This is a genomic window from Corynebacterium sp. TUM25015, assembly GCF_056393505.1.
The window spans coordinates 576,715-692,057 of the sequence record NZ_CM150783.1 but is presented as its reverse complement, the minus strand read 5'-3'; the positions used below and the strand labels follow the sequence as shown (position 1 = coordinate 692,057).

General features: G+C 59.4%; 101 protein-coding genes and 3 tRNA genes (2 of these 104 only partly in view). 55 read left to right on the top strand and 49 right to left on the bottom strand.

Features of this window, described 5'->3' with window-relative positions; all coding sequences use genetic code 11:
- Both AC06DS_RS03195 and pknB read left to right on the top strand, forming a co-directional pair.
- Positions 1-673 carry the final stretch of a protein kinase domain-containing protein gene (locus tag AC06DS_RS03195; RefSeq protein WP_476728180.1) on the top strand. Its footprint begins 986 nt before the window's first position, so 673 of the gene's 1,659 nt are visible here — the last part of the coding sequence; the start codon falls outside the window, past its left edge; its stop codon occupies positions 671-673.
- Between the two features lie 258 nt (positions 674-931).
- On the top strand, positions 932-3,130 hold the full coding sequence (pknB, locus tag AC06DS_RS03190) for a Stk1 family PASTA domain-containing Ser/Thr kinase (protein ID WP_477100973.1): 2,199 nt from the start codon (positions 932-934) through the stop codon (positions 3,128-3,130).
- A gap of 2 nt (positions 3,131-3,132) precedes the next feature.
- Here the strand turns inward: pknB and AC06DS_RS03185 are convergent, their stop codons facing one another.
- Complete coding sequence (locus AC06DS_RS03185; RefSeq protein WP_477100972.1) at positions 3,133-3,867, bottom strand: anthranilate synthase component II; 735 nt, start codon at positions 3,865-3,867, stop codon at positions 3,133-3,135.
- Positions 3,868-4,006: 139 nt separating this feature from the next.
- Here AC06DS_RS03185 and crgA point away from each other — a divergent pair, with 139 nt between their 5' ends.
- Positions 4,007-4,279, top strand: coding sequence for a cell division protein CrgA (crgA, locus tag AC06DS_RS03180; protein ID WP_293791727.1), 273 nt, complete (start codon positions 4,007-4,009; stop codon positions 4,277-4,279).
- A 6-nt stretch (positions 4,280-4,285) separates the two neighbouring features.
- Here the strand turns inward: crgA and AC06DS_RS03175 are convergent, their stop codons facing one another.
- Entirely contained in the window at positions 4,286-5,011 is a 726-nt protein-coding gene (locus AC06DS_RS03175) for a rhomboid family intramembrane serine protease (protein ID WP_476728183.1), read from the bottom strand.
- Between the two features lie 7 nt (positions 5,012-5,018).
- Positions 5,019-5,543, bottom strand: a complete 525-nt coding sequence (locus AC06DS_RS03170) for a peptidylprolyl isomerase (RefSeq protein WP_448307930.1) — start codon at positions 5,541-5,543, stop codon at positions 5,019-5,021.
- A gap of 162 nt (positions 5,544-5,705) precedes the next feature.
- Here AC06DS_RS03170 and AC06DS_RS03165 point away from each other — a divergent pair, with 162 nt between their 5' ends.
- From AC06DS_RS03165 to AC06DS_RS03150, 4 genes are all read left to right on the top strand, one after another.
- The gene (locus AC06DS_RS03165) at positions 5,706-7,142 is read left to right on the top strand and encodes a hypothetical protein (protein WP_477100971.1); all 1,437 of its coding nucleotides are present in this window, start codon (positions 5,706-5,708) and stop codon (positions 7,140-7,142) included.
- A 49-nt stretch (positions 7,143-7,191) separates the two neighbouring features.
- A complete protein-coding gene (locus AC06DS_RS03160; protein WP_477100970.1) occupies positions 7,192-8,691 on the top strand; it encodes an anthranilate synthase component I family protein in 1,500 nt (499 codons plus the stop codon).
- Positions 8,692-8,737: 46 nt separating this feature from the next.
- Complete coding sequence (locus tag AC06DS_RS03155; RefSeq protein WP_476728186.1) at positions 8,738-9,157, top strand: YccF domain-containing protein; 420 nt, start codon at positions 8,738-8,740, stop codon at positions 9,155-9,157.
- Positions 9,158-9,259: 102 nt separating this feature from the next.
- Complete coding sequence (locus AC06DS_RS03150; protein WP_477100969.1) at positions 9,260-9,943, top strand: TetR/AcrR family transcriptional regulator; 684 nt, start codon at positions 9,260-9,262, stop codon at positions 9,941-9,943.
- A gap of 24 nt (positions 9,944-9,967) precedes the next feature.
- On the opposite strand, the gene AC06DS_RS03145 is transcribed toward AC06DS_RS03150, so the two are convergent.
- Genes AC06DS_RS03145 through AC06DS_RS03120 form a run of 6 tightly spaced genes read right to left on the bottom strand, consistent with a single transcriptional unit; the run spans position 9,968 to position 14,660 of the window.
- Positions 9,968-11,887 carry an alpha/beta-hydrolase family protein gene (locus AC06DS_RS03145; RefSeq protein ID WP_477100968.1) on the bottom strand — a complete coding sequence of 640 codons (1,920 nt, stop codon included), beginning with the start codon at positions 11,885-11,887 and terminating at the stop codon, positions 9,968-9,970.
- Positions 11,888-11,895: 8 nt separating this feature from the next.
- Positions 11,896-12,156 carry a hypothetical protein gene (locus tag AC06DS_RS03140; protein ID WP_293791737.1) on the bottom strand — a complete coding sequence of 87 codons (261 nt, stop codon included), beginning with the start codon at positions 12,154-12,156 and terminating at the stop codon, positions 11,896-11,898.
- A 31-nt stretch (positions 12,157-12,187) separates the two neighbouring features.
- Entirely contained in the window at positions 12,188-12,775 is a 588-nt protein-coding gene (locus AC06DS_RS03135) for an MmpS family transport accessory protein (protein ID WP_477100967.1), read from the bottom strand.
- A 12-nt stretch (positions 12,776-12,787) separates the two neighbouring features.
- Positions 12,788-13,573, bottom strand: coding sequence for an anti-sigma factor (locus AC06DS_RS03130; RefSeq protein ID WP_293791740.1), 786 nt, complete (start codon positions 13,571-13,573; stop codon positions 12,788-12,790).
- Positions 13,570-14,166 carry a sigma-70 family RNA polymerase sigma factor gene (locus tag AC06DS_RS03125; RefSeq protein WP_293791742.1) on the bottom strand — a complete coding sequence of 199 codons (597 nt, stop codon included), beginning with the start codon at positions 14,164-14,166 and terminating at the stop codon, positions 13,570-13,572. Before AC06DS_RS03125 ends, AC06DS_RS03130 begins: the two co-directional genes overlap by 4 nt.
- Before the next feature lie 29 nt (positions 14,167-14,195).
- Complete coding sequence (locus AC06DS_RS03120) at positions 14,196-14,660, bottom strand: hypothetical protein (RefSeq protein ID WP_293791743.1); 465 nt, start codon at positions 14,658-14,660, stop codon at positions 14,196-14,198.
- Between the two features lie 229 nt (positions 14,661-14,889).
- Here AC06DS_RS03120 and AC06DS_RS03115 point away from each other — a divergent pair, with 229 nt between their 5' ends.
- The 4 genes from AC06DS_RS03115 to AC06DS_RS03100 all read left to right on the top strand — a co-directional run bounded on the left by AC06DS_RS03115 (position 14,890) and on the right by AC06DS_RS03100 (position 17,631).
- A complete protein-coding gene (locus AC06DS_RS03115) occupies positions 14,890-16,623 on the top strand; it encodes a cytochrome c biogenesis protein CcdA (RefSeq protein ID WP_477100966.1) in 1,734 nt (577 codons plus the stop codon).
- 191 nt (positions 16,624-16,814) lie between these two features.
- Complete coding sequence (locus AC06DS_RS03110) at positions 16,815-17,048, top strand: antitoxin VbhA family protein (protein ID WP_477100965.1); 234 nt, start codon at positions 16,815-16,817, stop codon at positions 17,046-17,048.
- A 36-nt stretch (positions 17,049-17,084) separates the two neighbouring features.
- A complete protein-coding gene (locus AC06DS_RS03105) occupies positions 17,085-17,333 on the top strand; it encodes a hypothetical protein (protein WP_477100964.1) in 249 nt (82 codons plus the stop codon).
- Between the two features lie 49 nt (positions 17,334-17,382).
- On the top strand, positions 17,383-17,631 hold the full coding sequence (locus AC06DS_RS03100) for an antitoxin VbhA family protein (protein WP_448307920.1): 249 nt from the start codon (positions 17,383-17,385) through the stop codon (positions 17,629-17,631).
- A gap of 49 nt (positions 17,632-17,680) precedes the next feature.
- Here AC06DS_RS03100 and AC06DS_RS03095 read toward each other — a convergent pair.
- The 4 genes from AC06DS_RS03095 to gyrA form a co-directional block, all read right to left on the bottom strand.
- Positions 17,681-17,753 (bottom strand) — tRNA-Ala (locus AC06DS_RS03095).
- Positions 17,754-17,820: 67 nt separating this feature from the next.
- Positions 17,821-17,897, bottom strand: a tRNA-Ile gene (locus AC06DS_RS03090).
- A gap of 104 nt (positions 17,898-18,001) precedes the next feature.
- Positions 18,002-18,640 (bottom strand): DUF3566 domain-containing protein, encoded by a 639-nt coding sequence (locus AC06DS_RS03085; protein WP_477100963.1) that lies wholly within the window; start codon positions 18,638-18,640, stop codon positions 18,002-18,004.
- Between the two features lie 158 nt (positions 18,641-18,798).
- Positions 18,799-21,312, bottom strand: coding sequence for a DNA gyrase subunit A (gene gyrA, locus AC06DS_RS03080; protein WP_477100962.1), 2,514 nt, complete (start codon positions 21,310-21,312; stop codon positions 18,799-18,801).
- Between the two features lie 283 nt (positions 21,313-21,595).
- Between gyrA and AC06DS_RS03075 the strand changes: the two genes are divergently transcribed.
- The 4 genes from AC06DS_RS03075 to AC06DS_RS03060 all read left to right on the top strand — a co-directional run bounded on the left by AC06DS_RS03075 (position 21,596) and on the right by AC06DS_RS03060 (position 26,970).
- The gene (locus AC06DS_RS03075) at positions 21,596-23,542 is read left to right on the top strand and encodes an alkaline phosphatase family protein (protein ID WP_477100961.1); all 1,947 of its coding nucleotides are present in this window, start codon (positions 21,596-21,598) and stop codon (positions 23,540-23,542) included.
- A gap of 40 nt (positions 23,543-23,582) precedes the next feature.
- On the top strand, positions 23,583-24,809 hold the full coding sequence (locus tag AC06DS_RS03070) for an EfeM/EfeO family lipoprotein (RefSeq protein WP_477100960.1): 1,227 nt from the start codon (positions 23,583-23,585) through the stop codon (positions 24,807-24,809).
- An 89-nt stretch (positions 24,810-24,898) separates the two neighbouring features.
- Positions 24,899-26,110 carry an iron uptake transporter deferrochelatase/peroxidase subunit gene (efeB, locus tag AC06DS_RS03065; protein ID WP_477100959.1) on the top strand — a complete coding sequence of 404 codons (1,212 nt, stop codon included), beginning with the start codon at positions 24,899-24,901 and terminating at the stop codon, positions 26,108-26,110.
- A gap of 200 nt (positions 26,111-26,310) precedes the next feature.
- Positions 26,311-26,970: a cell surface protein gene (locus AC06DS_RS03060; protein WP_477100958.1), complete on the top strand. Its 660-nt coding sequence runs from the start codon at positions 26,311-26,313 to the stop codon at positions 26,968-26,970.
- Between the two features lie 59 nt (positions 26,971-27,029).
- On the opposite strand, the gene AC06DS_RS03055 is transcribed toward AC06DS_RS03060, so the two are convergent.
- The 6 genes from AC06DS_RS03055 to dnaA all read right to left on the bottom strand — a co-directional run bounded on the left by AC06DS_RS03055 (position 27,030) and on the right by dnaA (position 35,504).
- Complete coding sequence (locus AC06DS_RS03055; protein WP_477100957.1) at positions 27,030-28,034, bottom strand: alpha/beta fold hydrolase; 1,005 nt, start codon at positions 28,032-28,034, stop codon at positions 27,030-27,032.
- 146 nt (positions 28,035-28,180) lie between these two features.
- Positions 28,181-30,205: a DNA topoisomerase (ATP-hydrolyzing) subunit B gene (gene gyrB, locus AC06DS_RS03050; protein ID WP_448307912.1), complete on the bottom strand. Its 2,025-nt coding sequence runs from the start codon at positions 30,203-30,205 to the stop codon at positions 28,181-28,183.
- Between the two features lie 122 nt (positions 30,206-30,327).
- Positions 30,328-30,855, bottom strand: a complete 528-nt coding sequence (locus AC06DS_RS03045; RefSeq protein WP_293792278.1) for a DciA family protein — start codon at positions 30,853-30,855, stop codon at positions 30,328-30,330.
- A complete protein-coding gene (recF, locus tag AC06DS_RS03040; RefSeq protein WP_477100956.1) occupies positions 30,845-32,122 on the bottom strand; it encodes a DNA replication/repair protein RecF in 1,278 nt (425 codons plus the stop codon). Before recF ends, AC06DS_RS03045 begins: the two co-directional genes overlap by 11 nt.
- 40 nt (positions 32,123-32,162) lie before the next feature.
- Positions 32,163-33,347, bottom strand: coding sequence for a DNA polymerase III subunit beta (gene dnaN, locus AC06DS_RS03035; protein WP_473963783.1), 1,185 nt, complete (start codon positions 33,345-33,347; stop codon positions 32,163-32,165).
- 591 nt (positions 33,348-33,938) lie between these two features.
- On the bottom strand, positions 33,939-35,504 hold the full coding sequence (dnaA, locus tag AC06DS_RS03030; RefSeq protein ID WP_477101172.1) for a chromosomal replication initiator protein DnaA: 1,566 nt from the start codon (positions 35,502-35,504) through the stop codon (positions 33,939-33,941).
- Positions 35,505-36,408: 904 nt separating this feature from the next.
- Here dnaA and rpmH point away from each other — a divergent pair.
- The 9 genes from rpmH to AC06DS_RS02985 all read left to right on the top strand — a co-directional run bounded on the left by rpmH (position 36,409) and on the right by AC06DS_RS02985 (position 43,628).
- Entirely contained in the window at positions 36,409-36,552 is a 144-nt protein-coding gene (gene rpmH, locus AC06DS_RS03025) for a 50S ribosomal protein L34 (RefSeq protein WP_005292556.1), read from the top strand.
- A gap of 83 nt (positions 36,553-36,635) precedes the next feature.
- Positions 36,636-37,025, top strand: coding sequence for a ribonuclease P protein component (gene rnpA / locus AC06DS_RS03020; protein ID WP_293792287.1), 390 nt, complete (start codon positions 36,636-36,638; stop codon positions 37,023-37,025).
- Positions 37,026-37,089: 64 nt separating this feature from the next.
- Entirely contained in the window at positions 37,090-37,332 is a 243-nt protein-coding gene (gene yidD, locus AC06DS_RS03015) for a membrane protein insertion efficiency factor YidD (protein ID WP_293792289.1), read from the top strand.
- An 83-nt stretch (positions 37,333-37,415) separates the two neighbouring features.
- Positions 37,416-38,390: a membrane protein insertase YidC gene (gene yidC / locus AC06DS_RS03010; protein WP_448307907.1), complete on the top strand. Its 975-nt coding sequence runs from the start codon at positions 37,416-37,418 to the stop codon at positions 38,388-38,390.
- 210 nt (positions 38,391-38,600) lie between these two features.
- Positions 38,601-39,269, top strand: a complete 669-nt coding sequence (gene rsmG / locus AC06DS_RS03005; RefSeq protein ID WP_448307906.1) for a 16S rRNA (guanine(527)-N(7))-methyltransferase RsmG — start codon at positions 38,601-38,603, stop codon at positions 39,267-39,269.
- Between the two features lie 193 nt (positions 39,270-39,462).
- A complete protein-coding gene (locus tag AC06DS_RS03000; protein WP_477100955.1) occupies positions 39,463-40,404 on the top strand; it encodes a ParA family protein in 942 nt (313 codons plus the stop codon).
- A gap of 176 nt (positions 40,405-40,580) precedes the next feature.
- Positions 40,581-41,903, top strand: coding sequence for a ParB/RepB/Spo0J family partition protein (locus AC06DS_RS02995; RefSeq protein WP_477101171.1), 1,323 nt, complete (start codon positions 40,581-40,583; stop codon positions 41,901-41,903).
- 58 nt (positions 41,904-41,961) lie between these two features.
- On the top strand, positions 41,962-42,543 hold the full coding sequence (locus AC06DS_RS02990; RefSeq protein WP_477100954.1) for a nitroreductase family protein: 582 nt from the start codon (positions 41,962-41,964) through the stop codon (positions 42,541-42,543).
- A 197-nt stretch (positions 42,544-42,740) separates the two neighbouring features.
- Positions 42,741-43,628, top strand: a complete 888-nt coding sequence (locus tag AC06DS_RS02985) for a hypothetical protein (protein ID WP_477100953.1) — start codon at positions 42,741-42,743, stop codon at positions 43,626-43,628.
- On the opposite strand, the gene AC06DS_RS02980 is transcribed toward AC06DS_RS02985, so the two are convergent.
- The 7 genes from AC06DS_RS02980 to AC06DS_RS02950 all read right to left on the bottom strand — a co-directional run bounded on the left by AC06DS_RS02980 (position 43,602) and on the right by AC06DS_RS02950 (position 55,079).
- Complete coding sequence (locus AC06DS_RS02980) at positions 43,602-44,789, bottom strand: N-acetylmuramoyl-L-alanine amidase (RefSeq protein WP_476728209.1); 1,188 nt, start codon at positions 44,787-44,789, stop codon at positions 43,602-43,604. The genes AC06DS_RS02985 and AC06DS_RS02980 overlap by 27 nt on opposite strands.
- 219 nt (positions 44,790-45,008) lie before the next feature.
- Positions 45,009-45,332 carry a thioredoxin gene (trxA, locus tag AC06DS_RS02975; protein WP_448307901.1) on the bottom strand — a complete coding sequence of 108 codons (324 nt, stop codon included), beginning with the start codon at positions 45,330-45,332 and terminating at the stop codon, positions 45,009-45,011.
- A 123-nt stretch (positions 45,333-45,455) separates the two neighbouring features.
- Complete coding sequence (gene trxB / locus AC06DS_RS02970) at positions 45,456-46,463, bottom strand: thioredoxin-disulfide reductase (RefSeq protein ID WP_473963791.1); 1,008 nt, start codon at positions 46,461-46,463, stop codon at positions 45,456-45,458.
- A 38-nt stretch (positions 46,464-46,501) separates the two neighbouring features.
- Positions 46,502-47,164: an RNA polymerase sigma factor gene (locus tag AC06DS_RS02965; RefSeq protein ID WP_448307899.1), complete on the bottom strand. Its 663-nt coding sequence runs from the start codon at positions 47,162-47,164 to the stop codon at positions 46,502-46,504.
- 159 nt (positions 47,165-47,323) lie between these two features.
- Positions 47,324-51,079 carry a murein biosynthesis integral membrane protein MurJ gene (locus tag AC06DS_RS02960; RefSeq protein WP_477101170.1) on the bottom strand — a complete coding sequence of 1,252 codons (3,756 nt, stop codon included), beginning with the start codon at positions 51,077-51,079 and terminating at the stop codon, positions 47,324-47,326.
- 254 nt (positions 51,080-51,333) lie between these two features.
- Positions 51,334-54,207 (bottom strand): hypothetical protein, encoded by a 2,874-nt coding sequence (locus tag AC06DS_RS02955; protein ID WP_477100952.1) that lies wholly within the window; start codon positions 54,205-54,207, stop codon positions 51,334-51,336.
- 86 nt (positions 54,208-54,293) lie between these two features.
- Complete coding sequence (locus tag AC06DS_RS02950; RefSeq protein WP_477100951.1) at positions 54,294-55,079, bottom strand: NUDIX hydrolase; 786 nt, start codon at positions 55,077-55,079, stop codon at positions 54,294-54,296.
- A gap of 517 nt (positions 55,080-55,596) precedes the next feature.
- On the opposite strand from AC06DS_RS02950, the gene AC06DS_RS02945 reads away from it, so the two are divergent.
- Genes AC06DS_RS02945 through AC06DS_RS02925 form a run of 5 tightly spaced genes read left to right on the top strand, consistent with a single transcriptional unit; the run spans position 55,597 to position 59,654 of the window.
- Positions 55,597-57,081 carry a CCA tRNA nucleotidyltransferase gene (locus AC06DS_RS02945; RefSeq protein ID WP_477101169.1) on the top strand — a complete coding sequence of 495 codons (1,485 nt, stop codon included), beginning with the start codon at positions 55,597-55,599 and terminating at the stop codon, positions 57,079-57,081.
- Between the two features lie 53 nt (positions 57,082-57,134).
- A complete protein-coding gene (locus AC06DS_RS02940) occupies positions 57,135-57,899 on the top strand; it encodes a hypothetical protein (RefSeq protein ID WP_477100950.1) in 765 nt (254 codons plus the stop codon).
- Complete coding sequence (locus tag AC06DS_RS02935) at positions 57,900-58,667, top strand: AzlC family ABC transporter permease (protein ID WP_476728214.1); 768 nt, start codon at positions 57,900-57,902, stop codon at positions 58,665-58,667. It abuts the gene before it with no gap.
- Complete coding sequence (locus tag AC06DS_RS02930; protein ID WP_477100949.1) at positions 58,668-59,045, top strand: branched-chain amino acid transporter permease; 378 nt, start codon at positions 58,668-58,670, stop codon at positions 59,043-59,045.
- Between the two features lie 48 nt (positions 59,046-59,093).
- Positions 59,094-59,654, top strand: a complete 561-nt coding sequence (locus AC06DS_RS02925; protein WP_293792068.1) for an NUDIX hydrolase — start codon at positions 59,094-59,096, stop codon at positions 59,652-59,654.
- A gap of 22 nt (positions 59,655-59,676) precedes the next feature.
- Here the strand turns inward: AC06DS_RS02925 and AC06DS_RS02920 are convergent, their stop codons facing one another.
- Positions 59,677-60,690 carry a bile acid:sodium symporter family protein gene (locus tag AC06DS_RS02920; protein ID WP_477100948.1) on the bottom strand — a complete coding sequence of 338 codons (1,014 nt, stop codon included), beginning with the start codon at positions 60,688-60,690 and terminating at the stop codon, positions 59,677-59,679.
- Between the two features lie 105 nt (positions 60,691-60,795).
- Complete coding sequence (locus AC06DS_RS02915; protein WP_477100947.1) at positions 60,796-62,298, bottom strand: MFS transporter; 1,503 nt, start codon at positions 62,296-62,298, stop codon at positions 60,796-60,798.
- Positions 62,299-62,741: 443 nt separating this feature from the next.
- Here AC06DS_RS02915 and AC06DS_RS02910 point away from each other — a divergent pair, with 443 nt between their 5' ends.
- The 3 genes from AC06DS_RS02910 (at position 62,742) to AC06DS_RS02900 (ending at position 64,950) form a co-directional block, all read left to right on the top strand.
- The gene (locus tag AC06DS_RS02910; RefSeq protein ID WP_477100946.1) at positions 62,742-64,085 is read left to right on the top strand and encodes an inorganic phosphate transporter; all 1,344 of its coding nucleotides are present in this window, start codon (positions 62,742-62,744) and stop codon (positions 64,083-64,085) included.
- 76 nt (positions 64,086-64,161) lie between these two features.
- Complete coding sequence (locus tag AC06DS_RS02905) at positions 64,162-64,464, top strand: hypothetical protein (RefSeq protein ID WP_293792064.1); 303 nt, start codon at positions 64,162-64,164, stop codon at positions 64,462-64,464.
- A 234-nt stretch (positions 64,465-64,698) separates the two neighbouring features.
- A complete protein-coding gene (locus tag AC06DS_RS02900; RefSeq protein WP_477100945.1) occupies positions 64,699-64,950 on the top strand; it encodes a hypothetical protein in 252 nt (83 codons plus the stop codon).
- 113 nt (positions 64,951-65,063) lie between these two features.
- On the opposite strand, the gene AC06DS_RS02895 is transcribed toward AC06DS_RS02900, so the two are convergent.
- The 3 genes from AC06DS_RS02895 to AC06DS_RS02885 all read right to left on the bottom strand — a co-directional run bounded on the left by AC06DS_RS02895 (position 65,064) and on the right by AC06DS_RS02885 (position 68,022).
- Positions 65,064-66,038, bottom strand: a complete 975-nt coding sequence (locus AC06DS_RS02895) for a nucleoside hydrolase (protein WP_477101168.1) — start codon at positions 66,036-66,038, stop codon at positions 65,064-65,066.
- A 117-nt stretch (positions 66,039-66,155) separates the two neighbouring features.
- Positions 66,156-67,085 (bottom strand): ribokinase, encoded by a 930-nt coding sequence (locus AC06DS_RS02890; protein ID WP_293792060.1) that lies wholly within the window; start codon positions 67,083-67,085, stop codon positions 66,156-66,158.
- 316 nt (positions 67,086-67,401) lie between these two features.
- Positions 67,402-68,022 (bottom strand): SdpI family protein, encoded by a 621-nt coding sequence (locus AC06DS_RS02885; protein ID WP_477100944.1) that lies wholly within the window; start codon positions 68,020-68,022, stop codon positions 67,402-67,404.
- Between the two features lie 84 nt (positions 68,023-68,106).
- On the opposite strand from AC06DS_RS02885, the gene AC06DS_RS02880 reads away from it, so the two are divergent.
- On the top strand, positions 68,107-71,034 hold the full coding sequence (locus AC06DS_RS02880; RefSeq protein WP_477100943.1) for a leucine--tRNA ligase: 2,928 nt from the start codon (positions 68,107-68,109) through the stop codon (positions 71,032-71,034).
- A gap of 16 nt (positions 71,035-71,050) precedes the next feature.
- Here the strand turns inward: AC06DS_RS02880 and AC06DS_RS02875 are convergent, their stop codons facing one another.
- The 4 genes from AC06DS_RS02875 to AC06DS_RS02860 form a co-directional block, all read right to left on the bottom strand.
- Positions 71,051-71,569, bottom strand: coding sequence for a hypothetical protein (locus AC06DS_RS02875; RefSeq protein ID WP_477100942.1), 519 nt, complete (start codon positions 71,567-71,569; stop codon positions 71,051-71,053).
- Positions 71,570-71,608: 39 nt separating this feature from the next.
- Entirely contained in the window at positions 71,609-72,538 is a 930-nt protein-coding gene (locus AC06DS_RS02870; RefSeq protein ID WP_448307884.1) for a universal stress protein, read from the bottom strand.
- A gap of 26 nt (positions 72,539-72,564) precedes the next feature.
- Positions 72,565-73,032, bottom strand: coding sequence for a MarR family winged helix-turn-helix transcriptional regulator (locus AC06DS_RS02865; RefSeq protein WP_448307883.1), 468 nt, complete (start codon positions 73,030-73,032; stop codon positions 72,565-72,567).
- Positions 73,033-73,260: 228 nt separating this feature from the next.
- Positions 73,261-74,352 (bottom strand): inositol-3-phosphate synthase, encoded by a 1,092-nt coding sequence (locus AC06DS_RS02860; protein ID WP_448307882.1) that lies wholly within the window; start codon positions 74,350-74,352, stop codon positions 73,261-73,263.
- A 123-nt stretch (positions 74,353-74,475) separates the two neighbouring features.
- Here AC06DS_RS02860 and AC06DS_RS02855 point away from each other — a divergent pair, with 123 nt between their 5' ends.
- From AC06DS_RS02855 to rplI, 7 genes are all read left to right on the top strand, one after another.
- Positions 74,476-74,883 carry a DUF5318 family protein gene (locus AC06DS_RS02855; RefSeq protein ID WP_477100941.1) on the top strand — a complete coding sequence of 136 codons (408 nt, stop codon included), beginning with the start codon at positions 74,476-74,478 and terminating at the stop codon, positions 74,881-74,883.
- On the top strand, positions 74,876-77,632 hold the full coding sequence (locus AC06DS_RS02850; protein ID WP_477100940.1) for a transglycosylase domain-containing protein: 2,757 nt from the start codon (positions 74,876-74,878) through the stop codon (positions 77,630-77,632). Before AC06DS_RS02855 ends, AC06DS_RS02850 begins: the two co-directional genes overlap by 8 nt.
- Before the next feature lie 4 nt (positions 77,633-77,636).
- Entirely contained in the window at positions 77,637-79,148 is a 1,512-nt protein-coding gene (locus AC06DS_RS02845; RefSeq protein ID WP_477100939.1) for a glycosyltransferase family 87 protein, read from the top strand.
- Positions 79,141-79,323, top strand: a complete 183-nt coding sequence (locus AC06DS_RS02840) for a hypothetical protein (RefSeq protein ID WP_448307877.1) — start codon at positions 79,141-79,143, stop codon at positions 79,321-79,323. Before AC06DS_RS02845 ends, AC06DS_RS02840 begins: the two co-directional genes overlap by 8 nt.
- A 185-nt stretch (positions 79,324-79,508) precedes the next feature.
- Positions 79,509-79,805, top strand: a complete 297-nt coding sequence (rpsF, locus tag AC06DS_RS02835) for a 30S ribosomal protein S6 (protein ID WP_293792073.1) — start codon at positions 79,509-79,511, stop codon at positions 79,803-79,805.
- A gap of 142 nt (positions 79,806-79,947) precedes the next feature.
- Positions 79,948-80,550: a single-stranded DNA-binding protein gene (locus tag AC06DS_RS02830; RefSeq protein ID WP_005292478.1), complete on the top strand. Its 603-nt coding sequence runs from the start codon at positions 79,948-79,950 to the stop codon at positions 80,548-80,550.
- Positions 80,551-80,632: 82 nt separating this feature from the next.
- Positions 80,633-81,085 carry a 50S ribosomal protein L9 gene (gene rplI / locus AC06DS_RS02825; RefSeq protein ID WP_477100938.1) on the top strand — a complete coding sequence of 151 codons (453 nt, stop codon included), beginning with the start codon at positions 80,633-80,635 and terminating at the stop codon, positions 81,083-81,085.
- A 659-nt stretch (positions 81,086-81,744) separates the two neighbouring features.
- On the opposite strand, the gene AC06DS_RS02820 is transcribed toward rplI, so the two are convergent.
- Entirely contained in the window at positions 81,745-83,388 is a 1,644-nt protein-coding gene (locus AC06DS_RS02820) for a flavin-containing monooxygenase (RefSeq protein WP_477100937.1), read from the bottom strand.
- A 503-nt stretch (positions 83,389-83,891) separates the two neighbouring features.
- On the opposite strand from AC06DS_RS02820, the gene dnaB reads away from it, so the two are divergent.
- Positions 83,892-85,382 carry a replicative DNA helicase gene (gene dnaB, locus AC06DS_RS02815; protein ID WP_448307875.1) on the top strand — a complete coding sequence of 497 codons (1,491 nt, stop codon included), beginning with the start codon at positions 83,892-83,894 and terminating at the stop codon, positions 85,380-85,382.
- A gap of 37 nt (positions 85,383-85,419) precedes the next feature.
- On the opposite strand, the gene AC06DS_RS02810 is transcribed toward dnaB, so the two are convergent.
- Positions 85,420-85,905 carry a MarR family winged helix-turn-helix transcriptional regulator gene (locus AC06DS_RS02810; protein ID WP_473963808.1) on the bottom strand — a complete coding sequence of 162 codons (486 nt, stop codon included), beginning with the start codon at positions 85,903-85,905 and terminating at the stop codon, positions 85,420-85,422.
- A gap of 116 nt (positions 85,906-86,021) precedes the next feature.
- Between AC06DS_RS02810 and AC06DS_RS02805 the strand changes: the two genes are divergently transcribed.
- From AC06DS_RS02805 to AC06DS_RS02795, 3 genes are all read left to right on the top strand, one after another.
- Entirely contained in the window at positions 86,022-86,567 is a 546-nt protein-coding gene (locus AC06DS_RS02805; RefSeq protein ID WP_477100936.1) for a YceI family protein, read from the top strand.
- Between the two features lie 65 nt (positions 86,568-86,632).
- A complete protein-coding gene (locus AC06DS_RS02800; RefSeq protein WP_477100935.1) occupies positions 86,633-87,145 on the top strand; it encodes a fluoride efflux transporter FluC in 513 nt (170 codons plus the stop codon).
- Entirely contained in the window at positions 87,142-87,564 is a 423-nt protein-coding gene (locus AC06DS_RS02795) for a fluoride efflux transporter FluC (protein WP_476728224.1), read from the top strand. Before AC06DS_RS02800 ends, AC06DS_RS02795 begins: the two co-directional genes overlap by 4 nt.
- A 77-nt stretch (positions 87,565-87,641) precedes the next feature.
- Here the strand turns inward: AC06DS_RS02795 and AC06DS_RS02790 are convergent, their stop codons facing one another.
- Positions 87,642-88,280 carry a hotdog fold domain-containing protein gene (locus AC06DS_RS02790; RefSeq protein WP_005292460.1) on the bottom strand — a complete coding sequence of 213 codons (639 nt, stop codon included), beginning with the start codon at positions 88,278-88,280 and terminating at the stop codon, positions 87,642-87,644.
- Between AC06DS_RS02790 and trxA (AC06DS_RS02785) the strand changes: the two genes are divergently transcribed.
- The 5 genes from trxA (AC06DS_RS02785) (at position 88,270) to AC06DS_RS02765 (ending at position 93,154) form a co-directional block, all read left to right on the top strand.
- A complete protein-coding gene (trxA, locus tag AC06DS_RS02785) occupies positions 88,270-88,641 on the top strand; it encodes a thioredoxin (protein WP_005292458.1) in 372 nt (123 codons plus the stop codon). The genes AC06DS_RS02790 and trxA (AC06DS_RS02785) overlap by 11 nt on opposite strands.
- Before the next feature lie 164 nt (positions 88,642-88,805).
- Complete coding sequence (locus AC06DS_RS02780) at positions 88,806-89,381, top strand: DUF6230 family protein (RefSeq protein ID WP_477100934.1); 576 nt, start codon at positions 88,806-88,808, stop codon at positions 89,379-89,381.
- Positions 89,371-90,501 (top strand): DUF6114 domain-containing protein, encoded by a 1,131-nt coding sequence (locus AC06DS_RS02775; protein ID WP_477100933.1) that lies wholly within the window; start codon positions 89,371-89,373, stop codon positions 90,499-90,501. Before AC06DS_RS02780 ends, AC06DS_RS02775 begins: the two co-directional genes overlap by 11 nt.
- Positions 90,502-90,629: 128 nt before the next feature.
- Positions 90,630-91,406 carry a PspA/IM30 family protein gene (locus AC06DS_RS02770; RefSeq protein ID WP_293792028.1) on the top strand — a complete coding sequence of 259 codons (777 nt, stop codon included), beginning with the start codon at positions 90,630-90,632 and terminating at the stop codon, positions 91,404-91,406.
- A 104-nt stretch (positions 91,407-91,510) separates the two neighbouring features.
- Positions 91,511-93,154, top strand: a complete 1,644-nt coding sequence (locus AC06DS_RS02765; RefSeq protein ID WP_477100932.1) for an MDR family MFS transporter — start codon at positions 91,511-91,513, stop codon at positions 93,152-93,154.
- Positions 93,155-93,308: 154 nt separating this feature from the next.
- Here the strand turns inward: AC06DS_RS02765 and AC06DS_RS02760 are convergent, their stop codons facing one another.
- The 3 genes from AC06DS_RS02760 to AC06DS_RS02750 all read right to left on the bottom strand — a co-directional run bounded on the left by AC06DS_RS02760 (position 93,309) and on the right by AC06DS_RS02750 (position 95,906).
- Positions 93,309-94,067, bottom strand: coding sequence for a decaprenylphospho-beta-D-erythro-pentofuranosid-2-ulose 2-reductase (locus tag AC06DS_RS02760; protein WP_293792025.1), 759 nt, complete (start codon positions 94,065-94,067; stop codon positions 93,309-93,311).
- 46 nt (positions 94,068-94,113) lie between these two features.
- Positions 94,114-95,526 carry an FAD-binding oxidoreductase gene (locus tag AC06DS_RS02755; RefSeq protein ID WP_293792024.1) on the bottom strand — a complete coding sequence of 471 codons (1,413 nt, stop codon included), beginning with the start codon at positions 95,524-95,526 and terminating at the stop codon, positions 94,114-94,116.
- A 155-nt stretch (positions 95,527-95,681) separates the two neighbouring features.
- Positions 95,682-95,906 carry a hypothetical protein gene (locus AC06DS_RS02750; RefSeq protein ID WP_448307970.1) on the bottom strand — a complete coding sequence of 75 codons (225 nt, stop codon included), beginning with the start codon at positions 95,904-95,906 and terminating at the stop codon, positions 95,682-95,684.
- Between the two features lie 183 nt (positions 95,907-96,089).
- Between AC06DS_RS02750 and AC06DS_RS02745 the strand changes: the two genes are divergently transcribed.
- Positions 96,090-96,809, top strand: a complete 720-nt coding sequence (locus AC06DS_RS02745; RefSeq protein WP_477100931.1) for a hypothetical protein — start codon at positions 96,090-96,092, stop codon at positions 96,807-96,809.
- A 25-nt stretch (positions 96,810-96,834) separates the two neighbouring features.
- On the top strand, positions 96,835-98,274 hold the full coding sequence (locus AC06DS_RS02740; protein WP_477100930.1) for a hypothetical protein: 1,440 nt from the start codon (positions 96,835-96,837) through the stop codon (positions 98,272-98,274).
- Between the two features lie 281 nt (positions 98,275-98,555).
- Here AC06DS_RS02740 and AC06DS_RS02735 read toward each other — a convergent pair whose 3' ends face one another.
- The 7 genes from AC06DS_RS02735 to wzm form a co-directional block, all read right to left on the bottom strand.
- Positions 98,556-99,017 carry a GtrA family protein gene (locus AC06DS_RS02735; RefSeq protein WP_477100929.1) on the bottom strand — a complete coding sequence of 154 codons (462 nt, stop codon included), beginning with the start codon at positions 99,015-99,017 and terminating at the stop codon, positions 98,556-98,558.
- Entirely contained in the window at positions 99,010-99,735 is a 726-nt protein-coding gene (locus AC06DS_RS02730; protein WP_477101167.1) for a GtrA family protein, read from the bottom strand. The genes AC06DS_RS02735 and AC06DS_RS02730 overlap by 8 nt, the downstream gene beginning before the upstream one ends.
- A gap of 180 nt (positions 99,736-99,915) precedes the next feature.
- On the bottom strand, positions 99,916-100,824 hold the full coding sequence (glfT1, locus tag AC06DS_RS02725) for a galactofuranosyltransferase GlfT1 (protein ID WP_477100928.1): 909 nt from the start codon (positions 100,822-100,824) through the stop codon (positions 99,916-99,918).
- Between the two features lie 3 nt (positions 100,825-100,827).
- The gene (locus tag AC06DS_RS02720; protein ID WP_477100927.1) at positions 100,828-102,615 is read right to left on the bottom strand and encodes a long-chain-fatty-acid--CoA ligase; all 1,788 of its coding nucleotides are present in this window, start codon (positions 102,613-102,615) and stop codon (positions 100,828-100,830) included.
- Positions 102,616-102,893: 278 nt separating this feature from the next.
- Positions 102,894-103,976, bottom strand: coding sequence for a hypothetical protein (locus AC06DS_RS02715; protein WP_477100926.1), 1,083 nt, complete (start codon positions 103,974-103,976; stop codon positions 102,894-102,896).
- Positions 103,977-104,637: 661 nt separating this feature from the next.
- On the bottom strand, positions 104,638-105,426 hold the full coding sequence (wzt, locus tag AC06DS_RS02710) for a galactan export ABC transporter ATP-binding subunit Wzt/RfbE (protein WP_293792013.1): 789 nt from the start codon (positions 105,424-105,426) through the stop codon (positions 104,638-104,640).
- 19 nt (positions 105,427-105,445) lie between these two features.
- Complete coding sequence (gene wzm / locus AC06DS_RS02705) at positions 105,446-106,333, bottom strand: galactan export ABC transporter permease subunit Wzm/RfbD (RefSeq protein WP_293792011.1); 888 nt, start codon at positions 106,331-106,333, stop codon at positions 105,446-105,448.
- 196 nt (positions 106,334-106,529) lie between these two features.
- On the opposite strand from wzm, the gene AC06DS_RS02700 reads away from it, so the two are divergent.
- Both AC06DS_RS02700 and AC06DS_RS02695 read left to right on the top strand, forming a co-directional pair.
- Positions 106,530-107,945 carry an aminotransferase class V-fold PLP-dependent enzyme gene (locus AC06DS_RS02700; RefSeq protein ID WP_477100925.1) on the top strand — a complete coding sequence of 472 codons (1,416 nt, stop codon included), beginning with the start codon at positions 106,530-106,532 and terminating at the stop codon, positions 107,943-107,945.
- Between the two features lie 9 nt (positions 107,946-107,954).
- Positions 107,955-108,830: an EamA family transporter gene (locus tag AC06DS_RS02695; protein ID WP_477100924.1), complete on the top strand. Its 876-nt coding sequence runs from the start codon at positions 107,955-107,957 to the stop codon at positions 108,828-108,830.
- 6 nt (positions 108,831-108,836) lie between these two features.
- On the opposite strand, the gene AC06DS_RS02690 is transcribed toward AC06DS_RS02695, so the two are convergent.
- Complete coding sequence (locus AC06DS_RS02690) at positions 108,837-109,838, bottom strand: NAD(P)H-quinone oxidoreductase (protein WP_477100923.1); 1,002 nt, start codon at positions 109,836-109,838, stop codon at positions 108,837-108,839.
- A 112-nt stretch (positions 109,839-109,950) separates the two neighbouring features.
- Between AC06DS_RS02690 and AC06DS_RS02685 the strand changes: the two genes are divergently transcribed.
- Together AC06DS_RS02685 and AC06DS_RS02680 are read left to right on the top strand one after the other, a co-directional pair.
- Positions 109,951-110,035 (top strand) — tRNA-Ser (locus tag AC06DS_RS02685).
- Positions 110,036-110,565: 530 nt separating this feature from the next.
- Positions 110,566-115,343, top strand: the 5' portion of a protein-coding gene (locus tag AC06DS_RS02680; RefSeq protein WP_477100922.1) for a YPDG domain-containing protein. Its footprint extends 2,344 nt past the window's final position; the window shows 4,778 of its 7,122 coding nt (coding positions 1-4,778); the start codon lies at positions 110,566-110,568; its stop codon lies beyond the right edge, outside the window.

Below are 115,343 nucleotides of genomic sequence, written 5' to 3'. Positions count from 1 at the left end.
CTACCCGAGTTCCTCGTACCAACCGGCCTACCAGGGTGAACCCGGACCGGCCGTGGGCACCGGCAATGCCGCGATGGCACGTGGAGCGAAGGATTCGCAGGGGGCGTCACGAAAAAAGAACCACATTATCGTGGTTATTCTGGCGCTCGTCAGCATCGTTGCGCTGGCACTGGCAACATTCCTCCTCACTCGTGGCAATAACGATGCCGCACCGAACCCCGAGACTATGACCGTGACCAACGAGGTGACGACCGAGCCGACTGGTGAGGAACAGCCGACGAGCCAGGGCGGTGGAAGCGTACCCGCCGAAACGGATAGCCCAGCTCCGACGGACACGACCAATGATCGCGATGACCGGACGACCGAGTCCACGCGAGAGGAGACCGAAAGCTCCAGAGAGAGTAGCCCGTTGTTCCCGTCGCTCCCGCACTTCCCTAACGGTGGCGGGCGTGGCAACAATAACGGCAACGGAAATGGCAATCGCAACGGTAACGGCAACAACGGCGGAGATGCTGGCGGGGCGGCCGAGCCTACCGCCGCACCAAACCCGCAAAACTCTCCCAACCGCCCAAATAGCCCAAACACGAACGACAACGCGACCTCAGCAGATAACAACCTGCCGAGCGAGTTCCGTAGCATGACAAACAATGCCGAGAACCAGCCAGTCTTGTAGAAAATGGGCTCTGGAAAAGAACTGGATTAAGTCCACACCGACAGCGCCCATGAGTAAGCAACTATGTCCGCACAACAAATTCGACTATTATTCGTCAATCAAAGTGACAAAAAACGTATTCTGGGTTCAGTTGGCAACTCCACAAAGTATCCGGGCTAGCACTCCGGCTAGCGTCCCAACGAGCTAGGCCCAACAAGAGCGTAGCGAGAGTTAAGTCGCACACGACCCATACGACGAGGCAGACAAAGGAGCAACGGCGTGGACCGAAACGGCACAACCTTGGGTGGCCGATACCGCCTAGGTGCCACCATCGGCACGGGTGGCATGTCTGACGTCTACGCCGCTACCGACGAACTCCTGGGCCGTGATGTTGCGGTGAAGATGATGCGCCCCGACTTGGCGCGCGACACAACCTTCCTGGAGCGCTTCCGCCGCGAAGCCCAGAACGCCGCAAAGTTGAACCACCCCGCCATCGTCGCGGTGTACGACACGGGTCAGACCCCCGACGAGGACGGCGCAGTGCCGTATATCGTCATGGAGCGCGTCCACGGCGAGACGCTGCGCGACATCATTCAAGACTCAGGCAAGATGAGTCTCACCGAAGCCGCATCTGTGATGTCGCAGGTGTGCTCCGCGCTGTACTTTTCCCACGAAGCGGGCATTATTCACCGTGACATTAAACCCGCCAATGTGATGATCACGAATACCGGCGCAGTGAAGGTCATGGACTTTGGCATTGCACGTGCGCTGAGCGACAGTTCCTCGGCGATGACGCAGACCGCTGCCGTCATTGGCACTGCCCAGTATCTTTCCCCCGAGCAGGCGCGAGGCCAGTCCGCCGACGCGCGCTCCGACATCTACGCCGCGGGTTGTGTCTTCTACGAGCTGGCCACCGGCAAAGCACCGTTCCACGGTGAGTCTCCGCTTTCCGTTGCCTTCCAGCACGTACAGGAGAACCCGGAACCACCGTCCAAGGTTCCTGGTATGCACCTTTCCAAGCGTGAGGCGTTGAGCTTGGACTCCATCGCCCTTACCGCTATGGCGAAGTCTCCTGCGGATCGCTACGACGATGCGCAGGAGATGTCGACGGATCTCAAGCGCCTTTCTGAGGATCAATTGCCGCTCGTCGCTCAGGCTTATGCCAATGACGCCGACTCGGCCGGCACGGGATTCCACCATGCAGGCTCCCGCGGTGCGGGTGCTGCGGGACTAGCCGCCGGTGCCGCTGCGGGAGCTGCCGGCGCCCACGCGGCGCGTGGCAATGGATCCGGTGGCAACTGGGACGAAGATCCCCAGACCACTGTGCTGCCTGCCAATGGCGGAGCGGTAGCTGCTGGGCATTACGAGCAGTCTGCCCACAGCGATGACTACAGCAGCGACTATAGCGACGGGTACGACAGCGAGTACCAGGACGACTACGACGATGGCTATGCCGGCGGCTACAACGAAGATTACGACGGCGATTATGACGACCAGTACGACGGTGAATACTACGAGGAAAAGCCCAAGCGCCGCTGGTGGGCGCCCATTGCTTGGGTTGCGGGTATCGCTGCTCTGATTGCCGGTGGTTACTTCGCCTACCAATCGATCTCCGCTGACGACGGAAACGATAAGCCCGTCGAGGTCGAGCAGGTGAAGATCCCTAACGTTGCTAACAAGGATCGCGCCGAAGCGCAGAAGCTGCTAGAGGACGCAGGCTTCCAGGTGACTGTCGAGGAAACGACGCACGACAAGATCGCCCGTGGCAAAGCTATCAGCACCGACCCGGCGGCGGGAACGTCGATCGAACGGGGCACCGAGATTAAACTGCTGGTTTCCAACGGCCGTGAGATTACCGATGTGCCGGATCTGACGGGTAAGACCACCGAGGAAGCGCAGAAGCTCCTGAAGCAGGCGAAGCTGGCGCTGAACACGGAGGTCAAGGAAGAGGCGAGCGAGGATGTGCCGAAGGGCAAGATCATCACGCAGACTCCGCCGCAAGGTTCGCAGGTATCCGTTGGCACCAAGGTAACGATTACCGTCTCGACTGGCCCGGAGGATATTCGAGTGCCGGTAGTAACCGGCCAGCAGATAGAGGATGCACGGGAGAACCTGGAATCCTCCGGATTCAAGGTGATCGTCGAACAGGTGGATTCGGTCGAGCCGAAGGGTCAGGTGCTCTCCGCGACGAACGAGGGAGAGAAGCTGCCCAAGGGCAGCGAGATCACACTAAAGGTATCCCTGGGCAACCAGTTCGAGATGCCTTCCCTGCAAGGTAAGAAGTACGGCGATGTGTTCCGCGCACTGCAGGCCGCCGGTTGGCGCGGCACCCCGGAGCAGCTGCACCGAGAGAATAAGAACACTCCGGATCTGGCGCGTGTTGATGAGGTCGCGCAGCAATCAATCCACAGTGGTGAGGTCATCAAGCGTGACGCAGACATCACCGTCACGGTGTATGTCTTTAACCTTCTGCCCTAGCGCTACAGCATTGACGCTTCGGCGCTGATAGCGCCCGTTACTTCTAGCTGCTCCTGAACCAGTCGGTTAACTAGGTCGGCCGGTACCACATCGGCTTCCGCACCCGGCCCACGTCGCCCTGCCTCGTTCAACCAATTGGCGAGCATCAGGTGGCCGTATTGCGTCATCACGGACTCGGGGTGGAACTGCACAGAATGGATTGGCAGCTCCCGGTGTCGCATCGCCATGATCATCCCGGAATCGGAAGTGGCCGTGACCTGTAGTTCTTCCGGTACCGTCGCGGGATCGACTGTCAGGGAGTGGTAACGAGTCACGCGGAACGGGCTCGGCACCCCGGCCAGTACACCGGTGCCGTCGTGGGTGACCGGGGAGGTCTTGCCATGGAAGAGCTCATCTGCACGCACCACTTCTGCGCCGAAGTGCATACCGATCGCCTGGTGTCCAAGGCAGACGCCAAGCAGCGGAATCTGCTTTTCAACGGCGATCTTCAGCACATCCAACATGCGCCCCGCGGTGCTCGGCTCGCCTGGGCCAGGAGAGAGCAGGATCGCATCAAACTCCTGCAGCATCGCAGCCAGGCCATCGGCATTGGTCTCGTTAGCGGCTCCTGCGTCCGCAAGTTCGGGGGCGTCATTGCGCAGAACTACACAGTCGTTTCCGCTAAACCCCAGCTGTCCGATGTATTGCACGAGGTTGTATACGAAACTGTCGTAGTTATCGATCACGAGAATGCGCATAACAAAGAGTCTAGCGTGCAGCGTGCATAGCATTGCCGGGGTGTGCTGCTAATATCGTTGGGTACATATTTTGCCCATGGGCGCTCGGTACCTCGCCTACCGTCCGCTTCGCAGTCAATCCCTTTGAGGTTTTTGAACAATGCCAAAGTCCAAGGTTAATTCCGCGGAGGAGAACTACTCCAGTTCTTCCTCCGCGGATCGTCGCACGCCCGTGAAGCTGAACTCCAGCGGTACTCCGCGTTGGTACATTGTGCTGATGCTCGGGCTGATGATTCTGGGTCTGGCCTGGCTGGTTGTTAATTACATTGCTGGCCCGCAGATCCCGTTCATGGCTGAGCTCAACGCATGGAACTACCTGATCGGCTTCGCCCTGTTGATCGTCGGTCTGTTAATGACTATGGGATGGAAGTAGCTAGCTCTAGTAGTGCCACCCCAGGCCGGTCCATATCGTAAAGGCCAAAATGACCGTCGCGGCTGTTGCTGCGATGGTCTTTCTTTTTGTGGACGCCCTTTCGCCACCGTTGCTATCCGCTCCAGTGGCACTGGTGGCAAGTGCAATGATGGTGCCTCCAGCGAGCCCACCGATATGCCCCCACACTGAAACATTGGTGAGCATAAAGGAGTATCCGAGGTTCACCAGGAGTAAGGTGATGGGACCGCGTAGGTCCCGTTGCTTAACCCGGGATAGTGAAATAAGCATGGCAAAAAGCCCATAACCTACGGTAGAGGCTCCGCCGACAGGGACTTCCGGCTGAAAGTACATGCAGGCCAAGGCTCCACTGGCAGCGCTGGCGACGATGAGGCTAAGCATGACAACCGCCCCATAGGACCGTTCGACCTCGCGGCCAATCAGGAAAATCAGCAGCATGTTGAAACCCAGGTGTACTGGACTCAAGTGCACTAGCGCGGCCGTGAGGATTCGCCACCATTCACCGTAGAGGGTGACATTGGCGGCGTTGAAGATCATCTTCAGTCCGAGATTCTCAGCTCCGGAACCTAGTGTCGAGCGTCCTTCGAGGGGGCTGACAATGTTGCCGGATTGAAAAACCGTCACCACGAAAACAAGGCAGCAGGCTGCGATGAAGACGTTGGTGACGGAATACCGCCGATAGGGCCGGCGGATAGTGACTTCTTGGACGGGCAAGAAGTTTTTACTCCTGGATCTCTACCGACTCAATGACGACATCGTCGTTCGGGCGATCCATACGATCGGTGGCCACGCGGGAAATCTTGGCGACGACCTTCTGGGACTCCTTGTCTGTAACCTCACCGAAGATGGTGTGGCGGTTGTTCAGGTGCGGAGTGGCCGTCACCGTGATGAAGAACTGGGAGCCGTTGGTGCCAGGGCCAGCGTTAGCCATAGCCAGCAGGAACGGGCGGTCGAACTGCAGCTCCGGGTGGAACTCGTCGCCGAACTGGTAGCCAGGGCCGCCACGACCGGTGCCCTTCGGGTCGCCACCCTGGATCATGAAACCGTCGATGATGCGGTGGAAAATCGCACCGTCGTAGAACGGACCTTCATTGGTACCGGAAGCGTTCGCCTCGGAGTACTCCTTCGTGCCCCGAGCCAGGCCGATGAAGTTAGCCACGGTCTCCGGAGCGTGGTTTCCGAACAGTTCGATGGCGATATCGCCGTGGTTGGTGTGCAGAATTGCGGTTGCAGTCTTGTTACTCACAGTGAGCCATTGTACGGGAAATTGACGATTGCCTACATCCGCCCTGGCCTATACGCACAATAAGGCGTAATGCCCATCCTTTGTGGGGAATTTTCTTTAGGATGGGTAAAAGTACGAACAAAATTAGTCATTCAAATAGATCTTCAAGGAGCATCCCGCACGATGAACCCCACCACGCTAAGGCTGGCGCTACGTGGCGCCAAGCAGGGTCGCACCATGTTGAAAAATCGCCAGGAGTTTAAGCGTCGCCAGGAGTTTGACGCTCTGCAGCAGCTTCGCGACAACCTCGCCGCTGAGGAGCGGGAAGGCATTATCGCTGGCTCTCCTGCCCACGTAAAGGCTGTGGCGGAGCTTATGCGCAACGAAGAGGGCGCAGCGGCAGCTTTGGAGAAGGCTCGCGCGGCGGCAGCAGCTCGCAGGCACCACCAGGTACATGTCTCTGATGAGCACACCGCTGCGGATGTTGATGACATGGCTTCTACCGGTTTCCAGAACAACACCGCTGAGTCCACCGACAAGGCTGCCAACAAGGCAGCGAAAACTGCAGATAAAGCAGCTAAGAAGGCAGAGAAGGCTCGCGCCAAGGCAGCGAAGTCGGTGGCGTCACTAAAGAAGAAGGGCGAGAACGTGAACAACATTGACCTGGCCGACAAGCTCGGCGTAGATGCAGAGAAGCTGCGCAAGAAGATCGATAAGCGCACCCAGAAGCTGCGTGATCGCTTCGACGTGGCGCAGGTAAAGGCCGAGAAGAAGGCGAAGAAGCAGGCTGACAAGCGCGAGCAGAAGATCGCTCAGCTCACCGCAGCGCTGAAGGACAATGCTCAGGATCTCCAGGCTCGTAGCCAGGAGGTCACCAGTAACCTGCGCGACAACGTGGAAGCCCGCACCGAGGATCTGACGAAGAGCGCCAAGAAGAACCAGAAGAAGCTGACGAAGAAGCTCGAGGCAACCAAGAAGCAGGCTGCCAAGCGCGCGAAGAAGCAGGCAAAGGGCGCGAACAAGGATGCGCGCAAGCGTGCTGCGAAGCTGGATAAGAAGGTATCTCGCGCCACCAGCAAGGCTCAGAACAAGGCGCTGGCCAAGGCTGAGAAGAAGGGCCTGAAGAAGCAGGAAAAGAAGGGCGGCGTGTTCGGTAAGTTCCTGCTGCTCGCCGTGCTCGTTGCTGCTGGGGCGGCAGTGGTGAACTTCCTGCGCAAGAGCGAGAATGCTCCGCAGAACTCCCCGAAGGTTCAGGATTTCGCTGACAAGGCCACTGGTGCTGCCGAGAAGGCCAAGGCCAAGGCTGCCGATGTGAAGAACGATGTAAAGGACAAGGTTCAGGACAAGGCCGAAGAAAAGGCCGAGGATAAGGCTGAGAACCAGAAGACCTCCAGCGCTCCGGCTGCACCGGGTGCTCCGGCAGCACCAGCTCCAGCCGCTCCGGCTGCAGGCGCTCCCGGACCGGGCGTTGCTGTTCCGGGTGCTCCGGCTGCTCCGCAGGCAGGTAGCGCCCAGGGTGCCGCCGAGACCACCGACGCTGAGGACGCCGCCGAGGCCGACTTCCCACTGGCCGAGGGCCCGGGTGAGGATCCGGACGAGGGCGGCAAGCACCGCCTCTAATCCACACCCCCAGGCCGCGCGCTGAACCCGGCGCGCGATAATGGCGTACATGACCCCGCGCCGCCTCACATTCCGCACGATCCCCCTGCAGCCGACAGGCTCTGGGGAAGGCACCGGATGTGTCGCGTCGCGGGTCTTTTTGTCTTTGTTTAATGACGCCCCCACCGCGGCCTGGCTCGATTCCTCCGGCAATGGCGGAAACATCAGTGTGCTGGCAAACAGCGCTGGCCCGCTCGCGGACACTTGGTTGCCCCAGGTAGATAGCTCGAAGGCGTTCTTCTCCCAACTTCGGCAGAGTCTGTCCGCACGGGTGGAAGTGCCCGACAATTGGCCCTGCGACTTTGCACTTGGCTGGGTGGGCGCGCTGGGCTACGGGGTGGAGGACATCGCTCGCTCCTACGAAGATCACCCGGACGCAGCCCTGCTATACGCCGACCGAGCCGTGGTGATTGACCATGCGGCTGCTGTGGCCTACGCGATGGCGATACTGCCGGACGCGAACAACGAGCAGGACGCACACGCCCAGCAGCTGGCATGGCTCGATGCAACCGTGGCAGAGGTGCAACGCATCGCTCGTGTACCGTTTTCCACCGAAGATTTCGCGCACTCCACCCCGGCACCTCGCACTGCCATTTTTCACTTCGACCAGTCCAAACAGCAGTACCTAGACAGTATTCAACGCTGCCTGGATTACATCGCTGCAGGCGATAGCTACGAGGTTTGTCTTACTAACACCGCCCGGGGGCCGGCGCTACGCGATCTGCCAGAGTTTCGCTCCGCCACCACTCCCGCCCCTTCCCCATCGGCTGCGTCGTCTGCGTCGTGTGAGTCGGCTGAGCTCCGCGCCTACCTGCGGCTCCGCGAAGTTAGCCCTGTGCCCTATGGGGCGTTTCTGCGCTTCCACCGTCCCGGTCAGGCGCCCTTGCATATTCTCAGCGCCTCCCCGGAAAGATTCCTGAAAATCTCGCCCAGCGGTGAGGTCTCGGCCAAGCCAATTAAAGGCACCCGACCCCGCGTGGAAGATGCGGTGGCGGATGCGAAGGGGCGTCATGAATTACAGAGCAACCCGAAGGATCGGGCGGAGAATCTGATGATCGTCGACCTGCTGCGCAATGATCTCGGGAGGGTTTGTGAACCGGGCAGCGTTCAGGTGCCGAAAATATTTTCGGTGGAGAGTTTTTCGCATGTCCACCAGCTAGTTAGCACCATCACGGGACAACTGCGCGCGGGACTGGAGGCCGTCGACGTGATCGAGGCCAGCTTCCCTGGTGGATCCATGACGGGAGCGCCGAAAATCCGCACGATGCAGATCATTGAAGAGCTTGAGCCACGGCCGCGCGGACTGTACTCCGGCGCAATTGGCTGGATCTCGCCAAACACCGCGGCGGAGCTGAACATTACGATCCGAACTCTCGTCGACGATGGCAGGGAGTGCTCGTTCGGGGTGGGCGGGGCGATAGTCGCGGACTCCGACCCGTTGGCAGAACACGAGGAAACGCTGGTGAAAGCCGCGGCGCTGCTCGAAGCGCTCGGTGGTCAGATTGTGTGATGTCTAACCCTGCTCCCCTGCCGGGTTCCCGGAATATAGTGGATTTATGGAACTTATTCGTCTGATCCTCAACATCATCTGGTTTATCACTGCTGGACTGTGGCTCGCACTTCTCTATGTTGTCTTCGGCCTCCTGGCTTGTCTGCTCATCGTTACGTTCCCCTTTGGCGTGGCAAGCTTCCGCCTCGCCAGCTTTGTGATCTGGCCGTTTGGCCGCGAAGCTGTGGAAACCGATATGCCGACCGGCCTGGCAGCTTTCGGCAACATCATTTGGTTTATTGTTGCGGGCGTATGGCTGGCAGTCGGGCACATCGCCACCGCCGCCGCCCAAGCCGTCACCATTATTGGCCTCCCGCTGGCCTGGGCAAACCTGAAGCTCATCCCTGTGACGTGCTTCCCCTATGGCAAGCGGATCGTCAACTCTCACGACGAGCAGATGCGCCTTCTTAGCCTGAGCCGCCGGTGAGTTAACCTGATAGAAAGCTATAGATTCGCGCACCGGAGCCCTTGCTGGGGTGGGTGTGGTTGAAACAGGTAGGCGTCACCAAGAAAAGGGGTGAATCCGCGCGTGCGAGCAGGCGAACAACACATCGATACCGCCGCGTGGATGCAGGCTATCTTCAACCGCAGCGAACAGGTGGATACGCGCCGCGAGCGGACTAAACAGGCGCTGCTGCGCGCCGGAATCGAGCTGATTGCGGAAGAGCGGACGGATCTTTCCATCCTGGCGATTACCCAAAAGGCCGGGGTGTCTAACGGCAGTTTCTACAATGCGTTCAAAGACCGCACGCAGTTCTTCGACGAAGTCGCCGAATATGCAGTGAACCACTTGGCGATCATTTTTGAAATGGCCACGGATCAGGACCTTGATTCCATCGATGCGGCGGCCACGAACATCCGCATCCTGGCTTATGCCCACCGCCTCGTGCCCACGTTGTCGAAGACGATTGTGCGGCGTTCCCCCGACTTCTATACCATGCCAAATGAGCTGGTCAGACTACTACGCGAGCGTATCAGCGCAGGCGTGGAAGATGGATCGTTCCACGTCGCAAGCACCGAAACAGCGGCAGCTATAATTTTTGGTGCTTCCGCGATGTTGGGCCAGCGCCTGCATCAGGATCCGACGTTGAATAGCAGAACAGCTGGGGATGATCTTGCGCTCGATCTGCTGCGAATGCTGGGTGTTTCGGAGGAACGTGCGCGGCAAGCCATTGCACGCCCCATCGACGATTACCTCACCCCGCCGCAGTAATCCCTACCCGCCACAGTCGGCAACCTAGTCCTCGCGCGCTACTCCGAAACCAAAGCGATCGAGGAAGCGGTCTTCTTCCCGGCGCGTATCCCGTGAATGCTTTGTAATCCAATCGGTGATGCGCTTTTGCAGCGCAGGATCGAGCGGCACCCGCACCAGATCGGGGCCGAGGATGCGCTCCCACGTAGGCACCATGATGCCACGGTAATTATGGCCGTGACCTTCTGGAGCCTGCTTGGAGTTCAGCATGTCCATCGCTACCTGCCAGCCGGTAGTGAACGGAATCCAACGCAGCTTATCCACCACGTCACTGTGCTGGGTGGCTGGCGCCGGGACTCCCCTGGCACCCGGTTCGCGTAGCCAATCCGGTTCCCGCCAAAACAACTCCGGACCCCACCAGACAATCGCATCGGAAGCGTGCTGCACTACCGCGACCCGTGGGTGTTGCCACTGCTCGGCGTATTCTTGTCCGCGCCAATCATGGTCTAGATGGTCGGGGTGGCTGAGGAAACGCACGTGACGCCCCCCGTCATAAAGCGGCAGTCGCTCCGGCGAACCCTCACCACGGCACACCGTGATCTCGCGGATCATCTTGGTAAACCGTGGAGCTCCGGAAAGCACTGCCCCATCCACCTTGGCCAGCATGTCCTCCAGCCCGTCAAAAGCTGCCGCCGTGCCATACGCTCCCAGGGATTCGCCCGTCACGAACACCTTCGGCGCATTTGGCATGCCGTCCAGCAACTCAAACACGGCGTCAATAAGCAACTTCGCGGCGCGCACCGGCGTATCGCGATCGAGCGCATAAGCGACGGGTGACTGCACGTAGGAATACTGCATGGTCACATTGGCGCAGTTTCCGCCTGTGAGGAACTCCACGGTATCCAATTGCCAGTCCGGTACCCATCCCGTGCCGGTAGAGGTGTGGATGATGATGGCGGAACGGTGCAGCGCCCCGGTGCGCAGTAACTCCCGTTTTACTAGGTCAACGATGCCTTCGAGCGTGCGTCCCGGAGCCAAGCCACCGTAGATTCGGATCGGCTCATGCACGTCGGTACAACCTGTGACCTCTGTAATGTCGCGCGCCCGTGGCCCGCCGCCGACCAGTACGCGGCCTTGCGCGCCGAGCGAGATCCAGCGTTCATGCGACCACACCGAGCCCGACCGCTCGGGCTCCCATGGCTGCTGATAACCCCAGTACACGCGGCGATTTACTAGTTCGGCTTTCTCGTTGAACTTCTCTAGGAACTGCCGCAGCAAGATCTTGTCGGAGATGAGATAAGCGATGACGCCCACTGCTCCCGCGGCTACAGGCACCGCCACAGGAGCGGGGACGAATCGGCGTAGCGAGTGCCGGGTGAGGTCGAAGCTGGATTGAAGTAGCTCGCCAAGCAATAGGAACGCACCATAGCCAAGGGTGCTGACGGCCACTCCGATGAAGGCAGAGGGAGCGCCCAGGCGTTGGCTGTGAACCAACCCGGCAGAGTCCCCCTGCCGCTTGTAAAAGCGATAGGCAGCAGCAACGGTTGCCAGGGTAAAGGCACCGTGGATCCCGCGGTAGGCGGTGCGATAGCCAGGCTTGTTTACCAGTTCCTGCAGGTCCAACCCTGCTGCGCGCATGGCTGGCAAAGCGGCGCTGGCAATGATGGTGCCGTTAAGATGCCCCACTGCCTGCGACGTGGAGGCATTGCCAGCAACCGCCCACCAGGGGTGCGGAAGTAGGGAGGGCGAAAAGGCATTCCACATGCCGATCTCCGCGCCAATGATGGCGAAACCGCGGCGGGGATCCAAGGCATAGAGCCTGTTCAGGCGCACTCCGGGGAAGAGATTTGCGTAGAGTTCAACAGCAGTTGCGGCGGCTCGGAAAGAATAGGAAAGTGCCTTGAAGGAGGCCCACTTTGCCCGCCGTTGCAGAACCGGGAGAATCTTTTGCCGCAGGTTGCGCATGGATAGTGCTAGAGCTGGGCACCACGCAGAGTGGCGTGGGTGACGTAGTACTCTTCGTAGTCCTGCAGGGTGCGGGCCTTCTCATTCAGTCGGGCCATGACGGCCTCGCGGGCGCTCTCGCGATCGTTGTAGAACTCCATCGGCGCACCTGGGCGAACTTCCGCACCGCGCTCGACCAGGAGATACGCCTTGCCTTCAGGTCCGTCGATAGTCTGTGGCGTACCGGTGAAGGGGTCGGTGTAGCGATACGTGGTGTTCATGCTGGTCATGGGTCGTGGCGCTCCGTTGGTTGGGGGTTGTCTAGCTCGCTTCTTCAACATTACTTGCTGCCGATGGGGCACCACCACGTGGAGCGTAGAGAATGTCTGGATTATCCGGAATGTGTTCAGGTATGCGATGCCAATTAGTCGCACATCTAACACTCGCGCCTGGACCAGTCGCAGTCTGCTGCATGATGATGTTGCCATTCTGCATGAGCTTGCAGGTGATGGACCCTCGATCTTGAGGCCCGTTGGTGGCAGTTAGATCTGCGCGCAAGTAACCGTCTTCTAGGTACACACTTTGCCTCCAATCAGCCGAAACCCCATCAATTTGAATGCGGTTCTCTTTCTCATCCCAGTAGGTGACCGAAGCATTGGTCATGTCCCCCTCGACAACGTGGATTACGGGTAGTTCCACGACTTTCTCGCCAAGGTGCTCACTGTCCTCAATCCGGAGAAGATCCACGCCAAAGAGCAACCCAAGGGAGGCGAACACACAAGTCGCAATAAGACCTTGGATCCAAACCCCGACCGTGGCGGCAACCACAAGCAAGAGGCGCTGATACCAAGACCGTTTCGGGGATGTTTGAAGCGGTCCCGTCCCCCTTGTTTTTTCCCACTTCTGCATAGGGCATCGCGCCTAAAGCTTCCCCTCGGCCAAGACCGTCCCGCCCGGTTCTTTACTTCCGGCCATCGGCTCCTCGGTAACGCGCACCATTATCGTGTCCGCCGGCAATGGCATCCACACATTGTCGTGCGGATCCTGACCAATCACACCGGCCGAGCGGGCGGATCCTTTTTCGTCGATGGACCACACCTGGGCGCCCATGCCGTTCTTCAAGTCGGGCGCACCATTGACCATCGCACCGCCGGAATCCATCTTCGCGGAAACCACGACATCGAGTGTCGAACCATCGGCTTTAAGCGAAACGCTTCGTACATCACCCATTGCCATGATCGAGTGCATGTGGTCTTCCGCTTCTTTGCCCTGCATCGGTTCGTCGCCGTCCGCACGGGCTGCGCCCTCGCCGTCCGAGAACACCTCCGGGGCCTCTTCCTCAACGTTTTGCGTGGGCTGCTTCGAGTTGCTTTCCGCCACGTTGGAGTCCTCGCTAGAGCTGCCCCACAATCCGCTGGTGGTTCCGACGATCCCTACGCCGGCCAGCAGGACGACTGCGGCAGCTGCAGCAAACGCTGCGCGTGCGAATCCCCGGCGGGAGCCAGCTGCCTTAGACAAAGGCACTACGTTGCTTGCTGCGCTGTCTTCGCCCGGCGCGACCTCATCACCCGGCGGGATCTGCGGGAACTTGCCCGACGTAATCGCATCCATAATGTCCGACTTCAGCTGTGACGGAGGCGCGACAGGTTCGGCCAATGCAGCCAAATCGCTTTCCAGCTCCCCAAACTTCGGCTTGTTTTCGTTCATGAGGCACCCCCTTTCGCCAGGGCATCGCGTTGTTCTTTCAGGATTTTCTCCAACTTACGGAGCCCGTCGCGTACGCGCGTCTTCGCAGTTCCGAGTGGCACACCAGTCGTTGCGGCCAGCTCAGCATGAGTCATATCACCGAAGTAAGCCAAGAGAATCGCAGTCTTGTGCGGCTCGCCCATGATGTCCAACGCGGTTCGCACTGCATGCCGTTGCACGTTCCGTAATGCTTCGTCTTCCACGCTTTCTTGTTTTATTGACGCCACCAGGAAGGCCTCCCGGTCATCCCGCTTCAGGGTGGCAATGGCGCTTCGAACTCGATCAATTGCGCGGAGCCTTGCGCGACGGAGAATCCAGGCCTTGGCTGAGCCCTTCGCAGGGTCAAAGTCTGCCGCGTGCTGCCAGAGTTCGATGAAAACTTCCTGGGTGACTTCCTCTGCTTGTGCCTGGTCGTGGATGATTTGCAGGGCAAGACCCAGGACGTTCGGGGCGATCCGGTCGTAAAGGCGCGCGAAAGCCGCCGCATCGCCCTTTTGGGCGAGCAGCATCAAACTCTCAGGCGTTTCTCTATCGACTATGGCCACCATTTTCATCGTAGTGCGTTGGGCAAACTACGTGTTTATTAGTGATTGTGCTTGCCCTGCAGGTCCGGCATCATGCTTTCGTCGGTCTCCATCATGTTTTCGACCTTGTCTTTCATCTTGCCGTCCGTCTTCCCGTCCATCTTGTCGGACATCTTCTCAGGCATCTTTTCGGACATTGCGGGCTTGTTCGGCATCATGTTCTCCCCGGATTCCATCATGTTGTCGTTCTTGCCGGACATCTGTGCGCCTCCCTTCATGTCCTCGGTCATCTTCTCCTCAGTCATTTTCTCTTCGGTCATCTTCTCTTCGCTCATCTTTTCCTCAGTCGTCATCTCGGAGGAAGAGCTGGAAGAAGACTTACCCTCGGAGCCCTTATCGTCGGAATCATTGCAGGCCACCAGACCCAGCCCCATTACGCCAGTCAGTGCCACAGCAACGGCGGCGCGACCTACAGAGAATCCAGCTGCTTGGTCATTCCCAGAGTTGGTCTTGCGAATCATCATTTTTAAGTCTCCTTCGGGAGTAGTTTTCGGGTTCCACACAGCCTCCTTAAGGACCGTGTCATGAGTACATACGGCACCCTCCCCCACGGCGGATTGGACGGCAGCTAAAAAAATTTTTCTCCAATCCATTTCACGCAAATGCTCCGTAATCATTCACATAACTCGTTTTAAAACCACTCCGGCAACGCACGTCGTGGCGTCACAAAGAACAAGAAGGAGCACGGGAGACATGGCATGGGAGATAGCGTTCATCGGGTTGATCGGCGGGCTGGTGACGGGACTTTCGCCTTGTATCCTGCCGGTGCTGCCGATTGTGCTGGCGGTTAGTGCAGATAGACGGCGCAAACCGTGGCTGGTGGCAGCAGGTATTGCGTTGAGCTTTACGCTGGTCACCCTGCTGGGCACTGTGGTTCTTAGTGCTCTGGGGCTGCCGAAGGATCTGCTGCGCTGGGCGGGCGTCGTGCTTTTGGTACTGGTCGGTGTAAGCATGCTGTGGCCAGCGCTGAGCGACCAGCTGGAACGGCCTTTTGCGCGGATTCGCATTCCGCAGTGGATTCAACGTCTCACCACGGGAGGAGGCTCCGGTTTTGGCATCGGTCTGGCGCTAGGTGCGGTGTATTCCCCCTGTGCAGGGCCGGTTTTGGCGGCGGTTACCGTGGCGGGTGCGACGGGGCAGATCGGTTGGGGCAACGTGATTCTGGCGATCAGTTTTGCCATCGGTGCTTGCACGCCGTTGTTCTTCTTTGCGCTGGCGGGCAAGCGAATCGGCACGCGGGCGGATTTCGTACGTGCTCACCGCAAGGGCATCTCCTACGGCGCGGGTGCACTGGTGATTGTGTTGGCGGTGGCGATAGCGTTCAACGCTCCGGCGGCGCTGCAACGGGCGCTTCCGGATTGGACGGCGGGTGTGCAGGAAAAATTCAACGCTTCCGATCGCACGCAGAATGCTTTACAGCAGGCCAACGGCATGGGAAGCACCGGTGAACACGGCGCGGATGGAAAGCTGGAAACCTGCCGTACGGCCTCCCCGGATCAGCTCCGCGATTGCGGCCCCGTGCCGGCCTTCACTGGCCTGGAGGGTTGGATAAATACGGAAACCCCGGTGGACCCGCAACATCCTGCGAAGGTAAACGGCAAGCAGAGCATCACCCTGGTGGATTTCTGGGCCTATGCCTGCATCAACTGCCAGCGCGCCAACGAGCACGTCACCAAGCTTTTCGACCGCTACCGGGACAGTGGCCTGCAGGTAGTGGGCGTGCACGCACCGGAGTACGCATTCGAGCACGAGGCCTCCAACGTCACCGCCGCCATCCGCGACCAGGGCATCCACTACCCCGTCGCGCAGGACAACAACTTCACCACGTGGCGAGCCTTCAATAACCGCTACTGGCCTGCGCATTACCTGGTGGATCACACGGGCAAGGTGCGCCAGATCCACGAGGGCGAAGGCGCTTATGCCGAGACCGAACACCTGGTCCGCGAGCTACTCTCGGCGGCCAATCCGGGTATCGAGCTGCCTTCGCCGGTAGAGGAAGGTGGGGATTCTTCTAATGACGCCACCAGTTCCCGCCAGCGGAACCCGGAGACGTACCTGGGCACGCGGCGCGCGGAATATTTTTCTAATCCCGCGGATGAGTATAAGAACGGTACCCATACGTTTCGGAAGGTGCAGCCAAAGGCGCTGCACTACAGCTTGGAGGGCAAGTGGGAGTTGGCCGAGCAATCCATCCGTCCGGTGGATGAACCGGCGATGTTGCACCTGAACTACCAGGCCAAGCGAGTGCAGCTAGTGGTCTCCGGCCGGGGTGAGATCTCCGTGACCTACGGCAACGGCACAACCCGCCGCTTCTCCATCAAGTCGGATGGCACGGTGGATATCCTGCGCGAACCCGAGCAGCACCAGGGCGAGTTGAGCGTGGAGGCTGGCAATGGCGTGGAGCTCTACTCACTGACGTTTGGGTAGTGCTGGCGGGATTTGCGGTATCCCACAGACCTTTCGCTACAAGACAGTCCGGCAAATAAGTGTTCGATTATTGAATGGCATACCAACTGGGACGTCGCTCCCCGCCACTAAACTGAGTTCTACACCCTCCAGAGATGTCTAAGCACCTGCCCGCCGTAGACAACTGCACAGCAGATCAGAAGGAACACGACATGACCCCCGACAATCGCACCGAAGATCAAAAAGTAGCCGCTGTCCGAGCCTCCATGACGATGGCTGGATACGAGATGACTGCTCAAGATGAAGAAGATATCCGCCGGATGTTCCGAGGGGAACTCACTGGCGACGAAGCTGTACTGCTAGCAATGGAACGAGACGGTTACGGCGATAGTGAACGTGCCCAGGAACTCCGCACACGCATCGCTGAGAGCAAGAAGTCGAAGTAAAGCACGCGTACATCCACCGAAATGGAGGACTAGGACATGGCCGTCAATTTCAACACCATTCGAGGCGTCGATCAGTGGATAGACGCCTTCCCTGAACAGTTCCAACCACTTGACCCCACTCAGCGCGCCGACCTTGCGGAAGCCCTAGCGCTCGGAGTTCATGAGGGGTGGAAGCCTACTGCCGAAGATGTTCAAGCGCTCGCCGACCAGGCAGCTGGAAAGCGACCCGAGCTAACCATGCAAGACTGCATTGAGACTGCAAAAGAATCTACGCAAGCCGAGTGACTTCTATCTGATCTAAACGACATCACCGTCGAATTCGAAAGGCAACACTATGACCGCCGACAATCGCACCGAAGATCAAAAAGTAGCCGCTGTCCGCGCCTCCATGACCATGGCCGGATATACCATGACAACCCAAGACGAAGAGGACGTCCGACGTATCTTCCAAGGAGAAATCACCGGCGACGAAGCTGTACTGGAAGTGTTGGAACGACACGGTTACGGCGACAGCGAACGTGCCAAGTTCCTTCGTAAACGCATCGCTGAAAGCAAGAAGGAAAAGCCGAACAAGCAAAAATGAAGGCCTCCCCGGGTTTACTTTCCGGGAGGGCCTTCACCGTGTTTAGTTGTGGAGCATAGGAGAATCGAACTCCTGACCTTCTGCTTGCAAAGCAGATGCTCTACCAATTGAGCTAATGCCCCTTGACTATCGAACGAAGCTTCCGAAACTATATCAGATGCTTTGACTCTCTAGCGAAAGGTGTTCGATTGGTGGGCCTAGGAGGACTTGAACCTCCGACCTCTTCGTTATCAGCGAAGCGCTCTAACCGCCTGAGCTATAGGCCCTCGAACGAGTAGAAACATTACCCACCAATCCAGGCAATCACCAAATCGGCTGGTCAGATGGCTTTTTTATCGCTGAAAAGTAGGCGTCACAAAGAACAGAAGAACTAGCGATCCAGCTGGATGCGAACACCGCCGAGGATGCTCGACGAAGCGTTGTAAATCAACGCGGCAACCGGCGCTAGAAGGGTAAACAACACAACCTCGAAAAGCCCAATCGCTATCACGCCGCCGAAGTACATGCCCGCAGAGAAACCATCAGAGCTCGTCAGGTCACCCACCAGCGAGTCCAAACGATCCCACGTGCCCGCAACGCTGAGGACAATGTAGATCAGCGCCATGGCCACAAACCACACGGCAAACAACGCCAGATTGAAGATGAGCGCCATCTTCAGGGCACTGACGGGCTCAATGTACGTAATCGTTCGCTGCACGCCACGCTTAGCGGGATTACTGGGCTTGCCCGCCTTGCCTGACGCATCGGGCTTCGCCTCCGGCTGAGTGGACACAGCACTCTGGTCGGGCTGGCTGGACGCAACAGTCTCCGAGGCCTTGTCACCAGGCTTTACAGTGCCCTGGCCGTCTGCCTTGGCTTGATCCTTCGCCGTGGTTTGCCCAGCTACCTGAGCATTCTTTGTCTCCTCCGCGGTTGGCTTTGCGTTCTTCGCATTCTTCGCGTTCTTTGCCTGCGCGCTCTTGGAGTTCTGAATGTTCTTCGCATTCGGCGGGGGCGTTTGGTGCGTCATCGCATCTCCGTGCTTGTCGGTGCTTGGTTGGTGCCTGTTTGGTGCTTGTTCGGCACTTTGTTGTTACTCGTTCAGATTTTTGTGCAATTACGACAGTAGCCTAGCGGTTTTAACCGCCAGGCTACTTGGACTTACTTGTTGGGCTTTCCGTAGACGACTTACTTAGAGTCGGCTTCCGCCTTCGCGGTGGCCTCGGCAGACTCTTCTGCCTCTTCCTCCACATTGCGGTCCACGGCCACCAACTCGTTGCCCTTCGCCAGGTCCACAAGACGTACGCCCATCGTCGCACGGCCACTGTTGCGGATCTGGCGCACCTCGGTGCGGATTACGCCGCCGTTGGAGGTCATGGCCAGGATTTCGTCGTCGTCGTTGACGGTCAGCGCGCCGATCAGCTTGCCGCGCTTCTTGTCGTACTTAAACGCGACCACACCCAGGCCACCACGGCCCTTCGACGGGTACTCCTCCATCGGGGTGCGCTTGCCGTAGCCGCCAGAAGTAGCCACGAACAAGGAGGAGTCTTCAGCCACGACCGTCAGCGCCAGCAGCTGGTCTTCCTCACGGAATCGCATGCCCTTCACACCAGCAGTGGCTCGACCCATCGGCCGCAGCGTGGAATCATCCGCGGTGAAGCGCATGGCCTGGCCCTCTTCGGAAACCAGCAGCAGATCATCCTCGGCGGTGCACAGCTGGGCGCCGACCAAGCGATCGCCCTCGTTGAGGTTGATGGCGATGAGGCCACCGGAACGCGCCGTATCGTAATCCGTCAGACGGGACTTCTTCACGCGACCATGTGCGGTGGCGAGCACCAGATACGGGGCATCCTCGTAAGACTGAATCTGAATGACCTGTGCGATCTGCTCACCCGGCTGGAACTCCAGCAGGTTGGCCACGTGCTGACCACGAGCGGTACGAGTAGCCTCCGGCAGCTCGAAAGCACGCAGGCGGTATACCCGGCCGAAGTTCGTGAAGAACATGATGGTGTCGTGCGTCGAGCAGACGAAGAAGTGGCGCACCACATCGTCCTGCTTCAGCTCGGCTCCGCGCACGCCCTTACCGCCGCGACGCTGGCTGCGGTAGCTATCCACCTTCGTGCGCTTCGCATAGCCGGTGGAGGTAATGGTGACGACCACGTTCTCGCGGGCAATGAGGTCTTCTTCGGACACATCGCCGGACGCTGCGATGATCTGGGTGCGACGCTCGTCACCGTACTTTTCTACGATCTCCTGCAGCTCAGTGCGAACGATCTCGCGCTGACGCTCCGAGGATGCCAGGATCGCCTTCAGGTCGGCGATGGTCTCTTCCAGCTCTGCCAACTCGTCGATGATCTTCTGGCGCTCCATGGCGGCCAGGCGACGCAGCTGCATTGCCAGGATGTGATCGGCCTGCACCTCGTCGACATCCAACAGGTCGATCAAGCCACTGCGGGCCTCATCCACCGTCGGGGAACGACGGATCAAGGCGATAACCTCATCCAGCATGTCCAGGGCCTTCACCAGGCCACGCAGGATGTGGGCGCGCTTCTCGGCCTCGTCCAGGCGGTACTGAGTACGGCGAACGATCACGTCGATCTGGTGATCTACGTACTGACGCAGCATCTGGTCCAAACGCAAAGTACGCGGCACGCCGTCGACGATGGACAGCATGTTGGATCCGAAGCTGGTTTGCAACTGGGAGTGCTTGTACAGGTTGTTCAGCACCACGCGCGGTACAGCGTCGCGCTTCAGGGTGATGACGATGCGCATGCCAACGCGGTCGGAGGATTCATCGTCGATCTTGGAGATGCCGGCGATCTTGCCATCGCGGATCTGCTCCGCAATCGAGGCCACCAGGTTGTCCGGGTTCACCTGATAAGGCAGCTCAGTGATAATAATGACCTGACGGTTGCCCTCTTCCTCAATGCTGGTCACACCACGCATGCGGATCGAACCACGGCCAGTGCGGTAGGTGTCTTGGATGCCCTTGTCACCGACGATCAGGCCAGCGGTTGGGAAATCCGGTCCCTTGACCCGCGCGATGCAGGCTTCCAGTGCGTCCGCCTCTTCCGCCTCCGGGTTGTCGAGCAACCAGTAGATGGCTTCTGCCAGCTCGTTCAGGTTGTGTGGCGGAATGTTCGTGGCCATGCCCACGGCGATGCCGCCGGAGCCATTCATCAGCAGGTTCGGCACGCGGGACGGCAGCACGGTCGGCTCGGTGGTTTTGCCGTCGTAGTTGGGCTGGAACTCGACGGTGTTCTCACGAATATCGCGCACCATCTCCATCGCCAGGGGCGTCATGCGGCACTCGGTGTAACGCATAGCGGCCGCGCCATCGTTACCGCGGGAGCCGAAGTTACCCTGACCGTCTACCAGCGGGTATCGCATAGACCATGGCTGTGCCAGGCGCACCAAGGTGTCGTAGATCGCGATGTCGCCGTGCGGGTGGTAATTACCCATCGTGTCAGCGACGGGCTTTGCGGACTTCACGTAGCTGCGCTCGGGGCGGTAGCCGTTGTCGAACATCGCGTAGAGGATGCGCCGGTGCACGGGCTTAAGACCATCGCGGACTTCGGGCAGGGCGCGTCCGACGATCACGCTCATGGCGTAATCGATGTAGCTGGACTTCATTTCCTCCTGCAGATCGATCGGTGTGACTCGATCGAAGAGGTTGTCGCTACCGTTATTGTCGTCGCTCACTGTTTTGAGAAGCCTTTCTGTTTAGCCTTCAGACCTATCTATTCTACCCCCTAGTTGCGGGTTTACTGTGCTTTGGAGGCTTTGTGACGCCACGTTTCCCGCCCGTTGAGGTGAATTCGAGATGTCGCATAGGTAAATAACCGTTAAACACGCGCGGAAGCTCCATTCTCGTGCTGCACGGCAGACAAACCAGGAGTTAGATCAAAGATGTTAGAGCACTGACCCTATTGCAGCCATAGTCGATTCGCAGCTATGACCGCTATCGCAAGAGGAAACCCCAATCATGAACTCTCCTAAGCCCCTCACCGCTTTTCGCAAGGTCGCGTCGATGGCCGCCTCCAGCGCCCTGCTGCTTACTGCAGCCACCGGTGGCATGGGCGTTGCTGCCGCCGACGACGCTCAGGCTAAGCCGAAGACTCCCATCGAACACGTCGTTGTCATCTATAGCGAGAACATCTCCTTCGACCACTACTTCGCCACCTACCCCAAGGCCGCAAACAAGGACGGCGAAAAGCTACAGTCCAACGACCAAAATGCCCCGAAGTTCAAGGCGAAGAAGGACACCCCGAAGGTCAACAACCTGGCTAGCGAAGATCTCCTAGGCAAGAACAACCCCAACTCCGTTAAGCCTTTCCGACTGGGACCAGATCAGGCCGTCACCGTGGACCAGAATCACGAATACTCTGCGCTGCAGGAGGCCTTTAACAACGGCAAGATGGACAAGTTCCCGGAGACCGTCTCCACCGACGTGGATAAGGACAACGAGGGTCTATACGCCCGCCCGGGCATGACCATGGGCTACTACGACGGCAACACCGTCACGGGTCTGTGGAACTACGCGCAGCACTACGCCATGAACGACAACAGCTACTCCACCATCTTCGGCCCGTCGACCCCCGGCGCGCTGAACCTGGTAGGCGCCACCGTCGCCGGCGCGACCATCCACGATCCATCAAACGGTGAGCAGGTAAAGATCAAGCCGGGCGAGTCCGACGAATTCGCCGGCGTATCCAAGGACGGCAAAACCGTTACCGTCGTAGGCGACCCGGATCCGCTGTACGACGACTGCTCCAACAGCTCTTCCTCCAAGACCGACGAGGTAGCTGCGCTGCACAACAAGAACATCGGTGACCAGCTAAACGAGAAGGACATCACCTGGGGCTGGTTCCAGGGTGGCTTCCGCCCGACGGAGAAGGCCACGGACGATGCCCGCGCTCGTTGCGGCGCCACCCACAAGACCCTGACCGGCCAGGAGAAGACAGACTACAACCCGCACCACCAGCCATTCCAATACTTCGCCACCACCGCCAACCCGCACCACCTGGAGCCCAGCAGCCCGGACATGATCGGCAAGTCCGACCAGGCCAACCACCAGTACGACCTGCAGGATTTCGATACCGCCCTGGAGAACAACAACCTGCCGGCCGTGAGCTACCTGAAGGCCTCCAACTACCAGGACGGCCATGCGGGCTACTCCAACCCACTGGATGAGCAGGCCTTCATGACCCACTACATCAACGAGATCCAGAACTCTGATCAGTGGAATTCCACCGCCATCGTCATCGCCTACGACGACTCCGATGGTTGGTACGACCACCGTGCCCCGAAGGTTCTGAATGGCTCCAAGGACACGACCAAGCTGGAGGAAACCGGAAAGCCGATCGACTCCAAGATCTGCACCACTGCAGCCAAGAAGGTCGGCGTAGCCGGTGACGAGAACGGCCAGTGTGGCCCGGGTACCCGCCAGCCGATGCTGGTTATTTCCCCGTACTCCAAGGTCAACCACGTGGACAGCACCTACACCGAGCAGACCTCGGTGACGAAGTTCATCCAGGACAACTGGGAGCTGGGCCGCCTCAGCGAGCACAGCTTCGATAACCGCGCGGGCAAGCTGGACAACATGTTCGACTTCGACAATGCCAGCGCCGAGAAGCTGTTCCTCAACGAGACCGATGGCACCGTCGCCAAGGACTACGACTCCATCGAGCGGGTGGATGACAGCGACCGCGCGGGCGAGAAGCTGAAGGACGTCGCCGAGGGTATGAACGACCCGAAGGTCACGGAGAAGGACGTGCAGAACGCTGCAGCTTCCAACAGCAAGAACAATGCTGCGGGTGGATCCGATGACTCCAACCACCTCGGTGCCTGGCTGGGCATGGGCGCAGTAGCCGTAATAGTACTGGGCTTCCTCACCTGGATCTCCAACCGCAAGGGCGGATCCGAGAGCTAGAACTAATAGGCGCCATTATTAGCCACCATCGGTACCAGCTATGACCTCCCCTGAATCATCGGATCGACCCCGCCCGCGGCGGCAGCCCGCCCGGGTTGTCGCAGCCCTCGCCGTGGCCTCTGTCTCGGCGAGCGCATTGCTGCTATCCGGCTGCTCTAGCGAGGATAGCGACAACGGCACTGGCGGCAACGGCACAAACGCTGACGCCGACATTCACATCAAGAGCCGCCGCGCCTGCCCCTCCCCCGGCGATCTGCACGGCGACCTCAACCACATCCGAGTGACCAACACCGCGGACGCCTCCACCACGGTCTACGTCGCCGACCAGGAGGGTTTCGCCTACCAGACCCTCGAGCGCGTCGGCAGTTCCGCCACCCGCTCCTGGTCCGTGAAGCTGACCGACGGCACATACCACCTGACCTGCGTCTTCCAGGGTAAAAAGGCGATCTCTAGCGACGAGTTTAAGGTCACCGATTCTTCTCTTCGTGACGCCCCAAAAATGAAACCGATCACGGAGAAAGAGGTCACGGCCGTATCCATCGCCCATGCGCGTGCACAAAAACCTCAGGTGCGCGACTGGGTGTCTAAAGACGACGCGCTGTTGCGCGCCGTGCGTTCCGGCGACCGCACAGCCGCCAAAGAAGCCTGGAAGACAGCTTACCTGGCCTACCGCAGGCTAGATGATTCCAACCACGAGTGGCCTGGGCCGGTGGATGACATCGCGGACTTCGGCACCAGTTCGAAGGCCAACGGCAATCAGGCCAAGGATCTTTCGGGCTATCACCGGCTGGAGTGGGGACTGTGGCACGGCGCGTCCATGGGCGATCTACTCGACCCAGCCGAGAATCTGAACGAAGACGTCCACGAAGTGGCGGACGGCATCGAGCATTTTGCGATCTTCGCACCCAATTATGGCCTGCGAACACACGAGGTCACCGAGGAGGTCGAACGTTTCGACCTAAAGAGCCACAACGATTTTGGAGCACACATCACGGGCAGCGCAGTACGGGCCGCCCTTTATTCCACCCGCTCTACCCTCGAACCACTGCGCGAACTGGTAGAAGACCGCGGGGCAGAGCTGCACGAATTGGATCGGCAACTGGATCGGACGGACAAGGTAGCCAAGAAGATGGCCGCTAAATACGACGGAAAGAAACCCTTCACCGCGTGGGATCAAGCCGATCAGCGAGAGTTGGGGGCGGCCATCGGCGAACTAAACGAACTGCTTGCCCCGCTGGCAACCATGACCGTGATCAGGAGGATGTAGTGAACTGTCCTTTTCATTCCCGTGCCACCGCAGACGACCACGGCGAGCAGAAAAACCGCCCCGGAGGCGCCCGGGTTTCGAGGCGCACAATGTTGGGCGGAATGCTTGGCTTGGCTGGAGTGGGTGGCGTCACTACCCTTGCAAAAACCGGCGCCACCGCCGAGGAATACCACGACAACGACGACGATCTGCCCGACTATCCGTTTGAAGGCGAGCACCAGCAGGGCGTGATTACTCCACCGCAAAAAGAGCTGATTATCTGCGGTTTAGATGTACTCGCGGAGGGACGCGAGGGGCTAAAGAACCTGCTGCAGACAATCACCAAGCGGGCGCGCGTGCTGACCACCGGTGGGCCGGCGGCGCCTGATGGGATCGCATACCCAGCGACGGATTCCGGGGAGCTGGGCGAGGACGTGCCGGTGGACGGACTGACGATCACGCTCGGGGCAGGTGCAACACTATTCGACGAACGCTTCGGGTTGAAGGCCAACAAGCCGAAACACCTCAAGACCATGAAAGCCTTCGCTGACGACTCCCTGGATCCCGCTTATTGTCACGGCGACCTGGTGATCCAGATTTGTGCACACAACCGGGACACGGCAATGCACGCGCTCCGCGACATTCTGCGCCACACGCGCGGGGCGATGGCGGTGCGGTGGCGCCAGTCGGGATACCAAAACCCGCCGCGTCCGAGCGGTACCCAACGCAACCACCTGGGGTTTAAGGATGGAATCGTCAACCCGAAGCCCGAACAGCACGATGAGTTGGTGTGGGCAGGCACCGACGAGCCGAAGTGGGCAGCCGGTGGCAGCTACATGGCCGTGCGTCTAATTGTGATGCTGACGGAGTTCTGGGATCGCATTTCCATCGCGGAACAGGAGCAGATCTTCGGTCGCGAACGATTCAGCGGCGGACCGCTTTCCGGTGGCGACGAGTGGGAGGAGCCAAACTACCTCGATGACCCTACAGGTGATGTGATTCCGGTGGATGCACACATTCGCCTAGCAAACCCACGCACCGAGGAGACAGCGAACCAGTTGATGCTCCGGCGCGCCTATAACTATGACAACGGCGTGTTGGACAATGGCACGCTGGACGTAGGTTTGGTGTTTGTGTGCTTTCAGCAGGATCTTCAGCGGCAGTTTATTACCGTGCAAAAGCGGCTCGAGGGCGAGCCTTTGGCGGATTACATCCGCCCGTATGGAGGTGGGTACTTCTATGTATTCCCAGGGGTCGCCGCGAAAGATGACTTTCTAGGGAAAGGCCTTTTCACTCCTCCATACGGGGGTAAATCAAAGTGATTGTTGTCAACATTTGCGTATATATGCAAGATCGCGCTGACCAGCTTATTCCGTGAGCAAGTGTTTATAAATCGGCCTGAAGAGGCACTTTTGTAATTCTTAGCACTGCTAAATACCTTGGCAAAGATTATTTTAAAAATGTCAAACGTTTCACCCCCAATGCCACATCTCGGCTACACACGAAAACACAGGAGAATGACATGAAGCTGTCCAAGAAGATCACCGCTACCGCCGCTGCTGCCGCACTGGCTTCCGCAGCCCTGCTGACCCCTGTCGCTAACGCTCAGACCGCTGAGGGCGGCACCGGCACTCCGGAAGCTCCAGCTGAGGGTGGCACCGGCACTCCGGAAGCTCCGGGCGAGAACGGCGCAAACGACCCGGTCAACGACGACAACAACCAGGACGGCGCAAACGGCTCCTCCAACATGAGCAAGGAAAACAAGATCGCTGCTGGCGTCGGCGGCGCCATCGTCGGCCTGGGCGTTCTGGGTGCAGTCCTGGGCAACGCCGGCGACAAGGCCGAGGAAAAGAAGGACGAGAAGAAGGACGACGCCAAGGCTGAAGCACCTAAGGGTGAGAAGAAGGACGACGCCAAGGCTGAGGCTCCGAAGGGCGAGGGCGACATGAAGGGTGAAGAGGCTCCGGCCGCAGACGCACCTGCCGCTGAAGCTCCGGCCGCAGACGCACCTGCCGCTGAAGCTCCGGCCGCAGACGCACCTGCCGCTGAAGCTCCGGCCGCTGAGCGCAATGTTCAGCTGGCTAACACCGGTGTTAAGCCGGAGATCTCCATCCTGGCTGGTCTGGCTCTGATCTCCATGATCGCGGGTGCTTGGATGATGTTCTCCCGCCGCGAGGCATAAAGAACTCTCCTACTAAAACCCGTGCTCTCCTACCGGGAGCGCGGGTTTTGTTTTACCTCCTAGGCGGAGATCTCGCGCCAGAACGTCTCCAGCCGATCCGACACTACCTGCGGTTCACGCGCCCAGCGATTGTGTCCCAGCCGCGCGTCGAGTTCCTCAATCGTCACCATGTCCGCAGGCAACTCTGCCCCCAGGTGTTCTGCGGAAGCAAGTGGGCAGTCCTCGTCATTCGTACAGCGGGTGAGCAAGACAGGAATACGAACAGCTTTCTTAGCTTCTTCGTAATCCATATCCTGATCCGCCAGTTTGTGCAGACGGTTGGTGTGCCCATAGCGGAACCACTCGCGCAACTGCACGCCGGACTGACGCCCATAACCCGCTAGGTCCAAAAAACCCGCAGGCTGATAGCCGAATAACAGAATATTCAGCATGATCTGGTACGTTCCGAAACGCAATCGCGCGTATTGCTTCCCCTTAAAGCCCCGGTAGTAAGGCGTTCCAGAGCCGACACCCATCATGCCGTGAATCCCCAGCTCCTTAGCTTCAGGCCTAGCTAGGAACAGCGAGCCGATCTGTCCACCCATCGAATGGCACAGCATAAGCGTCGGGTGATTCATATTGACGCCCAACGCTTCCTTTGCGGCGCGGATCGTTCGGGGATAATCCCCAGAGGCCAGGTGGTGATAACCCCACTTATGCTTCCGAGTGGCTACCGCCGTAGATGTACCCTGGCCGCGCAGTTCACCGGAGATCACCGCATAGCCGCGGTCGGCCAGCTCCCATGCAATGGGGTCGTAGTACCGCGCGCCCATTCCAAAACCAGGCCAGATCACAATGAGGGGACGAGTACGATCCCACCCAGCATTCACCAGATCCTGCTCGGGATTCTCAGCGGAGCTGGAGGCGGTGGCGTCATTAACAACCTTCTCCCCTACCCGTGGGGTGCCGGGCAGGAAGATACGCATCTGCGAGGTTGAGTCGTCGGCCATCGTGACTGGCACCAGAGTGGGCTGGCGACGTGCCGGCGTGGAAGTGTACTTCGCTTGGGGTTTCGAATCGCTCACAACATTCGATTAAACAACAAATAAGCGCACGTCGCGGGGTATTCAGGCGATGGCCTGTTCACGCTCACCATTTCGGTGGGCGTTCGTGATGGCCTCGGTGAGGTGACGGCGCAAATCCACTACCGCTTCGGCGATGCGGGCTGGAGCTAAACGTCCAGGAAGCGCACGTCGCGGGCGTTCTTAGTGATGAAGCTGCGGCGTGCCACAACATCATCACCCATCAGCACGCTGAAGATCTCATCGGCGGCAGCAGCATCTTCCAGATCCACGCGGCGCAGCGTACGTACCGTCGGATCCATGGTGGTCTCCCACAGCTCCTTGGCGTTCATCTCGCCCAGACCCTTGTAGCGCTGGATGCCGTCATCCTTGTTGATCTTGCGTCCCTGTGCCAAGCCTTCTTCCAACTGCTCGTCACGCTCGCGATCACTAAAGGCAAAGCCCGGCTCGCCCTTAGCCCATTTCAATTTGTACAGCGGCGGCTGGGCCAGGTACACGTAGCCCTCCTCCACCAGAGGACGCATAAAGCGGAACAGCAGGGTCAGCAGCAGGGTGGCGATGTGCTGGCCATCCACATCGGCGTCGGCCATCAGCACGATCTTGTGATAGCGCAGCTTTTTAATATCGAACTCGTCGTGAATACCGGTGCCCAAAGCCGTAATGATGGCCTGAACCTCATTGTTCTTCAGCACCTTATCCATGCGTGCCTTTTCCACGTTCAGGATCTTGCCGCGTAGCGGCAGGATGGCCTGGTACATGGAATCGCGGCCGGACTTAGCGGAACCACCTGCAGAGTCACCCTCCACGATGTACAGCTCGCTGAGCTTCGGGTCACGCGAACGGCAATCGGCCAACTTGCCCGGCAGGCCACCGATATCGGAGGCCGACTTGCGGCGCACCATGTCGCGAGCCTTGCGTGCGGCATCGCGTGCGTGGGCAGAAGCGACTGCCTTGTCGATGATGGCCTTTGCCTCTGCTGGGTTCGCATCCAACCAATCGGCCAGGTGCTCGTTCACAGCCTTCTGCACAAAGCCCTTGATTTCGGTGTTTCCAAGCTTGGTTTTCGTCTGACCCTCGAACTGCGGGTCGCCAACGCGAACGGAAATGACGGCTGCTAGACCTTCGCGCACATCATCACCGCTGAGCTTCGGATCCTTTGCCTTCAGCAGCTTGTGATCACGAGCATAACGGTTCATCAACGAGGTCAAGGCCGCGCGGAAACCTTCCTCGTGGGTACCGCCCTCAAAAGTATTGATGGTGTTAGCGAAAGTGTGAACAGACTGGCTAAATCCACTGTTCCACTGCAGGGCAACCTCAACCTCGTGATCCTCGCCGACCGCTTCGAAGGAAACAATCGTCGGGTGGATCGCGGTGCGCTTCCGGTTGATGTACGCAACGTAATCCTTCAGACCCTCTGGGTAGTGGAATACGCGGGTGCGCGGCCCCTTCTTCTTTTCAGCCTCTGCAGCCTTCTCCTCCGCGGACTTTGGAGCTGCGGCATCCTCTGCTGCGCTCTCCAGCTCCTCATCGTCCTCAAGATGTTCGCGCTCATCAGTCAACTTGATGGTCAGACCCTTATTTAGGAAAGCCATCTCCTGCAGGCGCTTAGCCACCGTGTCGAAGTTGAACTCAACGGTTTCAAAAATCTCTGGATCCGGCCAGAATCGCTGTGTCGTGCCGGTGCCCCGAGCCTTTTTTACGCGCTGCAACTCCTCAGGCACAGCCGCGTTGAAGTTCTGGAGCCACAGGTAGCCATCGCGCTTAATCTCGGTCTCCATGTGAGTGGACAGGGCGTTAACCACTGAAATACCCACACCGTGTAGACCACCGGATACTGCATAAGAGTCCGAGTCGAACTTGCCGCCTGCGTGCAGCTGCGTCATAACTACCTGCACGGTCGGCGGGCCGGTCGGGTGATCCTCCACCGGGATACCACGGCCATCGTCGATGACCTCTACGCCACCGTCGGCCAATAGCGTTACGCTAACTTCCTTGGCATAACCTGCCATGGCCTCGTCGACCGAGTTGTCCACAACTTCCCACACCAGGTGGTGCAAGCCACGCTCACCGGTGGAACCGATGTACATGCCGGGGCGCTTTCGAACGGCCTCCAGGCCTTCGAGGATCGTAATCGAATTCGCGCCGTAGTCGCTCTGCTTCTGTGGTTCAGCCACGGTGGGTCAAACTCCTTCTCTCGCGCGTAAATAACCACCCTATTCTAGCGCGTTGGAGGCCAAAAGGTGCCATTGGACAGGCCGTTTGGGCCATTCAGAATCAGTTGATACTCCCAACTGACTTATCCGAAGTCATCCCGTGGCCCCCGCCCCTGCACGCGGAGCTTGCCATACTTCGGCCTCTGAATATTGGGACCCACAATGCGAAGTTGAGCCACCACATCCTCCCCTGCACGCTTCGCGATCGCCTGCAGAATCACAGTCTGCATATAACGCAGCTGGGTAGTCCACGGAGTCGAATCGCACTCAATTACCAGCACCTGCGAGTCCTCTTCATAGCGCACAGGCCGAGTGTGTTCGGCAATTTTGTCACCCACAAGCTCTGGCCATGCATTCATAATCCTGGCAACGCTTACTCGCTGCTGCCAACCTTGCCGTTTGATCTCTAACCCAATCAACGAGCCAAAACGCTTCGGATCCCGATAGCTGCGATCTAATCGGCCATCCATTCGGGTCTTGTATCTTGTCGGCCCACCCGGTGTTTTCTTCTTCTTTTTTCGTGGTGACGCCACCATCGGCAACTCGGCCTGGGGAGAACCGCCCGCCTGTTTCATAGCATCGAGGGCTTGCGCAACAGGATCAATCGACACTGTCTTCGCCACCCTTCACCGCTTTGTCAGACACTTCTTGAGGTTGAGCTTTCAACTCCTCAATAGTGTAAATCTGCGCAACATCCCGCAAGGCCTCGGGAATGTCCTCATCCACTGCCGCCGTGATCAACACTTGCTCAGCGCTGGAGATGAGGTTGACGAGATGGTGGCGTCGAGAAGCATCGAGTTCCGCAAAAACATCATCGAGAATAACGACGGGCTCGACCCCATCACCGCGCTGCATAAAAAACGCAGCGAGGCGCAGCGAAAGAGCAAAAGACCATGATTCACCATGAGATGCGTATCCCTTCGCCGGTTGATGACCCAGCATCAGGTTAACGTCATCGCGGTGGGGGCCAAGAAGTGTGGTACCACGCTCGACCTCCTGGGGACGCTTCGTGGCGAAGGCTTGCAGCAAGGTAGCCTCGGCAATCTCCGGGCTAAGCAATGCGGTGGGCTGGTCGGGTTCGCTCACACCTAGATGAATTCCCAGTTCGGTCAACTCCGCGTCGATGGTGGACGTATAGGACATGTGCGCCGGACGCGACTGTGGTGCCAACGATTGGTAGGTCTGCTGCAAATGTGGAGCTAGATCGTGGACGATTTGCACGCGTGCAGACATGATCTGTCCACCCAATGCGGCCAATTGGCTATCCCAGACATCAAGGGTGGCCAACGCAGATTCCGCGTCGGCCTTGATCTCCTCGGATAGGTTGTGGCTAGCTCCCTTCGGAGCACCGACAACAAGGCGCAGGGCAAAAGCAGACTGCCGGAGAAGTGCATTGCGCTGTCGTAGAGCTTTATCATAGTCCGCCTTAACCGCCGCCAGGCGCGGGTAGCGGGCAATCATGATTGTGTCCAAGAAATGGCGACGTTGCTCCGGCTCGCCTCTAATCAAGGCCAGGTCTTCTGGCGAGAACAACGTCGTTCGCACCACACCCAGCAGATCACGGGGGGATTTCATGGCCGTGCGATTAATGTGAGCGCGATTCGAACCCCGAGCGCGAATGGCGAGGTGGGCTGTGAGTTCGCGGCCATTGTTCACGGCCGTGGCGGACACATTGGCGATGTCTTCACCGCGTCGCACAAGGGCTGCGTCCGAGTTCACACGGTGGGAACTGAGGTGTGCAAGGTAACCGAGTGCCTCAACGATATTGGTCTTTCCGTAGCCATTGGGCCCAGAGAAGATCGTAATACCAGGGCTAAGCTGCAGGTCGAGTTCCTCCCACGACCTGTAATTGCTCAGACGGAGATTGGAGACGTACACAGTTAGCTAAAGGCTTGCCTTGGTTTTCGTAATTTCGGGATCAGCCCGGCAGGCGCACTGGCATCAGCAGGTAGGTGAAGTCCGTTTCCGGGGTAGCGAAGTTCCCCTCAGCGTCTGCTTCCGGCAACTCGCCTGGATCGGGGAGAAGAATCGCGGGTCGAGAAGCCATGGTGAAACCGAAGACCACGCGCGGAGTGTGGATGGCCGCCAGCCCCTCCTTGAGGTAACTGGGGTTAAAGGCAATAACCAGTGGTTCGCCGGCAAAAGCACAATCCAAGGTTTCCGTTGCGGAGCCAACATCGCTACCGCCTGCAGAGAGCGTAACGGTGTTGTCCTTGAAATCCATCCGAATCTGCGAGTTCCGCTCAGCGACGATGGAGACGCGCTTGATGGCCTCTTGCAGAGGAGCAATTTCCACACTTGCCAAAGCCGTGTGCGTCTTAGGCAGCAGTGGGCGGAACTTCGGGAATTCTGCATCCAACAGGCGTGTCGTGGTGTGACGCGATTCAGTGGAAATACCCAGAAGGCCATCTGCACCAATATCTTCGCCTGTACCGACGGCAATCTCGATTGGATCCGTGTTGGCCGGATCCATGGAACGGGCGGTATCTGCCAGAGTCCGAGCTGGAATCAATAGCTTTGCCTGCGCATCAGCCTGAGCGGGATTCCACTGGAAGTTGCGGACGGCCAGACGGAAGCGGTCGGTAGCAACCATAATCACATCTTCGCCGTCGATTTCTACGTGTACTCCAGTAAGCATTGGCAACGTGTCATCACGACCAGCTGCAACAGCGACCTGCGCAATAGATTCAGCAAAGAGGTTTGGATCGATAGTGCCTGTGACATCCGGCAGATCCGGTAGTACTGGATAATCCTCGATCGTCATTGCCGGGAGCTCGAACTTGGACTTACCAGTTTTCAGAGTCACAGTCGTGCCATCGAACTCGATATTGATTGGCTTGTTAGGCAGGGAGCCGACAATATCGGAAGCCAGTTTTCCGGCAACCAGAATCTTTCCGGGCTCGTTGACCTCGGCGTTGATGCGTACTCGGGTAGAGACCTCACGGTCGAATCCGGAAAGTTCCAATCCCTCGTCATCGGCAACGATCATCACACCGCGCAAGATGGGTTGGGTGGGCTTGCTGGGAAGGGAGCGGGCTACCCAACCGAGGGCAGATGCGAAGTCATCCTTGGGAACAATGAAACTCACTGTCTGGCTATCCATGCTCAATCTAACTTCCGTGTCTTCGTCGTGCTCGAGCGTCTCGTTCTTCTCGAGGTTCGTCTGATCAAGATTAACCCACAAGCTCTATTTCTGTTTATTCCCTTTTATTTAGAGAGATAGCAGTCGTAGTAGGTGTTGTGGATCCTGTGCACAAACCCTAATCCATGCATGTCAGGACGTGGGTTCGGATGTTGATACGTCGGTGGATGAACTGTGAATAACGCATTTGCAATGTGGATAACTCGGTTGCCCTGCGAGTTGTACACAATCTGTCCACTGCTGTTTACCCAGTTTAGACGCAGTTTTCCCCAGGGTTCATTGGGCTGTGGTGTGAGCCACCCAACTCTCCATGCTGATTTCGAGAATTCTTAAGACACATCGTTGCTACCCCTTGAATTACAAGTTTGGAATTACATCTGTGGAAAACGTTGTGGAATTGTGGATAACTCGATTGAATCCCGGTCTACCAAAGGTCAGGGAATCGTGAGTTATCCCCAGGCTGCTTGTGGATAACTCAGTAAAGCTGGGGAAAACTGTGGGTAACTTGCTCCCCGGCCGCTCCATAGGGGGTGGAAAGGTCAGACGACGGGGCTAATCCCGGGCATGGGACTTGATCTTTTGTGTGAGTTCTTGCACCTGATCGAACACCTTCTTGTTCTCCGACAGGGATTCGCGCACGCGACGTTCGGCATACATCACCGTGGTGTGGTCGCGTCCGCCGAAAGCACTTCCCAACTTCGGCAGAGAAAGATCCGTCAGTTCTCGGCAGAGATACATTGCGATCTGCCGAGCCTGCACAAACTTCTTGGCCCTACCCTTGCCTATGAGCTCATCGGTGGTGAGGTTGAAGTAGTTCGCCACCACCTCAATCACATGCTGAGGAACAATTTCCACATCCTGATCGGCTGGCGAAATATCGCGTAACGCAATTTCTGCGGTTTCGACCGTCAGCGGTTCATGGCTAAGCGCGCAATAGGCCGTCACGCGGATCAAAGCACCATCGAGCTCACGAATCGATTTCTCATAGCGGCTCGCGATCAGTACCTTGACGTCCTCGGGTAGCTGCACATTGTCGGATTCTGCCTTCTTCGTGAGAATCGCAATGCGCGTTTCTAGGTCCGGAGTCTGAACATCGGTAATCAGTCCGCCTTCAAAGCGAGTGCGCAGGCGATCTTCCAACGTGGTCAGCTGTCGTGGAGGTCGGTCGGAACTCAGCACAATCTGCTTATTTGCCTGGTGCAATGCATTGAATGTGTGGAAGAACTCCTCCTGCGTCGATTCCTTGTTCTGAAGGAACTGGATATCGTCAACGATCAGCATGTCTAGATTGCGGTAGCGCCGCTTGAAGGATTCACGAGTGTCATTGGCGATGGAGTTAATGAAGTCATTCGTCAGCTCTTCGGAACTCACGTACTTCACCCGCATGTTTGGCTGTAGCTCTTTGGCATAGTGTCCAATCGCATGCAGCAAGTGGGTCTTCCCCAACCCGGACTCACCCCAGATAAACAGAGGGTTGTAGGCCTTTGCGGGTGCTTCTGCAACAGCCCGGCAGGCGGCGGCGGCGAAGTTATTCGACGAGCCAACAACGAAGCTGTCGAACGTGTAGTTCTTGTTCAGCAGAGAATCGCCATCCAGCCCGTCGTTGAAGTTCGATGAAGGCTGCGGCGCAACGTTTTGTCGCGGCGGTACCCGGTGAGCTTGTTCCTTATTTGTCCAATGTGTCGGTGTGGGGGATGGATTCGGATCGATGTGGTTTTCCGTCGCAGCGTATTGCCCTGCAAGAGCATCGGCATCGTGCTCCCGTCGCTGAGCAGCTTCTTCCTCAGTCTCCGCCGCCGAGCCGTCTTTTTCCTGTGCTTGGTGAACCAGTGCTTCTACCTGGAAGGTTGATAGGTCGTCTGCGGTAGCTACCGAACTTTTTTCTGACGCCCCTTCGTGGATATCGCCTGCCGTTTCAGTGTCACTCTCAGACTGTGTGCCCTGCTTGGGTTCCCCTGATTCTGCCTCTACGGATTCCCCATTCGTGCTGGTGATCGCAAGGCTGACGGAAAGATCCAAACGAGCTTTGAGGACATGCTTGATGGGATCGATGAGGTCTTTTTCGATCGATTCCTTGGTCCACTTATTGGGTGTTTCAAGCACGACGATCCGTCCCATAAGCCCCACCGGTTTGACCTTGCGCAGAAGTGAACGCTGTTTGGGGGAGATAGGTGGAAGATCGGGGTCGGGATTGGCGGAGGAGCTATCCGCGAGCCAATCGTGCATGATGGCATCCCACATGTCGGGAAAGTGTTCCTCGATAGAGAAATTCGAGTTGCTCATAGGGGCTCCAGGGTCAGGGCTATTTTCAGCGTAAGAGTTTTCGGGGGTGGCGTAGAGGTAAACGGGGGGTTAAACCAGCGGTGGTTCTCAATTCCCTCTTTTATGTAGTTGTTCACCTCGTCGTACACAGTGGGAAATGCCGTATATCCTGCATTTGCACATAGTTATGCACACCTGTGGATAACTTCTCTTCACATGTTATCCCCAAGGTACAGGCTCCTTGTGGATAACTCTAATCAGAGCCTCAATATTCACTCTACCTGCATAAATAGGGTGTAAAGTAAAGGTTTAGTGTTTGGGGGTGAGGGAGTTTTCCACAAGGTCCATCGTCATTTGACGAACTTAGATCTAGGCTTTACACACCTACTTCCACCCCGTTGATTTCGTCGAAACCGGAAGGTGCCTTCTGGAGACATCCAATGATGTTCTGACGAGTATTTATTAGAGACAGCTGCATCCTCTTCGAGGGCGCCGTCTCTAAAATTTGGATAACTTACGTCACAGCACGTATCCTTGACTCGTCTATGGCAACCCATATGTGGCAGCAGTTCACCACGCTGCCTATCGGGTGCCTCCGGTATCGGCGCCATTCTTCTCGGAGATTGCCGGTACAACTGTCCACTTAAATTTGTGGGCGCATCGCTGGCTAAGCAATATCCCAGCTTCTTTAGCGCTGGGCTTCCTGCTGTCGTCATATGCGGTGTGCGCACAGCTAATGAATGTTAAGGAGTGAAGTACCGTGGCTAAGGGCAAGCGTACTTTCCAGCCCAATAACCGTCGTCGTGCACGCGTGCACGGTTTCCGTACCCGCATGCGTACCCGCGCTGGCCGTGCCATCGTTTCCGCACGCCGCAACAAGGGTCGCAAGTCCCTCACTGCCTAAGTAAGGCATCGACGTTCCCTCCACCCCAAGAATCTTGGGGTGGATTGTCGTAGGGGCGTCAATTAAAAGAAAGAGCCACCATAGTGCTAGCTCCTAAGCACCGGCTTCGGTCAACTTCCCTGTTTGGGAAGACGATTCGGAACGGCCGGAAGAAAGGTAGCCGCACTGTGGTGGTTCACGTTTTAGTGGGGGGTGAAGGGGCCGAGGCTTTGCCGGCACCCTTACAAGAGGCAGCCACAGCTGGACCGCGGATGGGACTGGTTGTCTCCAAAGCCGTTGGAAACGCTGTGACCAGGCATAATACATCACGCAAGATTCGCCATGCCTTTCGGACTGTATTAGATGAAGGCAAACTGGATTTCCCAGCTGGAACAACTTTGGTGATCCGCGCTTTGCCGAAGAGCGCCGAGGCAAGCTTTGAGGAGTTGGTCGGTGATGTGCGTAGCTGCATCCGACGGGCCTTCCCCCGGTGACGGTGCAGAAGGCACGGTTAACGCGCACGAGGGTAAGTCGCGGAAGCGCGGCCTCGGAGCTCGAATGGCTCGCCGAGTAATCCTTGGTTACCAAAGTTATGTTTCACCCCTTAAAATGGGGCCAACGTGCCGTTTTGAACCTACGTGCAGTAACTACGCTTTAATCGCTATCGGCCGACATGGTCTGATTAAAGGGTCAATACTTACGCTAGGTCGATTGGCCCGCTGTGGGCCATGGCATCCGGGAGGTTGGGATCCTGTCCCTCCTCGTCGTCCCTTGCGCCTGTGGAGCAGGCGACACCGTTAGGCTGTTCGTTTGTGGAGCTGCTAGCTGGGTCGTCAGCAACATAGGCCTTACTAGACCAATATCAGGAGAAACCTCGAGTCGCCATGGATTTTATTTATTATCCAGTGTCCGGCGTTTTGTGGTTCTGGCATAAGCTGTTCAGCTACGTCCTCAGCCCGGACTCGGGATTCACGTGGGCGCTAGCGATCATGTTCCTCGTTTTCACCATCCGTATTTTGTTGGTGAAGCCGATGGCGAATCAGCTGCGCTCGTCCCGCAAGATGCAAGAAATGCAGCCGAAAATGCAGGAGCTGCAACGCAAGTACAAGAATGATCGACAGACGCTGGCGATCGAGATGCGCAAGTTGCAGAAGGAAATGGGCGTTAACCCTTTGGCTTCCTGTCTGCCGATGCTTGTGCAGATGCCGATCTTCCTTGGCCTGTTCCACGTGCTGCGTTCCTTCAACCGTACCGGTAATGGTGTGGGCCAGTTGGGGATGTCTGTTGAGGAAACCCGAAACACGCCAAACTATTTCTTCGGAGTAGATGAGGTTCAATCGTTCCTCGATGCGCGTATCTTCGGTACCCCGATTTCTGGCTTCATTTCCATGGATCCTCAGAACTACCGCGCGTTCTCCGCTGATGGCGTGGTGGATTTTACGCGGACCAACATCATTGTTGTTGTCGTGCCGATGATGCTCGTAGCGTCTGTCCTGATGCACTTCTCCGCACGCATGTCTATGGATCGCGCTGCAAAGCGCCGCAAGGCATCCCCGGCTAAGGGGAATGATCCCAAGGCTCAGCAGATGCAGATGCAGATGGACATGATGCAGAAACTCATGCTCTGGGTTATGCCGGTTCTTTACCTGCTGGGTGGTTTCGCATGGCAGGTTGGCCTGGCTCTGTACATGGTCACGAACATGACGTGGTCCTACTTGCAGCAGTTCTTCCTCTACAAGAAGATGGATGCAGAAGAAGAGGCCGAGAAGGAGGCAGTTGCCGCTTCGAAGCGTACCTCTGCTCCTAAGGTCGGAGCGCGTCCGAATAATCCAAAGAAGAAGGGCAAGAAGCGGAAGTAGCTCGCTACTGTACGTTGCCAATTACTTATAGAACCGTCACCTATGAGGTGGCGGTTTTTTGTTTGCCCTGCTCCCCTTCCCGGGTGCTGTCGTTCCGGCTAGTGGCTATATTATGGGCGGAGTACATCAGTTTGAATGTTTCACGTGAAACATTCGGCGTGGTTTCACGTGAAACATGCCCATCCTCCCACCTTTTGAAGGAGTGCCCAGATGGCGAATCAGGACGATTCCACCGTTGCCAACCCTCAGTTGGGTGAACCACCAGCGATAGCCGAGGACGTGTTTGGGGATCGGCTTCCCCTCGCTCGTGTATATGCAGAGTTTCTAGCATCTGCCGGGATAGAGAGAGGTTTGCTCGGTCCGAGAGAGGTGCCGCGTATCTGGGAACGTCATGTTCTTAACTCTGCAGTCCTTGGCGAAGTAATCGATCCGGGTCAGCGAGTGATCGACGTTGGATCTGGTGCGGGTCTTCCGGGCATACCGTTGGCTATCGCACGCCCGGATCTTAAGGTTCAACTTCTAGAGCCGCTGTTGCGTCGTTATAACTTTCTCCAAGAGATCAATGATGAGCTTGAGCTGGGTTGCGATGTTATCCGTGGCCGTGCGGAAGAACCAGATGTGGTAAGAGCCATTGGTGGCGCCGATGTAGTTACCTCCCGCGCAGTTGCGCCTTTAGGGAAACTGGCTCGTTGGTCTCTCCCCCTGGTTCGAGTCGGTGGGTCGATGAAAGCCTTGAAGGGTGGTTCTGTTGCAGAGGAATTGCAGCGTGACGCTAAGGAGATTTCAAAGGCCGGTGGTGGCGAGGGAACCATTGAGCTGGTTGGTGAGTCTAAGGTTGCTGAGCCGACTCACGTCATCATAATTCCTCGCGTGAAATAGGCATCGATTCATTGGAGACCTTCAAGTTTCAATATTGGTAAAAGACTCAGGGGTACGCCATGATCTCCTTGAACGTGCCACCTATTCCTAGCCTTGTGCTCTCGTTGAGACGTAGGACAGGCTGCATTATTCTTTACGTACACCCCGATGTTTCACGTGAAACATCGGTTCTCGACTTCAGGATTGGACGTAAATGTCGAATATCGACATGGATGACACACCCATTGGTCGCGCAGCTCGACAAGCGGCGCGAATGAAGAACCCAAATCGGAACCAGCTTCCGAAGCCGCCAAAGTGCAGAAAGATTACCATCGCCAATCAAAAGGGTGGAGTAGGTAAGACGACTTCTACCGTTAATTTGGCGTGGTCTTTAGCGCTGATGGGTATGAGGGTGCTTGTTATTGATCTTGATCCGCAGGGAAACGCCTCCACTGCGTTAGATGCTGTTCATCATGCTGGGACTCCCTCAAGTTACGAGGTTCTCTTGAATGAGATGACTATCGATGAGGTTATGCAGGGCAACAGAGACAACGACAATATCTTCTGTGTGCCTGCAACGATTGATCTCGCTGGAGCCGAAATTAACCTTGTTAGTGAGGTACGTCGTGAGTACCGACTTGCCACGGCTTTGAATGACTCATGGTTGGAAGAACAAGGTTTTGACTACGTCTTTATTGACTGTCCCCCGTCGCTTGGACTGTTGACTATTAACGCCATGGCGGCCGTAGATGAGGTTCTGATTCCGATTCAGTGTGAATACTATGCGCTCGAGGGCGTGACCCAGCTTATCGATAATATCGCCATGATTCGTGAGAGTCTGAACCCAAATCTTCATATTTCTGGTGTACTCCTAACCATGTATGATGGCCGTACGAAGCTATCACTGAACGTTAGTGATGATGTGCGCACACATTTCGGCTCGGTTGTTTTGGACAACCACATACCTCGCAACGTAAAGGTGTCCGAGGCGCCAAGTTATAACATGACCGTGCTTCAATACGATGGCGGTGCTCCCGGTGCCCTTGCCTACTATGACGCGGCTAAGGAATTTGCGGAACGTGGCGACTACGTTCCATCCCCAGAAACGGCCCCCATTGGGATTGCCCCAGAACTCCACAACGGGGGTGTTCAATAGTGGGGAAAAACAATAAAACGGGTTCAAAATTGTCTAAGAAGAGCTCCAAACAAGTGAAGTCAAAAGATGACAAAGCGCCTTTGAATCCTTCGAACGTCGATGACTCGAAGATGATGCCTCAACCTAGCAAACCAGCTGACAATCCAAACGGAGATGCGGCTACTGCTACTCCGCGCATGCCTTCTCCGAGGAATAGAAAGCCACAAATGCCCTCCCCCAGTGCCGTTGGCAATCAGCGTCGCGGTGGGTTGGGTCGCGGCTTGGCCGCCCTCATCCCGACTGGGCCAGCTCGACCGTCTCTTGGCGATGGTGCCGCAGACATAGTTCTCGGCAACAGCTCGGCGACTAGGTCTACGTCTGAGGCGAACGGCTTAACAACTGCGGCTGGTGAAAATAACGCTTCGTTCCCCCAGTCAAAAGTCAACACTACGGATACGCCATCTACCTCCCGCAGCATTAAGAAGGGCGAGCCTCGTACATCAGATGATGTAAAGAATTTTGCCTCGGAAAAACCTGCTCAAAAAGGTGTTGAGAGGGGTACCTCAGGTATAGGTGCGAAACGTCACAGTGACGCTTCGGATGTTTCTAACGCAGCCCACCAAAACAATCGAGGATCAATTTCCGGTCGCTTCGACGAGCCGAACACAGAAGACAATGTTTCACGTGAAACATCGACGGAGGATTTTGGTGCTTCGTACCAAGAGATCCCGCTGGAGGCTATTCGCACGAACGCGAAGCAGCCCCGTGAAGTGTTTGATGAAGAAGCGCTACAAGAGTTGGTGCACTCCATCAAGGAGTTCGGCCTTATGCAACCGATTGTGGTGCGTCGTGCTCCCAATGAGAACTCGACCTATGAACTCATCATGGGTGAACGCCGATACCGTGCCGCTAGTCGCGCAGGCTTCGACGTAATTCCTGCAATCGTTCGCGAGACCGCTGACGAAGAGATGCTCCGCGACGCTCTCTTGGAGAATATTCATCGCGTACAACTCAATCCGTTGGAAGAAGCGGCTGCGTATCAGCAGCTCATGGAGGAGTTCGGTGTAACTCAAGAGCAGCTGGCAAGAAAGATCGGACGTTCACGGCCGCTCATTACGAATATGATTCGTCTACTGCAGTTGCCCGTTTCTGTACAGCGACGAGTCGGTGCAGGTGTACTCAGCGCCGGTCATGCCAGAGCGCTCTTGGGTTTGAAGCTCGGGGCTGAAGCTCAGGAGAACTTGGCAAATCGCATTGTGACAGAGGGTATGAGTGTTCGAGCCACTGAAGAAGCGGTCACTTTGCTCAACCGGGACGATAGCGGCGAATTAAACACCAAAAAGACCATCCGAAAGCCTCAACAGCTTCCGGATGAGGTTTCTGACTGGGTAGATACCGCGTCAGATGCGCTTGAAACCAAGGTTTCAGTTCAGATGGGGAAGAAGAAGGGAAAGATCGTTGTTGAGTTCGGTGGGCCTGAGGATTTCGACAGGATCATTGAGCTTTTGAAGTTCAAATAGCATTAGTAGGGCTCCATCGGATTAACAGAGTACCAATATTTGAAATGAAAGGTATCCCATGCCCTTGAGCGTGACTGAAGCAATTGACCAACGCCGAGCTACTCGAAAGTTCAAGAACCAGCCTTTGAGCAATGAGATTCTGGACCGGGTTGTGAGGAATGCATTGGAGGCTCCTAGCGCCTTCAACGCACAAATGCGAGATCTGGTAGTTGTCCGCGATCAGAGTGTCAAGGAGGCTATTTTTGAAGCCTCTGGCCAGCAGCAATTCCTAGATGCGCCAGTGGTCTTCGTAGTGGTAGGACGGTCTGAAGTAGTTCCGGAGGATGCCGAAGAGATCCTTGGCACAGATTTAACGGAAAAGGTTCGCGGGTTTAATGGCAACGCCTCTGCGTCCAAGCTACGCGAAATTGGTATTCGTGATGCAATGTTGGTGGCCGGGTTCTTGCTCCTTGCGGCTCAGGAACAAGGATTGTCTACCTCCCCTACCACTGGATGGAACGAGGAGGGCGTCAAAAAGGCCATTGGTCTGGAGGGGCGAGATGATCGCTCAATTGCCCTGGTTATCGCGGCGGGTTACGCGGACGAAGATCCCGCTCACCCTGGCCGTGCGCTAAACAGACGCGTGGATGATCGATACTAGGAAATGCGAATTCGGTTAGAAATCCCCGATGTTTCACGTGAAACATCGGGGATTCGGCTTTGAGAAAACTATTCATTTCCGCCCGGCCGTGGGATGAGCGCTATAGGATTCACGTTGTTGGATCCTTCGGATTTATGGAAAGTAAGGACCCTGCAGCTTGCGCATCATTGATCGTCTGAACGCTGAAAGGAAAAGATGTGGAAGTAAGTATCCGCGCCATAACCCCTCAGCGTTCCGAGGATCTAGAATCAGGTGCTGCTACATCGACTTTTTGGCCGTTCCCAGCTGACTACGGCACGGAGGGGAATGAAAACTGCGATCCTCTTTTTGACAAGCAACTATGGCTGCATAACGTCATGATGGAATGGGGAATCTGCGGCTATACGGCGTTTGTGGGCACTGGAGACGCGGGTACGCACTCTGTGCCTGCAGCGACCGTGTTCTTTGCCCCTGCGCGGTATATGCAGGGCATCTCCAAGTTTCCAACTGGGCCAATTTCACCCGATGCAATCTTGCTGAGTACGGTTCATGTAGCCCTCCCATACATGGGTCTCTACCTGGAACACCAGCTAATCGATACGGTGATTACGGAGGCCCACAGGCGTGGCGTGAAAGCCGTCGAGGCTTTTGCTCGTGTAGAGGACTTTGACGAAGATCTTGCGAGGCAATTGGGCAGTGCTTCGGTGACGGAGACGGATCGAGGAGGTGTAAGCCGCCAGTACGATCAAGCTGGTGACAAAGAGGGCGAATACAGCGCCCTAGAATCCCTGAAGTATGTTCCGGAGTCCTATCGGGGATGGGAAGCGGCTGCCGAAGTACATGACGCCGCGGATGAAGACGTTCTAGATATTGCTCCCATGCTCTCCGAAGACATATTGGAAGCGGAGGGCTTCAAAGTGGTAAAACACCATCGGCGTTTCCCCCGCTATCGCTTTGAAATCAATGGAAATAATTCCTTGTTTAGCGACTTCGCAGAAGAGGATCATGCAAGGGTAAATGGACCTGAAAAGCTATCTACCGTAATCGGAGGCAAACAAGCACCTGGCCCAATGGGGAACCTACTTCTGCGGAAGCTCTTCCTGTAGAAGCTCAACAAAGCTAAACGTGCCCGTCTCGTGGACATCTTTATCCAATAGGTAAAGGCGCTTTACAGCCACAACGATCGCTTCAGCGATGGTGTCACGCATGGCGGGATCACTGAGGATCTTCATGTCGCGAGGGCTGGTCAAATAGCCTGGCACAACTTGCACAGTTGGCATACTCGTCAGACGCAAGATATCCCACGTCTGCCCGTGGTTGTAGCAATTCTGCAATGAGGTGCGGGCAACGATCTCGCGCTGGATAAAACCGGAGAGCTTTTCACCCACCATGGACGAATAGCCAGTCAGCGAACCAAAGTAAAAGGAGGCTGCACCGTTGGCTTTCTCATTAGGGTAAATATCGGTACGCAGGCTAATCATGACATCTGCGCCAAAAGCATTTGCGATGTTCGCACGATCCTGATTCGTTGGATTAGCCGATCGTGGCCGAGACAGAATAGTCTCCATTCCAGCGGCAATCATGCGCCCTTCTACCCTGCCCGCAAGGTCCCAAAGGATCTCCTCCTCGGAGATCTGCCCATAAGGACCATCGACGATATAGCCTTTGTCAGCGCCACCAAGACCAGGATCAATCACAACTCGCTTGCCCGTGAGTTGGGGTCCGGCAGAACGGATCTGTTCCTTTTCCCGGATCGATTGCGGGGAACCGCCGGTAATGCGTCGTCCTAGATAGGACAGGGCACGTAGCGTGTCGGGCCCCACCACGCCATCGTTAGTCAGACCGTAGTTCAGCTGATAATTGACAACGGCGGAATGCGTGCGCGGGCCGAAGTGACCATCGATACGGCTCGTATAAAAGCCGAGGTCGTGGAGCTGTGTTTGCAGCTGCGCAACATCGTCGCCGACAAATTGATTGCTCTGCAGGGAAAGCACTCGAGCGCCTAAGGTGTAGGAGGCTTCTCGAAGGGCACGCAGGGTGCCTGGGGTAATGGCACCGTCTGCGATGATTCCACGCTGCTGCTGAAACGCTCGAAGCGCTTCAGCCAGAACCTCGTCAAACACCTCTTCTTCACTAGTCCAGCGCTGTGCTTTGCTACCGGTCGCGTCCCCCGCGTACCCTTCCAGCAGTCCCAAGCGTGCCAAGGTACCGCGTACCTCAGCGACGCGCGGACTGCGGTCTCCGACGTGGAGAAGCAAACGATCCACTGGGCTCAACACTCCAATTCTCTAAAGCTCTTTGGTGCTGGTCGAGCACCCTTAGCGCTGTTCTAAGTTATGTGCGACGAGGTATTGATCTCGCCTTGTTCTCGCCCACTCTTATTGTGATCTAGATCACTACCGCATTCCCCTGCGAATAGAGTCGAGCCATAGGTGCAATTCTAGGGTCTATTGCGCCAATCTGCCTTATAGGCAGGTCAGGCGTGTTTAAAGTTGTTTCTCGATGGCAGCTCGAAGAGTGTCTCTATCTTGGGCGCCACTAAACTCGGCGACCTTCTTGCCATCCTTGAACACTAAGAGAGCCGGAATCGACATCACCTGGAACATGGCGCCCAGCATGCGCTCATCATCAATATTGACCTTGGCAATTGTGGCCTTGCCATCGAACTCAGCCGCCAGTTCGTCGAGAATGGGCGTCATGGCTAGGCAAGGGCGGCACCATTCGGCCCAAAAGTCGACCAGAACGGGTTGGCTAGATTCCACTACCTCGGACTTGAAGGTGGCTTGGGTAACGTTCACAATCTCGGACATAAGAGTGACAAAACTCCTGGTTGGGGCACATTCTCATTAGGTTGGAGGTTACCCTTCAACGTGTAAATATCCTATGCGCAGACGGTGGAATTTACCTAAAGGTGACCGAATGTGACCGTTCCGTTACTGGGCTGCGAGATATGCCTCGGCATCCAGGGCGGCGCGGCAGCCGGAGCCAGCCGCGGTAATGGCCTGCTGGTAATGGGAATCCACCAGGTCACCAGCGGCGAACACACCGGGCAGGCTGGTGCGGGTGGAAGGCTCCTCGACCTTCACATAGCCATTGTCCTGTAGTTCCACCTGGCCTTCGAAGACCGTCGTGCGCGGGTCGTGGCCGATTGCAACGAACATCGCATCCATTGGCACGTCCGTACGCTCTCCGGTCTGCGTATCCTCCACAACGAGTGTTTCTACGCTCTTGTCGCCCTTAACCTCTACGACCTTGGCGTTGGTCAGGAACTTGATCTTCGGATTGTTACGGGCGCGCTCCTCCATGATCTTGGAGGCACGGAATTCATCGCGACGGTGGATGATAGTCACGCTTTCGCCGAACTTCGTAAGGAAGTCGGCTTCCTCCATCGCGGAATCGCCACCACCGATCACAGCGATCTGCTTGTCCTTGAAGAAGAAACCATCGCAGGTTGCGCAGGCGGATACACCGCGCCCCAGCAGCTCCTGCTCGCCGGGAACGTTCAGATAGCGCGGGGCGGCACCGGTAGCCAGAATCACCGCGCGAGCCTGGTACTCCTCCCCATAGACCCACACCTTCTTGATCTCGCCGGAAAGGTCGACCTTCTCGACCTCCTCCTGGCGCAGATCAGCACCGAAGCGCTCGGCCTGTGCGCGCATTTCCTCCATAAGATCCGGGCCCATAATGCCCTTCTGGAAGCCGGGGAAGTTCTCCACCTCGGTGGTCTGCATCAGCAAACCGCCGTACTCCACGCCTTCAAACACAACCGGGTTCAGCTCGGCACGCGCTGCGTACACTGCCGCGGTGTAGCCTGCGGGTCCTGACCCGATAATGATGACGTCATGAACCTGGCCCGCACTCTGGGTGCCGGCGTCCGCGCTCGCGGCCTCCGTTGAATCGCTGTTGAGAATACCGCTGGCCTGCAGGAATGGCTGGTTCATGATTATCCTTTGAGGTCGAAGATGTCGTTCACCCCAGTCTAACCGGCTGCGGCCATTCCGTATTCCTCTGCCCCACCGAGATGTTCACACATCATCCGCTTCGCGCGGTTCTTTCGTGATTTCACGGTGCCGATTGGAATGCCTAGCTGTGCTGCTGCGTGAGCCTCACTGAGTCCCCGGATCTCCGTCAGTACCACCACGTCGCGCATCTCGGGGGATAGCTGTCGCAGGCTGCGGTGCACATCCAGCCGTGCGACCGTTGCTTCTTCCCGCGCCCCTAGCGCCGGCAGCGTCCGCGTCCGCTCACTGAAGTCCTCCCGCCCCGGTTGGGCCTCACGGTTATAGCGCTGCATGTAAGACAGTGCTGCGTTGCGCATAATCGTGGCCATCCACGTGCTCACGCTCGCTGAACGTTTTCCACTAAAGCGCGAGGCAAAGCGGTGCACTCGCAACAACCCCTCCTGGTAAACGTCCATTTGATGGGCTTCGGGCACATTCACCCGTCGAAGAGCCCACCACAGCGTGCGCTGGTGGCGGTCGATCAGTTCACGAAATGCGCCGGGTTGCCCCTCGTTATGTCCGCGTAGTAGCTCGTGGTCGGTTTGCTCTGTTGGCCGTTTATGAGCCGTTTTTCTTGGTGACGCCCCCTGCATCATCTTCCCCCTTAGTATGACGTCGGAGCCGTGCCGCCCCCGTGTCACACACTTTATTCTGTGCTGAATGAAGTGTGGGGGCAAAGAACTGAACCTGTGGATAACTGCAAACGGCGCCGACCTCATTGTGAACTTCACAGTTGAGGTGGGCGCCGCTATGCGCTAAAGGATTGATGCGCTATGGGTTTGGCTTAGCCACAGTGCAGGTCAGCCGACGGGTTGAATCGACTGCGCGGGCTGGCGTGACTGTGCCGGCTGTGCCGGCTGGGCTGGCTGTGCCGACGGTTTTGGCTGTGCCGGCTGGCGCTGCTCTGAGGGCTGGGTCGGCTGAGTAGCGCTGGAGTCCTCGTCGGAAGTCGCCTGGTCGAGCCAGTTGCCGGCGGCGGAAACCTCACTGATCGTCGCGGGCTTCGGAAGCGGCAGACCCGTAATCCAGATCAGCAGGCGATTGCCCTTTGCTGCGCTGACCTTGTCGGTATCGTACTTACCTTTTTCTCGATTGCTCTCTTCGTTTTCATTCTCGTTGCCATCGCCCTCCCCCGCTGCGGCAGATGCTCCGGTGTCGTTACCGTCTGCGCCACGGCTCGTATTACCCGCGCCCCAGTTGGAATCGCTGGCGCTGCCAGTACCGGCGAGGTTCACGGTCATGTCGGCAGAATCCGCCTTCACGGTCTTGAGCAGCTGAGTCTGATCCAGAGACGCCAACTTGCCGTTGCTGTCGGCGGTCGCCAATCGCAGTTCCATGGTGGTTCCGCGGGTCAGACCGCGCAGCTGAACCTGCGACAGGGCGGTACCCTCTGGCAGCGTCATAAGCAGTCCGATTCCAGGCTTAGTGGTGCCAGGCTCGCCTCCGAGCTGCACAGTTGCGGGGTTGGACTGCCAGAACGTCTCCGGATCTCCGTCGGTAATCAGGCGCGCCAAGTCCGGTCGATCCAGCGGCCAGTCCACATCGGCGGGGAGCCACTCGAGCGGCTTGCTCAAAGGGACATCCGCAGGATCCACGCCACGCACGGCCTGCGCACCCTGACGCAGCGAGTCGGTGGACAACGGCGAATCCTTGCGGTCGCCGCCGACGACACTGACCACTGCTGCGACCAAAGCAGCGATGATGACGACGGAGATGAAAGCGATAGCCGCCGCAGCAGCCATGCCGACCGGACGGTTGCCCTCGGCGCCGAAACCAGAACGAGCACTTGGATCCGGGGTTTGATCTTCCTGGATCGCCAGCTGACCCGACTTCAGGTCTCGCAGGCTCTTCGCAGCCTTGTGCAGATCCTCCGGTTCGACCTTCTCTCCATCGAATTCGTGGATCTTCTTGTAGATACGGGTGAGCTCCTCCGGTACTTGTTCATACGGGACATGCTCAAGCAGCAGTCGCAGTGCGACGGCCACGCCGTGGGCATCCTGTGCCGTGTCATCGTGGGGCAGAACACCCGGAAAGGCCAGGACGGCTGCTCCATCAGTGCCGATGCGCACACGATCGCGGTGATCCAAGCCCAACGCAGTGCCACTGGCCTCCGCCTGTGCGGCAGCATCTGCCAGAGAGGCTACGGCGAAAGCTGCGGCCAGCGGCTCCGGCTGGCTCTCCGCCACCTTCGTCAGAGGCGAGCCCTGTACCCAACTGGAAACGATGACGACCAGATTGCCGTAGTCGATGACACGATTGACCTGCGCCATGCCCGGCGCATCGAACTGCTTGAGTTTGGCCGAGCGACGCAGCATTTCGTCCTTTGCGTGGGCCACTGCCGGGCCGTTTACAGGCACGGATACTCCGGGTTCCACCTGCGAACGGGCAAAGGCCACCGGATCCATGATCGTGAGACCCACAATGTCGCCCGTCGCCAGTTCGCGCCCCTGCCAGAAGCGGGCGGCGGACCAGCCTCCGTGGTCGGCCAGCAGACGGTAGCGGCCTTCCAGCAGCGGCGCACCCGGCACCAGGCGTGGGCCGCGCACCCGGCCAGCTGCCAATGGTGGGAGCGCCACGCCCGCCATCATGTGGTCCAGAGCAATGGCCTCTCGGGCAGCCAGTTCTTGAGGCGAGAGACGACGGGGGCCAGCCTCGACGGTGGATTGTTCGTCGCTGGGGAGTGGGCGTCGAGAAGGAAGAACCCGGGACAACCCCGGAATGCGCGACAGAGCGCCCACCAGAGTTTGAATCTCTGGCAGTGGGGCGCGCACGAGGATCAACCCGGTAACACCGAGGAACAGCACACCAGCGATAAACAGGCGGACAACAAACCAGGGGTTAGCTAGTGTCTGGAATGCGTAGCGCGCCAGCACCACATCTACGCGCCAGGCGATCAGAGCACCGACCAGCGAGGATCCCAGCGCCCACAGCACCGTCATCGTCACCTTGCGGAACTGTAGATCACCTAGTGAACGCCGCAGCAGGCGATCGCCAATAATGGCACCGGCCATGAAGCCCAGGCCGTTGGCCGCACCCAGCAGCACCACGACCAAGCGGGGTTCGGTGGCGATCTGTGGGGCAATGTAGGCGAAGGCCAGCTTCGTTACGGTAATTCCGGCGATGATGAAGGTCGGCGTCCAGACTTCCTCGCGGGCATAGAACACGCGCAGGTGCAGCAAAACCAGTGCATAGGGAATCAAGGTGAACGCGGAGAAGCTGATGGTCCAGCCCAACACGTTCGCGTCATCCAGCGAGAACTCCTTATACGCAAAAAGCGCCGCGGAAATCAGCGTGCCGAAGCAAGTGAAGAACACGATGATCGGCACCATCGCCAGCATCGTTAGCTTCGAGGCGACAGTTAGGTCGCGCACCACAGCCTTGTCGTCGCCCTCCGCCGCATTGCGGGACAGGCGCGGCATCACAGCCGTAAGTAGCGTTACGCCGATCACGCCGTAGGGCATCTGCAGTAGCTGCCAGGCCTGCATGTAGATTGTCGGCGCGACCTCCCATGTATCGGAGGCGATGCGGTTGTTGAGCAGCCAGCCGACCTGGGAGATAGCCACGTACACGACGATGGCGATGGCCATGCCGCCGAAGGACTTCAGGCGCTCGTCGATACCCCACAGGGGGCGGAGGTTAATGCCGGCCTTGCGCAGGAAAGGCACCATGATCAGTGCCTGCATGACCACACCCGCAGTGGTGCCCAGGCCCAGCAGCAGGACGTGTGGATCCGTGATGGTCACATTGTCCGTCGGCTGCAGTTTCGTGTCCCGCGGCAGGAACATATACAGTCCCAGCACCGCGAGTGTGACCACGTTGTTCACCACAGGCGCCCACGCGCCGGGTTTGAACACTCCCTTGGTATTGAGGATCGCCATGAACACCGCGAACATCGCGTAGAACATGATCTGCGGCAGTACCAGGTAGGCAAATGCCGTGGACATGCCGACATTTACATGGCCCTCGGAATCCAGACTCATGCGCACCAGCAGTGGTGCACACGCCACGGAGACCAAGGTAATGACAACGGTCAGTGAGAACGTAAGCGTCAAAAGTCTTCGTATGAAGGCCTCGCCGCGATCCGCGTCCTCCTTCTCGGCGCGCACCAGCACTGGCACCACCAGCGAGGTCAACACGGCACCGAGAACCAGCTCGGTCACCAGGTTCGGCAGCGTGTTGGCGGTGTTGAACGCACTGGCCACCGCGCCACCCAGCGCCGAGGCAATGAATACCGTGCGCAGGAAGCCCGTGATGCGGCTAATCAGCGTTGCAATCGCCATAGAGCCGCCAGCGCGTACGATCTGCTCGTCACTTTGCTTATCGTTCTGATCGCTGGCCTGCCCGTTGCTGTGCCCGCTGCCCTGCTCACCACTTTCGTTGCCACCGTAGTTGCCGCTGTTGTCGTTACTGTGGTCGCTGCTGTGGTCGCCGCCGCTTGTGGCAGTGCGAAGGCTGGTTTCGCGCTCGGTCGTTGCACTCACCGTGCTGCCTGCGGCCGGGTTGCTATCGCCAACGGCTGCCGCATTGTGGGCACCGGATGCTTGGTCACCAACCATGGCAACATCGCCGTGGCCACTAGCGGAGGTCGGGTTTACCTCTGTGGAGCTTTGTGACGCCCCGTCTCCGCCCGCCGACACATCAGTCTTAGCGCGGTCTTTCTTCGGCGCTAGCGCCGGCGGCTGGGTTGCGCGGAAACGTCCACGTTGCCCAGCCGAGGGGCTAGCTGGTAGGTCTTCCCTCTCTTGCTCAGAAGTCACTACTCCATCTTTATGCACCAGCCGTATATTGCCTAACGGAGAAGTGGGCGTGTCTAGTTTTGTTCGCCCTCTACTGGGCGAGCAACGCGTTCCAGCGGCTTAGGGCTGAGATCTCCTCCGCCCCGTCCGCTGCGGCGATTCCACAAGAACTTGCCCGCCATGCCGATGCCCAGTAGGAGAATGCCGATGATCGCTACGCTACGCGTGGAAAGACCGGGGACGGACTGCACGCGCAGCTCCACAGGATCTGAAATGCGGGTGCCCTCCTGCAGATCCGCAGTTCCGTCCTGTTTCGTCGTCGCCAGCCATAAAGAGAGGTTGACCTGCTGGGATGTGTCCGCGATATCTGTGGTCAGCGACCAAGTGATGGAGCCCTTCGCCGGGATCATCGGCGAGGCCGTGGAATCCACATGAACGGTGACATCCGTGTTGGCGTCAGAACGATAATCAACCTCGGCCGTCACAGGCAGGGGCAGTCCGTTGCGCGCAACGACAAGCAACGGTGAGGAATCGGAGGTGCGGGTGAAGACGTTGCCTGGTGGCAGCAGAGAGATCGAACGGCGCAATTGCGTGGTGACCTGCTCCACACGACCTAGCTTGGTGCTGAGTTCCCCACGCTGCACTTCGGCATAGTGGCGTTCACGCTTGCGATAAGTGGTTACGCCACGCAGCAAATCGGCAAACAATGGGCTGGTGAAGCCCTCGCGGGTCAGCGCAATGGTGGAATCGTTCTGCATAAAGAGCGTTAGCTCCCGCAGCTTGCGGGTCGCATCCGTCAGGGTGTCGAGATATGGCGAAGAGTACTCGCCAGGGTCGGTGTATGGCACCGTCGTGGTGCCAGAAGCCACCCGGGCAATGTCGATACCCCGAGGTTGTACGGCCTCCGGCAGCGGCGCGGGACGAGCAGAGCTGTTCTCCAGATGCTGGCTGATCGTCTGTAGGAAGCCGGCAGCTTGGTTCTTATTGACGGACCATGCAGCGGGCGGGACGGCCATGGTGGGACGCCCGGAGTCGAGTTCCAGATCCAGCACAGCCTGAGCCGTGGCGAGGCGGGAAGCGGAACTGTCGTCGCTGAGGTTAAAGCGCAGCTCAGGGTTTGAATAAGCCGCAACTTCCGGGTGCTCACCCATTGCCTTGAGCACCGTGCCAAGATCCGCAGAATACGTCAGGGCGGTGGCGGTAGCAGAGGTACTCCCACTCTTGAGAGTCGCGCCGGGAAGATTAACCAGGCGCTGGTTCCATGCATTGTCCTCGGCGCTCGGCTGCTGGTGTTCGTTGGGCTGCTGGCCGGGCTGGCTGGACTGGTCGGGCTGGTTCGGGTCAGCCGCGGACGTTGCCTCCGGCGGCAACGCCGGGGACTCGACGTTGACGGTATTCTCCGCCACCAGCGCAGTGACATGCCCAGCAGATGGAATAGCCGGTTCGCCTTGCACGGTCTGCTCAAAGCGTCGCGATTCGTCGGACTCCACAGGCTCCGCGCCTTCCGGCGTCTTGCTGATGCCCGCCGCCAGAATCTTCTGCGCCTCCGGGGACACGTAGCCAGCATCGGGAATCACCACGTTCTGCGTCGGCACCACACCCAGGATTCGTTGGATTACCCCGGCACCCATGCCGAGCCCACGCACTCGGAGCCAGTCAGAATCGACCTGCTCCAAAGCGTTAATGTCAGCCCCCGCATAGGGCAATGCCACTGAGCAGTTTCCCTGCACGACTTCCCGCAGGTCAGTAATCCATTTCTTCGCATCTGCATTGCCGGGCATCTGCTGGGCGTTGATGTCTTTGCCGCCTAAAATCTCGTCCCAGGAGTCGCGCAGACGTTTCTGTTCCTCTACCGGGTCGGGTGTGCGCTCGCCCACAAAGTAACCCTCTGCCAGCCGGTTCACGGTATCCAGCAGCTCCGGATCGATCGCAATACACGTCGCTTGCTTGAGCTTCTTCGACTTCGCTTCACGGTAGGCATCCAGCAGGCCACGCAGTCTGCCGCCCTCGGCGACCTCCTTGGCCAGCACGTCCTTTGTGACAAACGCGGGCCGGCGCTTGGGCGCGTCACCCGTCTGTCCGGCCGCCATATACGTAGGCCCGGCCAGCGGATACACGACGGTCACCGGAGAGCTGGGCTGTTCCTCCGTTCTTTTTGACGCCCCCACGCTAAGAGTGGTGCGCGCCACCGCCAGGTATTGCACACCCCCTTCGTTGGCAGCTTCCGGGTTCGTATCCTGACCACTTAGGCTAAACAACAGGGGATAAGCGCCGGGTTCACGAAAAGCGTCTGCGGGAATGCTGAGCGGTTGAGCCGAGGAGGCGTCATCAGAATCAGCGGATCCAGCCTCTCCTGCAGCTTTTCCGACAGGCAACGAGATCTTGATTTCGCGAGTCTCGCCGGGGCTGAGGGTGCCTTCGAGTTGTAAAGGCTGGCTGCTGAGGGAGTATTCGCCCTGGTTAGCGAGCTGTGCGACGCGGACTTCGGCGGCGGTAGCAGCCGTGCGGTAGTACAGCGTGAGCGAGAGGTTGCTCAGGGCGTGCGAGCGGTCATTGCGGATGCGCAGGGTGTAGATCTGGTTGGCGGAGCTGCTGGGATTGCTCGACGCACTTGGGTTGGTTTGATCGGCTGGAGCGGTGTCGATACCTGTGATCTCCAGGTTCACGTCCTGTTGCGGGTCTGTCGCACGGGCCAGCGGATTGGCCCAGTAGGTATCGTCGCGAGCCTCGGGGTTCATCGGATCCGGGGCGGTGGTGGGTTGTGACCGGTTCGCGGAGTCCGCTCCTTGGGCTGCAGATTCGACGCCTTGGGCTGAGGTGTGGGTGGCGGGAGCCGAGGTGGCGTCAGAAATAGGGTTCGCAACTGCCGGGGCGACCGGGAGGGCGGAGAGTCCGCAGAGCGCGACAGAAACACCAAACGCCATGCAGGCATGGGGGAATCTAGACATTGCGCTCACCTTTTGCACGATTACATGCTTACTTAAGTACTTCTATTTAGTACTACTAGTTCTAGCAGTCCGACCTTGTCGATTCTTTAGCGTGGCGTGGCACGGCCAGCGTCGGCCTCTGCGCGGGCGAGATCGGCCAGGCTATCGAAAGCCTGCCGGGCAAGGCGACGCTCGTCAGCATACGCAAGGTGTTCGATAAGGCGGTTGACCGGCAACCAGCGAACCTCGGTGACCTCGGGATCCTCGTCATTGAGGTCACCATCGACATAGCGGAGCAGGTGGTGGTGGACGGTTTTGTGGATGCGGATGCCCTCAGACACGAACCAATAGTCGATGGTTCCAAGGTCTGCGATGACCTTGCCGGCGACGCCTGTTTCCTCCCACACTTCGCGTTCGGCGGTGGCGTGCTGGGATTCGTCCGGCTCAATGTGGCCCTTTGGCATGGACCACAGCAACCTGCCCCGGCGATCTAGACGGCCGATCAGAGCTACGTAAATCGAAGAAAAGTCGACGTCGCCGTTGGTCTGCACAGCTTCGGCCAGGCCAGAGAGCACGAGGCCGCCCGCGGAGGTTTCCACGGAAGTCGGCAGGTTGGAGTGCTCGTCGAAGGAATTAGGCCTTGAGCTGTGGCGGCGGTTGTTGGAGCCGGAGCCACGTCCGCGTCGCGACTGGTTTTTGCCTTTGCCCTTGTTTTTGTTTTTGCTGGGCTGGTTTCTGTTGGGCTGGCTGTTATTTGGCTGGTTGTTATTGGAGCCTTTGCCCTGGTTATTGCGGTTGTTTTGGCTTTGGCCGCCGCCGGAGCGCGACCTTCTTCTTGAACGGCGGCGCCGGCGGCGGGGCGTGCCGTTTCCGGTGCTGTCGTTTCCACTCATTCTGATAACGATAGCCGGTTAACTGCACAATGTGGAACTGAATATGTAACCAGCGATGGAGAGGTATCCGCAGGCTGGGTGGTCAACTGTGAGGCCAAATGTCGTTAGAACGGGAATCTGTTATTGACAACCAATGTCGACCTTGCATTAGTGCAGGTCAGAGAGTTGTGAATTTTTGGAGATCCGGATTCCGGCTTTCACATTCCTGATCTAGCGACATCTGGGACTGCTTTGGGACTGCTTTGGGGCTGTTGTGGGACTGCTTTGGGACTTGTGAGGTGTGGAAGCTAGGGGCTGGTTGGCTCCGTACCGCGGGCTAGTAGAATCTGGCAGCGTGACAAACCCCGCCCACTCCCCTTCCAGCAAGCGTCCTGTGCAGTCGGGTGCGCAGACCGGTTCAGCACAACAGGCACAGCCAGCACATCAGGCAAAGCTGACACACCGGACATACTCGACACACCCGGCACAACAGGAACAGCCAGCCGATACCGCAGCAAATCAGCGAACCATCGACGGCATGCTGCAGGAGGCCTTCACCTCCCTGCGCGCGCTCGACCGCGACCTGCTGCCACTTACGCAGGCCTTCAACGAGGCCGGGCATAGCCTCTATCTCGTCGGCGGGTCGGTGCGCGACGCCCTGCTGGGGCGCCTCTCCCACGACCTGGACTTCACTACCGACGCCCGGCCGCAGGCAATCGTCGATATCGTCACGCCGCTGGCAGAAACCGTGTGGGACACGGGTATTGAATACGGCACGGTATCTGCACTGGTCAAGGGCCAGATCCTAGAGATCACCACCTTCCGCGCCGACCAGTATGACGGCCAGTCCCGCAACCCCGAAGTATCCTTCGGCGACAGCCTCGACGGAGACCTCATCCGCCGGGACTTCCGTGCCAACGCCATCGCACTGGAGCTTTCCCCCGACGGCAACCACCAGCTCCGCGACCCCCTGAACGGACTCGAAGACCTGCAGGCCGGAGTGCTAGACACCCCGGACAGCCCAGAGATCAGTTTCAACGACGACCCACTGCGTATGCTCCGCGCATGCCGGTTCGTCTCGCAGCTGGAGTTCGGCGTCACCAAACGAGTACAGCAAGCGATGACGGCGATGAGCGAGCAGATAAACCGCATCACCGTCGAGCGTGTGGCTGTGGAACTGAACAAGCTGATGCTCGGGGCCGCGCCGTGGGTGGGTCTGGATCTAATGGTCGAGACTGGGCTGGCTGATCACGTGTTACCGGAACTGCCTGCATTGAAGCTCACGCAGGACGAGCACCGCCAGCACAAGGACGTCTACTGGCATTCGCTAAAGGTGCTGCGCAACGCCGTGAATCTGGAGGCGGAACGCGGCCTGGAGCCTTCGCTGGAACTGCGCATGGCGGCATTGCTGCATGATATTGGCAAGCCGGATACCAGGGCTTTTACCGAATCCGGGGCGGTGACCTTCCACCAACACGAGGTCGTTGGAGCGCGCATCACCCGACGTCGCCTGCGGAAGCTCAAGTACTCCAAGCAGCATGTTCAAGACATTGGACAGCTGGTGTTCCTGCACATGCGTTTCCACGGTTACGCAGATAACCAGGGCAAAGGCCAAAACCAGGACGCCCGCCGTGGCGCGGGCGAAAAGGATAACAACGAATCCACCTGGACCGACTCGGCGGTGCGCCGGTACGTCAACGACGCAGGCGAACTGCTGCCGCTGCTGCACTTGCTGGTCCGTGCGGACTGCACAACCCGAAACCAGCGGAAAGCCCAGAGGCTGCAGCGCACCTACGATAACTTGGAAAAGCGCATTGAACAGCTGCAGGAACAAGAGGACCTCGCCGCCGTCCGCCCCGACTTGGACGGCAACGAGATCATGCAGATCCTGAACCTCAAACCTGGCCCTGATGTGGGCAAGGCGTGGGCGTACCTGAAGGAGCTGCGGTTGGATCGCGGGCCGATGGATCATGACGACGCCGTCGCCGCACTGCAGGAATGGTGGGCTGCCCAGAATGACTGAGCGCACAATGACTGAGCGCAGAATGACTAAGCCCAGAAAGGCAGATCGCAGACGTGAACGCTGACCAGCAAGAACTGAACGCCAACCTGCCGTTCGACGTGCAACCCGGAGACGTTATCTTCCAATCCCCGGCCACCGTCGTGGATCCCGCAGGATACGTCGAATCTATCGACGCAACCGCCGAGGACCTGCAGAAATACATGTCCGTCTTCGGCAATGCGCCGGGGGTGCTGGCCGAACCGGGATTGCCTGGCGCGGATGCACTGCTGGTGTTGGAGGTCCAGGGCGACTCTGAAGATGCTGGCGGCACCATTGTGGCAGTCCAGTTAGGCCTCATGAGTAGCGAAGCCGCCGCCAATCACCTCCCCGCTCTCGCGGACAAGCTCACCAAGCCAAAGGTTTTCTTCATTGGCGGCAACAACGAACCTGTTGTGCTCGCGGTTGGCCTGCTAGATGTGGATCGTTTGGAACTTGACGCCACCACCGCCTCCGCCCCCACACGTTTCGGAAAGCGCGGCCAATTCCTGCTGGTCAGCACTGCCGAAGAAGCGCCGAGCGTGGATGAACAAGTCGCGGAGGTCGTTGGCCACGTGGACCCCTCCATGCTGCGGGGCTTAAGGCTTTTCCATAGCTATGTGCAGCTGGATCTGCAGGACTTGCGTAATTGGGTGGATGCCGGGCTCGTTGGTGTGCAGGCCGCAACCGCCGAGGATGTTTTCACGGAAAGACCTGCGGAGACGTGGCGTCAATTGATGAAGCAGCGCCCCTTCCCCGACAACCTGTTCGTGACATGGGCGAGCCACCCAGAGCGTAATTAAATGGGCGCAGACAACTCGCACCGTAGCGTGCACCGCCGCAACCCGCACCGCGACTGGCGCGCCGGGATCGCCGACGCCTGGCCGGTCGCCTTGGGCATGGTGCCGCTGGGTCTGGCCTTTGGCCTGCTGATTACGCAGGTCGGCTTTGCATGGTGGTGGACGCCGATTTTCTCATTCGTCATCTACGCGGGCTCGATGGAGTTCTTGGCTGTCTCACTGGTCACGGGCGGTGTGGGTCCGCTGAGCGCAGCGCTATACGGATTTTTGGTGAACTTTCGCCATGCCTTCTACGCTCTGAACTACCCCATAGCCCATGTGCGTGGGTGGTTGGCTAAGGCATATGGCATCTATGCACTGACGGACGAGACGTATGCGATCCTCGCAGCCCGGCGCGATGCGCGGTGGTCGACGGCTCGCGTGCTGGCAGTGCAGAGTCTGCTGCAGGTCGGCTGGGTCGGCGGTGGCCTGGTTGGAGCCTTGTTCGGAAGCGCTCTTCCCTTCGAGATCCAGGGCATGGAATTTGCGCTGATCGCCCTGTTCACGGTCTTGGTGATTGAAGCTTTCGTGAGCTTCAAGGATCTCTCCCTGCCGATTGTGGCCGTATTGTGTGGCGCCGTGGGCCTGCTGATCTCACCTGACAACATGCTGGTGATTGGCATGAGCCTGTACTTCCTCAGCCTCATCGTGCGTTTCGTGTGCCCGCCCTTGGATCGTGCTTTGCGGCTGAAGGTCGGCGCGGATAACGTCCTGTCCCGGGAGGTCGAGTAGATGGCTGAGCCCGTGCCTACTGTGCAATTGTTAGCCGTCGCTGGACTGCCCGAAGGGGTGCAGCTGGGACCCACCCTGGCGATCCTCGGTGCAATCTTCCTGGTGACCCTTGCCCTCCGCGGTCTGCCTTTCGCCGCCCTCCGTTTCTTCCGCGAGTCTGACCTCGTCACATGGCTTGGCCTGGCAATGCCCGTCGGCGTGATGACTCTCCTGGTCATCTACACCGTCTCCGGCCAGGCCAGCGCGCCGGGCGGACTGACGGCGGTCGGCATCGCCCTGGTTTTCACTGTCGCTTTGCATCTCTGGCGCCGTTCGACAACCTTGTCGATTCTTTTGGGCACGGTGCTGTATCTAGTCCTGGTTAACCTTGTTTTTTGACGCCCCCTCCCCCGTCGCCTGCCGCCCCAGCACCGTAGAATAGCGCCCATGCCGACCCCAGAATTTATCGTCGAACTGCGCAAGAAAATCGGCCACGATGAGCTGTGGCTGCCGGGTGTGACGGCCATTGTCATCCGTGACGTCCCGGAGGATGCACCAATATGGGCTGTGCCAGAGGTGCTGCTGGTCAAGCGCGCCGACGACGGGCAGTGGACGCCCGTGACTGGCATTGTTGATCCGCGTGAAGAGCCCCATCTTGCGGCGATCCGCGAGGTGAGGGAGGAAACCGGTCTAAATGTGCAGGTCGATGCGTTGCTGGGCGTGGGGCAAGTTGGGCCGATCGAGTATCCGAACGGGGATGTGACGAGTTATGTGGATACCACCGTGCGCTGCACGGTCATCCCCGACCCCGAGACCGGCGAGTTCAACGACGAACCAGTGGTTGGCGACGACGAGTCCACCCAGGTTGGCTGGTATTCGATCTCGCAAATGCCCCCGATGCAGCCGCGCTTCCGCCTGGTTGTGGCCGATGCGGTGGCGCAGATGAAGCACCCTGCCGGGTTCCGTCCGCGCATGGGATATGTAAAGCGGCTGCAGAAACCGGAATAGCTATGCCGTGAAGTTCTCCGCTTTACCAGGTGTGCGCGCCGACGGTTTGCCCTCCCTCTGGGAACCGCGTGGCATAGGAACTGGCGCGCATGGAGCAGATCACAAGCTGCACCTGGTGGAAGATCATCAGCGGCAGGATCATCATGCCAAGGCTTGCTCCCCCGAACATCACTGCCGCCATCGGTAGCCCGGAGGCCAGGGACTTCTTGGTGCCAGCGAACTGAATAGCTACCTGGTCTGCATAGTCGAAGCCCAACTTTCGGGAGGTGAAGCTGGTAATCCCGAGCATCACGTGAACCAGCGCGATGGAGCCCACTACCAAGCCAACGATGGTAAGCCAGCTGACGGAGCCCCACACGCCGGAGACAATGCCCTCCGAGAAGCTGACGTACACCACCAGGCCGATGGAAATCTGATCCACCTTTTTCGTCGCCTTTGACGCCGCAAACTTGTATACCCACCTGCGCAAGAGCTGGCCAATGGCAAAAGGCAGCAGCAGTTGCACGCCGATGTCCAGGAAAGTGCTGGCGTCAATATGAAAACCTTCCGAAGAAGACATCAGGAACAGCACCAGCAGCGGTGTGAATAGAACACCTAGCAGGCTAGAGACGCTCGCTGCGACGATCGAGGCGGCGACGTGGCCTCGCGCGATGCTGGTGAATGCGACTGAGGACTGCACCGTCGACGGCACCAGGGTACAGAATAGAATCCCCAGGTAGAGCTCATTTCCGACGATTCCCTTGAGCGGCATCATGGCTACGCCGATGAGTGGGAAGACCACGAAAGTGAACGCCATGATCAGCAGGTGAAGTCGCCAATGCAGCAGACCCTTGAGCGCTTCTTGTGGGGAAAGCCGTGCGCCATAGAGAAAGAATAGGAAGGCGATGGCAATCTTCGTCAAGATACTTGCGACATCCGCGGCCTCGCCGCGCACGGGCACAATCACCGCGGCCATGACCGCGATGACGATCAGGATAATGAGGAAGTCTGGCCGGTAATTGATGATGCGCTGCCACAGCGGAAGTTTTTCTGCCATGTGTCTCTATATTATTGACGCCCCTATTCCCGCGAACCGCAAACGTCGAGAAACGTTGCAGGCGCCGGATAGGGGCGGAGTGTGCCAGCTAGATGGGCGTGTGGTTTAGACGATGGCGCGGTCGAGCTCCGCGACAGTCTGCTTGGGGATGAGCGATGCTACAGTCGCAGCGATGCCCAAGATGACCGCGGCGGCGATAAACGCCGTGGTGTAGCCCGCTACGGAGTCCGAGCCTTGGGGAGAGCCGGCGACCTGGAAGACCGGCAGGATGGCGAAGGATACGCCGGCGCCGAGGTTGAAGCCCGCGGAGTTCATGCCGGGCAGGAAGCCCTCGTTATCCTTCGGTGAGTTCACGACACCGAGGTTGTTGATGACAATGTTGCCGACACCCGCGTAGGTGATGCCCAGCAGGATGACAATGATGATCAGAACTGCCAGAGACTTTACGCCGACGAATGCGAGCCCCAGCATCAGCACCGCGCTGGCGATGTTGGCGATGATGATCAGCCGTCCATAGCCCACCCTTGGAGCCCATCGGCCTGCGAAGGGGCCTACTGCCCAGCCGACGAGGGCGTAGGGGGTCAGCAGCCACAGCGAGGCCTTGTCGGCCTCCAGGCCGAAACCTGCATCTGGGTTCTGTGCCAAGGAGATTGCCACACCGTTGACTGCGGCGAACACGCCGGTCATGGTAAGCACGGTAGTGGCCAGCAGCGCCCATGTGTGGCGGCGGGCCAGGTACTTCGGGGCGACCAACGGCTGCGAGTGGCGGCCTTCGTATTTCCAGAAGCCCAGGAATACCGCGGGGCCGATGATCAGCATGGCAATGACGTACAGCCAGTTTGCCTCCCCGGCCTTGCCGGCCTCGTTGACGCCCAGCGTGATGCACAGCACCGAAATCACTAGTAGCGCAGCGCCAGCCCAGTCCATTTTCACATTGTCCGAAGGCTTAGATTCCGGTGCACCGAATGCGACAACGACGGTGGCGATGATGCCAATAATGGCGATGAGCCAGAATACAGAGCGGAAGCCGTAGTTTTCTGCCAGCCAGCCGGCGAGGATAACGTCGATGCCCGCTACGCCACCGTTGATGGCTGCCAGCAGACCCATGAGGGTGCCGAGGCGCACCTCTTCCTTCACCTGGCTGCGCAAGATGATGAGGGTCATGGGAATTGTCGGGCCGGCGATGCCCTGCATGGCACGGGCAACCATCAGCACGCCGATATTGGGTGCCAGCGCGGCGATGAGTCCGCCGAGGGACATTACGCCGAGCATGATGACGAGGATTTTGCGGCGGCCGACGATATCCGACAGGCGCGGTAGGAATAGGCCACACATCGCGCCGCCGGTGAAGAACGCGGTTTGGGTGAGGCCGGTGGCGGCTTCATCTGTATTTAGCTCGCGGGCCATAGTCGCTAGCACTGGGGAGAGCATGGAAGCATTGAGCTGGAAAGCGATTGCCGCGGTGATGAGCACAGTCATCAGCAGGCCGATTCCGCCAGGGCGGGAATCTATCGGGTCGGGCGAGACGGCAGTGCCAGTTTTGCCAGTGGTCGCGCCGGGCGCGTCTGCCGGGGCGCGGTCGGCAGAGGACGGATTGGTGGAATTCATGGGCAACCCCCGAGAGTGCTTAAAGATTTCTGCAAAACGTGTAGCTAGCACGTGTAGTTAGCACTGTAATGCATAGTTAGCGCGACGATAAGGTCTGGCCATTGAGGCGCTTGCCACTTATCTAAAGGTAAACAGAGTATTAATAAAGGTCGTCGCGTGAGTGAATATTGTTGGACAAATCGATAACGAGGTAGTCGATTGAGGACGCGTTGGGGGCGAAATGAAGCCCATAGAATCATCTTGACCAGCAGTTATGTCTGATACCTGGGGGGTCGCTGGTGCTAGGAAGGGGTTAAGATCCGCAATGTTGTTGAGGCTTTAGGGGCGGAGTAGCTTAACTCACTGTCGGAAAACTACAGGAACCACGCGAGTGGCCTGCGACCAACTTATTCCGATCTCATCGCCATTAATAGCAGTAACTTAATGTTTAAGGGGTCACTGTCGTGACAACGACGCTCATCATCATGGTCATCGTAGTGCTCACCGCACTAGCTTTTGACTTCACCAATGGCTTCCACGACACCGCTAACGCGATGGCTACGTCCATCGCTACCGGTGCCTTGAAGCCCTTCACTGCAGTAGCTATTTCCGCTGCCCTAAACCTGGTCGGTGCGTTCTTGTCCGTCAACGTTGCCGCCACAGTCGCCAAGGGCATCGTCAACCTTGATTCTTATGACTTGGCGAATAGCGGGGATGGCGACGCGCTGCTCCTTGTCGTGTTCACCGGTCTGATCGGTGGCATCTTCTGGAACCTATTTACCTGGCTGCTGGGTCTGCCCTCCAGCTCGTCTCACGCTCTGTTCGGTGGACTCATCGGCGCCGCTTTCGCTGCCCTGGGCACCGGTGGCGTGGCCTGGAGCTCCATCCTGGGCAAGATCATCGTGCCTGCGGTTGCCTCCCCGTTCATCGCTGCAATGGTCTCCGCTGTCGGCACCTTCATGATCTACTGGGTGACGAACACCATTCCGAACAAGGTGAAGAACGAGCACTTCCGCCACGGACAGATCGTCACGGCCTGCCTGGTCTCCCTCGCGCACGGTGCTGGTGACGCCCAGAAGACCATGGGTGTTATCTTCCTGGCGCTGGTTGCAGCCGGCTCCGCCGACGAAGCCGCCCGCATCCCGACCTGGGTCATCATTGCTTGTGCAGTTGCCATCGCAGCCGGCACCCTGTCCGGCGGCTGGCGTGTGATCCGCACCCTGGGTAAGGGTCTGGTCGAGATCGAGTCCCCGCAGGGCATGGCCGCAGAGTCCAGCTCCGCAGCTATCATCCTGACCTCCGCTGCAGGCGGCATGGCACTGTCCACCACTCACGTCTCCACCGGCTCCATCCTGGGTACCGGCCTGGGCCGCAAGGGTGCGAAGGTCCGCTGGGGCGTGGCAATGCGCATGGTCGCTGCATGGCTGATTACCCTGCCGTGTGCCGCGTTTGTCGGCTTCGCATCCTGGTGGGTCGCCACCGGCGTGTCCAAGATGACCAACACCATGGGCGGTGTGATCGTTGACTTCATCCTGCTGATCGCTATGGCTGCAGCAATCATCATCCGCGCCCGCATGAACCCGGTTGACGCTAACAACGTCAACGACGATTGGGATCCGGACTCCGAGTCTGTCGACTCCTCCATGAAGACCGGTACCACCGCAGCCGCTGCCAAGACCACCGATCGCCAGCCCACTACCGAGCATGATCCGGAGATGGTCGGAGCCGGTTACCCCACCCCTTCTGACACTGTCGCTGAGGTCGTTGCAGACCCCAAGCACCCTGGCCTAGGCAACGACGGCAAGTAGCCACAACACACAGGCACACAAGCCCCACCTTGGCTCGTTGGAGCCAAAGCTAAAAACACAGAAAGTGTGAAGAACAATGACTGCCCCTGAAATTTTCCAGGCCATCATCCGAGTCGCTGCCCTGGCTCTTCTGTTCGGCGCTGGTATTCCTGTTCTGTTCTCCCTTGGCATGCGCTGCATGACTGGTGACCCTATCCGCGACGATAACGGTGTCATCGTTGGAGATACCGAGGCCTCGACGCAGATGAAGGTTCTCGGCTGGACCGTGTACGCGGTACTGGCAGCCGTGATCCTGCTGGGTATCGTCTGGGTGGCGAAGGATTCCCTGAACCACTACTTCGGCTGGAACCTGTTCCCAGGTATGTCTGGCCACCACTAAAAACACCGGGGTTGAGAGCCCCGGCTTCAGACACACGACTATCGCCAAACGGCCTGCGAAGTGATCTACTTCACTTTGCAGGCCGTTTGTACTTTTTCTGTCAAGATTCCGGAAAATTGTGGACTTTTGGAAATTTGTTGGTAAATTCAACCGTTGTAACAAATGCGGTATCTCCAGAAGAGCCACCGCATTGCGAAGGCACCATTCAAATTCGAAAGTAAAGAGGTGAGCCAAATGATGACCTTCAATGAGATCTTCAGCAAGGTTTCGACAGCATTCACGAGCTCCACCGGGACCGGCTTGGACGTGCTCAATGGCGTTCAGACCGAGGAGCGTATTGCGATGGAGCTGTTCGCGAACGATACGATCCCCGCGACCACCAGCGATATCGCTAACGCCTACCGCACTGTCTTGGGGCATGAGGCCAGCGTAGAAGACCTCCTCGACACGGAGAACTACCTGTTGGCCTTCGGCTGGCTGTGCTAAGAAGCACAGCACCTCCTCACATTCCGCGCCAGCATGTGCAGTGTGCGGACTGCGCAGTGTGCGGACTGCGCAGTGTGCGGACTGCGCAGTGTGAGGACTATGCAGTGTAAGGACTATGCAAAGTCCGTGTTGCCGATGCGTTGCAGCGCATCGACCAGCAAATCCCAGAACCGATCCGCGTCGACGTCCACCGCAACGCGTGTGCGCAACGGAGCCGTAGTGGCGTCGGCACTAGAAACATCAGAATCATCGGCCATGCCCAGTGCGGTCGGATCCTGACCACCTTCCTGGCTGCCCCATGTGCGCCGCAGATCCACGACAGTCGCTCCGCGCGTGAACTGACCCTGCGTCTCTACGTCAATCGGTGCTAGCACAGTGCGTACGACCTGCGGATCCGCGACGGCTGCCACGGCCAGAGGGTCGTGCATCGGCGGGCCTGGGTAGTGCCGCTCCTTCATATAGGCCGCGCCGAAAAACTCCACCAGTTCTGCGATGAAGGTCGCTACATCAGTGCCGACGCTCGTCAGTTGTGCCATCCGCTCGGGCGTGGCCAGCACCTTGTGAGTGACGTCCAGCCCCACCATCGTCACAGGCCAACCCGCGCCGAACACGATCTTCGCGGCCTCCGGATCCGCCAGGATGTTGAACTCGGCGCTGGCAGTCATGTTGCCCGCGTGGTGCGCTCCGCCCATCAGGGTGACGCCACCTACCCGTTCAACCAGTTCCGGATACATGCGGGCGAACAGGGCGATGTTGGTCAAAGCTCCTGTCGGGACGATGGTGACAGTTCCCGGCTCGTTGTCCCGGATGATGTCTGCAATGAGGTTAACTGCGTGGCGCGGGTCTCGTTCAGCGCCAGGGGTGGGTAGCTGGGGGCCGTCCAGGCCGCTGTCTCCGTGAATTTCCTCCGGGATGATCTGCGGTGCCACCAGCGGCCGGTCGGCTCCGGCGGCGAAGGGAATGCCGGTGATGTTGCCGACTTTCGCCAGCGCCAGCGCATTCTTGGTGACCTTTTCTAACGTCTGGTTACCCGCCACCGTGGTGACTGCCAGCAGGTCGAGATTTGGGTTCCCCCAGGCCAGCAGCATCGCAATGGCGTCGTCGTGGCCAGGATCGCAGTCGAGGATGATCTTTCGTACGGAGTTGGTTGGCACGGTGTTGGTTGGCACAGAGTTAGCTGGCACGGTGTTGGCATTTGCAGTCATTTAAGCATCCCCTAGGCGACGGATTTCGTTTTCAGTGGCGTAGCTTCCAGCGGCTCCGCGCTTCTGCGTGGCCAGTGCCCCGGCTGCCGCTCCCAGCGTGCAGGCATCCACGAGGGTCTCCCCTTGTGCCAGCGCGGCGGCGAGCGTGCCGCAGAAGGCATCACCTGCACCAGTGGTGTCTACGACATGTTCGACGTAGACGGCGGGAATGTGCACCGGTTCGGCGTCCTTTTCCAAGATCAGCGCACCACGCTGCCCCAAAGTAACGACGACGGAGCGGGCCGTGGCCCGCAGGTCTTCGATAAGGTCCTCGACAGGAGTGCCGGGGGCGGCGTCGAGCACGGCGGCGGCCTCGCCTTCGTTCAGGACTAGTGGGTCGGCAGCGGCCAGTAGTTCGGGATCGCGCGTGGTTACCGGCGCGAGGTTCAGCACCAGTCGAGTGTCCGAGTTCGCCACCAGTTTCGGCAGTTCCGCACTGTGTTCAGGGGTGAGCTCGCCTTGCGCCAGGACAATCGGCACCGGCCCCTGGCGTCGCAGCTCGTCGACAGTTTCGCGCTGCTGGGCGGGGCTGACCAGCTCGTTTGCGCCGGAAGTGACGATGATGATGTTCTCACCGCTGGGATCGTTCATGATGAATGCGCGCCCCGTCGGCTGCCTACTCGTGACTAAGTAGTCGGTGTTCACACCGTGTTCGCGCAGCTGCTGCAGGGCCAGCTCGCCCTGTGGGTCGTTGCCTACCGCAGACAAAAGGACGGTATTGACGCCCATATGTGCGCACGCTGCCGCCTGATTAGCGCCCTTTCCGCCGAGACCCTCTATGCCGGGTTTTGCAATGGTAGTTTCCCCTGGTAGAGGGAAGTTTTGGACGGTGACGAAGGTATCTACGTTAGTGGTGCCTGATACGACGACGGTGGCGTTGCTGTCTCTCATGCCTCCCCAGGGTACTGCGTTGGGCGAGGGTTGGGCGAGGGTTGGGCGGGGGTTGGCTGGGGTCGTCTGCAGGCTGGTTGCGGGGCAGTGTGTGGGCTCCCCTGGAGACTCATCCGGGGGTTCAGCGCGGCCAGATGTCGCTGAATCGGGAATCTATGAGCAAAAAGTCGAGGAAAAATTTTTTTGCAAGGCCCTGACCTGCGCAAATGCACAAGTGGGAATCATTCCCTTTAACACATTCCCGTTCTAACGACATTGTCCTTGCCCTGCACCCTGCCGAGGGCAGAAAAAGCCCCCGGCGAAAGTGAACTGTGGCTTAGCGCCGTGCCGAATCCTGGGCGGACGCTGCGCGCTTCGCAGCTTCCCAGTCCACGCCGCCGCCCTCACAGGAACCGTTCAAAGAGCAGCTGCCGCAGGCCTGCCCGCTGGCGCACGCCTCCGCGCTGACGGTACCGCCCGCCTTACCGGTCGCTTCGCCGGGTGAAGTACAGCATGCTGCGCCGGTAGCAGCATCGGCAGCCTCGCTGGAACCGGAGCAGCAGGAGTCCGAGGTGGCGTCACCGCTAGAGCAACAGGAAGAATCGGCGGCCTCGAGCTGAGCGGCACGGGCATCCAGGCGTGCGACGGTGTGGGCGCCCAGAGCAGAGCCCAGGCCGATCAAAAATACGGCACCGATCAGCAACAATGCGAAGACCAACCACATCCAGCCGCTCACCTTCAAGGTGATCAGCGCCGCGCCCAGGAATGCCGCACCCGCGCCCATCCAAGCCGGGCCGACGATCTTGTGTGCGGTGATCCAGAGTTCCTCGGACTTACGCACCTCCGGAACTCGCAGGCCAACCACTGGATTCCCCGGCAGCTTCCCCATTGCTCCCAGCAGCCCCGCGACGAAGAAAGCCAGCCCCACTAATACCAACACGACGGTCAAGACGATCATGGAAAACAGTCTATTACCGCAGGTGGCCAACAAGCCAAACGCAATAACCTGCCCTGTCCGGGCGACCTACTAGACTGTTTAACCATGACGAACGGCAGCACTGCAGACAATTCCTACCGCTATACGCCTGACCTCGCGGCCAAGATCGAGGCCAGGTGGCAGAAGCACTGGGCCGATAACGGCACATTTAACGCCCCGAACCCCACGGGCGACCTAGCCGAGCCGGGCACGGAGCTGCCGGAGGATCGCAAGTTTATCCAGGACATGTTCCCCTACCCCTCCGGTGTGGGCCTGCACGTTGGCCACCCGCTGGGCTACATCGGCACGGACGTGTTCGCGCGATTCCACCGCATGAAGGGCGCAAATGTCCTGCATACGCTGGGTTATGATGCGTTTGGCCTGCCTGCCGAACAATATGCCGTGCAGACGGGCACCCACCCGCGCACCACCACCATGGCGAATATCTCCAATATGGAACGCCAGCTGGGTCGCCTGGGTCTGGGACACGACAAGCGCCGCAGTTTCGCCACCACGGATACCGACTACTACCGCTGGACTCAGTGGATTTTCCTGCAGATTTACAACTCCTGGTTCGACCCGGAGGCCAAGAACGCCAACGGCACCCTGGGTAAGGCCCGCCCCATCTCCGAGCTGGAAGAGAAGCTGGCCACCGAGCGTGCCGACTGGGCGGAGCTCAGCGCTGTCGAGAAGCAGGAGATCCTGGATAGCCACCGCTTGGTCTACCGCTCCAACTCCACGGTGAACTGGTGCCCCGGCCTGGGCACAGTACTGGCCAACGAAGAAGTTACGGCGGAAGGGCGCTCCGAGCGCGGAAACTTCCCGGTCTTCCGCAAAAACCTACAGCAGTGGATGATGCGTATCACCGCGTACTCCGAGCGGCTGATCGACGACCTTGAGTACCTCGACTGGCCGGAGAAGGTGAAGTCGATGCAGCGCAACTGGATCGGCCGTTCCCGTGGTGCGGAGGTTACATTTGACTGCCTCGGCCACGACATTGATGTCTTCACCACCCGCCCGGACACGCTCTTCGGTGCGACGTATATGGTGCTGGCCCCGGAACACGAGCTGGTCGATACCCTCGTCGCGCAGGCTGGTTCTTCTGCGGGTGATGACGCCTACGCGGATGTTGACCCACGGTGGACCTATGGGCAGGCGAACCCGACTGCTGCAGTGGAGGCATACCGTGCGGCAATCGCCGCCAAGTCAGATCTGGAGCGTCAGGAGAATAAGGAAAAGACGGGCGTTTTCCTGGGCGTTTATGCCACCAATCCAGTCAATGGTGCACAGGTGCCAGTCTTCATCGCGGACTATGTGCTGACGGGTTATGGCACCGGCGCGATCATGGCCGTGCCGGCGCATGACACGCGCGACTTTGAGTTCGCCACCGAGTTCGGGCTGCCAATTGTGCCGGTGCTGTCCGCTGAGGGCGCTGAAGCTGGCTCTGAGGCCGGGGACGGAGCCGAAATGACGGAGGCGTTCACCGAAGACGGTCCGCACATCAACTCCAACAACTCCGATGGCCTGGAGCTCAATGGACTGGGCAAGGCTGAGGCCATCGACAAGGCCATTGAATGGCTGGAAGCCAAGGGCACCGGCAGTGGCAAGATCCAGTACAAGCTGCGGGACTGGCTGTTCGCCCGCCAGCGCTACTGGGGTGAACCCTTCCCCATCGTTTATGACGAGAACGGCGTGGCGCACGCCCTGCCGGAGGAGATGCTTCCCGTCGAACTGCCGGAAGTAGAGGACTACAAGCCCGTCAGCTTTGACCCGGAAGACAAGGACTCTGCACCGCAGCCCCCACTGGCCAAGGCTAAGGAGTGGGTTGAGGTCACCCTGGATCTCGGCGACGGCGAGAAAACCTACTACCGGGACACGAACGTCATGCCGCAGTGGGCGGGTTCCTCGTGGTACCAGTTGCGCTACATCGACCCGAATAACGACAATGCCCTGGTAGACATCGAAAATGAGCGTTACTGGGTTGGCCCGCGCGAAGGTCGCCCCTCTGGCGGTGTGGATCTGTACGTGGGCGGCGTGGAACACGCCGTGCTGCACCTGCTGTATGCCCGTTTCTGGCACAAGGTGCTCTTTGACCTGGGTGTTGTCTCCAGCTTCGAGCCCTACTACCGCCTGTACAACCAGGGCTATATCCAGGCTTATGCCTACACGGATTCCCGCGGCGTATACGTACCTGCAGAAGAGGTCACCGAGCGCGACGGTAAGTTCTTCTGGGTTCGCACAGCCGATGACGCTGAGGGCGTCGACAAGGAAGAAGAGGTATTCCAGGAATACGGCAAGATGGGCAAGTCCCTGAAGAACGCGGTCTCGCCAGACGAGATCTGCGATGACTACGGTGCGGACACCCTGCGCGTATACGAGATGGCGATGGGTCCACTCGACACGTCGCGACCATGGGCGACGAAGGACGTGGTGGGTGCGCAGCGCTTCCTGCAGCGCGCGTGGCGCCTCGCCGTGGATGAGAACACGGGTGAGTGCTCTGTGAGCGATGACGCCCTCACGGATGATGACCTGAAGGTTCTGCACAGGACCGTCCAGGGCGTTCACGAGAACTATGCAGAGCTGCGCGACAACACAGCCGTCGCGAAGCTGATCGAGTACGTGAATTACCTGACGAAGACGTACTCCACGGGACAGACTCCGCGTGCGGCCGTGGAACCGCTAGTGCAGATGCTTGCACCGGTGGCTCCGCACATTGCCGAGGAGATGTGGGAGGTGCTGGGGCACGCCGATGGCATCACTTACGTTCCCTTCCCGGAGTGGGACGAGAAGTGGCTGGTGGATGACACCATCGAGCTGCCCGTGCAGGTTATGGGCAAGCTACGTGGCCGCATCAACGTGGCGGCGGATGCTTCACGAGAGGACATTGAGGCCGCTGCGCTGGAAGAACCGAACGTGGCAGCGCACATCGAGGGTAAGACGGTGGCGAAGATCATCGTCGTGCCGGGCAAGATGGTGAACGTCGTCGCAAAGTAGCGCGCGGCGGCGCCTTTTAGAGGTTGTGGTCGAGGATCAGGTAGGCGCCAACTGACGTGATCCAAGCCATGCAGAACGGCATAATGAACCAGATCACCGCCACCCATGGGCGCCAGCGCTGGTGCTTCTTCCACTTGTAATAGGTGATAAAGGCCGAGCCGAACAGGCCGAAAAACGCCAGCGAGGTAGGAACGATAGCGAAGAGCAGCTGGAACGTGCGGCTACACAGCTGAGCGGAGGAATCAGCCTCGCAGTACGGCCCGCCAACGGCCTTCGAGGCCACCCAAATCAAAATGGCGGATAGCGTGGTCGACACAATCACGCCGATGAAGAACCGTATCGCCTGGCGGGTGGACTTATTGTTGCGCTCCAGGCGGAGCAAAGGGTCGGCTTCGTAGTCGAGCTCCGAGGGCGCGCCTGGACGATCAAGGTCGGAGAGCTCACTCGGAAAATCCAGGTCGTTCGCACGAGGATCGGCGTCAGGGCTCGGTTTATCAGCAGGTGAGGGGCTATCGTTCAAACCATCAGTGCTCATAATGCCCTCAAATCTACACGCCGGGTAATGGCTTAAGACTTAGACCGTGCTCAGCAGCACCGGTACCGGACTGTGGCGCAGAATCTGGTTTGTCGACGGGCCGATGAACACGCGGTGGAAACCACCCAATGTGCTGGACCCCATGACCAGCAGATCGCCCTTCTTCCACTTCAGGGCATTGATCGCGCCGGACCAGCCATAGCCGCTACCGACTTCCATCTGCACAGTCAGGTCGCCGTGCCGGTTCAGCGCGCGGTCACGTCCGCGATCCAGCAGTGCCAGCGCCTGCTCGCGCCATTCGACCATCATGTCTGAGTTATCGATAAATTCCGTCTCCGTCGGGTACATCGTTGCCCCGCGTGGGCTAAACGCCACCAGCCGCAGCGGCACATTCCACCGGTGCGCCAGATCGGCGGCGCGACGCAGGGCCTCATGCGACTGATCGGTGTCGATGTAACAGCAATTGACCCTGGTGACGCCACGTTTCGACAACTTCGGCGTCCGCGGAGCCAATAGCAAAGGCAGCGGAGCGTAATGCAGCAAAGCATCCGCCGTCGAGCCGATCCTAAAGCGAGAATGCGGCGCGGCAGGATGGGAGCCCAAGATCATCATGTCGGCGTTGAACTCGGTGGCGGCGTCGATAAGAGCCTTCGTCTCCGAGTGATCGACAGTGACGGAGGAGGGCTCGTCGGCGTCAAGCATAGAATCCGGCAATTTTGCCAGGTCAAGAGCCTTCTGCGCGGCGGAGGAGACTGCCTTTGATTCCTTTTCGATCCACTGTGAGTAGTTATCGAACTCCAGCTCGGGCTGTGCGGTCCAGGAACGCGAAATGACGGTTGCAGTGCGCACTGCCACGGTTTCCGTGCGGCCGAGCCAGGCTGCGACCTGCGCGGCTTCGTCACCGGCAGATTCCGGACGCCACGTAAGGAGCAGGCGGAGGGGATCGTGGGACTTAGGGGTGTTGCTCAAGGAAGTTTGCTCGCTAGCTCCAGCTTCTAGTGCTGGTCGTTGTTCAGCTTTGCCTCTATAGCCTCAGTGTAGCGACGTAGCACCAGTTCGATAACTGGGGTGGCCTTTGCTACTTCCTTGAGTTCTTCATCGCTGAGGCTAGCCAGCATGCTGGAGAGTTGCTCGGCGCGTTCTTCGGAAAGGCGACGCAGCTCTTCGCGTCCCTTATCGGTCAGGGTGACGCTGACGCCGCGGCGGTCGGAAGTGTCGCGTACGCGAGTGACCAGGTCCATTGTCTCTAGCTGGTTAACAGCGTTAGAGGCGGTGGGCATCCGGATCGTCTCGGTGGCCGCGATTTGGCTGATGCGCATCGGGCCGTTCTCCTCGAGGATCATGAGGATGGAAAGTTGCGCCATACTGATGTGCGAGTTCTCTGTCTGGCGGAAGTACAGCAGGTACAGCCGCGTCAGAGGGAGGCGCAATTCTTTGGCGATTTCTAAGGGTGTGGAAGCCATAGGTACTAAAATACAACAGTTTTGGTTGTAAATGCACAAGCGGGGCGCTGGACACGGAGGTTTTGCCCCCATCTGAAAGCGGTGAATAGCGGTGACGTTCGCTGTTGCGGAGCTGTGCATCGAAACGAATTACCCCACCGCCTTGGGTGGGGTGCAGGGGTGCAGGAGTACAGGGGCGCAGGGTGCACAGGGCGCACAGGGTTGTTGCGCCGGGACAGGGTAAAGGTGCTATGCCCCGTTAATGAACTCCTCCAGCTGCGCGCGGGCGACATCGTCCGGCAGCTGCACGGGCGGAGACTTCATTAGGTAGCTAGAGGCAGCGTCGACCGGGCCGGCCACTCCCCTATCCAGCGCGATCTTGGCGGCGCGCACAGCGTCGATGATGATGCCCGCGGAGTTCGGGGAGTCCCAGACCTCCAGTTTGTACTCCAGGTTCAGTGGAACTTCGCCGAATGCGGAGCCCTCGAGGCGGACATAAGCCCACTTGCGATCGTCCAGCCACTCCACGTAGTCCGAGGGGCCGATGTGGACGTTCCGGTCGTGTACCTTGCCGGCCAGCGGGCCTTCCTGCAGGTTGGACGTGACGGCCTGGGTCTTGGAGATCTTCTTGGACTCCAGGCGATCACGATCCAGCATGTTCTTAAAGTCCATGTTGCCGCCGACGTTCAGCTGCATGGTGCGCTCCAGGCGCACGCCGCGCTCCTCGAACAAACGTGCCAGCACACGGTGGGTGATAGTAGCGCCGACCTGGGACTTGATGTCGTCGCCAACGATCGGCAGGCCAGCGGCGCGGAACTTCTCCGCCCACTCCGGATCGGAGGCGATAAAGACCGGCAGGGCGTTCACGAAGGCACAGCCTGCGTCGATGGCGCACTGTGCGTAGAAGCGGTCGGCCTCTTCAGAACCGACTGGCAGGTAGCTGACCAGCACGTCTACGTTCGCGTCCCGCAGGGCCTGCGGCACGTCGACGGGTTCTGCGTCGGATTCGGTGATGCTCTCCTGGTAGTGGCGGCCGAGGCCATCAAAGGTGTGGCCACGCTGGACGGTCACGCCGGTGTGCGGGACATCGGCGATCTTAATGGTGCAGTTCATGCCTGCATAGATCGCCTCAGAAACGTCTTTGCCAACCTTGTCCGCGTCTACGTCGAAGGCAGCGGTCACGCGCACGTCGCCCACCGAGTAGGGGCCGAACTTGGTGTGCATGAGACCTGGGACGTCCTGGGACGCATCGGCGTCAGAATAAAGGTGGATTCCCTGAATCAGCGAGGTCGCGCAGTTACCGAGCCCCACGATAGCGATGTTGCAAGTATTCGTAGTCATGCGGACAACCGTAGGGCGAGAGCCGCGGAAAACTGCTCTTCATCGGCAGGTTAACCGATCAAGCTAGCCCGGTTTATCGATCAAGCTACGGGGAGAAGGGGTTGTCCGGAGCGTGTTTACAATATGGGTGTGTCGATTTCGCGAAGGGTTCTTGATAGGTCACTCGATCGCCGTCGCGCCCTATCCGAGGTGCGTGCGGTCGAGCGCTTTATTGGTGACGCCACCCCGCGGCTCCTATCCTCCGCGGAGGTTCTAGGACGGGCAGTTGATCGCCCGTGTCCGGTGTGTGGAAAGCCTTATTTAAAGGAAACGCAGTGGATTCACGGCACTGTATTAGGTGAAAAGTCGGGTACAGCGCGTAGTGTAAGAGAGATCAATGGTGTGATTGAGACACTCGTGGATAAACAGCAGAATGCTGAGTTTTCGATACACACCGTTGAAGTGTGCATGAAGTGTAGATGGAATCACTTGATCCGAGAAGAGCTGATCGGAATCACGATCGATAATCAGGAGACTCGTCTAGTTGAGTAGCGACAAGCCGTCCAAGAACCCTTACTCCCGCGGTGGTGCCGGTAATTCCGGTAGTGGCCGCTCCAGCAACGGCCGGAGTGGACAGCGGAAGCCGGGGCAACCGGGCAAGCCGGGGCAGAGCCGTGCCGGGCAGGGGCAGCCAGGTAAGTCTGGACAGCCAGGCCGGTTGAACCAGCACCGGGCCGCTAAGGGCGGCAAGCCGGGTTCCCGCAAAGCTGCACAAGGCGGTGCGCCTGGTCAGCGTCGCGCCGGACAGGGCCAGCCAAGTCGGTCGGGTCAGCCGGGTAGGCCTGGTAGACCGGGTCAGCGGCGTGTCGGACAGGGCCAGCCAGGTAAGTCCGGACAGCACCGGGTCGGGCAGAGAAGCAGGGTCAGCCAGGCAGGCCAGCCAGGTAGGCCGGGCGCGCGTAAGCCGGGCCAGAATCGCAGTGCACAGCCGGGCAAGCGTCGAGCTGCTGCTGGCGCGGTGGCGTCACAAAACAAGAGGCCCCAAAAGAACGGTCCGCAGAGAAACGGACTGCAGAAGAATGGTCCGCAGACTCGGATGAAGAAGGATGGGAGCCGCTCCGTGGGCGAAGGAAAGCTAAAGGCAAGAACACGTAAGAAGCGCAGTTGGCGCGACAAGCGAACCCTGCGCAACTTTTTTGCAGGGTTGGCTGCCGTGATGGCGGTCATGATTATCGTGCCGCTGGTGGCCTTCTTTACGGCCTATTCGGTGACGAAGGTGCCAGAGCCGGAAGAGCTGGTGAACAACCAGATCTCCTACATCATGGCGAGTGATAACAACACTGAGCTGGCGCGCATCGTGCCGCCGGAGGGCAACCGCCAGAACGTGAAATTGGACGAAGTGCCAATGGCAGTGCGCCAGGCCGTTCTGGCCGCTGAGGACCGCGAGTTCTACAGCAACCCTGGTTTCTCAGTTTCCGGCTTTGCCCGCGCAGCTGTCGGCCAGGTGCTGGGCCGCGATGGCGCAGGTGGCGGTTCGACGATCACCCAGCAGTATGTGAAGAACGCGCTGGTGGGTGACGAATTCAGCTTGAGCCGAAAGGCGAAAGAGCTGGTGATTTCCGCAAAGATGGCTCGCGAATGGTCGAAGGACGAGATCCTCGAGGCCTACCTGAACACCATTTACTTCGGGCGCAATGCCTATGGCATTAGCGCAGCGGCGCATGCTTACTTTGATAAGGACGTCAAGGAGCTCAGCCCGGAGGAAGGCGCGGTGCTGGCCGCAACTATTCAGGCACCCTCTGGCCTGGATCCATGGACGAACCGTGAACGCGCCGAATCGCGCTGGAACTACGTGCTCGACGGCATGGTGGGCATTGGTGCGATGAAGGAGGCCGACCGCAAGAACGCCGTTTACCCGAAGGTAAAGGATCCGGCGGAGACCGCCGAGAGCACTCAGGCCGCGGGTACCAACGGACTGATCAAGACGAAGGTTATTGAAGAGCTTGAGCAGGCCGGCATCACCGAGGAACAGGTGAACACGGGTGGCCTGAAGATCACCACCACCATCGACCCGAAGATGCAAGCCGAAGCAGTGGATGAAATCCACAAGAAGATGGAAGGCCAACAGAAGGGCCTACGCACCGCCGTTGTTTCGGTGGATCCGAAGACCGGTGGAGTGCGCTCCTGGTACGGCGGCGATGACCCAGTCGGTTTCGACTTCGCCGGTGCAGGTCTACAGACTGGTTCGACGTTTAAGATCTTCACGCTGGCCGCATACCTCGACCAGGGCGGCAGCATCTACGACCAATTCGACTCCTCCCCTGTCATGACCGGTGATGCGCAGGTTACAAACGTTGGTGGCGCCAGCTGTGGCACCTGTTCCATCGCCGAGGCGCTAAAGCAGTCGCTGAATACCAGCTTCATCCGTCTGACCCAATCGCTGAAGGGCGGCCCGCAAGATGTGGCCGATATGGCGCACCGCCTGGGCGTGGCAGAGGAGCTACCGGGCGTGGGCAAGACGCTCCAGGAGAAGAACGGCAAGCCCGCCGATGGCATTACCCTGGGCATGTACCAGTCCAGCCCGCTGGATATGGCCACCGCCCTGGCGACCATGACCAACGGCGGCGTCTACCACCGTCCGCACTTTGTACAGAAGGTGGAGAACTCCAACGGTGATGTCCTGCTGGATAACACTAAAGACGACGGCGACCGCGTAGTCTCCGAGGAAGTTGCCAACGGAGTGATCCAGGCGATGCAGCCCATCGCCGCCTACTCCAATGGCAACGTGCTGGCCGGTGGTCGCCCATCTGCAGCCAAGACTGGTACCGCGCAGCTGGGTGACACGGGCGAGAACAAGGATGCCTGGATGCTGGGCTCCACCCCGCAGCTCTCCACCGCAGTGTGGGTTGGTACTGCCGACGGCAAGCCAATTCACAACAGCTACGGCGGCATTATGTACGGTTCCGGCTTGCCCGCCCAGATTTGGAAGGGTGTGCTGGATCGCCAGCTGGCAGATTCCGAGATCGAGCAGTTTGGTACCGGAGCAGCTGCCTCGTCAGGCAGCTCCGGTGCCTACAGCGGTGGCGGTGGCGCTGACACTGGCGCTGACGCTGGCGCTGGCGCGGCCGCTGGGGCCGGAACCGAGGGCGAAGCACAGACGGAGCCAGAATCCCCTGCACCAGCCGCACCCCCTTCCCCCCAGTCGCCGCAGCCGGCACCGCGCCAACCCGCCCCGCGGGGCGGTAACCCGCCGGCGAACAACGATCTACAAGACCTGATCGATGGATTCCTCAACCAATAGAAAAATGACCGCCGAGCAGCGAGTACTGCCCTCCCGCACCGAGCCGATGGCGCAGGGCTTCATCCGCTTCATCGGCGGACCACCCGGCGCCCATGCCCTCATCGGGCGGACCCGGTGGTGGACTCCCCTACGCGTACTTCTGGCCACCGCCGCCACCTTCCTGGCATTTGGATGGCTACAGAAGGCCCAATGCCTCCGCACAGCTTTTGACTCTGAGGGGCTCCCCTATATTGACTGGTCCGGGAAGCGCCAATTCACCTCCGCCTGCTACTCCGACACGATTTCGCTATTCGGCAGTCACGGGCTGGATACACTCGACTTCCCCTATTTAACTTCTTTTACTGACGGTGACGACGCCACCAGGTACATGGAATACCCGGTGCTTACCGGTTTGTACCAGTGGCTTGTGGCGGTTATCGCCCAGCCGGTAGGCGTGGTGTGGGACTTCCTTCCCTTGCCGACGGCTGATTCTGCAGCGATCTACTTCGGCGTTAACGCATTCTTCCTAGGCCTCTTTTGGATGGTCGCGACCGGTCTCATGACGAAGCTGACCGGCAACCGGGTATGGGACACCCTGCTGATGGCAGCCTCTCCCCTGGTCATCGTCCACGCATTCACGAACTTCGACCTGCTGGCCTGTGCCGCCGCCGTCGCTATCTTTAGCTTCTGGGCCAACCGCCGCCCCGGCTGGGCGGGTGTGGCTACCGGCGTGGGCGTGGCTCTAAAGCTGTGGCCTGCCTTCATCGGCGGAGCGTTGATCCTGCTCTGCCTGCGCCAGCGCACCTGGGGTCCATTGGCCAAGCTAGTCGGCGGAACCCTCGGCAGTTGGATCGCTGTGAACCTGCCGATCATCCTCCTCGCGCCGACAGGCTGGTCTGAGTTCTTCCGACTGAACTCCGAACGCGGCTGGGAAGGCTCGACCATCTATGCCGTCATTGCACACATCATGGGTAATGACGCCTGGAACGGCGTGTCCCCCTCGAAGTCTGTTGAAGGCGCTGATGCGCTGAACCTGCTGACCGGCGTACTGCTTCTCCTCGTGTTGCTAGCACTGGCATGGCTAGTCATTTTCGCCGCGCCGCGAACCCCGCGAGTAGCTCAGGTAGCATTCCTGGCCACCTTGGCCTTCATGATTACTAATAAAGTGTGGAGCCCCCAGTACTCCATCTGGCTCGTGCCGTTGCTGGTGCTGGCACTCCCCCGCTGGCGACTCGTCTTTGGCTGGGCGGCTCTGGAGGCCGTCTACTGGTACCTGCGCATGTGGCAATTCCTACCCTCCAACCAAGCAGCACCCAATTGGCTGGTCGATAGCGTGACCGTGCTGCGACTGGCGCTGCTGGTGTACATGGCGGTGCTGGTGATCCGACAGATCATGGGACGGATCCCCGACCCGGTACGCGATGCACACGCTGGCCGTGATCCATTGGCCGGTGTACTCGACGATGGTGGCGACGGAGAAATGGGCGTCACAAAGAAAAAAGTGGGTGCTACGAAGAAAGAGAACAACGATGGATAACACGACCGTATTGATCACCATGGCGAGCGTATTCACGGGATTTCTGTTCTTCGGCGGCAGCTTCGCCAGCTTTATGTACGGCAAGTCGAAGAAGCAGGTGTGGACGTTGTTCTGCATCGCCATCGTGTTCCTGACAATTGTGCCGGTGAGCTTGGCGGTATTCGTCGCGGCGTAATGGTCGGCGATACGGGTCAGTAGCGCGGGGACGGGAAGCAAGGGGTTAGTAGCGCGGGGTCAGGTCGCGCGACGGGGCATTTCTTAAATCGGGGGGCACCAGGTAGGCTGGGAACGTTGCTGACGCAACGACCCTCCTGCCATGCCCAAAAGGGGTATGGCCGAAACACAAGACCATAGGAGGTGATGAGGTCCGTGCGTCAATACGAGATGATGATCATCATCGACCCTTCCCAGGATGAACGCACCGTTGCCCCGTCGCTGGACAAGTACTTGGATATTGTCCGCAAGGAAAACGGTACCGTGGAAAAGGTTGATATCTGGGGCAAGCGTCGCCTCGAGTACCCGATCAACAAGAAGGACGAGGGCATCTACGTAGTTCTCGACCTGAAGTGTGAGTCGGCTACCGTGCTGGAAATCGACCGCCTGCTCAACATCAACGACCAGATTCTGCGCACCAAGGTGCTGCGGAAGGACCAGTAGCTACAATCGCCATTGAGGCGAGCTACAGGCTCCAAACGGACTGTACCTACACCTAAACAGACCTGAACAGGGTTCTAACGGGGCTCGAACAGGACTAAACACTGCTCAACCGCCCTTCACCACACAACGTTAGGAAAGAAACATGGCACAGGGAGACACCCAGATCACTGTGGTCGGCAACATCGTTGCGGATCCGGAATTGCGCTACACGCCCAACGGAGCTGCAGTTGCAAACTTCCGCGTGGCTTCCACACCTCGTCGCTACGACCAGCAAGCTGGTCAATTCGTCGACGGTGAGCCGCTGTTTTTGACCTGCAACGTGTGGCGTCAACCTGCCGAGAACGTGGCCAACAGCCTGAGCAAGGGCGACCGCGTGATCGTGACTGGCCGTCTGCGCCAGCGCTCCTACGACGATCGCAATGGCGAGCGCCGTACTGTCTTCGAGATTGAGGTCGAAGAGGTAGGCCCGTCGCTGCGCTTCGCAACTGCGGACATTAATAAGTCGTTCCGTGGAGGAGGCCAGGGTGGCCAGGGTCAGGGCAACGGTGGAAACGGTGGCTTTGGCGGCGGCAATGCTGGCGGCCAGGGTGGCTTTGGTGGCGGCAATGCCGGCGGCCAGGGTCAAGGTAATCGGGGACAGAACAACCAGGGCTTCGGTGGCCGCAACGCTGCCATGGACGATGACCCGTGGAACTCTGCACCACAGTCCGGATTTGGTGATGGCGACGACGAACCGCCATTCTGATCGGTTGGCTTAAAAGTCGCTGGTCAGCGTTAAATTTTTTGAACATAATTGGTCGAACCAAAGCACAACGAAAGGCTGGATCATGAAGCTGATCCTCACCGCCAACGTTGACAACCTCGGTGTCCCCGGCGACATCGTAGAGGTCAAGGCTGGCTACGGACGTAACTACCTGCTTCCGCGCGGCTATGCAATCGTTGCAACCCGCGGTGCTGAGAAGCAGATCGAAGGAATTAAGCGCGCGCAGGAAGCACGACAGATTCGCGACCTGGATCACGCACGCGAGGTTAAGGAAGAGCTGGAGAACCTGTCTGGCGTGACCATCTCGGTTCGCACTGCAGAGACCGGCAAGATGTTCGGCTCTGTCACCGCAGACAACATTGTTGATGCAGTGAAGAAGGCCAACGGTCGTTCCCTGGACAAGCACAGCATCAAGCTGCGCAAGGGCGATGTTAAGGCAACCGGCGTTTACTCTGTGGACGTTCAGCTGCACGAAGGCATCGTTGCATCCCTGAGCTTCGAGGTTGTTTCCGCGTAAGTTCGCAACTGTCCGGTTTCGCCGTTTTCCGGTGACCGGCAGGGCAAGGCATTCCTGCGAGCCCCTTTTGCCCGTGCCTAGACAACACGGGTGGCTGATTTTTCGGCGGCTCGGCCGGATTTAATGCCCTGAAATGCGATGATGCGCCAATAACTAGAACGCACCAGAAGAAAACTTTTCTAACTTAGACAACAGCAGGTTAAGGCCCCACGCACCTATGCGTGGGGTCTTTTCCGTTACCGGGGTGCAGGTTGGGGCTTTTGGACGCCACGGCGAACCTTGCCCGGAATGTCGTTAGGTCGGGAATGTGGGGCCGGTTTGGTGCCTGGAACGGCTCCGGCGGGCCAGGAATGTCGTTAGATCGGGAATGTGGCGGGCGGCTGAAAAGTTTAGAAAATTCTTCAGCGCTGTGACCTGCGGGTTCGCATTAATGAAAACCGCTGCGGTTAATAGATTCCCGTTCTAGCGACATTTTCCGTTCTGAAGCACACAAACTCGCCCGCGCTGGGGTTAGGGAAGGACCTCTGATGCTACGGGGAAGGACCACCGCCGAAGCTGTTGGCCGCATACCAGGGCTACCACTGCCGGAGCCAGGGTCCGCATACCAGGGCTACCACTGCCGGAGCCGGTGTCCGCAACCAGGGCCACCACAGCCAGAGCTATTGTCGCAGCTCAGCGGCACCGCCGCCGCCCTCTCCAGCCGCCAGCGGCGCCGCAGCCTTCAAAGCCTCCACACCAAATGCCATGTCATGCTTGTTGTCCGCGCCCGTGTAGGTGCGCCGCTCCTTGATGTAATCCTGCTCCATCCGCCACGGATCCCCAGCACTCTGACGCGGCAGAATCGCCACGCTCCGCTGAATATAACCACTGGACATCTCCAAAAGCGGCAGGTCAGCGGCCTCTCCGGCGGGCAACAGCGGGCAAGCCCACTGCTCGCCCCGCGCTTCCATGTCCTTCCACAGCTGCACCAAATAGCGCGAAGTCATATCCGCGCGCAGCGTCCACGACTGGTTCAAATACCCAATGGTGTACGAGAAATTCGGCAGGCGATTGGCCATCATGGCACGATAAGCCACCAGAGATTCGGTCGGTACGGGAGTGCCGTCCACGGAGAAGTTGGCGTCACCAAAGGCCAAAAGCTGCAGCCCCGTGGCGATCACCAAAACATCGGCTTCGATGTACCCGCCGGAGCGCAACCGCACCCCACCTGCGTCAACGCGGTCGATGTGGTCGGTAACGACTCGCGCCCCACCCCGCACGGCCTTAAAGAAGTCGCCGCCGGGGGACTTGCAGACGCGCTGATCCCACGGCCCATACGGGGGAGTGAAGTTCCGGCGCACCTCGTCAGCGGGCAGGTACAGACGATTCCAGCCCCGGAACACCAACTTCGCGATGCTGGGGAATGTCTGGCATAGGTGGTACTGCGCCATGTCGCGCCCAATATGCAGGCTGCGGGCCAAACGATGGCCGAATGTGCCCGGCTGTGTGCTGAGACCCAGGCCGACGAGGGAGCTGATCGTGTCCGTCTCCGGCAGCGGGGCAATGTACGTGGGAGTACGCTGCAGCATCGTGACGTCCGCGCCCATCGAATGCAGCGCCGGAACCAGCGTAATTGCCGTGGCTCCGGAGCCAATCACGGTAACCTTCTTTCCGCGCACGTCGAGGTCGCGGGGCCATTGTTGTGGGTGTAGGGCGGTGCCTTGGAAGGTATCGACGCCCTCAATTTGCGCGGTAAAGCCCTCCGAATGGCGGTAGTATCCGGTGGCGAAGTGGAGGCGACGCGTCCACGTGGTGAGGGTGGGCTGCGCGAGGCCGGAGTCGTCGGTGCCTTCGGAGTTTGCGTGGCCTGTGCGACCGAGGCGCATGGTGACCTCCCACAGCCCGCGGTCGGTGTGGAAGTTTACGGATTCGACCCAGGTGGATAGCTGTAGGCGGTCGAACATGCCGATTTCGGCGGCGGCTTCGTGACAGTAGTCGCGGATTTGCTTGCCGGAGCCGAGCGTGCCCTTGTGCGGCCATTTCTTGAAGGGGAGGGAGAACGTGGCCATGTCGGAATCTGAACGGATTCCGGGGTATTGGAAGGTGGCCCAGGTACCGCCGACGTCGTAGTTGGAATCGACGGCTGCCCAGTTCCAGGAAGGGAAGTTTTTGGAGACGTGGTAGGCGATGTCGATGCCAGAGAGGCCTGCGCCGACGATAAGGAGGTCGAGGGGGTGTTCGGCGCTAGCGTTTGCGAGGGCGGGCAGGGGAGTGGTCGCGGTGGAGGTTTGGTCGGCTGTGGAGTGGTCGGGCGTTGCGTTCATGGGGAACAGGCTAGTTCACAATGGTGACGTCTCGTGGGAGAACCAATATTTTGCTTCCGCTCAGCAAACTGAAAATTAGGCAATGCCTGAGGAGGGGATAAGGGCTGTGCAAAACTCCGCGCCGAAGGTGAATAATACGTGAATATTTTGAACGTTCAGGCGACCTGGGCGTTTACAGAAGGGCAATCGCCTGGCCTGCAGGTTTGTTTATCCCCAAGTTATCCACCGATGAAAAAAGAGGTTTTCACACCAGTCACACGCCTCTGACCTGCGATAATGGAAGAAAGTGCAGGTGAGGGCGTTGACTGTCCACAGGTTATCCACAACCCGTCCTGGGCTATTGGAAGTTATGCACATTTCCTCCACAGGTATATTCACAGCGCCTGTGGATAACTTGATTTGCAATGCCCTCACAAGTTGCTCTCGCATGGGGTGGGTGAGCACAAAAAGCGGGCACAGGGCGGGGTTCGAGGTTGTCCGGTGCTGCCACTAAAGTGGTCGACATGAGCAAGAATGCAGGCATGAACTTCGACGACGGCGCCCCGCTGCCCGACGAGCCGTTTGATGACTTCGGCGGATCCCAGGATTTCGCCGGCGGCCGTGACTTCGGCAGTGGCCGCGGTGGGCGTCGCGGAGGTTCGGGCACCCAGCAGATCGTCCGCGAGATGCCGCAGAACCCGGAGGCCGAGCAGGGTGTGCTCGGCGGCATGATGCTCAACAAGGACGCGATCGCGGATGTCGTAGAAGTCCTTGTCGGCGATGACTTCTATGTGCCGAAGCACAAGACTATTTTTGACGCCATACTTCAGCTCTACGGCGAGGGTAAGGAAGTCGACCCAGTCATCCTCGGCGGGCGCTTGGACCGCGACGGCGTGCTGGGCTTCATCGGTGGTGCGGGATACCTGCATAGCATCATCCAAAAGACTCCGACCTCCGCAAACGTGGGCTACTACGCCTCGATTGTGCGAGAGAAGGCCACGTTGCGTCGCCTGGTGCAGGCCGGTACCACGATTGTGCAGCTGGGCTATGCGGGCACCGAGGGTGCAGATGTAGACAACGTGGTGGACCGCGCACAGCAGGAGATGTTCGCCATCACCAACGATGCCGCGAAGGAGGACTATGAGGTCTTCGCGGAGTTGGTCGCATCGACGGTGGGGGAGATCGAGCAGCTGGAAAGCCAAGATGGCATCGAAATGGGTATCCCCACCGGCTTTAAGGATCTTGACGATCTAACTAATGGCTTGCGCGGTGGACAGATGGTGATTGTGGCGGCGCGTCCCGGTGTGGGTAAATCTACGCTGGCGCTGGACTTCATGCGGTCTGCCTCCATTGAGCATGGCAAGGCATCGGCGCTATTCAGCTTGGAAATGAGCAAGTCGGAGGTGATGATGCGCATCTTTTCCGCAGAGGCGGAGGTGCGCCTGGCCTCCATGCGCGGCGGTAAGTTAACTGACGATGATTGGGATCGGCTGACGGTGCGCATCGGTGAGATTGAAGATGCGCCGATTTACATCGACGATTCGCCGAACCTGACGATGATGGAGATCCGCTCCAAGGCCCGCCGCTTGAAGCAACAAGTGGATCTGCAGTTGATTGTGGTGGACTACCTACAGCTGATGTCCTCCGGTAAGCGTGTGGAATCCCGCCAGCAAGAGGTCTCGGAGTTCTCTCGTCAGCTCAAACTTCTGGCCAAGGAAGTTAATGTGCCCGTGATCGCGATTTCGCAGCTGAACCGTGGTGTGGAGTCGCGTGGTGACGATGCTCTCCCGCGTGTTTCTGACCTGCGTGAATCGGGTTCGCTGGAGCAGGATGCCGACATGGTTATGCTGATCAACCGCCCTGATTCCCAGAACCCCGACCATGAGCGTGCGGGTGAGGCGGACATTATCTTGGCTAAGCACCGTGGCGGCCCGATCGGCACCGTGACTGTTGCCAACCAGCTGCAATTCTCTAAGTTCTCCGACATGGCCCGCGATATCTCCCCCATGCCTTAGTGCCGGAACCTAGGCACCTAGGAACCAGTGCCTAGGGTTACCCGTTTAGTTTCGCCAGAATTTCGTAGAACTGCTCAATCTCTGCGTCGCTGAGCTGGTCGAAGACCAGCTCCCGCACCTTTGCCACGTGGCCGGGGGCGGCGGTGGTTATCGCCTCGAGGCCTGCGGGTTCCAGGACTACGTAGGCCCCGCGACCGTCGGCGTCACAAGTTGTACGGCGCACAAGACCGCGTTTAGACATGCGCGTGATCTGGTGCGAAAGGCGCGAACGGCTCCATTGCATCATGTTTGCCAGCGCGACGATTCGCTGCTGGTGGTCCGGTGCTTCCGAAAGGTGAACCAGAACCTCGTAGTCCGCCAGAGATAGGGACGTTTCCGCCGACAGCTGCTGCGCTAGTTCGGCATTGATGTGGATGTGGGCATTGATCCACGCTCGCCACACCTGCTGTTCGCGACTGTTCAGCCACTTTGTCCCCTTGTTCGCATCGTTGTGTAGCGGGGGAGAGGTGTCTTCTTGTGTCATGTGCACCAGTATCGCATATCGGTCAAAATAGTTGACACATCAACTAACAGGGCATAGCTTTGAGGCCAGCGCATCAAAAGAAGTAATCAACTGACACACCAACTGAAAGGTTCAACATGACCAACGTCAACAACTACTCCGGCAACTTCCAGATCGACGCAGCGCACTCCGAGATTGGTTTCGTCGCCCGCCACGCCATGGTCACCAAGGTTCGTGGCGCATTCACCGACTTCGAGGGCACCGCCACCACCGGCGAGAACCTGGAAGGCGCAAAGATCGAGGTCAAGATCGACGTCAACAGCGTCGATACCCGCAATGCCGACCGCGACGCTCACCTGACCACTGGTGATTTCTTCGACACGGAGAAGTACCCGCACATCACCTTCACCTCCACGGACATTACCGCCGCCGGCGAATCCACCCTCCGCGTTACCGGTGACCTGACCATTAAGGATGTGACAAAGCCCGTCACCATCGACTTCGATTTCACCGGTGAGGTACAGGATCCATGGGGCCAGACCCGCGTCGGCTTCGAGGGTTCCACCAGCATTAACCGCCGCGACTTTGGCCTGGAGTGGAACACCGCTCTTGATGGTGGCGGCGTGCTCGTCTCCGAAAAGATCACGCTGAACTTCGACATCTCCGCCGTCAAGCAGAGCTAACCTGACCGGCCGTTGTGGCCGCCCAACTCGACTGGTCGCGCTGCCAGCTGGGTAACATTGCACTTATGAATCGCCTTCCGCCCGTCGCCCTGGTCTTCCTCGGCGGCGCGCTGGGGGCGATTATTCGTTGGACGCTGACCGTCTGGATTCCCGCCCTCGGCGATCCCACATACGTGCCCGGCGCAGCCACGCCGCTGAACATCATTGGAGGAATCCCTCTAGGAGACATCGCATTGCTGGTGGTTAACGTCCTGGGGACGCTCCTTTTAGGGCTCTTAGTCGGGATGATCCCGGATTCTGCCCACCCACGTCGCACGTTCTGGGGCACGGGAGTGCTCGGCGGTTTTACGTCGTTTAGCTCGCTTGCTGCGGCTGTTGACGCCACCACCGATTCAGCTTCTACCATCCTCATCGGGGGAACCTACGGCGTGTTTACGCTGGCACTTGGCCTATGTGCAGCTGCGATGGGGCTGCGCCTCGGGCGGGATCTGAATGAGCTGGCGCGGCTGCGACGCGCAGCCGACGGCGCCGACGAGCCCCAGGATCCCCATGAGCCCCACAGAGGTGGCGCACGATGAACACCGGAGCAACCCTCATTGAGCTGTTAGCCGTCGCCCTCGGAGGCGGGACGGGAGCGGCGGCTCGCTACGTACTGGATACTCACCTAAAGTCCAAGCATGGTTGGGCACCTTTGTGGAGCCTCGCGGTGGTGAACCTCCTCGGCACAGTCGTGCTGGGTTTAGTGCTTGGGTACACCTCGCAGCATCTTGACGGAGCCGCCGGATCCACCAGTGCAGGCGAGACGCAGGACATTTTATATCCCCTGCTTGGCATTGGTTTGGCCGGCGGTTTCACCACGTTCTCCACGGTGATGGTGGAGGTCTTCACCCGGCCCCAGCCCGCTCGCCGTATTGTGGGCGTGGTGGGGATGGCAGTGGTCTGCTGCGCGGTGTTCCTCCTCGCGCTGTGGTGCGGGGCGCTACTTGCTGGCGCCTGAGGAGCCTTCGCGCGGGTGCGGACGCTACGACGCCGTGTACGTCGCCGGGAGCCGCGCAAACGTACCAGGTATCTGCGCTACTTTTTGGCCGTCACCCAGATGTCAATCTCCGCGTAGGTGGATTCCTTGCCCTCATCATCGGCGAAGTGGATCTTCACCGTCACGGTCTGTCCGCCAGACTCCTGAGTGATCTTCTCGAAGTCCGGCAATTCGGCAGTGGCGGTGGCCGTCAGGCTGCCCTTCGTCTTCTTCAAGTACTGAGTTCGCATGCCCTGTGGCAGCCACCGGTGCGTATTGGGAATCGAGGCCTCGGCCAGCATCCCCATTGCAAACTCCGCGACATTGCAGGCCGCAATGGCATGGAAGGTACCAATGTGGTTGTTCAGCAGCCACCACTTCTTCGACCGAACCTTGCAGAAGCCCGGGCGCAGCTCTTGCACCCGAGGCTGTACGGTGAGGAAGTATGGTGCTTTAAAGCCGGCCGCAGCCGAGAACAAACCGTTTCCGAACGGTTTGTTCGCAAGCTGCTTGTACATTTTGAAAGTGCTAGATGGATTCGCGTTGGCGTCATAAATAGACATAGTGAGAACTCTAACGTGGAATAAAGCGACCGTTGCGTAATGTTGGAAAACATGCTCGCCCCCTTTCACCGGGGCGCCAACAACAAAGTTTTTGGACAAGCACAATCGACCCGAAGGGAAACAAATGGCGACCATCGAAATCACCGGAGCTAACTTCCAGGACACCGTGCAGGGCGACGGCATCGTCGTGCTGGACTTCTGGGCGGAATGGTGCGGTCCGTGTAAGCGCTTCGCGCCCATCTTCGAACAGGTCTCTGACGAGCACCCGGAGGCTGTGTTCGGCAAGGTCGACACTGAGGCCAACCAGGAGCTTTCCGCTGCGCTGCAGATCCAGTCGATCCCGACGCTGATGCTGTTCCGCGATGGTGTTCTGCTGGCCCGCGAGTCCGGCCTGCTCCCGGCGAAGGCGCTGAACGAGCTCATCGCCAAGGCCGAGGAACTGGACATGGACGAGGTGCGCAAGCAGATCGAGGCCGAGCAGGCCAAGGAGCAGTAAAGACTGCGTGGTAGGCACGCTGGCCGGTCTCGCGCGCAGTGTGTGGGCTGAGGGGCTAGCGCGGGTGGCCTCGAACCGAAACAAAAAATAATAGACCAGCGATTCGCGCATCGGCGCCACCACAGGGATAATGCTTGAGGGCATTACAAGAGGAGGCGCACAGAATGGGACGAATCAACGCCAGGAAAGCAGCGATTGCATTGACCGCTGGGCTGGTTGGATTCGCCGGAACCGGAATGGCGGTGGCGAAAGGCGGCATTTCCGCGAACCTCGCGCTGTCTGGTTCTTTTTTCACCGTGACGATCGATCACCTTTCCGGGCAGGACTTTTCGCTGTTCATGGATAACGACTTAAAGGGTGACAACCATCTGCCCGTCGCACGCGTGAAATTGCAGGACGCAAAGGCCTCTGACATGTGCCTTTCCACCACCGTGCCGAACCTGCCCGCCGTCGGCGAGGCGACCCTGGCGGTGCGCGCGACTGGCCAGAACAGTGTGGACGCGAAGGATCTGATTGTTGGGTCGACCGACATCAAGGGCAGCTTGCGGATGGCGGATCCTAACCTTGGTATCGACGCCAAGCAGGTCAACCCCGAAGCACCGGACGACGCGTGGGGTCTGCACTCGAGGAGAGTACAGGTGGTGGCCGACAAGATCGTCGCCACGTCCGTCGGGGCCAAGCAGCTGAACGTTTCTGGAGTGGAGGCGAGTGTGCGGCGAGGGACCGAGAATGCCTGCTAGCGAAGGCAACGCGAGTTCGGGGGTAGGTACGCAGCGCGGCGGCAAGGGCCGGCTCGCGCGCTTTGCCGAGTGGCGCCGCGGTCGGCCGTTCGTACCGGGGCTGCTGGTGCTGCTGTCAGGTGTTGTGATTATGACGCCCGCGTATCTGACCGTGCGCATCTCCGACCTGCTGGTGATGATCTCCACGCTGTCGGGCGTATCCACGCTATTCCTCGGAGCAGCGCAGATCATGTTCGGGCTGGGGATCTGGCTGAAGCCCTCGACATCGGTTTACCTGGGTGTGTTCGCCATTCTGCTGTCTTTGGTGGCGCTGCCGGCCTCGAATATCGGCGGCTTTTTGTTGGGCTCGCTGTTGGGGATTTTCGGCGGCGCGTTTGCGTTGGCGTGGGAGCCGGGGGACGGCAAGCGGAAGAAAGCTAAGGCCACTGCTGTAGAGCCGGCAGGGTCGGCAGAGTTGGCTGAGTCGGCAGAGTCGGCTGAGTCGACTGGGGAGAGCGTAGGCGACGGCGGGGATGGCGCGGATGGCGATGCGCCGCTGTCCGGCGGTGGGTACTCCGCGACGGTAGCGGCCTTGCTGGTGGCAGTGGGTATCGCGACCGGCGTGGGCATCCTGAACGCGAACGCCCCGTACAGTGTGGCGCAGCCCGCCCGCGTGGGCGATGTCGGCCAGGTCACCGCCGACAACGTGACCTTCAAGGGGAATGTGCGCATCAGCGTGGATTCCGTGGGCACGGAGCACGGCCGCCGTGACCTAATACGCATCACCGGGGATCGCCTGCAAATTAAGAACCTGCAGATCCAGCTGCCGGGCCAGTGGGGCGATGGCATGCTGCGGACCGGCTCAAAGGTGGAGACATATGTAGTCGAGGGGCCGGTCGTGGTGGAGGCGACGTCCCTGGAGGCCGTTCCCGCGCTAGCCGAGATCTCCACGATCCCGGTGAAGGTGGATATTTCCGGTAGTGCGGGGGACGTTTTGCACCAGCTGGGCTTGGTCCCCAGCGAGGCGCCCATCCCAGACCCGGTGATGGAGGTCGTCTCCCTCAAACAAGTGAAGCTAGACCTGCTGCACCTAACCGGGCGGGATATGAACGCCCCGGTAGTCCACCTGAAGGCTCTCTAACGTATCCCTGATTCCGCCGCCCGCCCATTCGCTCCGTGCGCCGCGCCAAAAGCCAGTACGCTGGAATTCAACAGGCTGCAATGCAGCTAAATTGACCACACCATCACGTCCGATACAGGAGCTTTCCCATGGCGAATCCATTTTCTAAGGGCTGGAAATACCTCATGCAGTCCCTCGACACGAAGATCGAGGAGAACGCGGATCCCCATGTACAGATCCAGCAGGCCACGGAGGCTGCCCGCAAGCAGCACCAGCAGATCTCCGAAAGCGCAGCCCGCGTGATCGGTAACCGTAACCAGCTGGAGATGAAGATGAACCGCCTTCAGCAGGACGCGAAGAAGCTATCGGACAATGCCCGCACCGCCATCCAACAGGCCGACAATGCCGCTGCTGCTGGCGACCAGACCAAGGCCAACGACCTGAACCAGACCGCGGAGCTGTTCGCCTCCCAGCTGGTCTCGGTGGAACAGCAGCTGGACGAAACCAAGCAGCTGTACGCCGGTGCGGAGGAGGCCGCCCGTCAGGCCCAGCAGCAACAACAGCAGTCCGCTGCCCGCCTCGAGGAGCAGATGGCGCAGATTAACCAGCTGCGCGCCCAGGTAGATCAGGCGAAGATGCAGGAAGCTACCGCCAACTCCATGCAACAGATGGATGGCCTAGTGCAAAACGACGATGTGCCGACCCTGGATAGCGTGCGCGAGAAGATCGAGCAGCGCTACGCCCAGGCGCTCGGCAGCCAGGAGCTTGTAGAAAACTCCGTGCAGGGCCGCATGGCAGAAATCGAAGCTGCAGGTAACGACATGCGTGCTGCCTCCCGCCTGGAGGAAATCCGCGCCCAGATGAACTCGGGCAGTGGCACAAACGCCCTCGAGACCGACGAGTCCCAGGGCGAGCTGGAGCGCTAGCCCACAGCGTTTATCCCCTTCAGGCGCAGCACACCTGGTGTAAAGTATCCAGGGTTCGCGGGTGCGTTCGTGCACCCGTCTTTTCTTGTCTCGGAGGGATACTTTTGTCTAAAAAGCCTTTTTCTGACGCCGCCGATCCCGACCGCGCCACCACTCCAGCCAACGCGGTCGCGTCAACGGAAAGCATTTCCGAAAATCGCAGCCCCGATCGCGCGGGCCACTCGACCCCTCCAGAGGAGCCCGCGGTGGGCGCGAAACTGCTCATCGGCATGCTGGTTGTCGCAGCGTTCGTGGTGATTCTCAACGAAACCACCTTGGCCGTGGCCCTCCCCGTCTTGATGGGAGAATTTGGCGTCACCGCTGATGCAGCGCAATGGCTGACTACAGCGTTCATGCTCACGATGGCCGTCGTCATTCCGATGACCGGCTACATCATGCAACGGTTTCGGTTGCGGTCGATCTACATCGCGGCGCTGACAGCCTTCCTGATAGGTACGATTCTGGCCGCAGCCGCGCCGACGTTCCCGATTTTGCTGGTTGCCCGCGTGGTGCAGGCCAGCGGCACGGCGCTGGTGATTCCGATGCTGATGACCACCATCATCCGCCTGGTGCCCATCGACCGCCGTGGCGCGGTCTTTGGCCTGGTCTCGGTGGTCATTGCGGTGGCTCCGGCGCTGGGGCCGACGTTCTCCGGTGTGGTGCTGGAGGCCCTGGGCTGGCGCTGGATCTTCATCCTGGTTGCCCCGCTGGTGTTGATTACCCTGGTCGCGGGCTTGTTCCTGGTGAAGAACTTCGAGGAGCCGACGCGCCCGTCCCTGGATGTGCTGTCCGTCTTTCTTTCCGCATTTGGCTTCGCGGGCCTGGTCTACGGCCTGGCTGGTCTGTCCGAGTTGGCTGATGGGGTGCCGGTGCAGCGCCTGCTCATCCTGGCTGTCGGCTCGGTTATCCTGGTGCTTTTCTTCCTGCGCCAGCGTTCCCTGGAGCGCAGCGATAAGCCGAAGGCCACCCCGCTGCTGAACCTGCAGCCGGTGCGCGTGCGCGAGTACAACTTGTCGCTGGGGTTGCTGCTGCTGACGTTCTCTATGCTCTTCGGCTTCATCATTCTGATGCCGCTGTACGCGCAGAACGTTGCGGGCTTGTCGGAGCTGAAGACCGGCATGGTTTCCCTGCCCGGCGGTCTGGTGATGGGGCTGCTCGGCCCTGCCATTGGCCGGGCTTATGACGCGCGCGGCACCCGCCCGTTGATCATCCCCGGCAGCATCCTGATCGCGATTGGCATGATGGGATTTGCCGCCCTGGAGCAGACGGAGAGCCTGTTCGGGTGGGTTGGCTCTGGTACGTGGCCGGCGTTTGTGCAGCTCATGGTCCTTACGGTGGTATTGAACCTGGGTATTGCTTTGATGATGACGCCCCTTATGTCCAACGCTCTGGCGGCCGTGCCGGATTCTCTGGCTTCCCACGGGCAGGCAATTTTGAACACGTTCCAGCAGGTTGCCGGTGGTGCCGGTACGGCAATCTTCGTGGCGGTGATGACGTTCGCCTCCACCCGCTATGCCTCGAGCAACGCGGCGGAGCTGGCTGGCTTGGCAGCGACGGATCCGGCTCTGGCCGAGCAGCAGGTGGTGGGCCAGGGCATCCACGTGGCGTTCTTGGTGGCGGCTTTCGTTTCGGCGGCGCTGATCGTGCTGTCGGCGTTCCTGAAGTTGGACGCCAAAGAGTCCGCCCATCCAGGCCATCTGAAGAACTAGAAGGGGACCAGAAGAACTAGAAGGGGAACGACAAAGCGCCGTCCAGGGTGTGGGCGGCGCTTGTGCTTTGTGCGCGGGTGAGGAGATGGTGGACCCGCCGGTGAGGGGGCTGGTGAGGGGTCCGGTGAAACTCCAGAGTGGGGGCTCTGGGGAGCTACAGCGGCAGCTTGCGCAGGATCGGCAGCGGCAGGTGCTTCAGGATCAGCATGATCGGGCGGAACAGGGGGTGCACCCAGATCAGGGACTTGCGGTTATCCACGGCCTTGGCGATCGCCTTGGCCACGTCTTCCTTGTCCACGGTCAGCGGGGCATCCTCGAGGTCCTTGGTCATGTTGGTGCGGACCTGGCCCGGGCGGACCGTCAGTACGCGCACGCCGGAGCCGCGCAGAGCTTCGTTGAGCATGCGGTAGAAGCCATCCAGGCCAGCCTTTGTGGAGCCGTAGACGAAGTTGGAGCGGCGAACCATCTCACCGGCAACGGTGGAGAACGCCACAATCTGGCCGTGGCCTTGCTTCTTCATGTAGTCCGCCAGCAGCACGCCGACGGAGACGGCGCCGGTGAAGTTCACCTGTGCGGCCTGCACAGCCAACTTCTGGTTGGTCCACTGTTTCTCGTTATCGCCCAGGATTCCGAACGCAACAATGGCCAGGTCCACGTCGCCATGGCTGAAGATCTCCTCGAACACCTGCGGGTGGGAATCGAAATCCACTGCGTCGAAGGGAACGGTGACGACCTCGCTGGCACCGGCGGCGTTCATGCGTGAGGTGGCGTCGTCCAAAGACTCGCCAGGACGGGCGGCCAGGATCACGCGGGCAGAACCGCGGGAGAGGAACTCCTCGACAACGGCGAGGCCCATGTCGGACGCGCCGCCGAGAAGCAGGATGGACTGGGGTTTGCCAACGGCATCAATCATTGTGACTCTTCTTTCGGGGTGGGGGGGCAACTATTGTGGGCAGGGGCTACAGCTCGAGGCGGCGGGACATATCGGAGGCGAACACACCCGTCGGGTCGATGTTCTTGCGGGTGGCCAGCCAACCCGGCAGGCCGGGGTACATCTTGTGGAAGTTCTCGGCGGAAGTGCGCGACTCCTTGGCCAGGTACAGGCGGCCACCGAACTCCATCACGCGGCGGTCCAGGTCGTTCAAGAAGTTGCCCAGACCCGGCTTGATCGGGAAGTCCACGCAGACATTCCAGCCTGGCATCGGGTAGCTCAGCGGCGCCTTGTTGCCCTCGCCGAACAGCTTGAACACGTTCAGCGCGGAGTAGTGGCCGGAAGCCTGGATATCGCGGATGATCTCCTTGAATGGCTCCACCGCCTCCGTCGGCACGACGAACTGGTACTGCAGGAATCCCTTGGAGCCGTAGCCACGGTTCCACTCGCCAATCAGATCCAGCGGCTGGTAGAACTGCGTGAGGTTCTGCACCTGGTTGCGGTACTCACCGGACTTCAGCCACCACAGCTCGCCGATGGCAACCATGGAGAGCTTGTTCATGGTGAAGTTCGGGAAGATATCCGGCACGGTCATTAGCTGCGGCGCGTTGAACTTCAGCGGATCCTTCGCCAGCTTCGGCGCGTACTCCTTCAGCTGATCTAGCGTGGCCAGGGAGCCACGGGAGATCGCCGCGCGACCCAGCTTCGGCTCCGGGCTGATCGCATCGAACCAGGCGGAAGAGTACGTGAAGTTGTGCTCCGAGCCGTCGGAGTGGAACGCGATGGTCTCGTCCAGGGAGTGCGTCATATCGCCATCGGCGATGAAGTACGCGGTCTCCGTCTTCGTCATCTCGATCGTCGCGCGCAGAATGATGCCGGTCAGGCCCATGCCGCCGACGGTGGCCCAGAACAGCTCGCCATCCGGATCGTCCGCGGAGCCCTCCGGGGTCAGGTGCAGCACACGCCCGTCAGCCACCAGTAGCTCCATGGAGCGGACATGGTTGCCGAAGGAACCGGCAGAGTGGTGGTTCTTGCCGTGGATATCCGGGCCGATAGCGCCACCGATGGTCACCTGGCGCGTGCCGGGCAACACCGGCACCCACAGGCCGTATGGCAGCGCGGCCTTCATCAGCTGATCCAATGTCACGCCAGCATCCACATCCACGATGGCGGTATCGGGATTGATGCTGTGAATGCGGTTGAGCTGCTGCATGTCGATGACGAGGCCGCCACCGTTCATCGCCGGATCACCATAGCTGCGGCCCATGCCGCGAGCGATCACGCCACGCTGGAGGTGGCTGGGCTTATCCGCATTATCGTCGGCCACGCGCGCAACGGCGGCAGCAATCTGATCGACATCCTGGGTAGACAGGACTTCGGCGGTCGTGGGGGCCGTACGTCCCCACCCGGTGAGGGTACGAGTGCTGGTGTGCAATTCCATGTTCTCTACCCTAGCGCCCGCGCACGACATCCCCGGGGCGCGGCGCTACGTGAAGTACAAGTTGCCAGCGTTTTCGCAGTTGCGGTGTGGGTGGCGTCACAAAAATAGGGCGTGTGGCAGGTGCAAGAAGCAAGAACGGCGCTAGTCGCTAGTTGCTAGTACAGTTCCATGATCTGACGGATTTCCTCCGGCAGTTCCTCCGGCTCGGTGATGGTTGGGCCGTCGTAGTCGCGTAGGATATCGCGCACACGCTGGCGGCTGGTGCTGTCGAGGATGGGGAGCTCCTGGGCCATGAGGCGCGTCATGTACTCGTTGAGCGGCAGGTTTGTCCTGGTCGAAGCCTCGTAGCTGCTTTCCTTACCGACGCCCCCAATTCGCACCGGTGCACTCCTGTGCTCCTGCTCGGCGGGGGAGGGCTTGGAGCGTTTGAAAAATTTGGTGACGGCGGAGAACGTGGAAGAGAGCACGGAGGACGAGTCGGAATCAGCCATGGGGATGATCTTAGCGGGTGCGGCTGCGAGCGTAGGGGGCATGTCCGGTGGCGGTGGTAACCTGCAATTACGATGAGCACAACCGCCCCAGAGAACACCGCTGACACCGCAACTGACACCGCACCCCAGCCTGTCCGTTATGACCCGATCATGGTCGTGGCCGCCGCCGGCGAGGCAGACGACCCAACCTTCGCCATCTGGCAGGTGGAAACTGACCCCGACGTGCAGTTGGGCGACTTTTCCGGCGCATGGTTGATCGACGGCGCAGGCATTCACGGCTTCGCCGCCGAGGCGGATTGGATCGAGGGGACTGATGACCGCGGGGCTATGCTCTCCGCACTGCTGCGCTACCCCGTGTTGTTCGTGGGGCCGGAGGCGGCGGCGAAGGTGCTGCCGCAGGAGGTTGCGCTGGTTGATGTGGAAGCTACGGAGGCTGCGCTTAATGACGCCCTCGCCTCCGCAAAGCAGCACTTCAGCGACGAGTTTCCGGGGAAGAAGCAGCCGGCGTGGGGAAGTTTGCGCCCGCTGGAGGAATTCCGGGGGGCTGAGGCTGGTGACGCTGGCGGGGATGGCGCTGGTGGAGCTGGCGGGGATGGTGCTGGTGGCACTAGTGGCGCTGGTGAGGTGGAGCGCTTGGCAGTTGCTGCCGCACTGCAGGAGGCAGCGGCGCTGCGCGGGTGGATCGCGCAATACAATGCGTTCGACAAACTACGCGTCCGGCGCATCGGTGCTGTGAGCAGTGATTTTGCGCAAGCTCAGCCAATCCCGGTGGTTTTCGCCCAGCGAGGTTAGCCAGGCGCGATTACGCTTGAGAACCATGAATCGCTCATCACATTTTGGAGCCGCCGGTGGCTATGAATCCGCCGGTGGCTCTAGTGCTGCGCGAGCAATGGGGGAGAACAGCACAGAGGCAGTGGCACCGGGCGGGAGCGTGGTTTCCCTTTCAGAAATCCGCACTGCTCGGCGTGACGGTGCCGGCGATGCTGACGCGAACAGCGCAGCAGACAGCAGATCCGAGGGGGCGGAAATGCAGGAAAGCCTGGGGGTAATGTCCACACCGGGGATGGGGATAAGAAGGGAATCAGGGGCTCACACAAAGGTCTTCACCGTAGCCGTGGAGCACCACTTTCCGGGCGTGGGAAGATACTCGCGGCTCCTCAGCGTCTCCAGCGCAATGAGCGTGGCTGACTTCGCTGACGTCATCCTCGCCAGCTTCCTCTGGCCGGAGCGGGTGAACCGAGTACCTGAAGCCCACCCAACCTGCTACGGCACAAAGGAAGATCACGCTGCAGGAGAGGCCGAGGCCGGTAGTGACAGTGATCCTGCCTGGAGCTTCCGCGCCCGCACCGCCGGGCGCGTGCGCGTCTATGCAAAAGGAGCGAATTCCATTGGCACTGCTCTAGGCGATATTTTCCGCCGTGGCACCATCGGTGTGCTGAAGGTCGACGGATACGACTTCAGCGTCACCGTCACGGATACCACCACCCGCCACGACGAAATTGAGTTCGTCGACCCCTCCCGGGACTCGCACTTCGATCCTTTCCTCGCCTCATCCCAGGACTTGTTCGGCGCGCCGGGCGAAGCAAATGACGAAGCAGTCCTCCTGGCTGCTGACTTCCTTGCGGATTCCGACGATGAGGCCGCGGAGACGGATGACGTCAAAAAGAATCAGGATGACGAGTTCGCCGCGCACCTGCACCCTGCGGGCATTCCGGCGATGGTCGACATCTCGGAAGTGAATGTGGCGCTGGCCGGTGAGGACACCGTTGAGAATATCCTCGCGGAAATCACCCCTGAGCTGCGAGAGCTGCTGCGCGACGGTGCGTTGTACGAGTTCATTCCGCTGCTGCAGGCATTGGATTTGGAGCGGCCCGCGAACGTCACCGAGCACGCCGCCGAGTTGTTGGCCGATGTGCCGATTGAGAAGAGCAAGATCGGGCGCGCCGCTGCGTGGGCGCGGATCATTGCACTGTCCACGCTGGTGGAGTCGGAAGCTGGGGAGGTCAGCGAGGCCTTCATGTCGGCGCTTGGTTACACGCGCGCGGATGCGGAGCTGCCGCCGACGGATACTGCTCTTGGTGCCGACGCCCTCAGTGCCAGCGAGATCAAATGGTTGTCGCGCCGGACCGGGCGCATCTTGGCGCAGGTTGGAGCCTGCAAGTGGGAACCTCAGCCCGATGACCAGGCAGTTCCATTGGTTCCACAGTGTTCGATGCTGGAACGCCTGGAGATGTACCGCTTCATATTGCAGCACTAGGCGGGGGCCGGGGTGTTGTTGTGTGCCCGGAATGTCGTTGAATCGGGATTCTGTCGCGGCTTGCGGTGGATTCCGAAAAATGGAAACGCTCTGACCTGCGGGTTTAGATAATTGCAAACTGGTTTCGTTAACAGATTCCCGTTTTAGCGACATCTGCACCCTGCCGGAGCCTCCGGAGACCCCCAAATTAGCCTCCCGCGAGCCCACCGGCTCACCAGTCCGCCCGGACCACCTGCCCACCAGCCAGCCCAGCCCGACCCAGACCCAGCCCGGCCCACCAGCTAGCGCTTGAAAATAAAGAACTTCTGGATCAGGAAGTTCAGCACCGTCGCCGTACCCTGGGCAATCACAAAACTAATCGCACGCACCCAGAACGCATTCAGGTCGAAACCCTCCAGCCACGGAATCGACACCTTGTACAGCCCCCACTGCACCGCAAAGGTCAGGCCGTAGGTCGCCATGGTTATGGCAAATCGACGCCCGCTCGGCTCCGCCTGGAAAGTCCACCGACGGTTGATGAAGTATGCCGTCAGGGTTCCCAGCACGAATCCCAGCGCCTTCGCTACGCCATCGCTCAAGCCAAAAGCAAAAGTGAAAAGCGCTGTCGAACCAAAGTCGACGATGGCACTGAACCCTCCGACCAGCACAAACTTCACCAGCTGCGAACGGATCATACGTTGCGTCCGACTAAGGCCACCCCCCTGGGACGACGAGGGGGCGTCATCAAAAGAAGAGTTAGTCATCCGCATCACCGTCAGCACCTGCCGCATTGCCCGCGCCCGTCCGCGGCTCGACCGTGCGCACCACCCGCTTGTGGTCGCGCGGCGCCGAGCGGAACGTCCACAGCTTGTTGAACAGGAAGTTCGCCGGCACGGCCACAATCACACCAATGAAGTTGCCCCAGTACGCGCGCGTGCGCAGCCCAGTGGAGTTATCGAAAAAGTCGTGGGGCAGCGCGATCGGTGACTCCGGATTCACCAGCGCCGTCGAGACCAGCAGCGTGATAATCAGCCCGAACACGCCCACAGCCATGAACTGTGGGAGCTGCTTCCACCACGCACGCTTGTGTTCGTGGCGGAACGTCCAATAGCGGTTCAGGCAGAAATTCCAAATATTCGCCAGCGCAAAAGCGATCACGGAAAACACGTGGTACCAGCGGAAATGGTATTGGCTGCCGAGGAGGTTCAGGAACGCATCCTGCACGTCGATACCCCATCCGGCCTCGCTGATCTTCTTCGCCAGCACGAAAATCGCCTGGTTGACGATGAACCCGGACGCGCCAACAATCCCAAACTGGATGAACTGCCGTGCGACGGTGCGGCCGCGCGAAAGCGGACGCGCAGATGCGGTAGCTGCGTCGTCGACGTTTTTCTTATTGACGCCTGCGTCGTCAGCGGCCTTGGCGGGCTCAGCGATGGTGGAAGGCTGGGTATCGGACACGGTCACTTCGGCTAACTTGATCCTCGGTTAAGTAGTGCTCGGCGGTGTCTAGCGTTTGCAGGATCACCGCGATAGTCACTTAAGACTACGCCCGCGACCGGGTGAAAAGGAAAATTCTTCCCGGTGTGTGTGCTTAAAAAGTTTCTTAGAACTGCGTGTGCCGACCGAGTGGCCCTGCTCCAGCGCCGAGCCGTGCCCGCGCTACCGACCTGGCCGGCGGAACTGCTCGCGCCGACCGAGCGCATGTAGCCGCAGCCACTCTGCGAACCCCTTCGGATCCCTCTTCTGCACGAGGAAGAACCAACCGAAGCGGGCGTATTCCTGCGGCAGCAGCTTGCGCATGCCCGGCTGGTTCATGATGTATCCGCGGTTGCGGTAGGTGAAGTAGCGCTTGAATTCATTGTCCGGGTACTGCGTATGCATCTTCCCGCCGAGGATCGGCTTAAACTCATCCGACCCGTCGGGGTGCAGGTAAGCGCAGGTCAGGCACGTTCCAAAGGGTAGGCCGCTGCGGACCAGGCGGCGGTGATATTCCACCTCATCGCCACGGATGAAAAGCCGATAGTCGGGAACACCAATTATCTCCATCGCCCGTGCACTGATCAGCGCGCCGTTAAACAGGCTGGCGATCCCCGGCAGGAAAGACCCCTCCAGCTCGGACAAAGTGCGCCGCCACACCAGCCCCTGGCGCAGAGGAAAAGCCAACCGCTCCGGGGCATCGATATTGCACACCACCGGGCTGATCTCTTCCAGCCCCTCGCGCTCCGCAACCTCCTGCAAGGTGGCCAGCACATGTGCATCCGCCGGCCTGCCATCATCGTCGGCACACCAAATCGCATCGGCGCCCAAAGAAAGCGCGGTAAGGAATCCCAGCGCGAATCCGCCAGCGCCGCCCAGGTTCGTCTCGGAGCCCACGTAGTGCGCCCGCGAGCCACACACGTCTTCCACCAGCTCCCGCACCGCCGGGTCGTTGCCGTTATCCACAACCACTACGTGCGCGACTTCCGCGCCTTCCTGGCCTGCGACTTGGCGCAGCGAGGCCTCCAGCAGCTCCACGCGATTGTGCGTGACGATCACTGCTGCGACGGTATCGTTCCTGCTCAGGGGCATGTTCTAGGCGTTCTCCTTCTCCGCCACCAGTTCTTGCACCTCGCGTCGGCGCACCTTGCCCAATTGGTCGGCGGGCAGTTCCTGGAAGGCATGGAATACCTTAGGCACCTTATACGCAGTAAGTCGTTCTTTGGCGAAGGCGCGGAAGTCGTCGGCGTCAATAACAGCGCCATTGGCCAAAACCACAGCCGCAGCGACGGTTTCGGAGCCGTCCTTGCGCTCCACACCGACGACAGAGGCCTGCTCGATGGAGGGGTGCTCGCACAGCACTTCCTCGACCTCGGCGGGGTAGACGTTAAAGCCGCCGGTGATGATCATTTCCTTGATGCGGGAGACGATCTTCAGGTAGCCGTCGGATTCCATGACGGCCATGTCGCCGGTGCGGAACCAGTCCTCGTAGAAGGCCTTGGCGGTTGCGTCCGGGCGGTTGAGGTAGCCCTTGAACACCTGCGGGCCGCGGACGACCAGCTCGCCGGCCTCGCCATCGGGCATCGTTTCGGCGGGGTTATCCGGGTTGGCCACGCGGATTTCGGTGGACGGGAAGGGCACGCCGATGTAGCCTTCGCGCCCCTTGCCCATGGGGTTACCTGCGATAATGGGCGAGGTTTCGGTCAGGCCGTAGCCTTCGACGATGTTGCCGCCGGTGGAGCTTTCCCACTCGCGGACGGTCTCTGCGGGCAGGGCGCTGGCGCCGCTGAAAGAGTTGCGGATGCCGGAGATCGACATTCCGCGCTTCTCGGCCTCCTTCATGATGTTCTGGTACAGCGCAGGCACGCCCGGCATCCAGGAGGGCATGTTCTTCTTCATCACCCGCATGACCAGCGGCATTTCGGGTGCGGGTAGCAGCTGAATCTCGCCGCCGATCATCGGGGCGAGCGTGATGTTCATGGTCAGGCCGTATGCATGGAAAATCGGCAGCGCGGCCAGCATGACCTCCTGCTTTGGACCCTTACCCAGGCCCTTCACCCAGGTCTGGCCCTGTCGGAGGTTCGCGATGAGGTTGCGGTGCGTCAGCACGGCGCCCTTCGGCTTGCCGGTGGTGCCGGAGGTGTACAGGATCAGCGCCGGGTCGCTTGGTTCGATCTTCTTGTTAATGACGCCCTCACGCCATGACTGCTTGCCATTCCCGCCGGAGCTCATGAAGCGCTTCCAGGAGAGTGCGGCAGGTGCCGGGCCGGTGAGCTTGTCCTTCATGGCCTTGATCTTCGGGATCGGTAGCTTCAAGGCGTAGCGCAGCGGAGCTGGCATTTCGTCGGGGAGTGTGACGGCGATGACGGTATCCAGAGGGCTATCCAGCCGCAGGTGCTCAGCGACATCGCTGACCTTGTCCCAGAAGAAGCCGACCTTCGCTGCGTGGTCGTTAAATGGATGATTGAGCTCGGCGGCAGTGTATAGCGGGTTGTGCAGGATGGGCACCGCGCCGACATTCAGAACGGCGTAGAACGCGATGAGAGCCTGCGGGCAGTTCGGCAGCACGATGGCGACGTGATCGCCGCGTTGCACGCCCAGTTTCTTGAGCCCCTGGGAGGCGATGGCAACCTGGTGGCCGTACTCCTCGTAGGTGGTGACTTTCCCGAAGAAGGAGTATGCGTTGCGCTCGCCGATGGTCTCCACCGCATGCCAAAAAACCTGCGGGATGGTGAAGCCGGAGGGGTTCTCCGCGGGGTCGTCGAGGTCAATGGTGTGCTGCGTCCACGGCGTGTAATGCTGCAGCCATGCCTTCGAGTTGAAAGCCTCGGAGGCGGTTGCGCCTGCGGCACCTGCACCGTTGTCGGCTGCTGGGTTGGTCAACTGTTTCACCTGGTTCTACGTTGTTTTTGGTGGTTGTTTGGGATGTTTTATGACTGATTGTTTGTGTTTAGTTTGCACGTCAGCCCTGGAGGGGGCTCGTGAGGGCTGCGACATGTGCCGTAACACTGACCGAGTCTAACTGTTTGGCTGCCTCATCTGGCCGGGTTTATTAATTCTCTTTTTATCTCTAGTTTGTGCCGGGTCGGGGAGGACGGTTCGGGAGGCTGGAGGTGAAGGTGGCGGGAACGAGGGGCGTCAATAAGAAAGGATAAAAATGGCTATGACCAGGCGAGCGCGCCGTCGCTCCAGAGGGCGCACGGCGGGCGGGTCGGGCGTGCCGCAAGGGTGTGGAAATGCTTGCTGACCTGCTCGATTGCGCGGCCGGATAGGTACGTTTCCGCCGTAACTCGCAGCAGCGTTAAGCCGCGGGCTTGGATGTCGTTTTCGCGCTGGCGTTCCTGCAGGAGGGCGCGCTTCGTGGCGTCGGTGGTGGCGCCGTACTTCTCGCGGCCGTCGTATTCGACGGCGAGGCCGACGTCGAAAAACATGTCGACGCGCCCGATGGTCCAGCCGTCCTCGTTGAGTATGTTGACCTGCTGAAATGGTGCGGGCAGGCCATGTTCCCAGAAGCGGATCTTCAGCTGCGATTCACGCGGGCTTTCGGAGTAGCGGGTGATGAGGCGCGCCGCCGTGCGGGCGCGCTGGGCGCCGTGGCGGATTGGCTGTCCACTCTGCCAGTCAAGCCACTTGCACCACTCATGCCACGTGATCTTCTTTGTATGCAACGCGGCCTCCGTGGCGATGACGGCATCGTCCAGCGAATGCCGTAGCCCCAGCTCATGACATGTATCCAGCAGCCCGCTGGTCCAGATCTCGCCGAACTCGGTCGCGATCGGTACGGCACGCCGGCCTTGTCCCGGTGCCGCGAGGTAACGTTCTGACCTACCATTTCTTCCCATCATTGCCCTTTTTGGTGACGCCAGTTCCACCGTTTCCGGCGGTCCGAACCTTTCTAGGGGCAGGCCGTGGAGGAAGGCCGCTGATTTGCCCGCTGCGAGGGCTGGGATTTTGTGGGTGTAGCGGAGGTATTCCGCCACGATGTAGGCCTGCGCTTTGATCGCCTCGGCATTGGGGTCTTGGCTGATCTCGCGCCAGAGGCTGGCGGGGATGTAGACACCGCGCGCGAGCCGGACGGCTTCGCCTCTTTCCACCCAGCGCTGCCACTTGCGAGCCTGGGATGGGTCGATTCGGCGCACATCGACCAGGTGTTTTACTGGCAAGTGGTGCTTGGCGGACCTGGTCTTGGTGGTTTGGCCGGTGGTTGGCTTGGCTACGCTGGCTTTGGTTCTATCCCCCGTCATGGGAGGTATCTTTACCACCTTTTGTCGTGCATCTTTGTCCCAGCTTTCGCTGATCTGTGGATAACTTCTGCCGGAAGTGGGACTTATCCCCAGGCGCAAAATCTTCTGATGCTAAAACCCTTGCGATGGTGTATGTGAGCCCAGGTTCTGCGCGGCTGCACACCTGCAAGTGTCGTCAGGTGAGGAGCGGATGCCTAGATAAAGGTGCTGTCAAGGGGCTTCCGGGTACCACCGAGCTACCCAAATGTCGTTAGATCGGGAATGTGTACCGGTTGGGGCATCCTGCACGCCTCGCTGGGGTGGAAAATGTCGTTAGATCGGGAATGTGTTATTGGAAGTGGTTTGCAAGTTTGTAAAGGTGCAGGTCAGGGGGCTGGGGAAATTTGCAGGTTGCTGCGCACGCCGCCAGATTCCCGATTCAACGACATCTGGGGCGGTTGGGGGTGCTGTTTGGCCTGGTTTGGTAGGCAGATTCCCGATTCAACGACATTTGGGCTGGATGAGCGGGGTACAGGTGGAGCTGGTGGGAAAGGTGGGGTGATAGGGGAGGTTAGGGTCGCACAGGGACAGTAGGGGAGGTTGGGGTTGCACAGGGACAGTAGGGGAGGCTGGGTTTGTATAGGGCAGGGGCTCCACCAGCGGAAACCTTGACCAGCGGAAACTACATCCGCCCCAAGTCCTTCAGCACCTGTCGCACATGCGCGCCAGCCTCGGGCCCCTCGTATGCCTCCACCACATCATCCACGCGGCCGACCTGCCGCACTTCTCCGTGGTCGATCCACATCGCACTGTCACACAGTTGCGCCAGGAACTCGTTGCTGTGAGAAGCGAAAACCAAGATGCCGCTCCGCTCCACCATCTCGACCAGCCGCCCGCGCGCCTTCGCCATAAACGCCGCATCCACGGCACCAATGCCCTCATCCAGCAGCAGAATCTCCGGATCGATGCTGGTCACCACACCCAAAGCCAACCGGATGCGCATACCCGTCGAGTATGTACGCAGCGGCATTTCCAGGTACTCGCCCAGCTCGCTGAACTCAGCAATCTCGTCCATCTTCCGCCGCATCGCCCGCCGCGTCTGCCCCAGAAAAAGCCCGCGGATCATGATGTTCTCGTACCCGGAAATCTCCGGATCCATGCCCACGCCCAGGTCAAACACCGGCGCCACGCGCCCGCGCACCACAGCCGACCCGCGCGTCGGCTCATAAATCCCACTCAGTAGCCGCAGCAGCGTGGACTTGCCGGCGCCGTTGTGCCCGACCAGGCCAATCCGGTCACCATCTTGCAGGTGCAAATTGACGCCCTTAAGCGCCTCCACCATCACCGTATTCGACGAGTTCCTGCCGATCGCGCCGCCCGCAGCCCCCAGGAACGTCTGCTTCATGGAGCGGGTCTTTGCATCGAAGATGGGGAAGTCGACGCACGCGTCGTATGTATCAATCGAAACCATGGCTTCCTTCTTCAACTCCTTAAACCCAGTAGCTCACGCGGAAGCGCCAGCGGCGCATCACCAGTAGCGCCAGCGACAGTCCGGCCACTGTCAGTACCAGCACGATTCCCCAGTGGTACGCAGGCACAGGCTCGCCAATCATTGGCCCGCGGACGATCTCCAGGTAGTGGTACAGCGGGTTAATCTCTGCAATGCGAGCTCGCTCGGCCACTGCCCCGCCTTGTTCGCGCAGGGTTTTGGTCGTCCAGACGATGGGCGTCATATAAAAGGCCAGCTGAACCAGCGAATCCAGCAACGGGGCGACGTCGCGGAAGCGCGTGGCGATAATGCCGAAGAACATGGTCACCCAGATGCCGTTGGCGATCATCAGCGCCATGGCGGGCACCACTAGCAGCACTTCCCACCCCAGCGAGGGACGGAACACGGCCAGCAGCACCAGCCAGATCACCAGGTTGTGCAGGAGGAAGAGGAATTGCCTCCACACCAGGCGATACACGTGTACCGACAGGGCCGACGGCAGCTGTTTAATCAGCCCCTCGTTGGCGATAAACACCTCGGAGCCGTCCTTAATGCAGCCTGCGATGAAGCCCCACAGGATCAGGCCTACGGCCACGTGTGGCAGGAAGCTGGCGAGGTCCTGCTGGAATAGCAGGCTGTACAGCAGGCCGAGGGCCAGGGCCATCACGCCGGTGGCAATGGTGATCCATAGCGGACCGAGGGTACTGCGGCGGTAGCGTTGCTTGATGTCCTGCCAGCCGAGCGCGAGCCATAGTTCGCGTTGCGCCAGGCCGCGCTTGAGGTCGTCCCAGGCGGCGGCGAAGGTTTGGGAGTTGCTAGCGGGGATGTCGCCGTCTGCCGCGGCGGTGATCCTTTGTAGATCCGCGGCCTCTGGCATTTTCTGTGGCATGAGTTCCTGCTTTTAAGTTGCTGTTGCTTTAAGGCACCTTATTTTACTTTGTGACGCCAACACCTCCTATTCCCGGCGCGTCCCGCTAACGTGTTGGCGGTCACGGTCGCTGACGGTGTTGCCTGTCCGGCGGGCAGGCTAGTATCGGTTGGGCAGAAGTGAAGTCCGAAGCAGTCTAGGAAGATAAGGAGTTCCAGTGTTCGATGTGCCACGGGTGCGGGGGTTGTATGCATCGTTATCGGATGGCTGGACGTACCTCAATGCGCAGGATTTTCCGCAGGTGCCGGAGCGGGTGTCCTCGGCGGTAGCGCGCAGCTTTAGGGTGGCTTCTTTGTTGGAGCCGCTGGAATCCGCGACGGGTTCACACTCTCGGGCGCAGCGTCCGGGCCGGCGTATCGGGGAGTCTTTCGGGGATTCCGCGCGGATTGCCATTGCGGATCTGACGGGCGCGCGCCCGGAGAATGTGGTGCTGGGGGCTTCCCGTGCAGCGCTGTTGGATAATCTGGCACACGCACTGTACCGGCGGTTGCGCCTGGGGCAGGAGGTTGTGCTGTCTCGTATTGATGATCCCGCGAATGTGGCCCCGTGGAAGACTGCGGCGGATCTTTATGGCGCGCGGGTGCGCTGGGCGGAGCCGGATCTTTCCAGCGGTGTGCTGCCCGCCTGGCAGTTTGCGAATCTGGTGGAGCACGAGACTTCGGTGGTCGCGGTTTCCGCTGCGAACCGTTATGTCGGCGCGGTGACGGATGTGCGTGCCATTGCCGATTGTGTGCGGGCGAAGTCCCGGGCGTTGTTGGTGGTGGACGTGGATTCTTTCGCTCCTTATCGCGTGGTGGATGTGGAGCAGATGGGCGCGGATGTGTTGGCTCTGGATGTGGCCAGCTTGGGCGGGTCGAGTGTGGGCGCGCTTGTGTTTAAGGACGATGCCACCCGTCAGGCCATTTTCCGCTCTGGGCACGGTGTGGGTGTCGGTGGTGTGTCCGAGGGGCTCCTGGGTGGCGTTTCGGAGGCCGTGGATCACCTGGCTCGCCTGGATGATTCCGCTCGTGGCACTCGCCGTTCGCGGTTGAAGACGGGCCTGCCGCAGGCCGCGGAACATCTGAAGACGCTGGCTGCACACCTGGTCGAGGGCTTGCAGAGCCTCGGCACGGTGCATGTCATTGGCGTGGATGGGGATGGCGACGTGTTGGAGGAGTTCGCCTCCGTCGACCGGATCCCGCGCGTGAGTTTCCTGGTGGATGGTGTGCCCGCAGGAGTGGTGGTGCAGCGTCTATTGGCCAATGGTGTGGTTGCAGGTGTGGTCGCGCCGGGACAGTCGCAGTTGTTGGAGCGCATGGGCGTGTTCGAAGAGCACGCCCCGCAGAGCCAGCAGGCTCAGCGCACGGAGCAAGCAGCCAATGCGCGCCGCGGCCGCCACGGGCGCAATGCTGATGCGAACCCCGCCACCAGCGCTGGGAGCTCCGCCCTGCACACCGCCAACGCCACGGGGACTGCATCCACCTCGCTGGGATCCTCGCTGGATCAGGCCGGTGCAGTCGCCGTCGGGTTCGCCCCGCACAACACCATCCATGATGTGGACCAGCTGGTGCGGGTGGTGGCGTCGGTACGATAGCGTAGCCGTGTGCTTCGACTGATTACCGCGCTTACGCCAATTATCTGGGGGACGACGTATATCGTCACCACGAATCTGCTGCCACCTGGGCGGCCGCTTCTAGCCGGTGTGCTGCGTGCACTGCCGGCGGGATTGCTGCTTTTGCTGTGGTTCCGCAAGCTGCCGAAAGGGCAGTGGTGGTGGAAATCCGCGGTACTGGGCGTGGTGAATATCGGTGGCTTCTTTGCACTGCTGTTCGCCGCGGCGTATTTGCTGCCGGGCGGGGTGGCGGCGATCATCACGAATACTGCACCGCTGTGGGTCATTGCCTTAAGCCCGCCACTGCTGGGCACGCGGATTCAGCCGTATCAGGTGATCGGCGCGCTTGTCGCGGTGGTGGGTGTGGCTTGTTTGGTACTGACGCCCGCCGCCGCCCTGAATGCCGGCGGTATCCTCGCGGGGCTCGGTGCCAGTGTGTGCATGGGGCTCGGGGCGATTCTGGCGAAGAAGTGGGGCAAGCCGGATGAGGTACCGCAGCTGGCGGTCACGGGTTGGCAGCTGACTTTCGGCGGACTGTTCTTGGTTCCGTTGTTGCTGGTGGTGGAGGGGCTGCCGAGCCATCTGACCGGCCAAAACGTGGCGGGTTATGCGTATCTGACGATCTTCGGTGCCCTGATTGCGTACGGCATTTGGTTCCACGGGTTGGCGAAGTTGGACGTGGTGCAGGTGGCGATCCTGGGCGTGCTGAGCCCGGTGACGGCGACGTTCCTGGGTGTGGTTTTTGTAGGCGAACGGCTGAGCGTGGTGCAGTGGGCGGGCCTGCTGCTGGTGTTGGCGGCGTTGGTGCTGGTGCAGACGGGCGGGTGGCCCAGGAGGACTGCCCGGCAGCGGAAGTCCCGCGGCTAGTACTGGCTAGTACTGCGGCATTTCGAGCACGATCTTGCCGGTGACTTCTCCGGCGAGCAGTGCCTTGTGCGCAGCGGCGGCTTCTGCGATGGGCATGATGCGGTCGATGTGGTGGGTGATCTTCCCGCTTTCCAGCAGGGGCCATACGTTGCCCAGGGTTTCGGCGACGATGCGGGCCTTGCCTTGATTATCGCGGTAGCGCAGGCCGGTGGCGCTGATGTTGCCGCGCTTGTTGAGGAGTTTGGCGATATTCAGTTCGCCTTTGACGCCGCCTTGCATGCCGATGATGACGATGTGTCCATCCGGGGCGAGGGCTTCGATATTGCGGTCGAGGTACTTGGCGCCGATGATGTCGAGGATGACGTCAGCTCCGCCGTGGTCGGCGAGGATCTCGGCAAAGTCTTCTTCCTTATAGTTAATGGGTATATCCGCGCCGTAGCGGCGGCACACGTCTAGTTTCTCTTCGGAGCCGGCGGTGACGGCTACGGTGGCGCCGAGCGCTTTGGCTAGTTGGATGCCGAAAATGCCGATGCCTCCTCCGCCGCCGTGGAAGAGGATGGTGTCTCCCTTGTTTAGGCGGGCGGTCATCATGATGTTGGACCAGACGGTGCAGGCGACTTCCACCACGCTGGCGGCTTGGGCCAGGTTGTATCCGGCGGGGATGGGGAGCAGTTGGCCTTCGGGTACGGTGGCGAGTTCGCTGTACCCGCCGCCGGATAGTAGTGCTGCGACTTCGTCTCCGGCGTGCCAGGGGGTGCCGTCGGGCCGGGTGGCGCCGTTCGGGTCTTCGATGACGCCGGCGGCTTCGAGGCCGATGATGTCTGTGGTGCCGGCTGGCGGTGGGTAGTGGCCTTGGGCTTGTAGGGTGTCTGCTCTATTGACGCCCGCATAGTGGATGCGCACTAGTGCTTCGCCGGGTTGGGGGTCGGCGATGCGGGTGCTTTGCCAGGCCAGCGAGCTGGGGTTCGCGGGATCGGTCTGGACGATTGCGTTGGTGGTGATGCTCATGTTCCCCACCCTAACGAATGGGTTTGGGTGCAGTGGGGTGTTTTCGGGAGGGGAGGGGAATTGGGTAGGCGCGGGTGGCGTGTAAGATGCATATGCGGCTTTGAGCCGTGTTGGAAGTATGGCAGAGCGGCCGAATGCACTGGTCTTGAAAACCAGCGATGGGCAACCATCCGGGGGTTCAAATCCCCCTGCTTCCGCAGGTTTCGTCCCCCTGGTCGGTTCTTCCATGAACTGGCCCGGGGGGGCGTAGTTTTTGCGACGAAGAGGCTGGAGCCCCCGGTTTAGGCGGGAAGGGGCTGGCAACAGATCTCAGCAAAGCCTGAAGGGTAACTTAAGGGCTTGGGGGTAAGAGGGGGGATTGTGACAGAAAATATAAAGAAAGCATACATAGGTTCACGTAATAAATAGCCCTATCTTCGCGCTCATCATATTTCCGAGTGCGCAGGGAGAGTGCTGAAAGGAGCCCAAAGAGCATTGCTTTTATCCATTGCTGGAGGGGTTTATTGATAGGGCGCGAGGATCGCATGAGCTGAACCTTTATTTAATCTAAGAAATTTGCGGTCGCTTTCTGGGGGAATGGGGAATAAGGTTCTTTGAAGAGGCTTGCGCACGCATGCAATTTTCGCGTTAATGCAGATCGCGACGGGCGCGGGTCGTGGCGTGTGACCTTCCCGGTGTGGGTGGGTCGTCAAGAAACTTAGAGAAGTCTTTAGAAAGGGCTTAACTCATGGCAAACTTGCGCGGACGTACCATCCGTACTGGTTTCGGTGCGAGGGCTCTCGCATTTAAGAACCACAGCATGAAGTCCATCGCAGCCGCTGGTGCTGTGCTGGCGCTGGCAACCACCGGCACTGTGGTGGTGCAGACCCAGACTGCTCCGGCTGCTGTCGCTGAGGAGACAGCAAACAAGCCTGCAGCGCAGGCGAATCAAATCATCGATGCGGACATGATTGCCAGCGGTCGTGTTACCAAGGCCAGCAACCTGACCGACTCGTTCGGCGTGGGTAAGGGTCTGATCTCGGGCCACGTGTACCTGACCAGCCCCAACGGCAACCCGGGTGCCGCCTACGACAACGGCAACAAGAAGCTGGACGGCATCACCGTCTACGCGCAGTTCCGCGATAAGGACGGCTCCTACTCGCCGATCTTCAGTGCGAAGACCCACACCCTGCCGGACGTGGTCGGCGGTAACGGTGGCCAGGGTACCTTCGCCTTTGGTACGGGTAAGAAGGGCATCACGTGGACCGACCAGCAGGGCCGCGAGCACACCTGGTCGGCACTCTACAGCCAGAAGCACCGCATCTGGGTTGAGCCATTCACCAACGATCGCGGCAACCGCGTTGAGATGTTCCGTCAAGCCAACGGTTGGACACCAGGCTCCTTCAATCGTACTGTTGACGGCCCGATGGGCTCCTTTACCTCAGCTGGCGGCAACATGCAGCTGATGGCTGCGTTCCTGCGTGAGGTTCCGCCGAACCACGAGAAAAGCTACATGGCAGCCAAGGGCGACAAGCTGGTTGAGGACCCGAAGGGTCCAATCAGCTCAGCAGCCACCCAGCTGGGCGAATCCAATGTTCTTTCCGGCCAGGTGTGGCTCGAAACCGGTGGCAGCCCGGACTGGGGCTTCCCAGCAACCGGCCCGAAGCGTGACTCTGTTACCCAGGACCCAGCTGCCGATGGCTACACCGTCTACGCATCGACCCTGACCAAGGACGGCGCTGCAGCCAACAAGGCTTTGCAGGAGAAGTTCAAGAACGACCCGGACAAGCTGGCCGAAGAAACCAAGAAAATGCTCGAGGCCCACCCCGAGTACATCCTCAAGACGGTCTACGGCAAGACCGACAAAGAAGGCAACTACTCCCTGCGCTTCGGTGGATACACGGATAAGAATCAGACCCGTGAGGACTTCCTCAACCCCGACCACGTGTTCGTGTGGGTTGAGAACAAGGACGGTGTCGTCCAGACCGGCTACACCGGCTTCCACACCCCGATCTTCCAGCGTTTCGATGCTGGCGGTAACTTCAAGCCGGCAGATGCAGTACCGGCTGAAAACCAAGCAGTCACCTCGCGAATTGAGGATTTAGGAAAGCCACGCTACGGCAAGCCGGTGAACTCGATTTACAACGTTCGCCACGCGCTCATGCCGTACACTCCGGTGTCGATCACGGCTGACTACAACGCAACCGACAAGCCCGCTAAGCCGGGCACCAAGGTGACCCCGGAGTTCAGCGGTGAGCTATCGGCTCTGCCGTCGAAGATCGAGTGGCGCGATAAGAACGGCACGGTTGTCAAGACTTGCGAGCTGGACCAGTCCAAGGCTGCGAAGGCACAGGTCGCGGCGTGCACCTTCGATATCCCAGCCAACGCCCAGAAGGGCGATGTTTACAACGTTGTTGTTGTCTCGGGCGGAAACGATGTCGCCGCATGGTCTGTCCTGGTGACCGATAAGAAGGCTCCGAACCAGAACGCGGACTTCGATCCGAAGTACGAGGACAAGCTGGTTGTTCCTGGTAAGGAGACGAAGTCTTCCCCGACGTTCAAGGACAAGGACGGTAAGGACGCCAAGGCTCCTGAGGGTTCGAAGTTCAAGATCACTGACGGCTTCACTGCTCCTGAGGGCTACACCGTCAAGATCGATGAGTCCACCGGTGAGATCACCGTGACTGCGGATCCGGAGAAGCTGAACAAGGACACCAAGGAAGAGTTCGATGTTCCGGTTACGGTGACCTACCCGGATGAGTCCACCGATGAGGTGAAGGCGAACTTCAAGCTGGATACTGATGGTGACGGTACGCCTGACACCACCGACGAGGATGACGATAACGACAGCATCCCGGATGAGGTAGAGAAGGACAAGGGTTCGAACCCGAAGGATAAGGGCTCGATTCCGGCAACTCCGATCGAGCCGGGTAAACCTACCAATGCCGCAACCTTCGAGCCTGGCTACGAGGATGGTTCGGGTAAGCCGGGTAGCGATGTCAAGATCGATGCTCCGAAGTTCAAGGACAAGGACGGTAAGGACACCAAGGCTCCTGAGGGCACGAAGTTCACCCCGGGTGACAACGCACCTGAGGGTGTGACCATCGATGAGAACACCGGTGAGATCACCGTGAAGGTTCCGGAGGATGCGAAGCCTGGTGACAAGATCACTGTTCCGGTTGTTGTGACCTACCCGGATGGCACCAAGGACACCGTTGACGTCACCGTCACGGTGACCGACAAGGACAACGGCGTCTACGCGCCGGCCTACGAGGACAAGCTGGTTGTTCCTGGTAAGGAGACGAAGTCTTCCCCGACGTTCAAGGACAAGGACGGTAAGGACGCCAAGGCTCCTGAGGGTTCGAAGTTCAAGATCACTGACGGCTTCACTGCTCCTGAGGGCTACACCGTCAAGATCGATGAGTCCACCGGTGAGATCACCGTGACTGCGGATCCGGAGAAGCTGAACAAGGACACCAAGGAAGAGTTCGATGTTCCGGTTACGGTGACCTACCCGGATGAGTCCACCGATGAGGTGAAGGCGAACTTCAAGCTGGATACTGATGGTGACGGTACGCCTGACACCACCGACGAGGATGACGATAACGACAGCATCCCGGATGAGGTAGAGAAGGACAAGGGTTCGAACCCGAAGGATAAGGGCTCGATTCCGGCAACTCCGATCGAGCCGGGTAAACCTACCAATGCCGCAACCTTCGAGCCTGGCTACGAGGATGGTTCGGGTAAGCCGGGTAGCGATGTCAAGATCGATGCTCCGAAGTTCAAGGACAAGGACGGTAAGGACACCAAGGCTCCTGAGGGCACGAAGTTCACCCCGGGTGACAACGCACCTGAGGGTGTGACCATCGATGAGAACACCGGTGAGATCACCGTGAAGGTTCCGGAGGATGCGAAGCCTGGTGACAAGATCACTGTTCCGGTTGTTGTGACCTACCCGGATGGCACCAAGGACACCGTTGACGTCACCGTCACGGTGACCGACAAGGACAACGGCGTCTACGCGCCGGCCTACGAGGACAAGCTGGTTGTTCCTGGTAAGGAGACGAAGTCTTCCCCGACGTTCAAGGACAAGGACGGTAAGGACGCCAAGGCTCCTGAGGGTTCGAAGTTCAAGATCACTGACGGCTTCACTGCTCCTGAGGGCTACACCGTCAAGATCGATGAGTCCACCGGTGAGATCACCGTGACTGCGGATCCGGAGAAGCTGAACAAGGACACCAAGGAAGAGTTCGATGTTCCGGTTACGGTGACCTACCCGGATGAGTCCACCGATGAGGTGAAGGCGAACTTCAAGCTGGATACTGATGGTGACGGTACGCCTGACACCACCGACGAGGATGACGATAACGACAGCATCCCGGATGAGGTAGAGAAGGACAAGGGTTCGAACCCGAAGGATAAGGGCTCGATTCCGGCAACTCCGATCGAGCCGGGTAAACCTACCAATGCCGCAACCTTCGAGCCTGGCTACGAGGATGGTTCGGGTAAGCCGGGTAGCGATGTCAAGATCGATGCTCCGAAGTTCAAGGACAAGGACGGTAAGGACACCAAGGCTCCTGAGGGCACGAAGTTCACCCCGGGTGACAACGCACCTGAGGGTGTGACCATCGATGAGAACACCGGTGAGATCACCGTGAAGGTTCCGGAGGATGCGAAGCCTGGTGACAAGATCACTGTTCCGGTTGTTGTGACCTACCCGGATGGCACCAAGGACACCGTTGACGTCACCGTCACGGTGACCGACAAGGACAACGGCGTCTACGCGCCGGCCTACGAGGACAAGCTGGTTGTTCCTGGTAAGGAGACGAAGTCTTCCCCGACGTTCAAGGACAAGGACGGTAAGGACGCCAAGGCTCCTGAGGGTTCGAAGTTCAAGATCACTGACGGCTTCACTGCTCCTGAGGGCTACACCGTCAAGATCGATGAGTCCACCGGTGAGATCACCGTGACTGCGGATCCGGAGAAGCTGAACAAGGACACCAAGGAAGAGTTCGATGTTCCGGTTACGGTGACCTACCCGGATGAGTCCACCGATGAGGTGAAGGCGAACTTCAAGCTGGATACTGATGGTGACGGTACGCCTGACACCACCGACGAGGATGACGATAACGACAGCATCCCGGATGAGGTAGAGAAGGACAAGGGTTCGAACCCGAAGGATAAGGGCTCGATTCCGGCAACTCCGATCGAGCCGGGTAACCCCACCAATGCCGCAACCTTCGAGCCTGGCTACGAGGATGGTTCGGGTAAGCCGGGTAGCGATGTCAAGATTGATGCTCCGACGTTCAAGGATAAGGACGGTAAGGACACCCAGGCTCCTGAGGGCACGAAGTTCACCCCGGGTGACAACGCTCCTGAGGGTGTGACCATCGATGAGAACACCGGTGAGATCACCGTTAAGGTTCCGGAGGATGCGAAGCCGGGTGACAAGATCACTGTTCCGGTTGTTGTGACCTACCCGGATGGCACCAAGGACACCGTTGACGTCACCGTCACGGTTGAGCA

Excerpts from the sequence above, each read along its gene's own strand:
- AC06DS_RS03185 (WP_477100972.1), bottom strand. The coding sequence starts at position 3,867 with ATGCGCATTCTCGTGATCGATAACTACGACAGTTTCGTATACAACCTC.
- crgA (WP_293791727.1), top strand. The coding sequence starts at position 4,007 with ATGCCAAAGTCCAAGGTTAATTCCGCGGAGGAGAACTACTCCAGTTCT.
- AC06DS_RS03165 (WP_477100971.1), top strand. The coding sequence starts at position 5,706 with ATGAACCCCACCACGCTAAGGCTGGCGCTACGTGGCGCCAAGCAGGGT.
- AC06DS_RS03160 (WP_477100970.1), top strand. The coding sequence starts at position 7,192 with ATGACCCCGCGCCGCCTCACATTCCGCACGATCCCCCTGCAGCCGACA.
- AC06DS_RS03155 (WP_476728186.1), top strand. The coding sequence starts at position 8,738 with ATGGAACTTATTCGTCTGATCCTCAACATCATCTGGTTTATCACTGCT.
- AC06DS_RS03145 (WP_477100968.1), bottom strand. The coding sequence starts at position 11,887 with ATGCGCAACCTGCGGCAAAAGATTCTCCCGGTTCTGCAACGGCGGGCA.
- AC06DS_RS03140 (WP_293791737.1), bottom strand. The coding sequence starts at position 12,156 with ATGACCAGCATGAACACCACGTATCGCTACACCGACCCCTTCACCGGT.
- AC06DS_RS03135 (WP_477100967.1), bottom strand. The coding sequence starts at position 12,775 with ATGCAGAAGTGGGAAAAAACAAGGGGGACGGGACCGCTTCAAACATCC.
- AC06DS_RS03130 (WP_293791740.1), bottom strand. The coding sequence starts at position 13,573 with ATGAACGAAAACAAGCCGAAGTTTGGGGAGCTGGAAAGCGATTTGGCT.
- AC06DS_RS03125 (WP_293791742.1), bottom strand. The coding sequence starts at position 14,166 with ATGAAAATGGTGGCCATAGTCGATAGAGAAACGCCTGAGAGTTTGATG.
- AC06DS_RS03120 (WP_293791743.1), bottom strand. The coding sequence starts at position 14,660 with ATGATGATTCGCAAGACCAACTCTGGGAATGACCAAGCAGCTGGATTC.
- AC06DS_RS03115 (WP_477100966.1), top strand. The coding sequence starts at position 14,890 with ATGGCATGGGAGATAGCGTTCATCGGGTTGATCGGCGGGCTGGTGACG.
- AC06DS_RS03110 (WP_477100965.1), top strand. The coding sequence starts at position 16,815 with ATGACCCCCGACAATCGCACCGAAGATCAAAAAGTAGCCGCTGTCCGA.
- AC06DS_RS03105 (WP_477100964.1), top strand. The coding sequence starts at position 17,085 with ATGGCCGTCAATTTCAACACCATTCGAGGCGTCGATCAGTGGATAGAC.
- AC06DS_RS03100 (WP_448307920.1), top strand. The coding sequence starts at position 17,383 with ATGACCGCCGACAATCGCACCGAAGATCAAAAAGTAGCCGCTGTCCGC.
- AC06DS_RS03085 (WP_477100963.1), bottom strand. The coding sequence starts at position 18,640 with ATGACGCACCAAACGCCCCCGCCGAATGCGAAGAACATTCAGAACTCC.
- AC06DS_RS03075 (WP_477100961.1), top strand. The coding sequence starts at position 21,596 with ATGAACTCTCCTAAGCCCCTCACCGCTTTTCGCAAGGTCGCGTCGATG.
- AC06DS_RS03070 (WP_477100960.1), top strand. The coding sequence starts at position 23,583 with ATGACCTCCCCTGAATCATCGGATCGACCCCGCCCGCGGCGGCAGCCC.
- efeB (WP_477100959.1), top strand. The coding sequence starts at position 24,899 with ATGTTGGGCGGAATGCTTGGCTTGGCTGGAGTGGGTGGCGTCACTACC.
- AC06DS_RS03060 (WP_477100958.1), top strand. The coding sequence starts at position 26,311 with ATGAAGCTGTCCAAGAAGATCACCGCTACCGCCGCTGCTGCCGCACTG.
- dnaN (WP_473963783.1), bottom strand. The coding sequence starts at position 33,347 with ATGGATAGCCAGACAGTGAGTTTCATTGTTCCCAAGGATGACTTCGCA.
- dnaA (WP_477101172.1), bottom strand. The coding sequence starts at position 35,504 with ATGGGACGGATCGTCGTGCTTGAAACACCCAATAAGTGGACCAAGGAA.
- yidD (WP_293792289.1), top strand. The coding sequence starts at position 37,090 with ATGGCTCGCCGAGTAATCCTTGGTTACCAAAGTTATGTTTCACCCCTT.
- yidC (WP_448307907.1), top strand. The coding sequence starts at position 37,416 with ATGGATTTTATTTATTATCCAGTGTCCGGCGTTTTGTGGTTCTGGCAT.
- rsmG (WP_448307906.1), top strand. The coding sequence starts at position 38,601 with ATGGCGAATCAGGACGATTCCACCGTTGCCAACCCTCAGTTGGGTGAA.
- AC06DS_RS03000 (WP_477100955.1), top strand. The coding sequence starts at position 39,463 with ATGTCGAATATCGACATGGATGACACACCCATTGGTCGCGCAGCTCGA.
- AC06DS_RS02995 (WP_477101171.1), top strand. The coding sequence starts at position 40,581 with ATGCCTTCTCCGAGGAATAGAAAGCCACAAATGCCCTCCCCCAGTGCC.
- AC06DS_RS02990 (WP_477100954.1), top strand. The coding sequence starts at position 41,962 with ATGCCCTTGAGCGTGACTGAAGCAATTGACCAACGCCGAGCTACTCGA.
- trxA (WP_448307901.1), bottom strand. The coding sequence starts at position 45,332 with ATGTCCGAGATTGTGAACGTTACCCAAGCCACCTTCAAGTCCGAGGTA.
- trxB (WP_473963791.1), bottom strand. The coding sequence starts at position 46,463 with ATGAACCAGCCATTCCTGCAGGCCAGCGGTATTCTCAACAGCGATTCA.
- AC06DS_RS02960 (WP_477101170.1), bottom strand. The coding sequence starts at position 51,079 with ATGGTTGGTGACCAAGCATCCGGTGCCCACAATGCGGCAGCCGTTGGC.
- AC06DS_RS02955 (WP_477100952.1), bottom strand. The coding sequence starts at position 54,207 with ATGTCTAGATTCCCCCATGCCTGCATGGCGTTTGGTGTTTCTGTCGCG.
- AC06DS_RS02950 (WP_477100951.1), bottom strand. The coding sequence starts at position 55,079 with ATGAGTGGAAACGACAGCACCGGAAACGGCACGCCCCGCCGCCGGCGC.
- AC06DS_RS02945 (WP_477101169.1), top strand. The coding sequence starts at position 55,597 with ATGCTGCAGGAGGCCTTCACCTCCCTGCGCGCGCTCGACCGCGACCTG.
- AC06DS_RS02935 (WP_476728214.1), top strand. The coding sequence starts at position 57,900 with ATGGGCGCAGACAACTCGCACCGTAGCGTGCACCGCCGCAACCCGCAC.
- AC06DS_RS02930 (WP_477100949.1), top strand. The coding sequence starts at position 58,668 with ATGGCTGAGCCCGTGCCTACTGTGCAATTGTTAGCCGTCGCTGGACTG.
- AC06DS_RS02925 (WP_293792068.1), top strand. The coding sequence starts at position 59,094 with ATGCCGACCCCAGAATTTATCGTCGAACTGCGCAAGAAAATCGGCCAC.
- AC06DS_RS02920 (WP_477100948.1), bottom strand. The coding sequence starts at position 60,690 with ATGGCAGAAAAACTTCCGCTGTGGCAGCGCATCATCAATTACCGGCCA.
- AC06DS_RS02915 (WP_477100947.1), bottom strand. The coding sequence starts at position 62,298 with ATGAATTCCACCAATCCGTCCTCTGCCGACCGCGCCCCGGCAGACGCG.
- AC06DS_RS02905 (WP_293792064.1), top strand. The coding sequence starts at position 64,162 with ATGACTGCCCCTGAAATTTTCCAGGCCATCATCCGAGTCGCTGCCCTG.
- AC06DS_RS02900 (WP_477100945.1), top strand. The coding sequence starts at position 64,699 with ATGATGACCTTCAATGAGATCTTCAGCAAGGTTTCGACAGCATTCACG.
- AC06DS_RS02895 (WP_477101168.1), bottom strand. The coding sequence starts at position 66,038 with ATGCTGCTGGCCTGGGGGAACCCAAATCTCGACCTGCTGGCAGTCACC.
- AC06DS_RS02890 (WP_293792060.1), bottom strand. The coding sequence starts at position 67,085 with ATGAGAGACAGCAACGCCACCGTCGTCGTATCAGGCACCACTAACGTA.
- AC06DS_RS02885 (WP_477100944.1), bottom strand. The coding sequence starts at position 68,022 with ATGATCGTCTTGACCGTCGTGTTGGTATTAGTGGGGCTGGCTTTCTTC.
- AC06DS_RS02880 (WP_477100943.1), top strand. The coding sequence starts at position 68,107 with ATGACGAACGGCAGCACTGCAGACAATTCCTACCGCTATACGCCTGAC.
- AC06DS_RS02875 (WP_477100942.1), bottom strand. The coding sequence starts at position 71,569 with ATGAGCACTGATGGTTTGAACGATAGCCCCTCACCTGCTGATAAACCG.
- AC06DS_RS02865 (WP_448307883.1), bottom strand. The coding sequence starts at position 73,032 with ATGGCTTCCACACCCTTAGAAATCGCCAAAGAATTGCGCCTCCCTCTG.
- AC06DS_RS02860 (WP_448307882.1), bottom strand. The coding sequence starts at position 74,352 with ATGACTACGAATACTTGCAACATCGCTATCGTGGGGCTCGGTAACTGC.
- AC06DS_RS02855 (WP_477100941.1), top strand. The coding sequence starts at position 74,476 with ATGGGTGTGTCGATTTCGCGAAGGGTTCTTGATAGGTCACTCGATCGC.
- AC06DS_RS02845 (WP_477100939.1), top strand. The coding sequence starts at position 77,637 with ATGACCGCCGAGCAGCGAGTACTGCCCTCCCGCACCGAGCCGATGGCG.
- AC06DS_RS02840 (WP_448307877.1), top strand. The coding sequence starts at position 79,141 with ATGGATAACACGACCGTATTGATCACCATGGCGAGCGTATTCACGGGA.
- rpsF (WP_293792073.1), top strand. The coding sequence starts at position 79,509 with ATGAGGTCCGTGCGTCAATACGAGATGATGATCATCATCGACCCTTCC.
- AC06DS_RS02830 (WP_005292478.1), top strand. The coding sequence starts at position 79,948 with ATGGCACAGGGAGACACCCAGATCACTGTGGTCGGCAACATCGTTGCG.
- rplI (WP_477100938.1), top strand. The coding sequence starts at position 80,633 with ATGAAGCTGATCCTCACCGCCAACGTTGACAACCTCGGTGTCCCCGGC.
- AC06DS_RS02820 (WP_477100937.1), bottom strand. The coding sequence starts at position 83,388 with ATGAACGCAACGCCCGACCACTCCACAGCCGACCAAACCTCCACCGCG.
- dnaB (WP_448307875.1), top strand. The coding sequence starts at position 83,892 with ATGAGCAAGAATGCAGGCATGAACTTCGACGACGGCGCCCCGCTGCCC.
- AC06DS_RS02810 (WP_473963808.1), bottom strand. The coding sequence starts at position 85,905 with ATGACACAAGAAGACACCTCTCCCCCGCTACACAACGATGCGAACAAG.
- AC06DS_RS02805 (WP_477100936.1), top strand. The coding sequence starts at position 86,022 with ATGACCAACGTCAACAACTACTCCGGCAACTTCCAGATCGACGCAGCG.
- AC06DS_RS02800 (WP_477100935.1), top strand. The coding sequence starts at position 86,633 with ATGAATCGCCTTCCGCCCGTCGCCCTGGTCTTCCTCGGCGGCGCGCTG.
- AC06DS_RS02795 (WP_476728224.1), top strand. The coding sequence starts at position 87,142 with ATGAACACCGGAGCAACCCTCATTGAGCTGTTAGCCGTCGCCCTCGGA.
- trxA (WP_005292458.1), top strand. The coding sequence starts at position 88,270 with ATGGCGACCATCGAAATCACCGGAGCTAACTTCCAGGACACCGTGCAG.
- AC06DS_RS02790 (WP_005292460.1), bottom strand. The coding sequence starts at position 88,280 with ATGGTCGCCATTTGTTTCCCTTCGGGTCGATTGTGCTTGTCCAAAAAC.
- AC06DS_RS02780 (WP_477100934.1), top strand. The coding sequence starts at position 88,806 with ATGGGACGAATCAACGCCAGGAAAGCAGCGATTGCATTGACCGCTGGG.
- AC06DS_RS02775 (WP_477100933.1), top strand. The coding sequence starts at position 89,371 with ATGCCTGCTAGCGAAGGCAACGCGAGTTCGGGGGTAGGTACGCAGCGC.
- AC06DS_RS02770 (WP_293792028.1), top strand. The coding sequence starts at position 90,630 with ATGGCGAATCCATTTTCTAAGGGCTGGAAATACCTCATGCAGTCCCTC.
- AC06DS_RS02760 (WP_293792025.1), bottom strand. The coding sequence starts at position 94,067 with ATGATTGATGCCGTTGGCAAACCCCAGTCCATCCTGCTTCTCGGCGGC.
- AC06DS_RS02755 (WP_293792024.1), bottom strand. The coding sequence starts at position 95,526 with ATGGAATTGCACACCAGCACTCGTACCCTCACCGGGTGGGGACGTACG.
- AC06DS_RS02745 (WP_477100931.1), top strand. The coding sequence starts at position 96,090 with ATGAGCACAACCGCCCCAGAGAACACCGCTGACACCGCAACTGACACC.
- AC06DS_RS02740 (WP_477100930.1), top strand. The coding sequence starts at position 96,835 with ATGAATCGCTCATCACATTTTGGAGCCGCCGGTGGCTATGAATCCGCC.
- AC06DS_RS02735 (WP_477100929.1), bottom strand. The coding sequence starts at position 99,017 with ATGACTAACTCTTCTTTTGATGACGCCCCCTCGTCGTCCCAGGGGGGT.
- glfT1 (WP_477100928.1), bottom strand. The coding sequence starts at position 100,824 with ATGCCCCTGAGCAGGAACGATACCGTCGCAGCAGTGATCGTCACGCAC.
- AC06DS_RS02715 (WP_477100926.1), bottom strand. The coding sequence starts at position 103,976 with ATGACGGGGGATAGAACCAAAGCCAGCGTAGCCAAGCCAACCACCGGC.
- wzt (WP_293792013.1), bottom strand. The coding sequence starts at position 105,426 with ATGGTTTCGATTGATACATACGACGCGTGCGTCGACTTCCCCATCTTC.
- wzm (WP_293792011.1), bottom strand. The coding sequence starts at position 106,333 with ATGCCACAGAAAATGCCAGAGGCCGCGGATCTACAAAGGATCACCGCC.
- AC06DS_RS02690 (WP_477100923.1), bottom strand. The coding sequence starts at position 109,838 with ATGAGCATCACCACCAACGCAATCGTCCAGACCGATCCCGCGAACCCC.